This is a genomic window from Candidatus Clostridium radicumherbarum (assembly GCF_045310525.1).
In the GTDB taxonomy this organism is placed as follows: domain Bacteria; phylum Bacillota; class Clostridia; order Clostridiales; family Clostridiaceae; genus Clostridium_AT; species Clostridium_AT radicumherbarum.
In genome coordinates this window covers 1-81,593 of record NZ_JBJHZY010000006.1, presented here as the reverse complement: position 1 = coordinate 81,593, position 81,593 = coordinate 1, and the positions used below count along the sequence as shown (strand labels likewise).

At 28.7% G+C, this 81,593-nt stretch carries 93 protein-coding genes; 6 read left to right on the top strand and 87 right to left on the bottom strand.

Translation table 11 applies throughout. From position 1 onward, the window contains the following. Nucleotides 1–319: 319 nt before the first annotated feature. The 43 genes from ACJDUH_RS18970 to ACJDUH_RS18760 form a co-directional block, all read right to left on the bottom strand. Nucleotides 320–487, bottom strand: coding sequence for a hypothetical protein (locus ACJDUH_RS18970; RefSeq protein WP_406766801.1), 168 nt, complete (start codon nucleotides 485–487; stop codon nucleotides 320–322). Nucleotides 488–598: 111 nt separating this feature from the next. Further along, entirely contained in the window at nucleotides 599–775 is a 177-nt protein-coding gene (locus ACJDUH_RS18965) for a hypothetical protein (protein WP_406766800.1), read from the bottom strand. A 57-nt stretch (nucleotides 776–832) separates the two neighbouring features. Continuing rightward, the gene (locus ACJDUH_RS18960; protein ID WP_406766799.1) at nucleotides 833–1,801 is read right to left on the bottom strand and encodes a hypothetical protein; all 969 of its coding nucleotides are present in this window, start codon (nucleotides 1,799–1,801) and stop codon (nucleotides 833–835) included. Nucleotides 1,802–2,405: 604 nt separating this feature from the next. Further along, the gene (locus tag ACJDUH_RS18955; protein WP_406766798.1) at nucleotides 2,406–3,605 is read right to left on the bottom strand and encodes an HNH endonuclease; all 1,200 of its coding nucleotides are present in this window, start codon (nucleotides 3,603–3,605) and stop codon (nucleotides 2,406–2,408) included. Between the two features lie 479 nt (nucleotides 3,606–4,084). After that, nucleotides 4,085–5,977 carry a TnsD family Tn7-like transposition protein gene (locus ACJDUH_RS18950; protein ID WP_406766797.1) on the bottom strand — a complete coding sequence of 631 codons (1,893 nt, stop codon included), beginning with the start codon at nucleotides 5,975–5,977 and terminating at the stop codon, nucleotides 4,085–4,087. A 1-nt stretch (nucleotide 5,978) separates the two neighbouring features. After that, complete coding sequence (locus ACJDUH_RS18945) at nucleotides 5,979–7,634, bottom strand: ATP-binding protein (RefSeq protein ID WP_406766796.1); 1,656 nt, start codon at nucleotides 7,632–7,634, stop codon at nucleotides 5,979–5,981. Continuing rightward, nucleotides 7,627–9,786, bottom strand: coding sequence for a Mu transposase C-terminal domain-containing protein (locus ACJDUH_RS18940; protein ID WP_406766795.1), 2,160 nt, complete (start codon nucleotides 9,784–9,786; stop codon nucleotides 7,627–7,629). Before ACJDUH_RS18940 ends, ACJDUH_RS18945 begins: the two co-directional genes overlap by 8 nt. Before the next feature lie 31 nt (nucleotides 9,787–9,817). Next, nucleotides 9,818–10,630, bottom strand: coding sequence for a TnsA endonuclease C-terminal domain-containing protein (locus tag ACJDUH_RS18935; protein ID WP_406766794.1), 813 nt, complete (start codon nucleotides 10,628–10,630; stop codon nucleotides 9,818–9,820). A 9-nt stretch (nucleotides 10,631–10,639) separates the two neighbouring features. Next, nucleotides 10,640–10,912, bottom strand: coding sequence for a hypothetical protein (locus ACJDUH_RS18930; protein ID WP_406766793.1), 273 nt, complete (start codon nucleotides 10,910–10,912; stop codon nucleotides 10,640–10,642). Nucleotides 10,913–11,092: 180 nt separating this feature from the next. Continuing rightward, a complete protein-coding gene (locus ACJDUH_RS18925; RefSeq protein WP_406766792.1) occupies nucleotides 11,093–11,551 on the bottom strand; it encodes a hypothetical protein in 459 nt (152 codons plus the stop codon). A 210-nt stretch (nucleotides 11,552–11,761) separates the two neighbouring features. Further along, entirely contained in the window at nucleotides 11,762–12,007 is a 246-nt protein-coding gene (locus tag ACJDUH_RS18920) for a hypothetical protein (RefSeq protein ID WP_406766791.1), read from the bottom strand. Nucleotides 12,008–12,099: 92 nt separating this feature from the next. Further along, nucleotides 12,100–12,450 carry an SdpI family protein gene (locus tag ACJDUH_RS18915; protein WP_406766790.1) on the bottom strand — a complete coding sequence of 117 codons (351 nt, stop codon included), beginning with the start codon at nucleotides 12,448–12,450 and terminating at the stop codon, nucleotides 12,100–12,102. 83 nt (nucleotides 12,451–12,533) lie between these two features. Next, the gene (locus ACJDUH_RS18910; protein ID WP_406766789.1) at nucleotides 12,534–12,845 is read right to left on the bottom strand and encodes a hypothetical protein; all 312 of its coding nucleotides are present in this window, start codon (nucleotides 12,843–12,845) and stop codon (nucleotides 12,534–12,536) included. 182 nt (nucleotides 12,846–13,027) lie between these two features. Then, the gene (locus tag ACJDUH_RS18905) at nucleotides 13,028–13,786 is read right to left on the bottom strand and encodes a DUF4304 domain-containing protein (protein WP_406766788.1); all 759 of its coding nucleotides are present in this window, start codon (nucleotides 13,784–13,786) and stop codon (nucleotides 13,028–13,030) included. A 102-nt stretch (nucleotides 13,787–13,888) separates the two neighbouring features. Then, the gene (locus ACJDUH_RS18900) at nucleotides 13,889–14,488 is read right to left on the bottom strand and encodes a hypothetical protein (RefSeq protein ID WP_406766787.1); all 600 of its coding nucleotides are present in this window, start codon (nucleotides 14,486–14,488) and stop codon (nucleotides 13,889–13,891) included. Between the two features lie 160 nt (nucleotides 14,489–14,648). Next, nucleotides 14,649–15,137 carry a hypothetical protein gene (locus tag ACJDUH_RS18895; RefSeq protein ID WP_406766786.1) on the bottom strand — a complete coding sequence of 163 codons (489 nt, stop codon included), beginning with the start codon at nucleotides 15,135–15,137 and terminating at the stop codon, nucleotides 14,649–14,651. 184 nt (nucleotides 15,138–15,321) lie between these two features. After that, on the bottom strand, nucleotides 15,322–15,762 hold the full coding sequence (locus ACJDUH_RS18890; RefSeq protein ID WP_406766785.1) for a hypothetical protein: 441 nt from the start codon (nucleotides 15,760–15,762) through the stop codon (nucleotides 15,322–15,324). 170 nt (nucleotides 15,763–15,932) lie between these two features. Beyond that, a complete protein-coding gene (locus tag ACJDUH_RS18885; protein ID WP_406766784.1) occupies nucleotides 15,933–16,217 on the bottom strand; it encodes an NUDIX hydrolase in 285 nt (94 codons plus the stop codon). A gap of 6 nt (nucleotides 16,218–16,223) precedes the next feature. Continuing rightward, nucleotides 16,224–16,463, bottom strand: coding sequence for a hypothetical protein (locus ACJDUH_RS18880; protein ID WP_406766783.1), 240 nt, complete (start codon nucleotides 16,461–16,463; stop codon nucleotides 16,224–16,226). Nucleotides 16,464–16,522: 59 nt separating this feature from the next. Continuing rightward, nucleotides 16,523–17,056, bottom strand: coding sequence for a hypothetical protein (locus tag ACJDUH_RS18875; protein WP_406766782.1), 534 nt, complete (start codon nucleotides 17,054–17,056; stop codon nucleotides 16,523–16,525). A 70-nt stretch (nucleotides 17,057–17,126) separates the two neighbouring features. Beyond that, on the bottom strand, nucleotides 17,127–17,630 hold the full coding sequence (locus tag ACJDUH_RS18870; protein ID WP_406766781.1) for a hypothetical protein: 504 nt from the start codon (nucleotides 17,628–17,630) through the stop codon (nucleotides 17,127–17,129). A 107-nt stretch (nucleotides 17,631–17,737) separates the two neighbouring features. Next, nucleotides 17,738–18,400 (bottom strand): hypothetical protein, encoded by a 663-nt coding sequence (locus ACJDUH_RS18865; RefSeq protein WP_406766780.1) that lies wholly within the window; start codon nucleotides 18,398–18,400, stop codon nucleotides 17,738–17,740. A gap of 194 nt (nucleotides 18,401–18,594) precedes the next feature. Further along, nucleotides 18,595–18,801 (bottom strand): hypothetical protein, encoded by a 207-nt coding sequence (locus ACJDUH_RS18860; RefSeq protein WP_406766779.1) that lies wholly within the window; start codon nucleotides 18,799–18,801, stop codon nucleotides 18,595–18,597. Between the two features lie 187 nt (nucleotides 18,802–18,988). After that, a complete protein-coding gene (locus tag ACJDUH_RS18855; RefSeq protein WP_406766778.1) occupies nucleotides 18,989–19,282 on the bottom strand; it encodes a hypothetical protein in 294 nt (97 codons plus the stop codon). A gap of 102 nt (nucleotides 19,283–19,384) precedes the next feature. Then, a complete protein-coding gene (locus tag ACJDUH_RS18850; RefSeq protein ID WP_406766777.1) occupies nucleotides 19,385–19,801 on the bottom strand; it encodes a hypothetical protein in 417 nt (138 codons plus the stop codon). A 105-nt stretch (nucleotides 19,802–19,906) separates the two neighbouring features. After that, a complete protein-coding gene (locus ACJDUH_RS18845; protein WP_406766776.1) occupies nucleotides 19,907–20,416 on the bottom strand; it encodes a GNAT family N-acetyltransferase in 510 nt (169 codons plus the stop codon). Nucleotides 20,417–20,513: 97 nt separating this feature from the next. Beyond that, nucleotides 20,514–21,296 carry a sugar phosphate isomerase/epimerase family protein gene (locus tag ACJDUH_RS18840; RefSeq protein WP_406766775.1) on the bottom strand — a complete coding sequence of 261 codons (783 nt, stop codon included), beginning with the start codon at nucleotides 21,294–21,296 and terminating at the stop codon, nucleotides 20,514–20,516. A 98-nt stretch (nucleotides 21,297–21,394) separates the two neighbouring features. Further along, complete coding sequence (locus tag ACJDUH_RS18835; RefSeq protein WP_406766774.1) at nucleotides 21,395–21,940, bottom strand: GNAT family N-acetyltransferase; 546 nt, start codon at nucleotides 21,938–21,940, stop codon at nucleotides 21,395–21,397. A gap of 106 nt (nucleotides 21,941–22,046) precedes the next feature. After that, nucleotides 22,047–22,550, bottom strand: a complete 504-nt coding sequence (locus ACJDUH_RS18830; RefSeq protein ID WP_406766773.1) for an HIT family protein — start codon at nucleotides 22,548–22,550, stop codon at nucleotides 22,047–22,049. Between the two features lie 129 nt (nucleotides 22,551–22,679). Then, the gene (locus tag ACJDUH_RS18825; RefSeq protein WP_406766772.1) at nucleotides 22,680–23,159 is read right to left on the bottom strand and encodes an HIT family protein; all 480 of its coding nucleotides are present in this window, start codon (nucleotides 23,157–23,159) and stop codon (nucleotides 22,680–22,682) included. Between the two features lie 339 nt (nucleotides 23,160–23,498). Beyond that, nucleotides 23,499–23,816 (bottom strand): GNAT family N-acetyltransferase, encoded by a 318-nt coding sequence (locus tag ACJDUH_RS18820; RefSeq protein ID WP_406766771.1) that lies wholly within the window; start codon nucleotides 23,814–23,816, stop codon nucleotides 23,499–23,501. 101 nt (nucleotides 23,817–23,917) lie between these two features. Further along, entirely contained in the window at nucleotides 23,918–24,484 is a 567-nt protein-coding gene (locus ACJDUH_RS18815) for a GNAT family N-acetyltransferase (RefSeq protein ID WP_406766770.1), read from the bottom strand. Between the two features lie 105 nt (nucleotides 24,485–24,589). Next, nucleotides 24,590–25,114, bottom strand: a complete 525-nt coding sequence (locus ACJDUH_RS18810) for a GNAT family N-acetyltransferase (protein ID WP_406766769.1) — start codon at nucleotides 25,112–25,114, stop codon at nucleotides 24,590–24,592. A gap of 80 nt (nucleotides 25,115–25,194) precedes the next feature. After that, nucleotides 25,195–25,692, bottom strand: a complete 498-nt coding sequence (locus ACJDUH_RS18805; RefSeq protein ID WP_406766768.1) for a 2'-5' RNA ligase family protein — start codon at nucleotides 25,690–25,692, stop codon at nucleotides 25,195–25,197. 126 nt (nucleotides 25,693–25,818) lie between these two features. Next, the gene (locus ACJDUH_RS18800) at nucleotides 25,819–26,028 is read right to left on the bottom strand and encodes a hypothetical protein (protein WP_406766767.1); all 210 of its coding nucleotides are present in this window, start codon (nucleotides 26,026–26,028) and stop codon (nucleotides 25,819–25,821) included. 192 nt (nucleotides 26,029–26,220) lie between these two features. Continuing rightward, on the bottom strand, nucleotides 26,221–26,820 hold the full coding sequence (locus tag ACJDUH_RS18795) for a GNAT family N-acetyltransferase (RefSeq protein ID WP_406766766.1): 600 nt from the start codon (nucleotides 26,818–26,820) through the stop codon (nucleotides 26,221–26,223). Nucleotides 26,821–27,076: 256 nt separating this feature from the next. After that, entirely contained in the window at nucleotides 27,077–27,643 is a 567-nt protein-coding gene (locus ACJDUH_RS18790; protein WP_406766765.1) for a tyrosine-type recombinase/integrase, read from the bottom strand. A 185-nt stretch (nucleotides 27,644–27,828) separates the two neighbouring features. Next, entirely contained in the window at nucleotides 27,829–28,890 is a 1,062-nt protein-coding gene (locus ACJDUH_RS18785) for a hypothetical protein (RefSeq protein WP_406766764.1), read from the bottom strand. Between the two features lie 291 nt (nucleotides 28,891–29,181). Next, the gene (locus ACJDUH_RS18780; RefSeq protein WP_406766763.1) at nucleotides 29,182–29,586 is read right to left on the bottom strand and encodes a hypothetical protein; all 405 of its coding nucleotides are present in this window, start codon (nucleotides 29,584–29,586) and stop codon (nucleotides 29,182–29,184) included. 94 nt (nucleotides 29,587–29,680) lie between these two features. Beyond that, nucleotides 29,681–30,979 (bottom strand): hypothetical protein, encoded by a 1,299-nt coding sequence (locus tag ACJDUH_RS18775; protein ID WP_406766762.1) that lies wholly within the window; start codon nucleotides 30,977–30,979, stop codon nucleotides 29,681–29,683. Between the two features lie 299 nt (nucleotides 30,980–31,278). Beyond that, on the bottom strand, nucleotides 31,279–34,257 hold the full coding sequence (locus tag ACJDUH_RS18770) for an AAA family ATPase (RefSeq protein WP_406766761.1): 2,979 nt from the start codon (nucleotides 34,255–34,257) through the stop codon (nucleotides 31,279–31,281). Then, nucleotides 34,244–34,822: an ABC-three component system middle component 1 gene (locus ACJDUH_RS18765; RefSeq protein WP_406766760.1), complete on the bottom strand. Its 579-nt coding sequence runs from the start codon at nucleotides 34,820–34,822 to the stop codon at nucleotides 34,244–34,246. The genes ACJDUH_RS18770 and ACJDUH_RS18765 overlap by 14 nt, the downstream gene beginning before the upstream one ends. Continuing rightward, on the bottom strand, nucleotides 34,812–36,542 hold the full coding sequence (locus tag ACJDUH_RS18760) for a dsDNA nuclease domain-containing protein (protein WP_406766759.1): 1,731 nt from the start codon (nucleotides 36,540–36,542) through the stop codon (nucleotides 34,812–34,814). Before ACJDUH_RS18760 ends, ACJDUH_RS18765 begins: the two co-directional genes overlap by 11 nt. Before the next feature lie 347 nt (nucleotides 36,543–36,889). Between ACJDUH_RS18760 and ACJDUH_RS18755 the strand changes: the two genes are divergently transcribed. Continuing rightward, entirely contained in the window at nucleotides 36,890–37,771 is an 882-nt protein-coding gene (locus ACJDUH_RS18755) for a tyrosine-type recombinase/integrase (RefSeq protein ID WP_406766758.1), read from the top strand. A 357-nt stretch (nucleotides 37,772–38,128) separates the two neighbouring features. Here the strand turns inward: ACJDUH_RS18755 and ACJDUH_RS18750 are convergent, their stop codons facing one another. Continuing rightward, complete coding sequence (locus ACJDUH_RS18750) at nucleotides 38,129–38,695, bottom strand: hypothetical protein (RefSeq protein ID WP_406766757.1); 567 nt, start codon at nucleotides 38,693–38,695, stop codon at nucleotides 38,129–38,131. A 126-nt stretch (nucleotides 38,696–38,821) separates the two neighbouring features. Then, a complete protein-coding gene (locus tag ACJDUH_RS18745) occupies nucleotides 38,822–39,574 on the bottom strand; it encodes a hypothetical protein (protein ID WP_406766756.1) in 753 nt (250 codons plus the stop codon). Nucleotides 39,575–39,839: 265 nt separating this feature from the next. Between ACJDUH_RS18745 and ACJDUH_RS18740 the strand changes: the two genes are divergently transcribed. Then, entirely contained in the window at nucleotides 39,840–40,157 is a 318-nt protein-coding gene (locus ACJDUH_RS18740; protein ID WP_406766755.1) for a helix-turn-helix domain-containing protein, read from the top strand. A 157-nt stretch (nucleotides 40,158–40,314) separates the two neighbouring features. On the opposite strand, the gene ACJDUH_RS18735 is transcribed toward ACJDUH_RS18740, so the two are convergent. Genes ACJDUH_RS18735 through ACJDUH_RS18725 form a run of 3 tightly spaced genes read right to left on the bottom strand, consistent with a single transcriptional unit; the run spans nucleotide 40,315 to nucleotide 41,376 of the window. After that, entirely contained in the window at nucleotides 40,315–40,926 is a 612-nt protein-coding gene (locus ACJDUH_RS18735; RefSeq protein ID WP_406766754.1) for a hypothetical protein, read from the bottom strand. 45 nt (nucleotides 40,927–40,971) lie between these two features. After that, entirely contained in the window at nucleotides 40,972–41,160 is a 189-nt protein-coding gene (locus ACJDUH_RS18730; RefSeq protein WP_406766753.1) for a hypothetical protein, read from the bottom strand. Between the two features lie 9 nt (nucleotides 41,161–41,169). Beyond that, nucleotides 41,170–41,376, bottom strand: coding sequence for a hypothetical protein (locus ACJDUH_RS18725; RefSeq protein WP_406766752.1), 207 nt, complete (start codon nucleotides 41,374–41,376; stop codon nucleotides 41,170–41,172). A 217-nt stretch (nucleotides 41,377–41,593) separates the two neighbouring features. On the opposite strand from ACJDUH_RS18725, the gene ACJDUH_RS18720 reads away from it, so the two are divergent. Continuing rightward, nucleotides 41,594–41,899, top strand: a complete 306-nt coding sequence (locus ACJDUH_RS18720) for a hypothetical protein (RefSeq protein WP_406766751.1) — start codon at nucleotides 41,594–41,596, stop codon at nucleotides 41,897–41,899. Nucleotides 41,900–41,928: 29 nt separating this feature from the next. Here the strand turns inward: ACJDUH_RS18720 and ACJDUH_RS18715 are convergent, their stop codons facing one another. From ACJDUH_RS18715 to ACJDUH_RS18705, 3 genes are all read right to left on the bottom strand, one after another. Further along, nucleotides 41,929–42,657, bottom strand: a complete 729-nt coding sequence (locus tag ACJDUH_RS18715; RefSeq protein WP_406766750.1) for a DUF1444 domain-containing protein — start codon at nucleotides 42,655–42,657, stop codon at nucleotides 41,929–41,931. A 173-nt stretch (nucleotides 42,658–42,830) separates the two neighbouring features. Then, complete coding sequence (locus tag ACJDUH_RS18710) at nucleotides 42,831–43,577, bottom strand: DUF1444 family protein (RefSeq protein WP_406766749.1); 747 nt, start codon at nucleotides 43,575–43,577, stop codon at nucleotides 42,831–42,833. Between the two features lie 257 nt (nucleotides 43,578–43,834). Next, entirely contained in the window at nucleotides 43,835–45,388 is a 1,554-nt protein-coding gene (locus ACJDUH_RS18705) for a toprim domain-containing protein (protein WP_406766748.1), read from the bottom strand. Between the two features lie 149 nt (nucleotides 45,389–45,537). Here ACJDUH_RS18705 and ACJDUH_RS18700 point away from each other — a divergent pair, with 149 nt between their 5' ends. Then, nucleotides 45,538–46,362 carry a helix-turn-helix domain-containing protein gene (locus ACJDUH_RS18700; RefSeq protein ID WP_406766747.1) on the top strand — a complete coding sequence of 275 codons (825 nt, stop codon included), beginning with the start codon at nucleotides 45,538–45,540 and terminating at the stop codon, nucleotides 46,360–46,362. 561 nt (nucleotides 46,363–46,923) lie between these two features. Here ACJDUH_RS18700 and ACJDUH_RS18695 read toward each other — a convergent pair. Genes ACJDUH_RS18695 through ACJDUH_RS18660 form a run of 8 tightly spaced genes read right to left on the bottom strand, consistent with a single transcriptional unit; the run spans nucleotide 46,924 to nucleotide 56,890 of the window. Further along, complete coding sequence (locus ACJDUH_RS18695) at nucleotides 46,924–47,637, bottom strand: M48 family metallopeptidase (RefSeq protein WP_406766746.1); 714 nt, start codon at nucleotides 47,635–47,637, stop codon at nucleotides 46,924–46,926. Nucleotides 47,638–47,649: 12 nt separating this feature from the next. Further along, the gene (locus ACJDUH_RS18690; RefSeq protein ID WP_406766745.1) at nucleotides 47,650–50,805 is read right to left on the bottom strand and encodes a type I restriction endonuclease subunit R; all 3,156 of its coding nucleotides are present in this window, start codon (nucleotides 50,803–50,805) and stop codon (nucleotides 47,650–47,652) included. A gap of 20 nt (nucleotides 50,806–50,825) precedes the next feature. Beyond that, nucleotides 50,826–51,680 carry a hypothetical protein gene (locus ACJDUH_RS18685; RefSeq protein ID WP_406766744.1) on the bottom strand — a complete coding sequence of 285 codons (855 nt, stop codon included), beginning with the start codon at nucleotides 51,678–51,680 and terminating at the stop codon, nucleotides 50,826–50,828. 22 nt (nucleotides 51,681–51,702) lie between these two features. Next, the gene (locus ACJDUH_RS18680) at nucleotides 51,703–52,623 is read right to left on the bottom strand and encodes a DUF5655 domain-containing protein (protein ID WP_406766743.1); all 921 of its coding nucleotides are present in this window, start codon (nucleotides 52,621–52,623) and stop codon (nucleotides 51,703–51,705) included. 15 nt (nucleotides 52,624–52,638) lie between these two features. Further along, nucleotides 52,639–53,904, bottom strand: a complete 1,266-nt coding sequence (locus ACJDUH_RS18675) for a restriction endonuclease subunit S (protein WP_406766742.1) — start codon at nucleotides 53,902–53,904, stop codon at nucleotides 52,639–52,641. 13 nt (nucleotides 53,905–53,917) lie between these two features. Further along, complete coding sequence (locus ACJDUH_RS18670; protein ID WP_406766741.1) at nucleotides 53,918–55,435, bottom strand: type I restriction-modification system subunit M; 1,518 nt, start codon at nucleotides 55,433–55,435, stop codon at nucleotides 53,918–53,920. Between the two features lie 2 nt (nucleotides 55,436–55,437). Then, on the bottom strand, nucleotides 55,438–55,896 hold the full coding sequence (locus tag ACJDUH_RS18665; RefSeq protein WP_406766740.1) for a DUF3908 family protein: 459 nt from the start codon (nucleotides 55,894–55,896) through the stop codon (nucleotides 55,438–55,440). A 16-nt stretch (nucleotides 55,897–55,912) separates the two neighbouring features. Further along, nucleotides 55,913–56,890: a toll/interleukin-1 receptor domain-containing protein gene (locus ACJDUH_RS18660; protein WP_406766739.1), complete on the bottom strand. Its 978-nt coding sequence runs from the start codon at nucleotides 56,888–56,890 to the stop codon at nucleotides 55,913–55,915. A 760-nt stretch (nucleotides 56,891–57,650) separates the two neighbouring features. Between ACJDUH_RS18660 and ACJDUH_RS18655 the strand changes: the two genes are divergently transcribed. After that, on the top strand, nucleotides 57,651–57,920 hold the full coding sequence (locus tag ACJDUH_RS18655) for a hypothetical protein (protein WP_406766738.1): 270 nt from the start codon (nucleotides 57,651–57,653) through the stop codon (nucleotides 57,918–57,920). A gap of 151 nt (nucleotides 57,921–58,071) precedes the next feature. On the opposite strand, the gene ACJDUH_RS18650 is transcribed toward ACJDUH_RS18655, so the two are convergent. From ACJDUH_RS18650 to ACJDUH_RS18640, 3 genes are all read right to left on the bottom strand, one after another. Further along, nucleotides 58,072–58,365: a hypothetical protein gene (locus tag ACJDUH_RS18650; protein WP_406766737.1), complete on the bottom strand. Its 294-nt coding sequence runs from the start codon at nucleotides 58,363–58,365 to the stop codon at nucleotides 58,072–58,074. 4 nt (nucleotides 58,366–58,369) lie between these two features. Further along, nucleotides 58,370–59,278 carry a ParM/StbA family protein gene (locus ACJDUH_RS18645; RefSeq protein WP_406766736.1) on the bottom strand — a complete coding sequence of 303 codons (909 nt, stop codon included), beginning with the start codon at nucleotides 59,276–59,278 and terminating at the stop codon, nucleotides 58,370–58,372. A 170-nt stretch (nucleotides 59,279–59,448) separates the two neighbouring features. After that, entirely contained in the window at nucleotides 59,449–59,859 is a 411-nt protein-coding gene (locus ACJDUH_RS18640) for a hypothetical protein (RefSeq protein WP_406766735.1), read from the bottom strand. A 204-nt stretch (nucleotides 59,860–60,063) separates the two neighbouring features. On the opposite strand from ACJDUH_RS18640, the gene ACJDUH_RS18635 reads away from it, so the two are divergent. Beyond that, a complete protein-coding gene (locus ACJDUH_RS18635) occupies nucleotides 60,064–60,465 on the top strand; it encodes a four helix bundle protein (protein ID WP_406766734.1) in 402 nt (133 codons plus the stop codon). A gap of 72 nt (nucleotides 60,466–60,537) precedes the next feature. On the opposite strand, the gene ACJDUH_RS18630 is transcribed toward ACJDUH_RS18635, so the two are convergent. The 25 genes from ACJDUH_RS18630 to ACJDUH_RS18510 all read right to left on the bottom strand — a co-directional run bounded on the left by ACJDUH_RS18630 (nucleotide 60,538) and on the right by ACJDUH_RS18510 (nucleotide 81,383). Continuing rightward, a complete protein-coding gene (locus tag ACJDUH_RS18630; protein WP_406766733.1) occupies nucleotides 60,538–60,978 on the bottom strand; it encodes a helix-turn-helix domain-containing protein in 441 nt (146 codons plus the stop codon). 94 nt (nucleotides 60,979–61,072) lie between these two features. Further along, on the bottom strand, nucleotides 61,073–61,585 hold the full coding sequence (locus ACJDUH_RS18625) for a hypothetical protein (RefSeq protein ID WP_406766732.1): 513 nt from the start codon (nucleotides 61,583–61,585) through the stop codon (nucleotides 61,073–61,075). A 171-nt stretch (nucleotides 61,586–61,756) separates the two neighbouring features. Further along, nucleotides 61,757–62,887 carry a hypothetical protein gene (locus ACJDUH_RS18620; RefSeq protein ID WP_406766731.1) on the bottom strand — a complete coding sequence of 377 codons (1,131 nt, stop codon included), beginning with the start codon at nucleotides 62,885–62,887 and terminating at the stop codon, nucleotides 61,757–61,759. 310 nt (nucleotides 62,888–63,197) lie between these two features. Then, a complete protein-coding gene (locus ACJDUH_RS18615) occupies nucleotides 63,198–63,374 on the bottom strand; it encodes a hypothetical protein (RefSeq protein ID WP_406766730.1) in 177 nt (58 codons plus the stop codon). Between the two features lie 32 nt (nucleotides 63,375–63,406). Beyond that, nucleotides 63,407–64,204, bottom strand: a complete 798-nt coding sequence (locus ACJDUH_RS18610) for an NUDIX domain-containing protein (RefSeq protein ID WP_406766729.1) — start codon at nucleotides 64,202–64,204, stop codon at nucleotides 63,407–63,409. A gap of 4 nt (nucleotides 64,205–64,208) precedes the next feature. Further along, on the bottom strand, nucleotides 64,209–64,724 hold the full coding sequence (locus ACJDUH_RS18605) for a GNAT family N-acetyltransferase (protein ID WP_406766728.1): 516 nt from the start codon (nucleotides 64,722–64,724) through the stop codon (nucleotides 64,209–64,211). A gap of 166 nt (nucleotides 64,725–64,890) precedes the next feature. Further along, on the bottom strand, nucleotides 64,891–65,154 hold the full coding sequence (locus ACJDUH_RS18600) for a hypothetical protein (protein WP_406766727.1): 264 nt from the start codon (nucleotides 65,152–65,154) through the stop codon (nucleotides 64,891–64,893). A 34-nt stretch (nucleotides 65,155–65,188) separates the two neighbouring features. Beyond that, on the bottom strand, nucleotides 65,189–65,791 hold the full coding sequence (locus ACJDUH_RS18595) for a DJ-1/PfpI family protein (protein WP_406766726.1): 603 nt from the start codon (nucleotides 65,789–65,791) through the stop codon (nucleotides 65,189–65,191). Between the two features lie 40 nt (nucleotides 65,792–65,831). Beyond that, on the bottom strand, nucleotides 65,832–66,641 hold the full coding sequence (locus tag ACJDUH_RS18590; protein ID WP_406766725.1) for a sugar phosphate isomerase/epimerase family protein: 810 nt from the start codon (nucleotides 66,639–66,641) through the stop codon (nucleotides 65,832–65,834). Nucleotides 66,642–66,643: 2 nt separating this feature from the next. After that, complete coding sequence (locus tag ACJDUH_RS18585; protein WP_406766724.1) at nucleotides 66,644–67,147, bottom strand: GNAT family N-acetyltransferase; 504 nt, start codon at nucleotides 67,145–67,147, stop codon at nucleotides 66,644–66,646. Nucleotides 67,148–67,174: 27 nt separating this feature from the next. Continuing rightward, nucleotides 67,175–67,624: a GNAT family N-acetyltransferase gene (locus ACJDUH_RS18580; protein WP_406766723.1), complete on the bottom strand. Its 450-nt coding sequence runs from the start codon at nucleotides 67,622–67,624 to the stop codon at nucleotides 67,175–67,177. Between the two features lie 5 nt (nucleotides 67,625–67,629). Then, nucleotides 67,630–68,274: an alpha/beta hydrolase gene (locus ACJDUH_RS18575; RefSeq protein WP_406766722.1), complete on the bottom strand. Its 645-nt coding sequence runs from the start codon at nucleotides 68,272–68,274 to the stop codon at nucleotides 67,630–67,632. 81 nt (nucleotides 68,275–68,355) lie between these two features. Then, complete coding sequence (locus ACJDUH_RS18570) at nucleotides 68,356–69,183, bottom strand: inorganic diphosphatase (RefSeq protein ID WP_406766721.1); 828 nt, start codon at nucleotides 69,181–69,183, stop codon at nucleotides 68,356–68,358. A 26-nt stretch (nucleotides 69,184–69,209) separates the two neighbouring features. Beyond that, nucleotides 69,210–69,371 carry a hypothetical protein gene (locus ACJDUH_RS18565; RefSeq protein ID WP_406766720.1) on the bottom strand — a complete coding sequence of 54 codons (162 nt, stop codon included), beginning with the start codon at nucleotides 69,369–69,371 and terminating at the stop codon, nucleotides 69,210–69,212. 42 nt (nucleotides 69,372–69,413) lie between these two features. Next, nucleotides 69,414–69,734 (bottom strand): 2'-5' RNA ligase family protein, encoded by a 321-nt coding sequence (locus ACJDUH_RS18560; protein WP_406766719.1) that lies wholly within the window; start codon nucleotides 69,732–69,734, stop codon nucleotides 69,414–69,416. Nucleotides 69,735–70,828: 1,094 nt separating this feature from the next. After that, nucleotides 70,829–71,407 carry a TIR domain-containing protein gene (locus tag ACJDUH_RS18555; protein WP_406766718.1) on the bottom strand — a complete coding sequence of 193 codons (579 nt, stop codon included), beginning with the start codon at nucleotides 71,405–71,407 and terminating at the stop codon, nucleotides 70,829–70,831. 31 nt (nucleotides 71,408–71,438) lie between these two features. Beyond that, nucleotides 71,439–71,921, bottom strand: a complete 483-nt coding sequence (locus ACJDUH_RS18550) for a TIR domain-containing protein (protein ID WP_406766717.1) — start codon at nucleotides 71,919–71,921, stop codon at nucleotides 71,439–71,441. 2 nt (nucleotides 71,922–71,923) lie between these two features. After that, nucleotides 71,924–73,384, bottom strand: coding sequence for an SIR2 family protein (locus ACJDUH_RS18545; RefSeq protein WP_406766716.1), 1,461 nt, complete (start codon nucleotides 73,382–73,384; stop codon nucleotides 71,924–71,926). A gap of 2 nt (nucleotides 73,385–73,386) precedes the next feature. Next, complete coding sequence (locus ACJDUH_RS18540; RefSeq protein WP_406766715.1) at nucleotides 73,387–73,941, bottom strand: TIR domain-containing protein; 555 nt, start codon at nucleotides 73,939–73,941, stop codon at nucleotides 73,387–73,389. A 365-nt stretch (nucleotides 73,942–74,306) separates the two neighbouring features. Beyond that, nucleotides 74,307–75,608: a competence protein CoiA family protein gene (locus tag ACJDUH_RS18535; RefSeq protein WP_406766714.1), complete on the bottom strand. Its 1,302-nt coding sequence runs from the start codon at nucleotides 75,606–75,608 to the stop codon at nucleotides 74,307–74,309. Between the two features lie 39 nt (nucleotides 75,609–75,647). Then, nucleotides 75,648–75,995, bottom strand: a complete 348-nt coding sequence (locus tag ACJDUH_RS18530; protein WP_406766713.1) for a hypothetical protein — start codon at nucleotides 75,993–75,995, stop codon at nucleotides 75,648–75,650. A 259-nt stretch (nucleotides 75,996–76,254) separates the two neighbouring features. Then, nucleotides 76,255–76,662 carry a DUF2178 domain-containing protein gene (locus tag ACJDUH_RS18525; protein WP_406766712.1) on the bottom strand — a complete coding sequence of 136 codons (408 nt, stop codon included), beginning with the start codon at nucleotides 76,660–76,662 and terminating at the stop codon, nucleotides 76,255–76,257. Beyond that, a complete protein-coding gene (locus tag ACJDUH_RS18520) occupies nucleotides 76,663–76,863 on the bottom strand; it encodes a helix-turn-helix transcriptional regulator (RefSeq protein WP_406766711.1) in 201 nt (66 codons plus the stop codon). It abuts the gene before it with no gap. 921 nt (nucleotides 76,864–77,784) lie between these two features. Then, nucleotides 77,785–79,488 carry a hypothetical protein gene (locus ACJDUH_RS18515; protein ID WP_406766710.1) on the bottom strand — a complete coding sequence of 568 codons (1,704 nt, stop codon included), beginning with the start codon at nucleotides 79,486–79,488 and terminating at the stop codon, nucleotides 77,785–77,787. Between the two features lie 653 nt (nucleotides 79,489–80,141). Continuing rightward, nucleotides 80,142–81,383 (bottom strand): hypothetical protein, encoded by a 1,242-nt coding sequence (locus ACJDUH_RS18510; RefSeq protein WP_406766709.1) that lies wholly within the window; start codon nucleotides 81,381–81,383, stop codon nucleotides 80,142–80,144. Between the last annotated feature and the right edge of the window lie 210 nt (nucleotides 81,384–81,593).

The window sequence follows — 81,593 nt, the reverse complement described above, 5'->3', positions numbered from 1 at the left end:
ACAGATATATATGGAAAGACTTTATTATGATTGGAATGAGGTTATTATTGGAGGAAAGAGGTTAAAAATGGGGTACATGGTTAGGTCTAAGAATTGAAGGCTAAAAGGTAAAAAAAATTCAAATCTTTATATTTAAAAGGCATGAATTCAAAATCAAAAAATCATATATTTAAAATAACTTTTGTAAATATATCTTAAATGTATTTCCTTATTATATTCGCTAAAAACTCTTTCGCTTTTCGAGCCATATCATGATGATCTCTATGCCATTCAGTTATCTTATAAAAGTCATGAAAACCTATATATTTTTGTCATATGATTACTTTCTTTTATAACTAATACGCTCATAAATATATTCTTTTACTCTTTGTGCATCATCTTTTTGATTAGATGCTAATTTTATATCTACAGACAAAATATCTTGATTATTCCTTAAATTTGTGTTAGAAACTAGTTTTTTAAGTTTTTTTATATATTCTTTATTCATAATATATCACCCCAAACTCTTTTATTAATAGTATGTCATTTTATATACATATTATTAAAATTGCAAGTTTAGAATAAAAGAGTCTATGTTTTAAAACACAGACTCTTTAAATTATAGAGCAATTTTTTTAGTAGTTCCGACACGCTCATTAACATAATCTTTTACTCTTTGTGCATCATCTTTTTGATTAGATGCTAATTTTATATCTACAGAAAGCATTTTTGTATTGTTTTGCAGATTACTTTTAAAGTTAAGTATTCTTTTAGCCATTAGATTATTTTTACTCATATTTAGCACCTGCCTTTTTTTTATTATAACATATATTGCAAAGTTCAACAATATAAATCAATCATTGTCAATGGCTGCATCATCAGTAAGATGTTCTAAATCAAGTGTTGATATTATTTCTAAAATTGTCTTACTTAAAAACCCTTCAAACGCTCTTAGCACATTTGAGATTGCCCACTGTTCCATAGTCAATAGTTTTTCAGTATTATTGCTTAAAACGATATATTTTATTGCATTATTACTTCCATTATTTTCATTATCATTTCCATTATTCTCATTATCATTCATACTAACAAGTGATAAGTATGGAAATATTAATATTTTTGTATCTTTAGAGTTATTTATGTATCCTTCTTTTTCTTTAAGTTTTTTTTCTAATTTTTTAAATTCAAGGAAATTAAGTTTGAAGTCCTTTTTAATATTATTGAGATCGTTTGCTTCAATAATAGAAATTTGACTTAAATTTTCATTTGAATTAATTTTGTTATTTAAATACATCTCCACTATTTTAGTAAGTTCACTATCAATATCAAAGGTGGAATCTTGTATGCTATGGATTAAATCATTTTCTATGTTAAGGCAATATATAGGAATATATCGTATTGTATTATACTCGGCCTTAATTATTTCTTGATAATCTTCCACTACTCCAGTTTGAGTTTTAACTATTATCTCATCTTCTTCATCTGATAAATCAATACCATCTTTTTTTAGTGATTTAATTCCACGAGAAGAAACAAAAAATGTGTATACTATAATACCCATGATCATAAAACCTATGAAGTTAATAATAAAAATCCATTGTTGCTGAGGAATACCGTATTTGTTAGTTGCATAATTAAGAGTCGGTACTTTCATAATATTATAATACGCAGCAAACAATAAACTCCAGAAAGCAAAAAATATTACTTTAAACCTTTGCTTTTTCGTCTTTGTTAAAGGTGGGAGAAACCAAAGAATTACAGAATAAATTATAAATATAATTGCATATACATATAACCCAATTGGTTCAAATAAACGACCCATTTAATAACCTCCTTAATTAATTATATTGGAATATTTTTATATAATTTTTTTGATAATCTTTTTTTATTGTTCTGAATTGTTGAATTAGTTGTGACATAAATATAATAAACAAGTGGATTTAAAAACTAATTATGGTTAATTTAAAATTGAATTAATCGACATTAATTAAATCATAATTAAATATTATATCGTCTGGAAATAAGTAAAATAATAAATAATTTTAGGAGTTTATTAACCATTCATATACCACTTCTTTAAGTACATCATTCCCAATTTTTATATATTTTTCTTTAACTTTTTCACCACCCATCAATTAGTAGAATCGACACGCTTGATGATTATCTTCTAATGCCCAAATAAGCATACCTTTATATGCGGTACGCCAAGTATCTACATTAACTTTAGCAATGTTCCAAGCGTCAGAAATGGTTGCTTGTCTAATTATCATTGTTTCACATCCATTTTTATTTTTCCATAATATTTTTCAATTTTTACCAATATAAGAATGATACGACATAACTAAAAAAAATTAAACCAAAAATTGTAATTGGTCGCATCTTTTAGTTTTGAAAAAACAAAAAAGTTTCCTTGTACTACTCTTCATCTATACATGGTCCTCTTTATCAATACCTGCCAAGTAAGAATTCAATCTTTCAAACTTCTTAAAAATATAGGAACGGACATCTATTGTATCACTGAAAATAAAAGCATTTATTAGCATCGGATACGACACAACCCCATCCTTTTTCAAAACATTCGTCACCCTTCTAAATGTACTATCCTTCAATCGATCATCTTCATCAAAGTACAGTAAAAGGCTTCTCAAATAGAAGTTCATTTCATCAGGTTCCATTTTATGTAGTTTGTTGGTATCTATGTATTTATTACCTAACTTTGCAGAAAGCACATCGGACATATCTTTCTTTAACGATTCCTTTTGTATTGACTCTGATACACGCTTTTTAAATACTTTCAAATCCATGCAAGGCTCTATATTAAAGTACATTGAATAAGATAGAATATGTTTAGGTTTTCTTATATAAAGTTCTGGAATAGTTCTGTCAATTTTTTGAAGAAGTTGCAGATAAGTTTCAGAAACCGATATATTCCCATCCCACTCGTCAGACAGTAGCACATAATATTGAAATGTGTTGAATAAATCCACATAGCACCAAAGCATATTTCTTTGATTAAATAAAATCAAGTTATGATATAATTCCATCTCTGTGGCTAATTCAATGTATTTATCCATTGGGTTTAAGGCCACAAATGGAATAACTGGATAATTGAATGAAATATTTTCAATTTTTTCATCCTTCTCTTGTATATTTAAACCTTTCTTCAACACATCAATGCATATACCTTTTTCTATGGCAAAATTAAAAGCAATCTTAGCGATTCCATTCTTAAAAGAAGCATTTTCAATAGGAAAGTTATAGGCCAATATTTCAAAATTCAGTTTGGAAACGTCGCAATGCAATTTCTTGCTCAACTCTGGGCAAGCAATTACTTTGCTATTCTTTATCGAAACATCATAAATCTCGTTTTCATACATTGCTTTCCCAGTACAAAGAGGATGAGACTTCTTGTTATTAGTTTTTGCAAAACTCTCGATCCTGCTAATTATTGGATTGAAGGTCTTTGTAAAGGGAGCATCAATAAATTTGCTTACATAATTATTACAATTTGGACAGCATATATCCTCGGATTCGTACAGTCCTCCGATGGCATTCTGAATAATATGTTCCCTACTTCTCATTGTAATCAACTTTCCACAGTAAATACAGTTAGTCCTTTCTGTCATCTATATCCCTCACTTTGTATACATTTTATTTGATTTCATAAGCGTCCCTTTAATGTTGATCATAAAAATTAACCTTCTTTAAGCATTTGCAAGTTTTAAACACTCTATTGTATAAATTCAATATAAACTTCACATTTCCTTCAATTACCAAAAAATATTTTTATATAATCTGTGATTAATACTATAATGCTGTTAAGGTCTCTAAGTTGATGTATAACATCTCTAAAATACAAGGTCATACCATATTTCAAAATCAAATTCACCTTGATCTTCACCTTTTTAATTCCCTAATCACTTCAATTTATGGTATGATATTATTTCTATAAAACTCACTAATATGATTTTGAATTAATTATACTTAAGTTAATTATTAGGCAAAAATAATGAGTGCAAAAATCATTGTAATTTCCACACTCAATAGTTATATTGTTTCGCTTTCGCACCCTAAATCAACCAGTTTACTTCCAGCATTTGCTGTATTATCCTTTCAAATTTAATATCTTTAATATTTCCTTTTTATATTTTGCTACACTATATTCTTTCAATTCGAGTTTCTTTCTTGCTTGATCCCAGGTTGCCTCTAATCCTTCCTTTTCTAATTCATTTATTGCCCATTTAAATTTTCTTATAATAAATTCTTTATTTGTTTCTATTATTTGAGATAAATATTTTTTTGTTCTCGGAAGTTTATCTGACATCTTGGATAAAACTATCGTTTTACCTAATCTTCTTTTTAACTCTACAACAGTAATTTTAATCGGCTTTTCTTTAGTGTATAGCATATCTGAAATAATCTTTTTTAACTTATGAAGTAATTCTTTATCTTTTTCTTCCCAGTTATGTCTTTGACTTGAACCATGATTAGATTTTATCGGTGGTTTATTTTTTAAGAACCAATCAGAATCATTTTCCTTTAGCCATCTAGTCAAATGATAATCTAGTTTTCTTAGTTCTGTGATACTTTTATTTGGATATCTATGTCTAAATTCTAACCACTTCTTTCTATAGATTTCTATATCTATATCAGTAACTAATTTCTTATTACTCTTTTCTTTTTTATCATTATTATTGGTGTGCTTATTAATATTTGTCTCAATATACTTCCTAACAATTGGTATGCTAATTCCTAATTTAATGCTAATCTCTTTTAAGGTAAGATTGTTATCTAAATATTCCTTTAATTTATTTTCCCATACAAATCCAAAATCTATAACTCTATATTTTCTGAATTCATCTTCAGAATTATTGCCTAAACTTTTTCTTATATATGTAAATCCACAAGGACATTTAAATGTTCCAACAGGGCATTTAAAATTTGTATTATCATCGTAGCCAATACTAATATGATTTATAACATGCTTTAGATAATTGTCACAGACAGGATTTAAACATGGCCATGGCCCCTCTCCAAAAGGCTTATAGTCAATTTTATTTAAAAATAAATCATCTACACTTATTTCTAAAAATCTTGCTATTAGTAAATGTTTAATTGGATGCCTACTAATAATAACTCCTCTAATTGTTACTTTGAGCCAATCACTCACTTTATTATTTTTTTCTGGATCTTCTAAAGTACATTGTTGTAGTTCTAAAAATGTTTCACCATAGAATTCTTTAAAGTTCTGATATAATTGCTTTGTTTTTATAACTCCTGTTGCAGTTGCTAAATTTATTTCTTTTAATTTATTTTTGTATTGGTTCGAAAACCATTGTTGCTCTTTATGTGGTAAATTATTATTTAATATATAATCGACATCTTTTGCTAGAAGTATTAATTTATCAAAATCTTTTTCATTAACTTCTATCTTATTTAAATTTTCTAAGTATATTTGTTCTGTCAACATTTTATATTCTCTTTGGTCGAATGTATTTATTGGTAAATTTACCTTGTTAAGGGAAATCAAATGTTTCGTGCATACTACAACGCCTGGTATTTGATGTTGTCTGTGCCAATATGATTCTCCATATCTTTCTATATCTTCTTTATAGCACATTGAACAAAATTTAAGATTGGTTATTCTTGAAATCTTATTAGAAACTAATCCTAATTTATTATAAATTTTATTTCCTCCAACACCCCTCATTAATTCAATGCATTCATCGACTTGGTCTTGCTGTAAAAATGAAGAGTAGAACGGGAGTAAAGTATGCTTATAAATTAGATCTTCAGCAGTATATTTATGACTAATAGGCATATTGCTTATTAAAATATCAATCCTACATGGCAATTCAACTGCAGCAGTTGCATTCTTATCTCCAAATAAATCTAACATGGTACTTTTATAATTATAATTTCCGCTTCGTTTATGATATCTGCCTAAGACACTATATAGTAATTCATCTGGATATGGTGTTGGAAAAAAACTTATCATTTTAGATTTTATCTCCTAATAAAATTGTATTAAACTCTTTAATATATCCATATTCTTTTAGTGAGGCATATGCTGAAATTTTATTTTTCAATCCATTTTCAACTATTACTCTCAAATCATCCTCATTAGTTTCATCATTTCTAAAATCACTTAGTTTCTTTTTATTTTTCGTGTTAGATAGCAATCTAATTGCTCCAAATACAATATCCTTAACTTCTAAATCATTTTTTTCATTTTCAATAATTTTTTCCACTGTCTTTTGGGCAATGCTAGGCTCAATGTCTAGTTCTAAGAGTTTAATTATCGCCTGTTCTTTTTTTGAGTATCTTTCTTTAACTTCAAACTTCTTTTTCATGTCTGTGATATCTTTTATTCGTTTATTCAAATTAATACTCTGACTTTCAGCATTAAAGAAATCCTCAAAATTTAGTGTATAGATATCTTCGTATTTAGCCAATTTCCTTATATCCCCACTTCTCAAAGCATCTATCATAGGTTTTACTAACTGTAAATTTTCTTCTGCCACTTTTATTATTAAATTTACATCTATCTCTTCTTTTCCTGATAGAATGGCACGGATTTGAGTCATAGCAAAGAGTTTAACTGCTATGTCTGTTATACCTTGACTTTGCACATAAAATTCATCAATAAACTCCTTGGTTAATTGAATGCTTTTTTTTGTCCACTGATAATCCCATATAGCCTCCATTAATAAATTCCAGTTACTATCATTTTTCATTCTCTCCCATATAAGATCACCTTGCCCACTCCCACGTCTTGCTTGTCTAAATTCGGATTGTAATACTGGTAATGCTTTAGATGTACCTATTAAAGTCAAAGGTATACCAATAGTGTTTATAAGTGTTACAAAGAAATTTAACATATTACTTGCACCCGTACCCTTTGATGCTGAAAGACTTTGTATCTCGTCTATAACAAGCATTCCTAGTCCTATATTTCTTGCAACCTTGCTCATTGCTATTAGTAAAATATCTATCGTAATATTTCTTGATTTATATGTATTGTAATAATTAGTTCCGAGTAAATTATCTATTCTATAAAAGAAGTCAATACATAATTGCTTAATACTTCCATCATAGGGACATTCAATTTTTAACCAAACTAATTGAAGCATACTAAATTTAATTCCTCTATATTCTGAGTGAACGATTATCTGAGGCATTAAAGAAAGTATTCTATTAATGGCTGTCGTCTTTCCAATACCGCTTACTCCAATAATGGTTAATCCTGATGCAGTTGTTCTAAACTTATCATTATTTGTTGAATCATTTATTAGATTTTGAGCGATATCATATTTGTTATTTAAATTCTTTACGAAGTCTGGATTAAATGGGTTTCTAGCAAGATATCCTTGACGAATTAATCTAGAAATTCTACTTTCAAGATCCAAATGAATTGGTAAAGGTTGAAAACACTGAAATAGTCGTTGTACAGCATGTACCCTATATTGTGGTTCAAGTAATTTTTCTTTTTCATTGTAAGTAGGGTATACCGCAATTTTTTCAATTACATCTTCTTTGTTCAGTATAGGTGGAAGTGCTTCTATTAAAGGGTTTCCGCTGTATTCTTTTAATATTTGCTCCTTATACTCTGCTTCAACAGCAATTACTCCATTAGGTAAATAAATATTACTCATTAAGTTTCTTTAATTCCTCCTTTTGTTTTCTCTTTAACAATTTCAAATCACCTCCAAATTCACTTTCATCATATTTAGAGGTACATGTATCAACATCACTATCCCTTTGATCAGTTTCTACTTCAACTAACATAAATGCTTCGGTTTGCCTATTTATATTTTTTTCTGCTAATCTATTATCCCTTATTCCTTTTAACTTTTTATTTTTGCTTATATTACGGCTACAACTTTCATTTGTTTGCTTTTCTGCCTTCTGTACAATATCCTCAATATGTGAAATTAAATCAACCTTAGATTGAACTTCTTTTGTAGAATTATTTTTTATTTCGGTTCTTTCCTTTTGTATTAAATATTCAATTTCCTCATAAGTTTTATTTAAATACTTAGATTGGTGTTCAAATATAGAACATTTTTGAAATGATTTCTCATTTGCATTTATAAAGTAAATGTTATCCATATTTCTTGGATCATAAGATACATTTATTTTCCATGAGCCGCTATTTCTAGCAGTTTCAAACCATCTTTCTTTAATACTTGTATTGGAATAATAATAGATATTTTTAAATTTTATACCTTTTGCTGTTACTAATGCTGTGCCTTTAGGCATTAAGTATAATTTAATAATTTCATCTGAAACTGTTCGGAGACTACCCGATCTGTTTTTGATTCCCCATGACCATAGGTCTTTAGGTACAGGATTTATGTTGTCTTGGATCATCATCTCTTCTCTGCTATAATTTTTTAAGATGTGATGATTATTATGAAATAGTATGCATCTAATTATAATTTGTGTGAATTGATAAATATCTAGTTTGGCATCTAATCTATAATCTCTATCACCTCTCTCTCTTTGATTTGAATCAATAGTTCCAGGAAGAAATGGCTTAATTGTAGTATTTAAGGTATGAAAATGTTGTTCAATTATGCCTTTCATTTCGGCCCGATATGGAGGTGTATTCTTTACTTTTATAAAAAGTGTTTCTATAATATTTTCTACGTTGCTCCCTTCAAATTCTCCTCTATCTGCCAATATCGTTTCTGGAAGATAATTTACTGGCCATTCTTCTTCACTAATTTCAATATCGTACTGTTTACAAAATTCAATCTTACTTGTAGCAGCATTCGCTAACGCATTCATTGCGGCAGCCCATGATGGCCCTTCAAACCCAACGTACACCCCAACTATCATCCTTGAAAAAACATCCATAATATTATAAATTATTGGCCTACCCACTATCCAATTCCTATTAAATCTTGAAACCAAGTATACATCAGCAATTGTAGCATCTATTTGATAAATTGAACCTGGCCCTAATGCTTCTGATGTTGAACTTCCTGTAATTTGCCTATGTTGCTGATAATACTTCTTTGCACTTATCCGTGATGAAATCTCTTTTCTTATATCTCTTTCTTTATTAAACCAATATCTAAATTGTGTAAGTGTAGGAATTTCATTTGATGACTTTAATACAGGTATTTCTAGACCATTTTCAAATTTATATCCATTATTAAAAAACTCTTTAAGCATTAATTCGTAAGTAAGAACTAAAGACTTTTTAGAACTTGTATTATAAAACTTTTTAATAGATACTCTAAAAGTCTTTTTTATTTCTTCATTTATATTAACTCCATAACCAAACAGATTATTATATTTTCTTGGTCTCCCTCTTTTTATATCACCAACTGATTTTTCCTTTCCTCTACCACCACAATTATAAAAGTCTGGAAGTAGGGCATTCTTTATCTTGCCTCTTATCCAATATCTTTTTAAGTAATTTAATATTGTTTTTTCAGATATTTTATATTTCATGGATATTTCTTTAACCATGCTACTTCTTTTATTAGATATATAAATATATGGCTCATTAGCAACTAAACTCGTTATTATCTCCCATGCTTTGTCCCTTTTTTCTATATTCAGTATAGTCAAACTATCCTCAGAAATTACTCTTATGGTTGGATCTTCATTTTCTATCTCAATTTCACCATTTTTAAGATATAATTCTAAATCGGAAACTTTCCTTTGAAAAGGAAGGTTATTAGCATTTATATCTATTACAAATGTTAAATCATCATTATTGTTTAGCCATAATACTCTTTCAATTACTTGATTATTATCTGCCCATTTAATAAGTGTATTTACTATTAGCAAACTACTTTCTCCCTCCTTCTATTTTTATTAATCAAATTTGAATTTTATTGAAAGGTTCATTCACATTTATTATTTTGTTCATATCAACCTTTAACAACTTAGTTGCGATCGCATATTTAAATATAAATAATCCCGTTCCATTTTCTAAATTGAATTGTTGGTCAATTCTTGAGCAAATCTCTCTTATTACTTTTTCACTAATTTTAATTTCCTCTATTAAAGAACTGCACAAATATGTCAGATTATCATTTGATAACCCTCTATCTTGATATGTATATAGAGAAGAATGCACCCATTCAATATTCTTTGCCTTTAGAATAGGTATTTCTTTCTGAGTAATTATTCCCCAATCAATTCCTTTGTTTTCCCAATATCGCCTTTCTATTTCCAATTTCTCTAAAGATATTTTTTTAGAAAGTTCTGATGCACCCTTAATACTTCTTGCAATATATCTTTTGCCATTATCCTTATCTTTTATAGTTAATAAAAATGTAGTAGATAAAACATAGTTTACTCCAGTATTTTTGTCCTTAAATGAATCAAAATTCAAATCACCCTTCTCTTTTATAATTTCTTGAACATCAAACAATGGAAAATGTTCTCTTATATCAATTACATCATCTTCAAACTCAAATAAATAAAAACATCTAGATTCACTATCTGTCTGAAAATGATGTATCCTTTGAGTTTTGAAACCAAATATTCTAGATGCTCTACCAAGTGAAGGAAAGTCTTGGATTGTAATCCATGGTTTATATTCTTTTAACTCTCCCTGACCTCTTCCTTCCTTGATAAATTTATCAATCTTACCTTGATTCCAAGTGTTATAATCTCTTTTAGCCATAAATATCTCCTACTTTCTGTAATATTTATAGATTTGAAACAATACAAAAAAGGTATATAAAACTGCTATAATCAAGTTAAATCCTGGAGTAAAGATAACCACACCAACTGAAATAATTAGTAATAGAATATGTCTCCAATCGCTCAAATCCATACTTACCTTAATCCTTTTACCTTTCGTATTATCATTAAATACTTCAGGAAACCCATTCTCTATAAAAATACATAAAATTATTATTAGTACCGCTGCTGGTGTACTCATTGCTAGAAAGCCTTTAATCACAGAACCGCCTCCCTCATGTGCCAAAAAATAAAAAGAACTACTTGTTATTTGCCTATTAGGCAACCACATACTTTTTTTTAAAAAGTATGTACCAAACAAGTAGTTCTGCAATTTTTTTTTAAATTTATTTATATTTTTCCTTAATTATATCACTTTAAAATTCCAAATGAAATACTGCATTTAATTCAAAATCGTAAATTGGGAAACATCATAACTAGACAAAAATTCATAATAATCCTTTATTTCGTCTGTATCTAGAGTATCATTTATCTTATCCAAACCAATTACAAAATCCATGTATTCTATACTCTGCTTATTATTTAATATTACTGTTCCTGTTAAAGGAGCGGTATTCTCAACAGCATATCTAAATATTAAAAACTCAGAAACTGTTAGCATTATATCCTTTTCTACAAGATTTGTAGACTTATTATTCTGCAATTCTTCTGTAATTTTTTCAATACTTTTCATATCTTCCTTTAAGCATGGATTTAAAGTATGCTGCAACTCTTCTTCTAAATAACCATAAAAAATCTCACTGCTTACTATCAACCTATCTACAATACTTTTATAAATCTTTACCTTAACTGTTTCATTTATAAATTTGTTATATACTACTTCTCCTACTAAGTTACCCATCACAAAAATCCTCCTTAATAAATACCTTCATAATTGTATATATAGTAATTTATAAAATCTTGATTTAAAGATTCAAGTATTTAATAAACTCAACTTATATGTCAGATAATAGAGTTTGTAGGGAAAATAAGAATGTTTTTTGGTAAATAAAAAAGAGCAAATTTTATGCTCTTAAATTAAAATAGTGTGGTAGTAGGTTATATAAAAATATTATTTATTAACTTTTGTTCTATGAACAGTAAATAATATGAACGTAGGTATTAGTGCTATAATCAAGGAAGGTAAAATATTCGATGAAAAAGTTCTTATATAGTATTCTCGAAATTTATCCCAAATCGTTGCCCCAGCAACCCAATCTATTTTTACAAACATTGAATTTCTTGTATATCCGACCAAAAAGAATGCTATTATAAGCGAAATAATAAAAGTAATTATTACTTTTGTTTTCTTTCTCAAACCACCCATCTCCATAATAATATTCTCATTTATTTTATACAATATAAAATTCAAAATAGTACGTTTTACAAGAAAAATATGAACTAATCTTATTAATTCTGCTTCTTTATTCCATTCTTATCGAATAATTTTCTTAAATGTATTTCTGTAAATATAATGCTTACTATAAAAAGTATAAACAAAACTAATATTGATAGGTTTTTTGATAAGTTATTGCTATATAAGTATCTCATTAAGATTGATAAAGGTATAAAAATAATACCAGAAAATAAAAGCATAGTTCCACAAAAGTGATTTCCTTCACACCAAGTATCTTTATTCTTCATAGCAAAAGGTGTTTTATATCCATGGTTATTATTTATTTGTTCTGGTGGATATGCTCTTAATATAAGCCCAAGTATAGCCACAGCCACCCCAATAATACCACTTGTAAAAAATTCCATAACCTATCCCCTCCACCTTATTTCATTAAAATCTACAGATTTCCATTTATTTTAAATACTTGACTAATGAACCTATAAGAATATTACGAATTCAGGAGATTTGTAGAAAATATTGAAATGGTAAAAGAACTAATCCATATTATGAACCCAAATAAGTCCATATTCATCTTTCCAAATATTTTCAACTCATTTTTTTTGCAATATCTAGATAGCATTTGGATAGCATAAAAACCTCCAAAATATATTAAAAATAAAAGTATTTTAGGAAGTTTCCCAATTAGGTCTTCTGTTTCACCCATTGATAAACCAATAAACATATAGACAATTAATATATCAATTTTAGACCATATTTTCTCAAGTCGTTTATAAATACCTATAAATTTTTGTTTCAACATAATTCATCTCCCTATTATTAATTAAGTATAGGAATAAAAATATGATTTAATTAATTAATTATTATGGTTCAACATTCTTGAAAAATTTAAATTAACTTCACCATAATATACTTAGCCGTCATACAATACTGAGCCGTCATAAAAGAAAAGTCCGAATTAAGTATAACAACTAATTCAACAGTCTATAAAACAATTCCCGCATAATCAATATAACGCTGAATTTCTTCTTTTAAAAAGCCATTCTGTATTCTTCTTAATATTTCTTTTGCCTTTTCCTGCTTTCCATAATTGTAATAAAGGTGTGCTACCTCATACATCATTACTTCATCAGCAAAAGTATTAGGTTCATCATTGTCAATATGCTCTAATAATTTTTCAGCACTGGGAATTGTACTAAAAAATTTAATTATGACATTTTCAATGTCAGAAGCAACAACCTTGTTGAATCCTTCACCAGTCTGTTTATTATATCTGTTGTCCAGTTTACCCTTTAATAACTCCTTTTTCTCATCTTTCCTTGTTTCATTTAGGGAAAATGGAAGTAACCTACTGTTCCATAAATCTAACATATAGGGTGAACAATGAAAATTAGCCAAACCATTTTCCCAACCAATAAGTGAATCAGGTTCCATGTTAAATATTGTTGTCTCCCATTTCTTTTCATATTTTTTTCCTAGTGAATCGTAAAAGGAAGGTATAGCGATTCCCACTTGTAACCAAAACCGGGCATGAACGCTACTATTATCACATGAAAATTTAACATGGCATACTTCTATAAGACCATCACGCTGACGATATAAAGTCTTTCCGTTTTTTCTGAAGCCTCTTCCTTTAAAACCTGGAACAATAACATTATCAAAGGTTTCATGCAGCATATGTGCATAGTTATATTTCTCGGAAAGGCTATCAAGATAAGGACTACCATAAGAAAAATCATCCATATTTAATCACTCTCCATCTAGAGTATATACATTGACTTTGTTGCATAATAATATACTAAGCCGTCATATAAGAAATATGCGAATAAACCAATTCAACTTATTTTACAATTGGATTACAATATCATGACCTATTTGCTTATCTCCAAATTGTAGATTATATTCTTTAAAAACTAATGAAATTCCTGAAATGTTGTCTGGTAGTGGTGGTGATACAGCGAAGTTAAAGTGAAAATGTCCATCTCCGCCTGTTCCATCTTTAAATCGGCATTCATATCGTTCATCAATAAATAATTCAAAACGAGTATGTCGTGGCTGACTCCCTGACAAATCAACTGTATTATCCCAGTCTATATTGAAATTTACTATACTGGCATTAGAGAACTGACGGATTGAAACTACAGAAAAAAGCCTATTATCTATTTCAATAGACCTTAATACTAGTAAATTCCTTTGAAAGCCTTCTGGTTCAACTAAAGGTTTATACATTTTTTCATTCCACAATGAATAAAATATTGATTTTAGCATTTCTTCGTATAAACCAAACTTTTCTGCCCATTTAATTATGTATTCTAAAGTAGGGTAGCCTGGATTATTGTTTGAAATTTCCTTGCGTTGTTTTATTAATTCACATATTTGTTCATCAATCTGCTTAATTCCTTCATCATAATGTGTAGTTGGTTGCTTTAACGATACTCGTTTCATATTATACCTCCTCAGAAGAGTTCCTTCGCACTTTTTACTATTCCGTATTATACCAATTATAACATATATAGTCTGAACCTCGCAGAAAAAATTCCTAATTTATCATAATTAAAAACGCCACAAACTTTTATGCTTGTGACGTTTATAAGAAGACTTCGTCTTATTTAGCAAGTTCCCCACTCTGCCCAAAATGAGTTAAATTACTTACTACATTAAGATATCCTTCTATTTCATATTGGGGACGGTTATTGTCTATTTTATTATTATTATCGTAGTTTTCACTTGGTACAAAGACGTTTAAAATCACTTCTTCATTCGGTTTAATATCTATTTTATTACCTGTTGCCTCAACTTTACATTTATTTGTCATTACTCCACTATTACCTTGTTTTATAGGGTAACTCAAATAAACAGAGTTTTGTTTAATTAAATATTTACTTGTATTTTTTAATACAAGAGTATAAGCAGTACCCGATGGCATACTCTGTGTATTAGTAATACGAATATTAATGGACATGGAATCTTTCGAAAAATCTACTTTGCTAATTTCTTTTCCATTTGTATCTTTTCCTAAAATAAATCCACCCCATGCCGACAAAATTATTAAAACTCCAAATAAAGTTATTAGCATTAATTTTTTTAGATTCATTGACAATCCCCCATTTTGATAAATTTTGTTTCATCATAGATTACAAATGTAACTCAGTATAAAAACATGAGTACATTCAATTTGGTAATAATTCATTTATTTCTTTTTCCACTTCCAAATCCATATAACTCCTTGCCTGACATTGCATCAATCACAGTAGTAGTTGTATCCAATGGCTGCTTTCCTAATAATATATCACCGTTTTGGAGTCATAATTATTTTTATAATCATCAGGCAGTATACCTTTAAAAGTTATTAACCATACTGGTATCTGATTAATATATGTATTTTCTTTCAAAGCGGGATTTGCTTCTAAAATATCTTTAGGAAAAACATTTATAGATCTGTTCTTATCTGTAATAAGACCATATTCTAAATATACCCCTTTGGGTTTAGAATAAGACTTCTTTAGCATATTAATTGCAATATTTCTTATTTTGTTCTTACTAACCTTTGGAATGATTTGAGTTGGTTCTAAAGTTATATTAAGATCTTTTAAATAACTTTCATCTAAGGCAGTGGCAAAGTATATATTCTTATAATTATAGTTGTTTACTACATATACCACTGTGCTAGTCAGTATAATAAGCACAAGTAAAATTATTATCATTAATTTTCTTTTCAATTTTACTCACGCCCTTTTATGAACAATATATAAGTTTAAATAAATTTGTTTGTTCCCTATATACTACAATGAATTAATCATGGATTTACGATTAATTAACCATATAAGAAAAGACATAATTAACTTTCAACAAGTTATAATACATTCTTCAAACTGCCTTGGCAATCATTTTATTTTTTTACTGCTTTATAATCAAGTTTACTGTAAAGATTATTCAAATCATCAGCGGGAGCATACATTGCCTTATAAAATACTCCATTAATTTCAACAATGGGATTAGAAATCATAATTTCTCTCTTACTGCCACCCTTCATAACAAGTGTAATCCATACATCTACGCCTAAATGATAATACCCATCTGGGAGTTGCATTGTTTTAGTTATAGTTTGACCAATTTTATCTCCATTTTTATCAAGTAAATCCCAAATTTCCATTTCGATCACCTTATTAAACATTTTTGCCTATAATTTCTTTTCCTTAATTGCCTTACTTTTAAAGATAAAGGATAACACGAATCCTATAATAATTGGTATTCCATAGGTAACACTTTTAAATATCAAATTCACTGAAAATGGTGCTGAATATTCTGGATGTTGTAGATAATGTTGATAGTCAGTTAATGAATATATCACCGAAAATACTGTCATCATTATAGAAAAGTAAAACAGTAGTGCTGAAGTAATTTTATACTTGTTTTTCATTAATATTTCCCCCTCATAATTAGATGGTCTTTCGCCATTGGTTACAATTGTTGAGAAAATCATTGACCATTCCAAGGTATATATTTGTTTACCATGTCCATTGAAAACATGTGAAAGATATTACCATAACATACATTAACCTCTTCATCACGGTATCCTGTTTTGGGAATCATAATTATGTTTTGGTTTACTATTCCACCACCTGCAACTGGGACTTCAAACATTACCGTTCTTCTAAATTTTTCATTATTAAAGCCAATTACAGTTACTGTTCCAATTTGACTGTTATATCTTTTATTTATTGGTACGGTCACTGTAATATCAGCAACACCATCTTTCACAGTTTTTGTTTTTCCTACAGTTTTACCATTAGAATCAATTATAATTAAATTAATATTTGGAACAGCAGCACCATCAGCAACATTTTCATGGGCTATAATATGCAGTGGATATGTTACTGTACCATCAATGCCTTGAACTTGAGAATTAATAGATGCTGGAGGATTACTTTTGGTTTCGTTTATATCAGAACAAGAAGCAAGGATTGCGATTAAAAAAAGGGATGAAATTATCACATAGATTATTCTTCTCAAAATATACCTCCTTAAATAAGAGCATCATACAAGTTGCGACCAAAATTTAAATGTAGTTAATTATGTACAACTAATTATTTTTTAATGACAACTCTTTTATTTGCCCTTCAACATATTGTTTTGCAACTGATACTATAAACTTAAAATTACTGCTTGTAAATTTGTAATTATCTAGTTTGAATATAACAGGTAGTTCATTTAAATCATATTTTGTTGATAAAATAACCTTACTATCTTTTTTAATTACTACTACATATTGGGCATCATTTACAATTTGATTCTCCATATTATGAAAAAGAAGATATTCAATATAAGTTTTAGTAGTCGTCCATTCTGATCCTACTCTTTTATAAATTTCTTCTGGCGGAAAGTACGGAGCAAATACGTAACATTCATCCCAATCAAAGTCTGCCAGTTCCTTAATATCTACTTCAGAATTTATATTTACCGCTTCTTTCAGTTTATTTTTCAAACCAGCAAAATCCCCGTTTTTTATTCTTATAGACTGATATCTTGGTGTACCAAATATCAAAAATAATATTCCTATTATTAAAATTAATGCGACAATCGGCATAACTTTCTTTTTCTTCAATATAATAAACCTCCCAACTACGTTTTGCTTAAAGAATAATATAAAACTCTTGCGTAGCAAGATAAGAAAATTACGAAACAACTATTATTTTAATCACTTATTTTTTTTAGTTCAAAACATGTTGCCTCTAATAACAAGATAAGTCTATCATTATTAACGATAAAAAAACTTCCAGGTATGCCTAGTTTTGTAGAAGAGTCACTTATAACTATGTATTTTACTTTATCATTTATATTTAAACTTGGGAGATTTATTTTAAATAAACTATAAAAAGAGTCTCTGCTATAGCATATCGCTATAATATTATATAATGGATTTTTTAATTCAAATTGAAAAACATTATAGTTTTTAAGTCCTTTTGTTGAATAGAAGTCTTTTTTGATTATAATTTCATCACCAATAATTTTTTGCCCTGTTGGATATTCTGAAGCATCATTATATGAATTTGCAAATCCTAAAAGTTTCTCAACTTTCCAAGTTCCATAGAAAGATTTTTCAGTTTCACTATCCAAATTTATACGTCCTACAAATGGTTCAGACGTATTGTTTGGAATAATAGACTTATCTGTTTCAGGCTTAGGTTCACTAGAAGTGTTTGCTTGAGAAGTATCTACACCTGGAGAAACCGCTACATTTTCTATGCTATTATTCGAAGTATTTGAAGTTCTTGGAGGTGATGTCTTTTCAACACTTCCACAAGCCGATGATATCATCAACATAATCGCAATATAAGCCAATAATCTTTTTTTCATATTTCACACCCTCATGGCAGCACAATATCGGCTCAATAATTCGCTGATTTTTGTGTAGTCAGCCATTCTCAAACTAAATTTATTTGATTCATACTGGAATCCACTTATAAAATATAGATAATTGAATACGGGGATACAGTAATCAAAAGGACTTAATTACTGCATCCTATAAGAATATTATGTCCTTCAAAACACTATTCGTGTTCCTGTTTTATAATTTTAATTACCTTTTGAGTACATATTACTGATAACGGAATGTTTATAATAATAAGGATAAAAAGTGAAATTATGTCCGTTAAGGTGTTGAACGGTACGAATCTATCCCATATAAATTTTAGTATCTCGAAAAAAAATACAAAGAAGGCAATGGAAATTATTCCAAAAACTATACGCTTCGCCATTACTAAACCTCCAATTCAAATGTTTTAAATTCAATATATCTCACCACACCATATTATACCAATTATAACATATATAGTCTTAACCTCGTAACAAAAATTCCTAACTTGCCTTAATTAAAAACGCCACAAACTTTTATGCTTGTGACGCTTAATTAGAAGAGTGCGTATTAATATAAATCAAATACTATCAGAAGTTTTTAATGTCATTTTTGTCATGGACACTCTTTCGCTTAATTAAAATTGCATAAATAAAATATATTACTAAATAAACTATAAATATATCTACAGAAAGTAAAACCACATCAATAGTATTTGACATTAATAATGTAAGCCCTATTCTATTAGTATTATGAACTGTAAAAAAAGGAAATGGATACCCATATTTTGCAACAAATCCATCTGTAGATTGATAAGGAAGTACATAAGTAGACAACAAAGTTATCCATAAAGACCAATTGAAAAAACTCCTATTAAATTTCATAAACCTACCTCATTTATTCTAAATATTTTTTATAGTAAATACGTAATGGGATACTGATCCGTCATACAAAAATAATGTGTCTTACTTGTTTTTTTAATATTATTATTTGATTATCTTTATTGAAGTTAATGGGATTGTTATATTTTTATTATCGAAACCCACAAATAGAGAAACATTCTCATAGTTTCTTTCTAAATACCTTATAGAATCGAAATAACATCTATATATACCAGCATGTGAAAATTTATCTTGTTCTATTTTTAATTTGTCATTATATACGCTTTTTCCATTAACTAAAATTTCAACAAAGACTTCTGAAGGCGGTTCAGATTCCTCATTCACTAATGTAATTACTAATTCATTATTATAGCCTGTATTTATATTTAGAGATGCATTGCACATATCATTATCCACTGTAATGTCAATGGTCTTATTTTTCTCGATATTACAACTTGTCATATAAAAAACCATTCCTATAGAAAGAATAATTAAGATAATTTTATATGGATTTCTTTTCATAAATATCACCATTTAAAATTTTATTCACTTTACTAATAACTTCTCACTAAATTAAGAGGTTTTAATTTACATTTGTTCAACAATATAAGAATACTCCGACATGAATCAACTCGAAGTATTTACATTATTATTAAAACTTTGAATAGGCCCATCCCAAGTTTTAGTACCATTTGTAAGTTCCTCAAAGTTATTAGATGTATATTGTTTAATTACTTTATGCCAAAAAATATGAGAACTTTTATTTTGTGGCAATTGCTTCACTTCCCAGTTTCCATGGAATTTATCAAACACCTCAAAAGCAACTATCTTTCCTATTCCTCTTTTTCTATATTTCTTTAATATAAAAAATTCTGCAATCGCATAGTCAGTTTGAGATGATTTAACAACACTATATTTATTAACAAGGATAAATCCTGCCAATTTATCATCGACTTTAATTATATATGGATATCTATCTTCTTCTGTCCAATAATTGTCTAAATAACTATAATCGTATAAACCATGTTCATTTAAATCACTATCCTCATATTCCGATAAATCATAATTATATAATTCCATCATATTTCTTATAATTAATTTATTAATTTTACTCGCTTCTTTTAATTCTATTTTCACTTTAGTGTACCCCCAAAACACTGTTTTTAAATATTGAACAATAAATTACAACAACGACTCTTACAAAGAAAAATGTATACTAAAATATAGTTGTTTTTCATAGAAATATATTTGTAACTTTTTCGTTTGCCAGCATCAAAAATTCATGTGCTGAAATTCCATAATATTGCTTTGAAAACTCATTAGTAACTTCTAGCGATATAGCACCAGAATAACTTGTCGACTTTATTTTTCGTACAATAGAGTCCCAATTTATTGTTCCCTCACCTGGTATTCTATGTTGATCATCAGTCCCATCATTATCATGTAAATGTAAAGCCATAAGTTTATCTCCATATGTACTTAACAAATCTGTTCCTTTAGAATAACAGTTTTCATGTCCGCTATCATAGCAAAATCCAAGTCTGCTAGATTGAATATTTAAGAATACAAATTGAAGGTATTCAGGCCTTCTTAAATTTTCAAGTGCTATATTTACGCCTTTTTGTTCTGCTAGTTCAACAAGATATTTAATCCTATCTAAACCAAGCAGCGTTGGTTGGGGTGGTGTATCTCCGTTGGTAAGATGAATTACTGCTGTAGGAATATTTTGTTGAGAGCAATCTATAATACATTGTGAATATCTCTTAACAATATCTTCAGCATTTATAGTCTGCGTCCAAATACAATTGGTATTATCGAATGGAGCATGTACATTCTCTACATTCAATCCAACAGTCCTCGCCATTCCTGGTAAGAGTTTTTTATTGCCATCATAATTAATGAATTCATCACCCCACCATAGAAATACATTATCGAAACCAGATTCCTTTATTAACTTAAATCTCTCCTTATTTTCTATCTGGTATCCAAACCAGTAAGATATACCTGTTTTAATCATTGATATCACTCCACATTAATTCGGATTTATTTACCATTCTCATTAATCACTAAATAATGATTGATGAATCTTTTAAGAAGATTGGTATTAATTCCAATTCAAAATATTATTTTATTGTAAATTCGATAATAATAAAAAGGCTTTTCTTTAGAGTCTCCACTGTTTAAAATTATTTTGGTATCAAGTTTATTAAATCCACACTTTTCAACTACTCTTTGTGATGAAATATTATCAGGTTCAACAATAGCAATTAGATAATCAAGTTTTAAATTAGTAAATGCCCACTCAGTCATTGCCTTTGAAGCCTCACTTATGTATCCATTATTACTATATTCTTCTGAAATAAAGTATGCTATTTCTATCTCGTTATTTAGTTCTTCCTTATTTCCAATACCCACCATGCCTATAAGTTGCTTATTGGATTTAAGAGTAACTGCAATCATTATTCTTGCAACATTTTTTGTTGCTTTCAAATAATTGCTTTGAACCCAACTTATCCACTCCATTCTTTCTGCCACTGTTCTTTTCCAATCTGGCATCCATTTTAGTATATAAGGTTGACTACATATAGAATGTAATTCCTCCACATCATTTACAGTAAATTCTCTTAATATAAGCCTTTCAGTTCTAATATTAATACTCAATCTTGCCTTTCTCCTTTTAGAATACTATTTATGTACTTCATCATAACTTACGATCGTGACACAAAATAAGAAAGTTGCGAATTAAATGTTATTGCTCTTTCTTGAGTTATATTAATTCTTTCATTTTTTGCTTATATATTTCAACTGTTTCATAATAATCCATAATAATCCCATCTTCTTTAACAAAGTTTTTAAAACCAATTGTCTCTCCTTTTAACCGTGGGAATAGCGAAAAATGAAGGTGGTTTCTTTTACCATCGCAAACAGTACACATGTATACTTTTTCTGCACCAATAATTTCTTTATGTAACTTTATGATTTCATTTGCTATTTTTAATATGTAAGTACCTAATTCAAGAGGCATTTCAGAAATGTCCTCATAATGTTCCTTTGATACTATTACTGTCTGACCAGTTGTCCTTGGGAATTTTTCAAATTGACATCTTACTTTATCATCCTCATAAAAAATTAAACCTTCATCAGGAAATATATCTCCTGTTTTAAAATTATAGCATCCGAAGCATATGTCTTTTTCTTGTAATTCTTTTATTCTATTGAATCTTTGCTTCAAAACTATTTTTTCGCTTTCAGATAATGGTTTAATATACAAGTTAATCCCTCCTTATTATTTAAAATGATACTAATTATTTTACCTAACCCTTTTAATCTTTGCTTCGCTATATTTAACTGTTATGTTACATCTTAGCAAGAATGTGTATGTGTAGTTGTCCATTTAGATTTACAGACAATCATTATTAATGTTTGTAAAATAATTTTTCAACTTACTGGCATACTCAATACGTTCTTCTGGTTTAGATAACTCTCTGTCAGTTAAATACAAATTATCATCTTTATATCTTGGGAACACATGTAAGTGATAATGCCAAACATCTTGGTTGCCACAAGGTTCATTATGTTGTCTTGAAGACACTCCATCACATTTGTAAACCTCTTTAAGTGCAATAGCAATTTTCCTTTCTAATTTATGAATCCTTGCAGAAATTTCATCTGGTAAATCATAAATGTTCTCAAAATGACTATTAGGAATAATAATTAAATTTCCCTTATTATTCTTATACTGGCCCGCACTAATAAACGCTGTTATATAATTATCCTTATACACAATGTCTGCTTGTTTAGTCTGAACATGTTCGTTTTCAATACCACCTACAACTAAACAAAATGGACAAATATAATCTTTTGGTGCATGATTATACATTTTTTATTCCCCCATATAGACAATTCATAACATCCTACTATTCCGTATTATACCAATTATAACATATAAAGTCTGAAGCTCGTAGCAAAAATTCCTAATTTGTCATAATTAAAAACGCCACAAACTTTTATGCTTGTGACGCTTAATTTTAATATTCCGAAGTAAAAGTTAATAATTATATTCGTGATTACCAACACATATTTTTTGAGTCAATATTTCATTTTCCCATGGCTTTCTTATTTCAATAAGGTTTAAGACATTGTAGCCCATCTTAGATAGAAATTTAATCATCTTATCATTGTTAGGGTGAACCCAGTTAAAAACAGTAGTGCCGCCTAATCAACTTGCTATATTCTCTACTTCTTTATACAGTCTTAAGGCTATACCACTTCTTCTTACAGCATTTAAAACAAATATAGACTCTACCCAAACTACACTTCCTTCAATTCTACAAACTAAATAGCCTAACAGTTCATTATCATTTTCAGCAACAAAAATAGGGTACTTCGCTTCAATATACTCTCGAAATTCTTCCTTGACTAGGTCTATTTTAGGCTTTGATGTAATTCCTTTAAGTCGTCTTAATTCTACTCTAAATTGTGCTATTAGACTTGATATTTTAACTTCATCTTCAATTTTGGCTAACCGAACAAGCATTATTTTCACCTCTATTAGTAATTCACCTTATAAGGAAATTACACACTAAAAAATCTAAGATTTTTTTTAATATATGAAAGCAGTGCTTTTAAAAGAACAATCTATTTTGCACTAATGCAATACTCTTTCTTCAGTATAGAAAGCATTATCATATCATGACAACTACCTCTCCAATAACTACGCTCTCTTAAAATACCCTCCTTAATAAAACCTAACTTCTCAAGAACTTTAATTGATGCTATATTTTCTGTTGATACTGTGGCTTCAATTCTATTAACATCAAAAGTATTAAATGTGAATTTCATTATTTCACTTAATGCTTCAGTCATAATACCCATGTTCCAATATTCTGGGCTTAAATCATATCCAAAATCTGCTCTCACTTTTGGAATTTCAATTTCACATTTGCAGAAGCCAATAATTTCAGGGTTGTTTTTCAAAGAAATTCCCCAAAATATGGCTTGTTTTCGCTTGAAAACCTCACAGAACCAATTAATCATATCCCCTGCTTGCTTTATATTTGTAAACAGTTCAAAAGTATCATACTTTATAACTTCAATATTGCTTAAAATTTTATATATACTTTCTGCATCTTCTTGTTTTATCTCTCTCAGATTTAACCTTTCTGTGGTTATCTCTGGAAATACACTAAATATTTCATCTCCCATAACTTTATCCCTCAATTCATTTTATATTCCTACGCATTTTCTTACCAACGAGTCGCAAGATATTAAGAATGCGAATTTGTCTATCTATAAATTATGCTAATAATTTTAATCTAAAGTTATCCAATATCTTTGTGTAATTCTATTTTCTTCTGGTATTTCATTTTCCAATATCCCACCATTATTAATGATAGTCTTTGCTGATGCAACATTATCTTTACCGAAAGTAATTAGAACTTTATTAATATTTAATTTCACACATTCTGTTAAGGCTAATGCTAACATTTCAGTTGCATATCCTTTACGTCTTTGTGATTTCCTAATACTATACCCTATATGTCCACCGAAATTTACTAAATAATCATTTAGAACATGTCTAATATCAATCATCCCAATTAAATAGCCATCATTAATAGAAATTGCCATATATGTAGTCGCAGGAACTAATCCTTCTCTTACAGTTTCTTCTTCTAAATTATCACAAAATGCACCATACCATTCTTCAAAAGTTTCTGCATTTTTCAAACCTGCAGTACCATCCATACTATCTCCATTTTCAATAAATTCTCTTTTATAATCCATAAGTTTCTCTTTATACTCTGGTGCTGGTAAAACTAATTTTAGTCTGCTCATTCCCTTCCTCCAATTATATAAATATATTTAAGTTCATCATGAAATACATTGCCTAACAATATAAGAAATGCATAATATACTTATAGTAACTTTTCTTCTAAAATAAATCGAGTTGGCCAAAACTCATATAAACAAATGGATTCTATTCTCCCATTAAAACTTTTAAAATTATTTGCTACATAAGGTATTGCCCTTTGAATTGTCTCGTGATCATCTATGAGCATAGTTGTATGGGCTGTCCATTCTAAACCATCAGCAAAATCATTATTGAAATATTGTTGTAAATCTAATAATTCATGGTTTGCCGAAGGTGCTATAAACAAAACATCCAGTCCAAAGAGTCCAATATTGCTTAATCTAATGTCAAATTTATGAAACTGCTCTGATACCATTTTCACTTTCTCTTTAATCAATGCTTCTTGTGATATATCAAAACTCCCAAGAGTGACATGACTCGGTAAGTTAGGTGTTTGCTTCCCGATAAACCCATTATCTGCTAATAAATTTTGAATTTCTTTTAACTTTTGTTCTGTTTCCATATCATATTGAGCCATGACACAAAGAAATTTATCTTTCACAATTTTAGACCTCCCATTAAAAATTAATCATTCTTGTACTATAAACTATGCTTGCTATTTTGTTGTACTCTAGTGACACAAAATAAGAAAACTGCGAATTAATATTAATCTTAAATAGTGGTAAAATCAATTACTATGCCCATTATTAGGTGCAAGACGATATGCTAAATAACTAATAAATATAATTACTGCATTTACGATTATGTAATTCCATATAGACATACCCGTTAATCCATGATTAACACCTATCCTATCTACTATGTACATTGCTATATTGCCTAAAATCAGACTTAATAGATAAATCATTGCAAATTTAATAAGTTTAGTTTTCTCCATATTACTCCCCCATATTATTACTTTACTTAACTCTGTCGCAATAAAATACAATTGTTCAACAATAGAAGAACATTATCCTGTACCTCCTTGTCCAACTTCTCTAACAAAAGTATATTCTTTTTCCCTGATTAATTTGATTATATCCCCTGGAATCTTATACATCCAATTCATCCCTATTTCATAATTAATATATTAGAAAAATCCGCCTGACCGTAAAACAAAAATACTATTAAAAGAACTAAAAAATTTATTCTTTATATCATATTCCATTAACCAGCAGTCTTTATATTCACCTTCATGTAATTCATGTTTTGGAAGTAATTTTACTTTCACAAATCCGCACTTTTCATAACATTTAATTGCTCTTTCATTCCAAGATTGAGGATCTAGTATAATCTTCCTTGCATCTTTTTCTAATATCAGAAAATTTATCATTGCTTTCATTATTATTTTTCCTATACCTTTCCCCCAATATTTAGATTCACCAATAAATTGGTCAGTTCCAAATATATTCCCTTTAAAATTTGCATATCCATAATCTTTACATTGTTCATCACTAATACAATAAAACTGTATATATCCTATAGGTATCTTAGTATACTCAATTATGCATTTAGTTTTGTCTAAATTTTTATTATAGAATTTCTCTTCTACCATTTGTTCATCGTAAGGATTATTTCTTCCCTCATAGTATTTAAGAACTTGATTATCAGAAAGCCATTTCATAATTAATGCTTTATCAAAACGTTCCAAACTACGAATAGTTAAATTACCAGTTGTACAGTATATCATTATTTTAGCCTTTCTATTATCTAATTTTTCATTTTATTTACTAAATCTTATTATTAATATTCCATATGTAATAATATTGAATTACAACAAATATGTTCTAATTATAACATATTAATGTAAAATTTTATCATCAAAAAAATAAAAAGTAGATATTATCTACTTTTTAAAAAATAATATTACATACATTTCTATGTCTAACTTAATTTCTGTCAATTATATCTACTAATCTTTCTATATTCTTTATATTACGCCATCTTTAAAACTGCACTAATGAATATAATTCATCTTTTGCTTCCTGAGAGATACCTATATATCTTAAAGTGACTTTTTCTGATGCATGATTAAACATGTCCATAATAAGTCCAATGTTGTATCTTGATGCCTTATAAGTCCAGTAACCCCAAGTTTTTCGCAAAGAATGACTAGCAAAATTTTCTAAGCCCACAGCATCGGCAGCCTCTTTTAATATTCTATATGCCTGGGTTGTACTTATGTATTTGTTCTCACCTTTTCTGCTCTGAAATAGATAATCGCCAATGTTAAGGTCGTTACCCCTTACATAGTCTTTTATTGCTTTCCTAAGTTCATCATTTAGCCTGATTTTTTTCTCCTTATTTGTTTTTTTCTCTTTAATAACAAGGTAATCTTTAAACCTCATTGTATCAGTAAAAATATCTGAAGTATTTATACGAACAACATCGCTTATACGTAGTCCTGTATTTAATTGGAACTTGGCTAAAATCCAATTTCTATAGTTAGTTCCTCTTAATTGAGTTAAGAATCTTTCTATTAATTTTTTGTCCTTGATTGGCTCAACAACCATATAAATTCCCCACTTCCTCAAATGTATTATTTTTCTATTATAGCATATAAAACATTACATTCAAACGGAATAACTAAAAAGGTAGTGGGAATATAATCCCTACTACCTTAGATATATCAATGGCACAACCCGATTTGTCGAATGTACGATTTTTAACAAAATCATACATTCAATCCTCATTGATTCTAAAATCCCATATACTTACTTATTTCTTCTATTGATGGAGATACTTTTTTATTTCTAACTTCTAACTTTTTAATTGATAATCCATTAAATAAGCCTTCACATTTATATTGAGTAATTGTTTCATATTCTTTTTTTGTGATAATACTTCCATGTGATGCTTTATTTCTAAGTCTATGTAAGTTATCCAATAAATCTTTTAATTCAAAGTTGGTACTTTCTAAATCTATATCATGTTTTTTTACATATACTTTCATATCATTCCACATTAAATGTGTGTGTGGATTATCCTTAAAATTCAATAATTTTATAATTTCATTTACTTCATGTTCTATAATGGAACAATATTGCTTTACTAATATACTAGGGGCAATTGAAAATCTTTCATCTTTAAAATAATAATCTTCTTCTATTACATCTGCTGCAACAAGGTCTAATACTGAGGATTTATCAAGCCCTGGATATTGAGTTTTATATAGCATATACATGCTATTAATCTTATTACTACTATGCCAATCCACCATAATGAAATCCGCTTCATGTTCTGCCTCATAAATATTGATACTTTGTAATTCATCATCTAAATCTGCAATCATATCAATACTACCAATACAAAAATTAATATCTTTAAAAAGAATACAGTATGCTGCAATTAAAAATGCTTTCATAGCAGTATAACAACAACTTTGATATTCGCCCTTCATGGTGTATTCAGCCAAATTACTTTCCATAATTTCTGCTAAGACCCTTTTATCTTGTTTAGATAACTTTTCTCCCTGCATTGCAATTTCTGTAATTTTATTATTTGGAGAAAATGCTTTAAGGTATTCCTCGTAATGATGTAATTCATCTCGTGATAGAGAAATTAATCCCTGCAAATATTGAATAACAAATTCATCATTAATTTTAGTTCTTTCTAACAATCCTACTGTTTGTTCTATCATACACAAAGCAAAATCTCTTTCTCCTTTAAAAACATTATGCTTCCCTATAATAATTTCCCCATCATCAATAAACATTTTTTTAGTATATTCCATAATTTCACTTTCAGTTATTATTAACATTAAATATCTCCTTATAACACCTTTTATCTATTACAATCTAATCTTAACATATTTTGTAAGTATAAAAAATAAATTCCTAAGTTTAAATAAGTATTTATACTCTTACCAAAAATCTATTTTATGTTATATATTGAGAATTTAGTTTTGATGTGAATTTTGAGAACATGCTAATCACTATTTTACTCTATTAAAATTCAAACTGAAATTCTGTTTTAAAAACGTTCGTTTTTGAAATAGAATAATAGACCAGCAGCAATCTCTGCTTGGTCTATTATTACTAAATTAAAAATCCTATCCATTATAATTCTGAAGAAACTTCCCAAAGTCCTGTTTTAATTCTTCTAGTTTTACAGAATAATAAATATCCGTGGGTGGTATTTTATTTTCTACAAAAGATATACTAATTAGATTGTTTTCTTCCTTGCATAATCGGTCTACTTGTTTTTGCCATTCCTGTGGTTCCTTAAGGATTTGAACATTCATTCTTTTGGTTTTAATATATTCTTTAAAAACCTTGTAGATTTCCTTATCTTCCTTCTTATTTAATATGTCATTAAACTTTTCAATTTGCATTCCCATCCCAATACCTTCTAATTTCTCTGGGTCATCAATTCCTGGTATTGTGGCAAATAAAAAGTTTTTCGTATTTAATCTCTCATCCCTATTTTGATCTGCTTTCATGCTGAAATAATTCATATTAATCCCTCCATATATTTAGTAGGTACGTTATACAAATTGAATTAATAGAATTTCAAGCATTTTTTAAGAACTTTATTTATTTCTTATATATTTATTCCTTGAATACTTTATCATGTATAATTACTCCCAAAATAAATAAAACAATTAATGGAAAAGTGATATATTTTGTTACTATTATTACCGATGTAGAAAACAAACTTGATGTAACTGTTACAATAATTATTAAGATTAGGATTGTTTTATTTATGTATTCGATTTTAACTTTATTAGTTGCTACTTTAAAATTCTTAATTGCATCCTTAATTGTTATACATAAAATTACAATAGATAATATGATAAAGAACATTCCTCTTGCCAATTCTTTATTACCTTTAAATATATAAATCCATAAACTTACTGCATTATTCATTATCAAATTCATAAAATCACTTACTTTTTTTTGATTAAAAAGCATATAAACTATTGGAATTTCAAGTAATGCAGTAAATATGATAGCCTTTATTACCTTGATCTTATTTCCATGTATCCATTGGTTTTTCATAATACCAAGCCCTTGCAACATTTCATTTTTCTCATTTTCAATAGCATATACATATTTTTTATAATTATATTCTTTTTTCAATATATCCATTATCTTATCTACATTATCTCCATATTTTTTAATTGATGACTCATATAGATTTCTTGCTTTATCAGCAATTGTTGTCATAGTTAAAGCAAAACTTAATATTGATATCAGCAAACTTAATATTTGATCTCTATTAAGATTACTGCTAAGATATATGCTATATTGATAAATATTTAAAACTATAAAACCTAAAAATATAATAAACCATATACCAAATTGTCTTAAATCTCTTTCAAGTTTTTCGGATTGAGATTCACTATAAAGTAAAAGGCTAATAAAAAATGTAATAATGAATATTATTCCTGATGTACTTAAATATTTATTAGTATCCATATCCAATGAAGAAAGCATTAAAATAGATACTATAAATAGAATTGTCGGCATAATTAATGTATATATAATAGATTGTCCCATTATCTTCACTGGTTTTACCATAAGAATCAAGAAATATAATTTTAAAAACCATCTTGAAAGTCTAAACTCCTCATTCTTATAGTTAGAAACTATTATCCAAAATAAAATTATAAAAATTAAAATAGGCATAACCATTAAGTTGAAAAAAGTTACATACCCTATACCAAAAATTGACCCTAAAGCCACTAATACCAAAATACCAAACAGGATCCCAAAGATAATTGAAAATATTAATGCATAAAGTATCTGAATAATATTTCTTTTAATATTTGAATTCTTTGTTTTTTCAGAAGGTATACTTTCAAAAAATGCTGTAAATACAATAAATATATCACCAAAATAATACATTTACAATTCTCCTATCGCTATATTTATCAGAGGAAGAAGAGCCTATTGCTTACTTCTCTAGATGGTATTACACGAATTAACTTGGACATTCTATCTGCATTTCATGTAATAATAGTTAGCCTAATATTTTTGTAGAACCACCATGAACCTCACATTGTTAATATACTTGTTTTGTGAACTATTCTAGTGGCTTTTCTCCTTATGTCTTTTGTACTTTTAATAGCCCGTTTTGTGATATGAATGGAGAAATCTATACTATAAAAACACATACAATAATTAAATTATAAAGTTTCTAAAACTTAACTTACTTCATAATCTACACCATCAACCCCATATGAATTCAATTGAATAAAGGATACCTCATCTTGGGACAATGATGCCTTATTCTGTATTAGTGAAGCGAATTCCGAACTATGTGTACTAATAATCACTTGCTTTTCTCCAAGCACTCCACTTAATGTATCAATAAACGAGAAAACATTTATATCGTCCATATTCTGGAAAGGATCATCAATAGCCATTAGTTCAAGTTCAGACCATTTTTGAGACAAATTCATTACCATAAAAATACAAACTGCTAATACATTTGTTTGTGCTGAACTTAATGTAAGACTTGCATTAATCTCCTTTGATAGTTCAGCATCTGTTAGTTCTAACAACCTATCTCTTATTCCACTTTCCACGCTTATTATTATGTACAAATTTCCATTTCTAGGTATTAAATATACATGCTTTGCAAAAGCATGGGGAGTGATTTGGAAAAATAATTTATCTATCACATTACTATATTTATTCATAAAAGAAGATATAAGATTACTTTGGATTTGCTTACTCTTATCTTTTACACTTTCTAAACCAGAGGTATCTGAATTATATTTTTGTATTTTATCTAAATATGTCTGATGAACTAGTTCAATTTTCTTCAACTCTTCATTTTTTAAGGCATATACTTGCTTTAATTCAATTAAATCATCCCTAGATAAATATTCTTCAACTTTTCTAAGTAGCCCCTGAATTTGCCCTTCTTTATTTTCTAATTTAGTTACCATATCCATATAATATGTTTCCCAATTTTCATAGTCATCTTTTGTACCAAGAAACATAGGAACAGTTTGTTTTACGTTGGATATTTCCTGCACATACTGAGATATCTTGCCACTAAACTCCTTTAAATTTGATTCATACTGCCTTTTTACTAGATTTAGTTTTTTTAATGATTGTCTTGCCAAAACCACATATTTCTCATATCTACCTATTTTATAATCTATAGCATCAGTATATTTATTTAAATATTTTTTATCGTTTCCTAATAATTCCTCTATTAAGTTAGTACGCTTATACTTATCAGTTTTTTGAGAAGTCAAATCGCTTATATCCTTCTGTATATCTCGTAGTTTTAATATAAATTCATAATGAACCTTATACTCTAGAATAAAAGTATTAAATTCGTTCTTTCTATTTACTAGTTCTTCTTTGCTAAGATCACTATATTCCTGAATGCTTTTTATTCTTAACTCTTCTATGTTAATTTCAAATTCGGTTTTTATTTTTTCTTTCGCACTAATCTCTGTTGTTAAATCTCGAATATTATTATTTATAACGGTAAGTGTTGCATTAACCTGACTTTTCATAGAAATATTTTCTAATCGTTCTTTATCTAATGCATCTAAACTTTTAGTTGATTCTTCTAACTGATTTTTTATGCTATTTATAAATGTTACATGAGATTTAAAATCTGTTCCGCATACTGGGCATATCTTCTCTTCTCTATCTTTTATCAAGTGCTGCTGAATATTGTAAACTAATTGTTTTTGACTATCTTCTTTGATTCCTTTTAACTGGCTTGTGATGTCTTTTATTTTTTTATCATAGTTAGACACCTCAAAGTTTAAAACTTCTCGTTCTTTCAATAGTTTATCCATATTTGCTGTTATGTTTTGTATCTCTCTTTTAGTTTGAGTTAGTATTTGCTCCTTATCATATAGTTGCATTGAATTATCTATGTCTATTGCTCTCTTACTATAATTTTCATAAGTTTCTTTAAATCTTTGTATATCTACAAATTTTTTATTAATTATAGTACAATACGAATTATTTAAAATATCACTTTCATTGAGTTTTAATAGATTAATCTGAACTTCAATTTCTTTAATTGCATTGAATACCTGAGTATATTCGCTTTTGTATTTCTTTATTTTATTCAAATCTTCAATCAGATTATTATATTTATCAACATTATTATTCCTTCTATTATATTTTCTATTGATTTTGCCAAAATTGTCTTCTAATGCCTTTTTAGATTCCTGAAGATGATTAATATCATAACTCAAAATAGGCTTAGCATTTAATAACTTTAGCCGTATATTCTTACAGTTTTCAATTTTACCTTCATTGCTATGTAATGCATCTATTAACCTTTGCTGCACATGTTCATTTATTTGATCTGACTTATCTATACCTAATTCTGTCCTTGTGTAATCTCCTTCCAATACATTTATGATACTTATAGCAATTTCCTTCTCTGAACCAGAACCAATATTTGAGAAATGTTTTTCCTGCTCTTCAATTTTGGTGCGAATTTGAAGTAATTCTTCTGATAGTTTAGTTTTATCTTTCAAAAGTTGCTTAATTTTTTCATTGTCTTTATCAATAATTATTTGGATATGCTTTCCTATGTTTTTTAGGTACTCTCTAAAATTATCACCATACTTTTCTACACCAAGTATAGTTTCCATTACTTCAAATCTCTCTTGTGGCTTTTTAATCAAAACAAAATCATTTAATTCATTCTGGGATAGTAATTGAGTAGCACTAAATAAATCCTTAAAATTTGATAAAACTTCTAAATTTTCATCTTTATTAGTACCTATTTTTTTTATTAGGATGCTTTGTATCTTTTTGTTACCTTCAGTCTCTCGGTATTTTACTCCATCAATTATTAAATAGGCTTCTTTCCTGCCACTAGTTGAGTTCTCTTTCATCACACGCTTTATTGTATGAAAGTTTCCTTCTTGATTGAAATCTAACTGTACCATAGTTTCTGCAACTGGCTTTTTATATTCACTATTATTTATGATGTAATAGAATTTACTTCTCTCGTTTGATCCTTTATATCTTTGTAACTCACCTGTGATACACCATTCTATTGCATCAAAAATAGTGCTTTTCCCATTACCATTTTGTCCATAAACTATAACCAATTTACTGCTATTAAAATCAAATTCATACTCACCACGAAAAATCCTAAAATTCTTCAAACAAAGTTTATTTATTTTCAATTACTTCTCCCTCCTTCCAAACAGAAACAATATGTTTCGCCCAAGTATCTTCACTTATTTCAAAGTAAGAACCTATGGCTTGTCTCACTTCTAATGAAATATCATCCAGGTTATTTAATTCTTGCTTAAAACTTTTTTCATAGTTAAATAAATCTTCACTTTCAACAGTATCCTTATTTAAAAAAGGAATTCTGTACAAATCAGACTCATCTCTAAATACATATTTCTTGCATACTTCGGCATTCTTCTCAATTCTATTTATTTTCATAGATAATTTTCCTAGATTTTTTTCTTCTATATCTAATGCCATAAATAAATATAAATTGTTTCTATATCTGACTGGGATATGGTTTAGTAACATAAACATTCTTGGTTGTTCATTCTCTATCCAACAGTCAAATTGGGACTCTGATATGTAGTGCTTTGTTACAACCACTCTATTACTATCTAACCATATATCCATTCCTGCTTCTGCAAACTGATGGAATAAAACTCCAGTATATAGTTCCTTGTAAATAATAAATTCTTTACTTCTAAGAAATCTCCTTAAAACCTCAATCTCCATTTTGTCCCCCCATCTCATTATTTGCAATAAGGTTTTGCCATCCCTCTAAAATATAAGGTTCTTCTAGAAATTCTAGCACCTCTTCCCTATCCGAAACTAATTTTAAAGCATCTTTAAATTGTTGTACCTTTTTATACCTGTAAAATTTAACTTTAACATGCTTGTGGGTTATCTTAATCTTTTCTTTCTCCTTTACAATCGGACTAAAGCCTGGAAAAAATAAACCCAAAGTCGATTCATCCTGATCATCTTTATCATTTGTGAGAAAACAAAATATTTCGTCCCTAATACTGCGAGTAAATGGACAATCATCAATTTTATCAATTACCCTTCGTGTACACATACTAAATGTCTCATTATTTTTGCCATTATAAATTGTAAATAATCGCTTATCATTTGAAGAATCTTTACCCTGCTTAATAAAAAACTTTGAATTTTTATCTCCAACGATTGATCTATCATTATAAAAAGCCATGTAGAATATAATATTTTTTAGTGAAGAAATAAGAAAGCCCTTTGTATCAGGGTCATTCAAATCTGTACTAATACACCTACTATTCTCAAGCAAAAATACCCTATTAAGGAATCTTTCATATATAAATTCATCGGTATTTTCTAGTAATTCTAGATTTTCTTTTAGCCAAAGTAATGTCTCACTAAACTTATGTCTAAATGACCCTTTCCATTGTTGATTTATACTATTTTGAATTGATATTATGCACTCTTCAAAATGGTGTTTTATTAAACCACTTTGCATTCTGTTATAGATCTCAAGTGAGGCTTCCTGTTTATACTTATCAATTAAATCAATTACTTCATCTCTATAAAAAATAAACTTTTTTCTTTCTTCTGCTTCTTGAACATTATCATTTGACGTTCTCTTCAATACTGTAGTTAATAATTTATCAAGTATTCTTCTAGCAATTTCATGGTCATCGCAATTTGTGATGTTTATTAACCTTTCTCTAATTTTTATCCATAAATATTCACTTCTCCCGCAGTGATTAATAGAAAATCTATCAAGACACCAAGATGGATCCTTATCAACAAAATCATTAAAATTAAGAATGTCATTATTCTTATCTTTAATACTTTTGCTTAAATCTTCCGCTATCTTATCATCCTCATGTTTAGCCTTATCTTTATCACTGTAAGGGGCTAGTATCTTATTACTGTCATACCCCATATTTGTTGCTAGAACAAAGTGTACGTTCATACTTTCAGTTACATCTTCCTGATAACCAGCGTAATTCACTTTCTCATTTATCTTATTTAAGTTTCTGAAAAGTTTATCTAACCAACTATTTATACCCTTATCCCTATTATACAAAGTAGACGGCGTTAAATTATGTGGAGCATCATCTTCTTTTTCAGTTTTAACTTGAATAAACATAATATCCTTACATCCAATTAAGGTTATATCATCTCCAAGTTCATATATGAGGCATTTCCATTTATCTGGTTTTGATATCATTTCTAAAATATAATATAAAGCAACATAGTATTGATATACAAAACCTCTAACAGCAATAATTCCACCTAAATCCTCTGGTTTCATTTTGCCATTTAAAAACCCATGAATTATGATATCAAATTCCTCTGCTGCTTTTTCTTTGTCCTCTTCAGCGACATTATCATCTATATATTCTTGTAAGTTTTCTGTAATGACTTTATTTAACTGTTCTGAAGTCTCTATTTCCACAGAAGAGTTTTCTGACATATACATATCTCCTTTCATGCTTACATTATTATTTTTCAAACATAAAATTCATCTATTACAATTTTACTAACTTATGTACCTTTTTACATTATATAACTTTTAACTCAATAATTCTACAAAACCTTGATAACAAAGAAACGTTTGTTTCCCAATTATAAAATTTGGATTTTTGATCAATCAACATTATTAAGTCATATTTTAATAGTTAAGGTATAAAAAATTAGAAACAAAACCTTTTCAACCTTTTTTAGTCCTTACTTTACTCCACCCATGCACTCTAAAATAAACTTGAACTATCACTTGAACATTTAATAAACTTCTTACAAAATTAGAAAGGAGTTTTATGAATGGATAAAAAGGATTATTATATTTCTGATTTTATTGACTTCTTAAAAGAAAATGATAAGGCTGGAGGAACTATCAAAACTTATACAGATAACTTATATTTATTTATAAAATATTATTGTGAAACTTATGGAGAAGTATTTTCTCCTGAAAGAGTTATCTCAATTGATTTGCAAGATTGGAGAACTCTTCAAATCAATCATGGTCTGAAAGGAAATACCATCAATAATAGAATTATAGCAGTAAAGGAATACTTTACTTTTTTAGAGTTAAGTGGAGTCTGTAAAAATCCAGCAAAGGCAATAAAGAAAATTAAAGTAAACAATACTTCTCCAATAGAACGGACTTTTACCAATAAACAATTTAAGGCAATAAAAAGAGCCATATATCGAGGTGGCAATCCCTTAGATATACTCCTGTTGGAACTTTTCTCTAAAAGTGGATTACGTATATCAGAAGCAATTAATCTCAAGTTAGATGATATATCTATCGGTGAAAGATCTGGAACACTTAGAATTCTTGGAAAAGAAATGAAGGAAAGATATATACCATTGAATGTAGATATAAGAAAAACAATAAATGATTACCTACCTGTACGAAATAAAAAATTCAAGGATTCTCCATTTTTACTAGTGAGCGAAAGGGGTATGAAGTTCACACGGTCAGGTCTATATAAAAGATTTTTAAAGTATCAAAATATTACTGGTATGCAAATACATCCTAACATGTTTAGGAGCCTGTTTGCCACCCATATAGTTAAGTATAACCCCCTAAATTATGCCATGCAATTATTAGGTCACAGTAGCATATCTACGACCCAAACATATCTATCTCCTGAAAATGAGGATCTAGAAAATGCTATAAAAACCCTAGATGATTTATAAAAATAAACTTGACTCGTAAATTTAAGATTTATTATTATAAGTTATAACTTTTTAAGCAGGTATTAAATTTTTTTGTACTGTAGGATTAATACCTCCAGATTAAAACTAAGTATAAATAACTTTTAGGATATATATTATGTATTACGACAGAAATACCTGCTAGTTAATATCTTCTTATTTATGTGGACAGCCTTTTGGTTTCCACATAATTTTTTATCCTTATTTTGAATTAACTTATATTCCATATACTACTTATATACAGAATTATTCTAGAACTTACTAAGTAAGTTGATTAAATAATGTTAGAAATGATAAACAGCAGCCATTTCGCTACTGTTTATTATTACATTATTCTTTTTATTTAACTACTACATCACTAATAACAGACCATGCACCATCCTTAAATTCGACTCGCATGTCTCTCTTTTCTAATACATTGTTTTTACTATCAACTACAGGAACATGATATATTATAACAGTATCACTGATTTTAGTTATATTATTATCTATTGCTGGATCAATTGTAGGCCAATTTTTATTTATATCATATTTTCCGCAATCATTAATATACACGAGTAATGTATCAGTAGGATGTAATTTTGCAAACTCTGTGGTAATTCCACCATTGGCAGTTCTATTAACAGTTTTTTCTTCTTTTAATGACTTGTCCAATGTAGGAGTAGTTCCTGGAGCAGCCTCTTTTAAATTACTACCTGAAGATTCAGTATTAGTTGAAGATGTTTGTGTAGTAGAATTATCATTTTCATTTTTATTATCTTGTGAAGTGGTATCCTTTTGAGTTTGTTGAGTAGTAGTTGTAATCTGAGCAGTATCTTTCTTTGTATCTACATTTCTACTTCCACATCCCGCCAAAAGTGATATTGTTACTATAACACTAAATACTAATAAACCTGTCCTTTTCATATGCATATCTCCTTTATCCTATGTTTTTTTCTTTAATACATATTATATAATTATTATTAAATATTCTTTATTCGTTTGGGCGACTGTAATATAATAAAAAATTAACTTTACAAATAATTTTTAACATTAATTTGTTACAGCAGTTTTTTGCAGAAAAGGTATCCCTATCATAACAATTCTATTTTGTTTAATTGAAGAATCATAATAAACATAAGCGTTTGAATACATATCTCCTGTAAATAATCCGTTATCTCTAATTTCTTTTAAAATAGTAGTTACATCATTTGATGCAGTTGAATAAATATTAATGGTAGGAGTTAGAATTGTATAGGTTATATTACCTTCTGTCCAAGGTTGAATATCTTTCAATTCCGCCACTGCCTGTGTTTTACTTAAATTACCCTTCGCTACATCTAAAATTATGGCGTTAAATGTAGAAGATTTAGAACCAGTATACATACTTGGTTCTAAACCAAAGTATTTAGACCTAAACGCATCATTTATTTCTGCTATTCCTGATGGTTTTTGTACCATTGGAGCAGAAGTAGGTGTTGTTGTTGAGGGCTTTGTAACAGGTTTAGTTATATTTGAAGTTGTGGTAGTTGAGGTAGTAGTCTTACTTGTAGTTGATGCAGCGGGTTGAGTAGTTTCAGTTTTTTGCTCAGTTGCAGCATTATCAGTTTTTACTTCCTCTTTAACTAGAGGTTTAGCATCTTCTTTTTTTTCATCTACTTTTGTTTCACCAATTGGCTTTCGTTCAACATTAGTTGCTACCTTAGTATCCGTATTAGTAGTCTCAGTAGTTGTTTTTTTGCAGCCAGTAAAAACTAGCGATACTGTAATAGCAGAAATAATTAATAACAAAAATCTCTTCTTCATTTTTTCACCCCTAAAGTTACTTTACGATTTACAATTTTTAATCTACATTTTATGCTCTACAATGTGCACTATATCAATCCTTTTGCACAAATTTATATTTATCCTATATGTTTGGAGTTTTCTATTGTTATTTGATCTAAGTAAATTTTTCTTATTTTACCACTTACCAATAATTTTACATTATTATAACTAATAATACAATCTGTACTTTTACTTTATGTATTTTTTTATATAAGTTTGTTAGATTTTAGAATAGGGTGATGGTATGGATTATAGAAAATTAGGTAAAAGAATTAAAGAAGAAAGACTTAAGAAAAATTTAACACAGGAGCAATTAGCGGAGATTGTTAATGTATCTAGTGTTTATGTTAGCCATATAGAAAATGCATCAACTAAGCCAAGTCTAGAAACTTTGGTAAATTTAAGCAATGCCTTGGATGTTACTCCAGACTTTTTACTATTTGATTCATTACATAAATCAAGTGAATATATTAAAGATGAAATATCAGCACTATTACAATCTTGTAATACTGAGAACTTAAGACTAATTACTCGGTTAATTAAAGCAGTAATTGAGGATTAATAAAGACTTGAAGTGATGATTACGAATTAAAGATAATAAAATTCATATAAAAAGAGACAACCTATTATGTTACCGATAGAATGGTAGAAAAAATATTTAGTAATTAATATGACAATGTTATTTTACCCCCTAAATTTAGGGGGTTCTTTGTTTATATCTAATATAGAATAAAATTTGGTACTTTTAGATATACTAGATTATATAAATCATCCCTACTAGATATTATTGCTTTGATATAGCATACTTTGTCCTCTACAGCAACAATATAATATACATCCCTATTGCTATTTGCTGCATAAATAACATTATTTTCATCAAAAATATTTTCTATGTAATCCAATGATAAAAATAAAAACTTCCTACCAAGATACTCTGTCTCATATAGTTTAAAAACCTTATCCTTGAACAAATTAATTAATTCTTTTTTTCCAAGCCTTAATTCTATGCCATTTATATATCCATTTTCTTTATCGTTTAGGTATTCTTCTTCAAATTCAACATCCAAATCTTCTAAATAAGTTTTCTCACGCAAAGATAAGTGCATTAGTTTATCTTGTATCTTTTTATCCCCAAAAATATATGGTATTTCAGGTTTATCGCCTTCTAGATAAGATTTAATATTGCAACTCTCCATCCATACAGGGTTGATCTCTTTTGGTTGTTGTAGATATATATATGACATGCGGACTTTGGGATCACACGTTACAATCATACTTTTAACCTCCTCCATTTTTTGTTTTTTTGCTAGAATATATTTATCCCTAAACATTTAGTCCTTAAAAGAAATAGTAGATACAATTACTGTACCTACTACTTATACCGCTAGAAACCAGAAATCTTCTATAGTTATCTTTTTGCTATCTACTTTGGTATCACAATTTAAAAATACTTCTTCTCCTAAATTATTATTCAAATTGTATTCTGCTAATTCTTTTATAAAATCGGAGTAGTTATCTTCTAATATATATACTCCAATTTGATTCTCTTCACGATTCTGTTGCATAATCTTCCACTATCCTAGAGAAACTGAATTCTCTTCTTTTTCCTTCCATATCCTTATATCCGCAAATAAGATATGTGTCATTGCTAAAGTCATTGGTATACCCCATACCTTTTCCAATCCCTGGATGTGCATCTTTAAACCAAACTTTATAAACATAATTGCAACAAACATGCTAACTAAACTTGCTGTTATAATTCTAATTAATTTATTTTTCATTTTCTATCTCTCCTTCATCAATTGTTTATTTATTTAAATTACTTATTTCTTTGCTTATGAATCTATTATATACCTGATTATATCACCTGTAAGTATAATTTTACTATTATTATAATATTTAACAAACAGGAAACAAAACCTTCAAATTAATTAATATGAAAATTTGAATTGTAGATTCTTTCTATATAAAATACAAAAAACAATGGAGGTGATTTCTATGATTGAGACAATAGATATGTCAATACTACGATTAGAGATAAATGATTTACTTTACATTATTACTTACTACTTAGGGAGGGATACTGCAAAAATAGCACAAGAGTGCTTAGAATATTTATGCCTTGTCTACCTATTTCCTATTCTTTACAAATCAAATGACCTTGTATGTATTAATTCTCTTGATCTAATAATAAAGAAAATTGAAACTTTAGAATGTAACTGCGATTTTAATTATAATTTTACAAATGATGGATCTGAAATTATAAAACTTATTAGTATTTTAAAATTAGATCTACGGGCATAAAAAATCTCTACCTTCTGGTAGAGATTTTTCTAATCAGCATACTCCCATTCGTTTCCACTCACTCTATATACGTGAGAACTTACTCTATTCATATCGTCATCAGACTCTATAAGTTTTTTCATAATCATAATATTTTGCTTTTCATTTGACCCAATTAAAATACCTGTAGTAGACGGTATTGCAAGAAGGAACTTATTTCCAACCTTATTCATAATCTGCTGTCTAAAGTCAAAATTAAATAAAAGACTCGAGCAACAGTCATTATTAAATTTAGCAGAAAAAATCTTACAATCATCATGTAATTGGCATAATTCATTATTAAGATTATTAATATTTGCCAAAGCGGCCTTAAATGCCCTTGATTCATCAATATTATTTTCTTTTCTACAGAATTCAAACATTTTTATTTTATCTTCTGCTAGTATTATTTCAAGGTCTAGAGCAAGTTTTCTCTTCACCAACTCGATGGGACAATCTTCACTAAATTCTTTGCTTTTTATTATTGGATAAATATAATTGTAATTTACACTTTCCCTATTCTCAATAAAATGATTAGTTATTAATTTTAGCAACTTATTAAGAGAAATTCTATACCCATTATCATCTAGATAATCTTTATAAACTTCATTTAATCCTACTGTAAACTCCTGACTTCCATTGTCTATTATCATTAATTCCTTAATAATATAACTATCTGGATAACGCTTTTTTATATCCCAAAATATCTTTTTCTTAAACTTTTCTAATATTAATTTCATTTTGTATTTCTTCTTTCTTATTAGTTTGTTTTATCTTTTATGCTTGTACCATAACATATTTTTCTTAAAATTAAGATCATTAGAAAAAAAGTTTATGGAAATTTATCGACTCCATAAACCTTAAATTAAATAATAAATAGTAATAATCTTAAATAAAGATTAACCAGGGCAATTTATGAATCTACAAAATGATAACTACCATCTGCCGAGTGTATCATTACTTTATCAGAAATGATATTAGGATCTTGATTTTCTTTAACTAAAGCCTTTACCACATCAATATTGTAATCACTTTGAGGTGCCACAAATAAAACTGACGATGCTGGAATTGCAAAAATATAACTTGGCCCTATTTTCTTTTGTATCTGCCGCTGCATATTTTTATTTAATATCAAACTGGAAGCATAGTCACTTGAATACTTTGTTGTATATACATCTATTCTATTATCCATTTTTACAAGTACATCTGTAAGTTTATTTATATTTATCATAGCAGCGTCATAGGCTTGATTATAATTTACCCCCTTGTCATTCATCAAAACATATCTAAATAACTCTCCCATATCTGAGGCTAACATTAAATGTATATCTAAGAACAACTGCTCCCTAAAGAATTCGCATTCTTCATTAATGCCAAAAGTTTTATGCCTTAAAAGTGGGTAAACTGTATCATAATCAATCTTAAAATTATGCTGTTCAATAATTTCCCTAATTACTTTTAGGTATTCTGAGAATATTTCATTATAATCCCTATTTCCTATAGAGTATTCGCTGTATATCTGGCTTATTGGTAGACTTAAATCTACATTTCCATCAGATATTTTTATTAAGTCATTACTGATACGACTATCAGGGTATATCCTAATAATGTCATTAAGCAATTTAATCATTAGTCTTTCTTTATTTAGTCCATGCTTCACTTTCTACCTTCTTTCTATTAAATTATTAAAATTGTTACCTTATCCCATACTACATTCCCCTCCTTAAATATTTGGTACATTATAGTTATTCTTTCTACTTAAATTCAAATAAAAAAAGGTACTATCTCAATTAAGAGCAGTACCAATTGTATCTGTACTTATTAAATTATAGGTAGTATTATTTCAAGGTATCGTTTATTATATTAATAGTTATTTTATATCAATAAGCTGTATAATAATGTATCATGTACCTTTAATTAAATTTCTTCTAATATAGTGCATTCATTTGAGTCCACATTCTCTAAAACTATTTTTTTCTTATTATATTTTATTGGAATTAACTCTGCTTCGCTATATGCATCCTTTACCTGCTGATAGCATGAATCTGCTGCATCATTACCATTTTTAAGCACCATCTTATATAATTGAGTAAATCCCAACTCCTGCAAATGCTTAATATTTGTTTCCATACCTTGCCGTCCTGCATTATCATTATCTATAAAAAGATATATCTCAACTTTGTCTCTTATGTCTTTATAATGCTTATATAACTGGTATAGTTGACCTAATCCTAATTCCTTACCCATCATACCTACCGTCTGCCTAAATCCATATTCATCAGCCATAGATACAACATCTAATGTACCTTCGCAAATAAATATCTTATCCTTTTCCATTTTGGATACCTTATCAAAATTATAAAGAGTAAAGGATTTTTTAAACCCTTTGGTAAATATATATTTCTTATATTCATATTTTTTCTTTACAACATCTAACTGCTTATCATATGGTAAGTCTTTGCTAATTCTACTCTTTTCTATTATCTTATCGTAAAACTCTTGTTCACTTTCTACTGACCTTCCTATTACACCAACACATCTGCCATCCATATCTCTTATTGTAAAACATACTCTATTTTTAAAATTATTTGTACATTTCCTACCAGCAAACCCAATTTTAAATATATCAGCATCTTGTAAGTCATACCCCCTATGAAAGAAGTAAGGATGCATTACTCCATTAGCAAAACCAAAAGGTTCTAAATCAACTTCATCTAGACAACAACATTGTATTTTTATTTCATCTTCAGTTTTAGGTTTGAAATCTTTTATAACAACTTCATCTGAACTTATATCTGTACTTATGCCTAATAAAGCAGCCAGTTTTTTAACTGCCTCTGGATATGTTAAATTATATTGCTCTTGTACAAATGTAATAATATTTTTATCATTATCACATTTTTCACATCCAATATAATAAGTTTGTCCCTCTCTCTTCTTTAGATAAGAAGGCCACCTTCCCTTTTTGTTGTACCCACAGTACGGGCATTCAGTAAACCCTTTATTTTCTTTGTAATCGAATCCCATCATGTTCAATGCAAGGATTATTTCTCTCGAACTTCTATCATTTATTTCTTCAATCAGTTTAGCAACCTTTTTATAAGCATTCTGCTGAAAGTCATTGTAGCCTAAATCCTTAGATGCTCTATTATTACTCAAATATTGATTTATAATCAACTTTACTTCTTCCCCCGCATTTTTTAATAAGTATTCTTCTATATAGCACCTGTCTGCCTTATATATATCTTCTAATGTTCTGCCATTATACTTTCCAAAAGTAATAATATAATCTTTTGCATATATACTCATACATTCTTCTATCTCTTCTTTTACTAATGGGTAAGATGTTCTCTGTAGTTGGTTATATAAATATTTCAATCCGCTGTAACCGCTATAAAGACACCTGTTATTCAAAACTTCACCCATTTCAATTCCTTTTACAATACCAAAACTGAACTTCTTATTTTCCATATAAATCACTCCTTAAATTTGAATTTTGAGTGCATTATATGAACTTTAAAATTAACTTCAAGTTTTGATATAAAGTTTTTTTGATAAAAAGTTGATTTTCTCCTTTTTATTGTTTAAAAGGTTTAAAACGCTAAAAAGGAGTGTAATTAATGGATAATAAAGTTACTCAATTAAGAGATCGTTGCATTAATATAAATTTAAGGAACTTTTTAGAGACTGGATCGGAGCAGAGTCTGGAAACATTACACATGCTGATAAAAGGTGAATTTATGAAAGTCCTTAATTGGCCCTTTTACCTTTTGCCGAAGAAGATTAGAAATCAGAGAATTAGCAAATTAGCATCTACTGAAGAAGATCTGAATAAGCGGTTAAATAAAGATAATAACTATAATGAATATAAGTTTCACATAATTAATTATATATTTTTTGATATATATAAGAAATCATTCCTGGATGAAGTATGCTCCATAGATTATTATGATGGTAGGATTAAAAAATACTCTTTCATTAATCCTTTATGGGAAGTATTAAATTCTATAAATATTAATAAAATGAATGATACTGTTAAAAAATGTAATCTTTTATTTAAAGATTATTTAATCTTAAAATTCTCTGATTACTATTGGAATTATCTGATTGGTAAATTAAGACATGATTATATTAATTATTTAAACCTATCAATTAGTATGAATGAGTTGGAGTGTAAGACCTCAGAGAATGGTGATACTTACTACCTTGACATATTTCAGTCTAAGAATAATTTATTTATAGAATTAAAAAGTTACATTGCTGATGAAGAAACCTTTAATAAATTTTTAAATAATCATTTTAGTAAGAAAGAAATTACAGTCATAAATTTACTAATTAAAGGCTATACCTCAAAAGATGTTTCTAAAATTCTCCATGTATCTGATAGTACAGTTAGGAATCAAAAGGCTTCAATCAAGAAAAAACTAAAATCTTTAGAACAATAAACTTTTAGTTATTATTTATATAGTTCTTTAAATCCTGTTGCGAAACAGGATTTTATTTTTATTTAATTATATTTTAAATAATTGGCTGTTTGTCCTGCAACTAATATTTGCACTATACTACAAGTATGCAACTTTGAATAAGTATCAATATTATATGTTTTTGGGTTATTTACTCTTTTATTTTAGACACATAACAATTAATCCTCGCTTCTAGCAATGTTACAACTAACAATTTATTTATACCGCTTATTGCAATCTTACAACTAAATGTATCAATAATAATAATGAAATAATTCGTACAGTGTAATAACTATGCTAATCAAGTATTTTAAAATTTAATTACTATACCAAGTTTTATATATTACAATAAGTATAGCAGGATACTTTTTAAGAAAACGTCTATAAAAATAAAAAATATTTATTTTATACGGAATTCTCATTAAAAAATAAGGTGGCATAAAACCACCTTATTTTTTATATAGTCTACACAAGCATTCATTAAATCTTTTATAAATAAAATACTTTTATCTATTCATATAATTTATGCTTAATAATTTTACTTTATATGTCAAGTTTAATCCCATTATCCCTAAGCCACAGTTTTCTGCCTTCATAGTCGGGCAATACGCCATTTACCATACTCCAAAATTCCTTGGAATGGTCTTTATGATACATATGACACATCTCGTGAACGATAATATAATCAATAATATTAGACGGAGCCATTATACATCTCCAATTAAATAGAAGTTCATCTTTGGAAGTACAACTTGCCCAACGTTTCTTCTGTTCCTTAACCTTAACGGCACTTGGCTTCCTATCAAAATAATGGCTGTAATAATTTATTCTTTCATTTATCTTTATAAGGGCCTTTTTCCTATACCATTCTTCTAGTGCTGATTTTATCTTCTCTTCATCTTCGGTATATGTCGTCACTATAAACTTTCCTCTAAACAGTCTTACTGTAATTTCCTCAGTTCTTGTACGTACATTTATTTGCAAGGTATAGTTTCTTCCTAAATAAAGATATGACTCCCCGCTTATAGCCTCTCTGTTAATTTTATTAACATTTATATTTCTAACTTCATACTGTTTTTGCACTATCCAGGAGGCTCTACTCTTAACTTTATTAATTATCTTCTCTTCCGAGACGCTAATAGGTGCTATTACATTTACTTCTCCTGACGGTTCCACTTCTATTGCTAAAGTTTTTCGGTTACTATATTCCAAATTAAAATCTATATTTCTTGTTCCGAATACAAATCCAAGTCTCATATTGTATCACCTTTAATCTAGGTTTGCATAATGTATCTTAGCCAACTTTATTATACTTTCTTTCAACTGTCTAATTTTACTTATAGCCTCTGATCCAAATACTTCTCTAAGTTTTGCAGATTTTGATATTAAAAACATATAAATCTTTTGTTCTATCTGACCAGATTTACTTTGATTATTAGTCCAATCTACTAGGTAATTCTCTCTTATTAATTTATCCAAGCCCTTAGATAGTTCCTTGGAAAACTCTACTACATCATCACCTATGTATTCAACATTGTCCTCTTTTATTGTATTAGCAGCAACTTCATCCTGCTGTTTTAAAACTTCTCTTAAAGTTTCAAAGAAAGCAAATTCCCTTTTGCTTAATCCTAGTTCATTTGCTTTGTCTTGTTCACCTTTTTCCATTTCCTTATTAATAAAATCTTTAAGTCTTGCCTTTTTCTCTATCCAATCATTTTTAGTTTCTTCTAGAATTTGCTGAAGTTTCTCAAACAGACTTAAATAGAAAACAGGGTTTTCATCCATCTTTAAGTTAATAACATTCTTTATAGCATGTTCCATAGAAGAAGCCACTGCTTCGTCACTAGCCTGATTTTCAATCTTGGTTTGGAAGTCGTCCTCAAATAGCGTTATAGGCTCAATCCACTGAATTACTCCTGCTGATGTTAGGTGTTCAGAAATTAACGCCTTAATCTTTTCCCCGCAGTCAGCAATATCTAACTTCTTTTCTGGATTAAATCTTACCTTTGCAGCCGCCCTTATATAAGATAGCCACTTTACATCATTTATTATATCTGCAGATATATGTCCTGGCATTAATGCTTCCACTGATCCAGCAAACCTTTTATAAGCGACTTCAAATTCTGCTCTCTTATCCTCTGGCTCTATTACTTTAACTAAGGCATTTATATTGTTATGGTCTACACCAGTAAATAATCTCATTATGTTTTCTCTATAAGATAACATTTCATCATATAAAGAACCCATGGACTCCATTGGCTTACCTAATTCGTCTTTATCAAATATTGCTAATGCTTCCTCTAGAAAATCTAACACTCCATAATAATCAACTACGTAACCACACCTCTTATTATCTCCACTAGTTCTATTTACTCTTGCAATAGCCTGTAATAAAGTATGCTCCTTTAATGGTCTATCTAAATACATCACCTGCTCTATAGGTGCATCAAAACCTGTTAATAGCATGTCCTTAACTATTAAAAAGCATAATTTACTTTCAGATGTTTTCTTTTTAAAACTTTTTAGTATCTCCTTCTGCTCTTCCTTTGATGTATGATGTTCTCTTAAAGAAGGTTCATCATTATTGCTTCCAGAGAAAATAATCTTACACTCTAACTCTTCTCCCATTATATCCTTCATATGTTTCTTTAAAGCATTATAATACTTCACACAAGCCTCTCTAGATACACAAACAACTTGAGCCTTAAAACCATTAGGATAAATATATTCTTTATAGTGGGTCAGCATATCCTTTGCTACTTCTTCTATCCTGCTTTCTGCTTCTACCACAGTTCTCTTATTAGCATATTTTTGCTTGATAGCCTCTTTCTCTTCATCTGATTTATCCTCGAATGCCTGGTCAAATAATTCCTGTAATGAATCTCCTTTTATATGCAGGTCTGGCCTTCTACCTTCGTACACTATTTTTACAGTAGCACCATCATCTACTGCCATTTTTATAGAATACTTATCTATATAAGAACCAAAAGTTCTAGGTGTAGATTTATCTTCTTTATCTATTGGCGTTCCTGTAAATCCTATAAAAGCAGCATTAGGAAGTGCTGTTCTTAAATTTGCAGCAGTACCTTTATACTGGCTTCTATGAGCCTCGTCTGTCATAACAATAATGTTTGTCTTAGTTGACAGAACTTCATATTCCTTCTCAAAAAATAACTTTTCCTTTTGATTAGGATCATAAAGACTGCTTTCTTCTTTATCACTCTGAAACTTTTGAATAGTTGTAGTAATTATCCGTGCATTAGAATTTCTAAGAAGCCTTTTCATTTCACTAATACTTTCTGCTCTAACAGGAGTTCCGTTTGTAATTGTATTAGCGAAAGTCTGAAAGATTTGTTCATCTAAGTCTGTTCTATCTGTTACCACTACTATAGTAGCATCCGAAAGTTTCTTATGGTTTCTAATCTTTTTTGCTAAGAACACCATAGTAAGTGACTTTCCAGAACCTTGAGTATGCCACACCACCCCCCCTCTGCTTAAAGGAGTTTTTCCGTGTTCTAACCTCTTTATAGACTTTTGAACCGCTCTAAACTGCTGATATCTGCATACTTTTTTTATCTTCTTAGAATTTTCTTTATCTACATCATAAACTATAAAGTTTTGCATGATATCAAGAAGATTTTCCTTTTTGAATACACCTTGTAAAAGTATATTTTGTGGGCTATCCTTCACTTCAAGAACATCCTTATTTTCAACAGGATAAGCATCTTTCCATTCTATATAGTGCTTGTAACCTGAACTTATAGTACCTATAAAAGCAGTATACTTGTTCAAAATTGCTGTAATAAAGTTAGAGTAGAATAGTCTTTCTGCTCCTTCAATAAAGTTAGCATCTCTTCCATTCATATACCTTCTAAGTTGCTTAAAGGCATCATACTTGCCTGCATTTTCGTTTGAGTTAGTTTCTTTAAACGGAGATTTGCACTCTAAAACTGCTATAGGCATGCCATTTACGAAAACTACAATATCTGGTCTAATTGTTTCTTGTGGCCCTTTTACAACAAATTGCCTAGTTACTAAAAACTCATTGTTTTCTATATTATCAAAGTCAATTAACCTAACTGTAGGAGTTTCTTTTTTTCCATCTATAACTTGATCCACAGTTAATTGTAAATGAACAATATAATCATATATCTTCTCATTAATCTCTAAAAGTCCTACTTCTAAAGACTCTGCTCTACTAAACTTTCTAATAACCTTATCAGCATTTTCATCCGATATCCAAGGATTTAACTTCTTTAGAGATGACCTCATTCTTTTAGTTAATATAACTTCACTAAGTGTATCACGTTCCCCGCATTCTGATGTTAATTTATCGCCTTCAAGAAAATCATATCCAAGTTTATCTTTTAAATATTCTATCGCTGGTATTTCTACTAGCGTTTCTTCATTACCTAGATAATTCACTTTTCCACCTCCCCTTTTACTTACACAATAATAAGAAAATATTTTTGTTTATCTTGGACATCTTTCCATTCAATATCATATTCATATGATAATTTAAAACTTTCGTCTTTTTTACCTGTAGGTTTCTCTATTGTTCCGTGTAATCTTTTTTCATCTCTAAATTTAGAATATATACCTTCGTTTTTAATACCACTATAAAAAGCAGAATCTTGAACCACATTTACCGAATAGCATTGAGTAAATCCATTTTGTCTTAATTGCTCTAAAAATCTAATATCTTTGCACATTAAAAACATTTGCTCTGGCACTTGTCCATTTGTAGGGTATTTTAATTCTATACAGTATTTTTCTGTTTTATCAACATTGAATAAAACTATATCCATTTCCTTTTTTAAAGTTCCAGTTATCTGAAAATATGAAACATTTCTTTCAAACTGAATTTTATATTTGCCGCCTAATCTCTCCCTTAAATATATTCCTAATTCGTGTTGCAAACTAAATTCATTGTATATTTCAACAATTCCATTACCTACAAGAGCCATAAAATCTGTTATATTATTTTCTATTTCATGATTCCCACTTTTATTGAAGTGAACCTTTTCAGTTTCAATAACATTATTTTCATTTATATCTAAGTCATTTTCTTTATCTTCTTTAACTATTGAACTTTTATGCCAACTGCTCTTTTTATTTTTGCCACATAAACTGCAAGTATTATGACCTCTGAAAATCATTTGCCTAGCCTCAAGTTCTCCACACTTTTGAAATGCTACTTGCCTTTGTGATAATCCTAATTGTTTCGTCAAGCAATCATCGCATAATACCATATTACTATTTTCATTTATGTAGTTAAAAATATCTTCCCTTATACCCATATTCTAATCCTTCAATTTAAAATTATAAACTTTTCGTTTTATATAACTGCTTTATCAGACTAAATATATACTCAATATCTTCATCATTGCTAATTTGTATTTCATAGTCTCCGTTTCCCCAATGTCCAGTCCTTGAAACATCTCTTGCTATATTTCTTGGGTCATCTAATGTTCCTGATTTAGTATTTAACCATATCTTCAACGCTTTTTTCTGCAAATGAATATCCACCATTACCCTTTTGTTATATAGAAATCCTAATTCTAACTTCTTGGCCTTTATCTCAATGGTATCATCTAGTGATAATATAAATTGCTTTATTTTTTCATATAACTCTACAATCTCTTCACTAGAATTATTTAAGTGCTGCTCTTCTGTATATACTGTAATTTCTTTATTTACAGACTGAACCTCATTACTATTTGTAGATATGGTTTTTATAGATTCTGCATTTTTTGATGATTTAATTTGATTAAAGTAAATTGTATCATTAGCAAATCTTTTTACTTCCCATAAATCGAAAGGTAAGTCCTTAAAATTTATAGATTCCTTTTGAAAGTTATTAAATGCTGGAGAAACAAATATAACTCTTGATTGTGACCAATCCACATCGTCTCTTTTTAGGGTGCTATTACAGTTCTCATTATACTCAAGAATAAAATCCGCCTTATTATTAAGCATCAATGAAAGGTATGCATAGCCCTGATCTATAACACTAAAATTGCTAGTATTTTTATATTCAATTATTACAAAGGATTTACTACTTTCATCAAATGCTAAAGTATCTAACCTAAAATTATTGAAAGAAAACTCTCTTCTAACAAATTTCAAACCAAAGATATTCTCTAAATTGCTCTCACATAATTTATGAAGTTCTACTTCTTTAGAAAATGGCTTTTCTTTTATCTCTTCTAAATTATTGCCATCTATTTTATATAGAAACATAACCTCTCACCTTCTCTATACTACCCTTACTTTTCCTGTTAAGAGTTGCTGCATTATTCCTTTTTTAACTTCTTCTAGTTTATTCTTTTTATTTTCATAACCTTCAATGTTATTATCTAGTGATGATAGAATATTGGCTATCTGTTTTTGCTCTTCCAATGGTGGATAAGGGACTTGTATATGTCTAACTTGTTGAAAGTTTAAACCTTCCCTACTAGAACCACCATTGAAAGAATCTATCTGGTCTTTTACAACCTTTGAATTCATTACCTGAACTAAATATTCTCCATGCCCTTGGTTTAATCTTAAAATACAGACATGCTGATTAACATTTCCTCTACCAAAGCCATTTGGCACTAAGGCACATCTCCCTATTGATGCTCCAGTAATATTTAATAACACGTCACCATTAAAAACTTCTGTTCTCTTCATTTTCTCATTAATCTCTTCACTTATATAAGCAATATCTTCAGTAGATAACTTATTAACAAGCACATTCTGGCTCCTTATAAAAGCGATCCCATCGTCTAAATATACTTTTTGACCGCCTTTTGGTGTGATTCCGCTTCCTACAAATGATGTAATTCCCCCAACTTCTTTAATATCCCACTCTACAGGAATATCCCCAATTTCTGTTTTCTTAAATTCTGTGTGTTTTATTCCATTAGTTAAAAGTCTCTGTATTAGTCCGTTCTTTAATCTTTTAATCTTTTCTATAAGTGTATCTGTATCGTATATTTGTAAATCAATAATAGATAGAATTTCTGCTATTTTTTCTTGTTCCCTTATATCTGGCAGCGGTATTTTAACCTTTGACAATTCTCCTAAATATAAACCTGCTTGGGCTGTTGAGTTACTTCGTTTACTTAACTGATTTTGACATATATCCGACTCTAAGAACTTTGCAAGAAACTTATTATTTAATTTAGCATTACTTTTAATTATTGCAACACTTCTTTGGACAGCAAACTCTCTATCGCTATCAACTACCGCAACCCTTCCAATCGTTCCAACAATCGTCATAAGAACATCACCTTTCTCTATTTTATAGTTCTTATGCATCTGCTTAAAATCCTCTATACTTATAGATTTTTCATTTAATCCATAATTTACTTTCCCATTAAATATGTTTTCAGCACTTAATAATGGAATACCTACATCTGTTCTTTTAGGGGGATTATGAGTTCCATCCTTTATAAGTGTAGTTCCCTCTATTAGCGGTATTATATCCCACTCTTTTGGTATCCATCCTAATTCTGTTTTTTTGTACCCTTCTTTCACCTAATTCACCACCTTATATGCCCTCAAATCCAAGTTCTTGAAGATATCCATTCAATTTTTCTTCATTATAAACAATTTTAAATTTCAGTTCTCTTATTTCATCCAATACTAAATTTATATCAATTTCTTCTTCTTCCTCTGATGTATCTACATATCTGCTTATATTTAAATTATAATCATTCCCTTCAATTGTTTTTAATTCAACTACTTCTGAATATTTTTCCACTAATTCAAAATTATCAAAGGTTTTAATTATCTTTTCAATATCTTCGTCCCTTAATTTATTTTTATTTCCATCCTTAACAAATCCAAAGGAAGCATCAATAAATAGCACTTTTTCTTTTCTATTAATATCTTTATATTTGTTTATAATTAGTAGGGCTGCTGGTATACTAGTGCCATAAAAAATATTCTGTGGCAAACCTATTACCGCTTCTATAATGTCATCTTTCAGCATTCCCTGCCTTATCTTTCCTTCTGCTCCACCTCTAAATAAAACTCCATGCGGAACAACAGTACCCATTCTTCCCTTAGAATTTAGAGACGCTATCATATGCTCTATAAATGCTAGGTCACCATAAGATTTAGGTGGTATTCCATATACAAATCTTCCATATGGATCTTTCTTTGCCTCTTCTTCTCCCCAATTTTTTAATGAAAACGGAGGATTAGCAAGGACTACATCAAATGTTTTTAATATCCCACCATTTGTATGTTTGGGATCTCTTATAGTATCTCCTTTTTCGATGTCTGCTCCTGTAGCATCATGAAATAACATATTCATCTTACAAATAGCCCAAGTTGAAAGGTTTATTTCTTGACCATTCAGCGAAACATTTTTAGAATTTCCACTATGTTCTTCAATATAATGCGTACTGTGAATGAGCATACCACCACTGCCTGTCGTGGGATCATATATTGATTCACCTTCTTTGGGCTTCACTATTCCTACTAAAGTTTTAACTACCTGCTCAGGAGTGTAGAACTCTCCACCCTTTGCACCACCTTGATCTGCAAATTGCTTAATAAGATACTCATATGCATTGCCTAGAACATCTTTACTCTCTAAATTTTCATTTGCTAATGGTAACTCACTAAATAGTATTAGTAATTGAGATAATTTTTTATCTGGTACTCTTTCCTTATCATTATAGTTAGCGGTAGTAAGTACACCTATTAATTCTGCATTTTTAGGTTCATCTTCTATTGACTTGAACGCCTTATCTAATCCTGGCCCTATATTTAATGTTAAGTCTTTTAATGTTGACCATCTTGCTCTTTCTGGTACATAGAAGTTTTCATATATTGAAGGATCTTCTATTAATAAATTTACTTCTTCCTCTGGTAATCCCATAGAAGCAAACTCTTCTTTCTTTTTGCTCTGTTCAACTTGGAACTGATCATTCATCCTCTTTAAAAACAATAATCCAAATATGTAATCCATGTATTGAGCAGCGTTTAATTCTCCTCTTAAAATATCAGCAGCATCCCATAATGCTTTCTCTAACTTTTGTATCGTAAGTTTTTCCATATTTATACCTCTTTACTTATGATTTTTGATTCCTTGCATGAAACAATATTTTTGCAAATTTCTTCTATAATACTTGCTAAATCTTTTTTATAATACTCATTTGTGTCCTCATAACTATTAAATATTAAAATTTCATTATCCTTAAATTTTATTTCAAGCATCTTTTCACTTTCATCCTTAGAGTTCTCTTTTAATATAAATTTATCTATATTACCTAGATTATAAAAGTTAGTAAATATAAAATTATCATTTTCACTAACTTTTAGTATCCTATTATTATAAAACACATAAAATTTAAAACCTTTTTCTTCTACAAATATGTTTTGGGGATAAAATAACTTAATATCCTTTTCCCCAACTATTTCCTCTGCTCTATTTATTATTTTACTTACAATCGCTTCTTTAGTATTGCAGTAAAATCTACCATGAAAATAGTTTTTCATTTCATTATAATTTAGCATTTAAATCACCCCAATTCTAACGAATATAATTAATAACATTCTTCCAAACTTCAAGAGTTACAGACTTTGAGTTCATTATTTCTCTGTTTCCTAATAAACTCATAGTCATTTTTAACCCTAATTTATTCTCCTCCACTTCGCAGGTTATAATTTCATTCATTGAATTATCACTTTCACTGATAAAATTACCATAAGAAAGATTAATAGTTTCCTGTCTTGCTCCTAATCCATTCCCAAGCCATATTTTAACAGCATATTTCTGTGTTCCATCAATATACATTTTAATAATTGTTTTTTTAGATGTAATAGTATCTAATTCAAAGTCAAAATTTCTGTTGCTTTTCTTTGTTTTTTCTAAAAAAATATGCATTCCCTCTATAATATCTAAATAACTTTCTTTCATAAACTTATTTTTATCTCTATCAGTTATTCCAATAAAGTTAGGAATTAGTATATTCTCTTCCATTTCAAAAGAACCCTTACTTGTAATACTCTCTATCTTTTTAGATTTTAAATCTGGTCTTGTACCAAGTTTAGGCTTCTCAATCAATTCAACCTTATAAATCTTATGCAATAATTCATCAAAGGCCTCTTCAAATTTTTTATCATCGGAAAAGTCTATATAATTAACCCCTCTCAAATAGAAAGGTATAACATTTGATTTATCCCCCTTCGTTCTAACTATAGGTATAATTTTCTTTAAATTATCCATTATTGATGGTATTAGAAGATTTGTTTCAAATCCTACACCACCCTGTAAATCATCTGCTTTCCTAGCATAATTTTCAGTTAAAACAAGTATTGTATAATCTTTTTCTTTAATATTTTTTATCATCATATTATATAAATTCACTGTCTCCAATTGAGTCTCAAATACATCAATTGATGTTTCTATGCCATTTTTAAATAATTTACTAACAAGTGCTAAAACCCAGTTCTTGTGTTCCCTACTATCCCAACTATAACTAACAAATGTAGTTGGATCTTTTACCATTTCAATCACGACCTTTATTTACATTAGTTTTCCATATTATTGATTATATCACAAGTTACATCTTTTATTTCTTTCACTATTCATAATTCTATTTTATCACTTTTTATCCTTTAAGTTCTTTTTCGTTCCTATAGACTTTTTACCTTTCTTTAATTGTAATGGGTAAGACTACCATAATCTACTTCCATAATATCTTCTGTATCATCATCTTTATATCATTCAATGGCTTCAAAACTTTTGACTTTAATTCTTCTCCTTTATTAGAAATATTTTATATCCATCACAATAACACTTTTTTGTTGAAAATTAGCAAAGTGAGTTTGGTTTTTTAAATATTTTTATAATAATTTATAACGAACTTTCTAGAACCTATAAAGTTGATATGAGTTCCTAATAGAACGTTGAAGTTACAATTAAAAGCAGTAAAATGGTTTCTTAAAACGACCTTTTCTATTTTAGAAATCACTTTTTCTATTTCTATATATAAGAAGTTGATTTTTTAAATCCAAACATCATAGTCTTTTGGGGCCTTATTAGAGATTTTTAACTTTATTAAACCTTACAAAAATTATATTCTTTGTCGTTTTAGAAACGAACTTACACTGTACCTCTATTACAACCCTAAAAGGCTATAAAACACTTTAAAAAACTTTGAAAATCCATAAAAATATACTTGACTCTATATAGAATGATTTTTTAATATATCTGAAATTGAAGAAAGGATGTGGTCTTTATGATTATTAATATTGATAAGTTTAAGATGATTTCTATGGAGGAATGTTTATCATATACTCCATACCCAAAATTAGAGGCAACACTTGGATATATAGTCCCTCAAGTTATCCAATCAATGAAGAAAAAGTTTGAGAGTGTAGATTCTAATGAAGCAATGCAATATTTTCTACAACAGTCGTTGCTTAGATTAAGCATAAGTAAAAATTGGACAGATATTTCTGTTAAAAATAATCTAACATACGATTACTTATACGTCTGCCTAAAGCGTTGTTATTTGCTATATACAACAAAATAGGCCTATATATATGTATCTAATTTAAATCACATAAATGTAGAAAGCCCTTTACATGGGCTTTTTATATTGGTAAAGGATATTTCAAAGAATTCAATAGTTCTTAAAATTTAAAGGCAAAGACTATATTTAGTATAATCTCTGCCTTCTTCCTTTATAAACTATTAAACATATCAAAGACTTCCATGGGTAGTTCTATTATTTCAGAGTTCACTTCTTTTTTAGTATCCTGCCCAATATTAACTGGACCATAAGATTCTAAAACTTCCCTTACAGCATCTTTTATAATTTCTTTATCTATAACTTGGCTAGTACCTTTTTCTATATAATAAATCACTGCTCTGATAACAAAATCAGTTTTAAAGTTCTGACTTGAGATAATATCATATACCTTTGCAGCATCCTCTCTATCTAAAGAGAAAGAAAGATTTATTCTCTTTGTATCCATAAGATCACCTTCTTAATTCTTGCTGCAATAACAACTTATAGCCTTTGGCATTTGAGAACAAATCAAGATATTCAGCGAACTTAACTTTGTTAGAACTATCAATATAACCTTTTACAAGCATACTACCGCCACCTGCAAAAATATTCGCATTTCTAAGTTCAAATCCAAGTTCAAGAATTTTACTTAACAAATTATCAACATATTCTCCTGTTTTTGCCTGAATAAGTTCTTTTACCTCAATATCAAAGATGACTGGTTGCACTCCCATAATAATATCTGATATTTGGGATTCTGTAAGAGTTACATTTATTTTTAACAACTCTTGTTGTATGCTTGTAAGTAGTGTTATAACTCCATATGGTAGAGAGAAACATGTGGCTGGGTTTATTATTCCATTTTCTATTCTCATAAGGTCTACTGTGTATCCACCAATATCTACTAAATTACATACAACATTCTTATATGCCGTATACAGAAAAGTAAAGGCCGCAAACCCTTGTGGGTACACTTTACTATCTATATCTATCTCATACTCTCTAGAGTTATAGGTAAATCTAATATCCTTTCGATTAAAATAATCTCTAAATTTACCTTTAAGTTTCCCATAGTGTACAATGGGAAGCCCTGTACCTAATAGTACATCAACTTTTTCATCATTAATTCCTGCCTTCTCTAATGCATCCCCAATTGCTGCTAAAGAAATTATAAATGCATCATCGTTTACTGTTTTATCAAGTTGGACACTAAATCTATTACTACCAACATTATAATAATTACCGCCATATTCTAATAAGTTGTGCTTTGATACTGGCATTACATCAGACTTTACATAACCACTATCACCAATAAATCCTTCGCTACTTTTGGTATTTTTGTTTCCATTATCTAAACCTAAAATCAGTTGTTTGATCATAAGACATTCCTCCAATCTTATCTTAAAATATAATCAAGTTCCTTTTTGTACTCTAGCAATTTAATAAATCTTAAAGATCGAAGTCAAGTTTTTTTAAAACTATTATATATAAACAAGTTCACCATTAACCAATATTCAAAGTAAAACATGTTTATATAAAAATATTAAAATTATTGCTCTATTTCATAAACCTTTGCGTATTTATCTAAGAGATTCCCAGCAGTATACCCAACAATAAAATAATTATTATAACTTCCTTTTTTATTATCCTGATACCAACCCAATACTGCCCCTAATGCCCTATTAAAAGCCAGTTCGTGTCTTGCACTTACATGGGAGCAAGTAACAGTTAAGTACCTCATAATAAAACTTTTTAAATACTTTTCATTCCCACAGTTAAGAAACACATTTCTTTGCATTTCGTTTGCCATTAGTTCATTGTCAGCATTTCTAATAATAAAAACAACAACTTGCCCCATTAAATAAAAATATTGTTCATCATGCTCGATATCAAAAAATAAACCTTCTTCAGAATTTCTTTTAACCCACTCTTTTATTTCCCTATAAGTTAAATTGTTCATAATGATCACTCCTCAATCATTAGTTTTAATTTTTATTTTACCTTTTCCATTACATCTGTAACATAACAGATATTTTAGTAAAATTAGATTTTACTTGAATCAATCGTTCGACAAATTCAGACATGCAATGTATTACAAAATTATCTTATTTCTTGATTTCAAAAAATATGTTTGTATACTACTTATAAATCTAAACATGAAAGGATGATATTTATGCAACAATATTCTCAAACCTTTAATATTAAGGACTTTAAAGATCTCCTAGTGTGGCAAAAAGCCTCTCAGGTAAACTATGAAATATATCTTAAATCAAAGAATTTCCCAAAAGAGGAGCGTTTTGAACTGACATCGCAATTATTGAGATGTTCAAGTAGTGTGGCAGCAAACATCGCAGAAGGGAACGGCCAGTTGTATGCTAAAAAAGAAGTTAAATTCTATAATAATGCGTTAGAAAGTTGTTCTGAGGCCCGTTGTTGGATACATATTGCCTTACAGCGAAAATATATTTCTGACGAGGACTACAATTATTTTGACTCTAAACTTATAGAGATTGTCAAAATGCTATACGGCTGTATAAAGAGACTAAATATAATAATCGCTACTTAGATTAAGTTTTTCTTATGCTATTAGAAGTAATAAAGAATGCCTAGATGTCTTATATTCATCTAGGCCTATATTTTAAAGTAATATATTTAGTAAATTTATCCTTCTTATAAGTCCATCAATGTAAATTCCTGATATTTCCCCACTCCTATGGTTATTATCGAGAATATATTGAACAACATCCCATAATAATATCCTCGCTTCTTGAGAGATCTCAATACCTTTTATTGTATATTGCTCTTCTAGTATTATATCTTTTAGGCTCTTAATATCTTTATTAGTTGCATATAAAGAGATCTCTAATAGAGACATGAAAGATACTTCTAAAGTTGCCGATAACTTCTGCAAAATTTCCTGAGATGGTGATACCCGTTTGCTGTTTTCCAACCTTGAGAGATATGATGTTGAAATACCACTTTTTTCAGATACCTCTGTAAGCCTTAATCCTTTTATTTGCCTAATAGATTTAATATAATCTCCTAAACTTGTTGGTAACTCTCTAACCTGCTTACCCACTAAAATACCCTCCTTGTAACTAACTCCAATTATTTAAAGGTATTTTAGTAATTCTATAAATTAAGTTTCAAGTTTAGATATGGGTAGAGTTTATCTAAACTAACAAGTAAATTTTATTTATTATCCTCTTAATATAGTCATTGCTTATATTTCTGTCTGTTATATTGTGCCTATTTAAATACTTCTGTATAACCATTACATCTTTATTATCCTTATTTGTATTTAACAAGTATGCCATAACCTGTAGATGGTGTTCCCTGTCATAATCTTTAGTTTTGTCGATAATTACCTTCTGTCTAATATCATCAATACCAGACATGATTAAAACAACCATACTATATACTTCTTCTATATAGGTGATAGCATCAACCTGCACCTGAAAGTTATCTAATATTTTCTCTATGCTGCAAGGCTTTTTTATATTTCTATTATAGTATTCAAGTACCTCAACACCGCTTGGATCTTTAGAAATACCCGTTTTGAGATAATAATAATAAATAAAACTTATAAGTTCAATTACCAACGAATTCTCTTGCTCCTCATTTAGAGTGGTAAACTTAATAACCAATCTTCTATCAATTTTTTCATTTCCTTCCTCATTACTCATATGCTTCACCTACAATAATTTAAAAAATATCAACGACATAAAACGTTATGCTTCAAATTATAAATACCTACTTGTAATTATCAATACCTACAATATTATCTATACCATTATAAAAAAATGAGGGACTAAGTCTCAAGATTATATATCTTTTGAACCCAGTCTCTATCTTCCTTATACCGCTTCTGTATACGGGCATTCCTTCGTTATTGTGCTACAATCTATTTCAGTGGGATTTACAATCAATGCATGTCCTTTCCAAAATTCCAATACTCTTTTTCTTTCTTCTTTACTTTTAATATTCTTATCCTGAACTTCTCTTATTAAATGCTCCCCAGGAAACATGCTAACCAAGTAATATTCATTTGGATTAGTATAACTCTGATTCAGAATAACAACACATTTATTTGTAAGCATCTTTTCTCCACTTAGTGTAATCCTACTAAAGATATCCCTACCATTTCTCTTAGCATACACAATCTCATGTGTGTCATTAGTTTCTACAATACTTTTATATCCTATATTAAAAGGTAGTTCTATAACCATTTCTACAAATCCATCTTTTAAATTATTAAAGTAGCCTTTGCTTTGCATGTACTTAGTCAAATTATCATATTGTACCCTGAAATCATTTTGGTGAACCGACATATGCTGCTTAAATTTATTACAAGAAATAATTTTATTTTCTTTTACTGCGTCTTTAACAGTATCCCTAATGTAAACTGTATCTCCAAATATGAGTTCCAGGCTACATAATAATTGATCACCAATATAACTTTCGTTACCATTTTCGTCAGTATAGTAGGAAGGGCCGTCATATAACTCTCCCTCAAAATATATTCTTTCTTTTTCAACTGTATAGGGTAACTCAAAAGCAGGGAAAAGATCATATATATTATTAATGTTATCAATCACAAAATCAATACCTACTGATAAGTCTCCAAAAAACTTATTACCGTGATTTGTTGATCCTTTTATATAACTTTGTATGCATCTAACATATTTTCTATTGTATTGATTTCGTAACATTGCCAATATATCATCTTTTGCCATATACCTTTTATTAGATTTTATAAACTCAATAATATTTCCATTATCGAATAAAATGCTAATTGTATCACCACTTTTTGAGGCAAATAAGATACTATCTTCCTGTATAGATAGTAGATTGTTTAATCCAATACCATACTTCATGTCAAGTATCTCTACTAACTTACCATTCTTATACATATCTACGAAATCACCTAAACTCATTGCTTCTTTTACTATCATTTCTCTTGAATTAATTGATTCAAATTTAATCATTGTAATACACTCCCTTTTTTATTTAATTTGTTTTTTGTTGATTTGTTGTAACATAACATAAAATGACTTTTTCAATTAATTGAGGAATGTAAACAATTTGTAAACATTTAATGGATAAATAAGGACCATTACCTGATTAAAGATAATAGTCCCTTATAATTCTATATATTTGCTTTTCTTCCTTACACCATATCATTTATCCTTTTGCCTATTCTATAATATATATGTATTTAGTGAAATTGCCCTAAACATTGATATTTAAGCCTTATGGATACTTTTATAGCGACAAAATGATGACACTTTGAATAGTTCAGCCCTTATCAATCATCATGAAAATCCTTGTTGAGAAAAGTTTTTTCTCGATATTAATAACAGTACCTCCCATAGACTCAATCCGCTCTGTTTTCTTACGTTCATGGCTTTGCCCTTTTAATAAAGATATTACAACCGCTAATACAATAAATATAATTACTACAAAAATCCCCATACACCCTTCATCCACTACTCAATATTAAATACCTATTTCATTGTTTCATATTGCTTTTTATAATCCCTATTCATATTACTTTCAAATTTCTTTAAATAAATACTAGAGAACTCTTCAGCAGATAAATTAAATCTATTTAGTACATCCATATAATACATAAGCACATCCCCTAATTCCTCAACAAACCTTTCTCTAACTTCAGGAGTATTCATTATCTGCTCTTCACCTTTTTTCTTTATTATAGCAATGGCTTCTCCTATTTCTTCTATCATATAGAGTATAAAATTTTTACCGTACTCAGGCTGCATTGGAGGCCATGTATCTTTATGTTTTTGCCATAACTTATAAGACATGTCCAACATTTCAGAAATACTTAAATCAACGTTTTTATTTGGTTCAGTGAATTGATCGATAGTCTTTAGAAATTCAATAGTTCTTTGGAATAAAAATGGCTGAATTAAAGGATAGGTTAGATTATCTGGCATATCATCAAATAACTGCACTTCACCTATTTCTAAGTCAGGTAAATCTTCTAATGCCACTACCTCAGCATAGAAAAGTTGTCCAAAACTTTCTACTCCCTCTCTATCTACCGAATAAATACATATTGGCGATAACCTAAAGTCTTTTGTTCCAGTCTCTTCAAATAATTCTCTTGCTGCTGTATCTTTAATATCTTCGCCTTCTTCTCTATGACCTCCTGGAATCTCCCAGGTTGTCCGCTCTTTATGCCTAACAAATATCCACTTATCCTTATGCCTTGCTGCTATTACTGCAAACTTTAGTTTACTATCTTCAATATTATAAATATCATATGTATTTACCTTCATAATTTTAATAATCTCCTTTCTCAAGTCTCCACCAGAAGCATTCATCATCTTCCCTATAGACTTTCATCCTCAATTTTTTAAGAACTCGCTGTGAAGGTATATTGTCTTTTAGAGTACCTGCAACTATATACTTAACATCCTGGTTAGCAAATATCCACTTAATTAATCCTTCTAATGCCTCAGGCATATACCCTAAACCTCTGTAATTTGCTTCTAGGGAATATCCAACTATAACCTCACCATCTTTATTAGGATATCCTTTTATCATTATATTACCTATAATTCTATTCTCTTCTAGTAAAGCAATAACCCAGAAGGTACTCCATGTATAAACATACTCAGTATCTTTCATTTCATTAAATCTTAACAGCAAAATCTTCTTAAACCTCTCACTAAAGTCTATACATGACTTCTTTAACCCAAATCTTTCTTCCACAAAGTTGAAGTCATTGCTAGATTTCTCTAACATTTCTTTACTTAAAGGTATTATTTCCAATCTATCTGTAATGATATTAAACATATTTCCCCCTAATTTGATGGCTTCAAAAAAATATTGTTTCTCATTGCTTTATATTTTTAATAAATTCATCTATTATTTTTATATCTATAAGATCTTTTTCTCTTCTCAATTCTGCCTTTTGTTTTCTTATACTTAATAAACTGGCCACAGGCAGACCATCAATAAATTATACTTTATCAACAAACCAATTTTCGAGTAATTCAATTTCTCTATTTACTTCCACAATTCTTGTGTTATCTTCTACAACTCTATATTTACATCCCTTTTTTATAAAGCACTCTACCAAATCAGTAGTACATCCTAAATCAATATCTTTTGTGGTTTCTTTTACTCCATGAAGCACTAATGCTGCACCAGAAGTTGTCCAATACTCTTTCGTAGGTAAATTAAGTTCCTTAAGTATATCTATAATGTTACTCTTGTTTAACATCTTGAATTCTCCTAGTAATCTTTTATTCATTAAATTATTTATCATTTCTATAAAATATATAATTCTCTGGTATAATTGGCTTCCTTATGCCACTAAACCATGTTTCATCACAATCAAAATTTAATTTATACCCTATCTCTATAGCAAATTCTCTATAGGCCAATCCTATTGCAGTAATAATATTTTCATCTGTAACAAGCGGTGTCCTTACTATATTATCCCTGCTAATAAACTCATATTTATCAATATCTTCTTCAAATAAACCAGCACAATACTTTTTACCTTCAAGAACCCCAGCCTTTGCTAATAATATTGGAGAACTTGAAATACTTGCAATAATAATATCTTTGTTATTTTTAAACTGTCTTAAAAAATCTATATATCTTTCATCATTTAGAACATCTGGGAAGCACCACATACCAGGTAAAACTAAGCAATCATAATCATCTATACTAAATTCGTCTAACGTTTTATCTGGAACAAAATGAAATCCTTCTTCGCTATTAACAGGGTTTCTTTCAGCAGAAAAAACAATAATTTCTTTTTCAAAAGCCTTAAAAACTGCCGATACTATACTTATTTCATAATTACTAAACTCTGGATAAATTAATATAGCCGCTCTTTTTTGTTCTATCATAATAATTTCATCTCCTTATAAATAAACGAAGTTATATCTCCTAATATCCTTTTGTTCTTAATGCATAAATAGATTTTCTCAATGAATCACTTGTCTTTACTTCTACAACTGTACTTAAATTATGGAACCTAGCAAATTCTACTTTTGAACTTATATCTATAATCCCATCATAAAGACTTATATGATCTTTAGCAGCATCACAATCATGCAAGTGCATATGTACTATTTTATTTTCATTATTTAAATAGAAATTACTAGCCCTGTAATTGTCTTTTGCATCATGTCCAACATCCCAAGTAAAATATATATTCTCCAATTTGCTCAGCATGTTAAATGCATCTTTAATAAAATCAGGAAAAGCAGTATTTTCTACACATAACATTATATCGTTTTGCTTTGATATATTTATAATTTTATCAACAGAACCCATTAAATTATCTATAAATTTATCCTTGTTAATTTCATATATCCAGGCCTTATGATTTGGCAAGGAAAAATATACTCCAGAGTTAATATGAATATTTATCTTTTTAATTCCTAGTTCTGCTCCATAGTTAGATAACTCTTTAAACAATTCAATATTCGCAGTTCTTATAGAAGGATAAAATACTGCAAAATCTATTTCTTCAGGAAAATGCATTGTAAACTCTAGATTATTAGCCTCAATAGTTTTCTTTAACCTGCTTATATTATTATTTTCAGCCATACAATAAGGAAGATTCATGTTAAGTTCTATAAAATCTAAACCTAGACTGCTGCATAAGTCTATATCCTCTTCTATGCTTTTAAATTCAATAAGTGTGGGCATTCCTAATTTAAAACTCATGTTTTCACCTTTTTCTAATCTCATTATTATAATTCAAAGAGATATGAAACTTCTTCTAATACATTATTACCCTTAACAACTATCTTTTTATCTATTAATTTTCCACCTAAATCCTCATAAAACTTACTTGATTTGTTTTCACTAAAAGCCCAGACTACCATATATTTTGCTCCTTGTCTTTTTAGCCTTTCTGATACTGCCTTAAATAATCTATGTCCTATTCCTTGTCTTTGATGATCCTTTAAAATATAAATTGTATACAATGTGCTGTCATATTCTTCTTCAAAAGTATTTATAGAGCCTGATGCAAAGCCTACAATTTCTCCATCATCATTTTCAACAACATATATAAATTCCTTGGTATCAGTATTATTGAATACTCTATTATTCCATTTCCTCGCTTGTTCTTCATATGTACGACTTTTTAGATATTCTTCCGAAATAAAATTACAATAAGTTGTATTCCATGTATCAATATGCACCTTAGCGATACCATCAACATCATTTATAGTGGCTTCCCTTATAATCATCTTCCATCACCCTATAACCCTTTCAACTTACAATATCCACTCATATCTACACTTTTGTCTATCTCCTAGTTGATACATCTCATTATCTTCAGGTAAATCAACTATCTCTAAAAGATTTGCACCTATATTTTCACAAGTCTTTCTTGATTGAATGTTATTGGGGTTATTAGTTATAATTACCTTGTCCATTTCGTGTGCTACAGCAACTTGTTTTACTAACCTACAGGATTTTGAAGCATAATGGTGTCCTCTATACATTTCTTCGATTTCATATCCAATATTCCCACCATAATAAGTATTCCTGTTATGTCCAATTCTAATATCTATTCTACCAATTCTATCTTTACCGTTATGTAGTCTGATTTCGTATTTATACGCAGGTAAATATCCTTTTGGCTCATCCGTCTCAGCCTTTTCTTCAATAACTAAGTCAATTTCTCCGTCAGATAAATAATCAAAATCCAGAAATTCAAACAAAGTCCCTATCCCCTTTCTTTATGGTTACTTCTAACAAAGTCAGCACAGATATTTGTAACCTCACTTAGTATATGTATACTTTTCGTATAATCATCATCTACTTCAAGTGAGTGAACAGCGTTCTCGATGATGTGGACACTTACTGACGAATTTGTTACTGTTTCTATATCGCCTTTAGTAAAAAACTTATCCTTCGTTCCTACTACAATGCTGCATCTTGATTTCAAAATATGTTTTACTGTATCCTTTGTGGGAGTTAAGAATAGGTTTTTTACCTTTTCATAACCAATTAATTCACTAACCTCACCAGCAACTACAGTTCCTAAACTTTTACTAATAAAATATATATTTTCATAGGACTTAGAAAGGCATAACTCGACTGCTTCATACGATTCCTTTACAATTCTATCTTTAAAATCAAGACTAGGTTCTTCATTACTTCTAAAATATCCATATTCCAGACTTAAAACATCACATCCATATAAAAGCGTTGCTTTTCTTGCATAATAAAGTAGTGGCTTGTCACAAATATAACCTGAACCTGGAAAAAGAACTACTAAAGAATCTGATTTAGGTGAGTTGGTTAAATAGAGGTTTTCTATTTCATGACCCCAGGATGATTTTACTTTTATAACAGACTTATTTATCAAAATAATTCCCCCTTAAAACTAACGATTAAATTGCCTTCATGTAGACATATTCATATAATACTCAAATTAAACCTGCTAGATTTATTTGCTATTGTTGTAATATTCTCTTGATGCCTTTCCATTTATAAAATCTAAAAAATCTCTGAATGGCTTACCATCTTTATATTTCCACAAAGTAATCAAAGATGGTTTAACCTCAACTACTATTTCATTTTCCATATGTGAATAATTGAGAAATGAGCCATTATGCTCTCTTTTAAACTTTTCTATAAAATATTTATTTCTGTCACTATAAGGATGTCCTTTGATATTTGCTAATCCTTCAATTTGAATATTGTCAACACATAAAGCCACATAAGGATTATTCATAATTTGATTATATTTTAGAAATGTTTTATCGGTTTGAAAATATATCTTTTCATTTATAACTATACAACTCATACTTCTTGCAGTAACTCTATTATAAGCACTTGTGGCAAGGCACATGGTTTTCTTATTCCTTAGCATATGAAGGACTTCATCCTTTTCTTGAGTGAAATCCAGTTCTATACAAGCATCATATCTACTTACATTGTTATCTAAAGTAATAATTTCAGATTTAAAAAATCTCTCTTGAAATTCTGTTAATGACTTAATTTGCTCTACAGTATAATTATTTTTCTCTTTACAAACTACTAACTTATCTTCATTGTCATTAAATCTATGAATAATAGCAATAACATAACCCTCAAACGTCACTAATGGCTCGAATTCACCTATGACATATGCATCTACTTCTTCTCCATCTCCTGAAACCGTATTGGGTATATAGCCATAATTAATTGGGTATATAAATCCATGCTCAGGATGATTTGAACCTAAAGTTCTATCAATTATTACATTAACTTTTTTACCTAAGTAATTATCCATTTCTTTCTCCTATAAAAATTCTATTGTTATTCCAAGTTAATATCCATTTCAATAATTGAATCTTCATTTTCATCTATTATTTCAACGCTTATCATATCAACAGTTGTTTCAAATATATCGTCAATTTTCTTAGTATTCTCTATTGCTTTATTAAAGACTTCTGAATCATTAATATTTCCAACAGTCATATGTGGTAGAAATTCTCTTCAATTTAACCATTCAGGATAAAATTATTCTAAAATACCACTATATAATCTTTTATGCAATTCAACTATTTGATTATGGCCTTCAATAATATTCAAGAATAAATAATTTCCGAGTGATGTTGAAGGGGTAATTCCATTAAGTTTAATATCAAAAGGCATTATACCCGAAATTACATTTGATATATGTTCTTTTATCTTACCAGTATTTAAATTGCTTTCAAAAGGGAAGAACAACGTGATGTGGGGTCTTACATGCTTAGCAAGTGGATCATATTTACTTCTTATATCATCTATCAGTTGCATATTCTTAAAGTGTGGAAATATCATAATACATCTTTTTATCATGTAAGTTACATTCCTTCCTCAATCTCTAAAATTCCAATTGAATATTCTTTCCTTGCTTGCACTCTTTGACAGTAACCTCTTTCAATATCCTCAATTAATTATTAATTCTCTAATTTTCTTTATTTCCCTTCTTATCCCAAATAATTATTTATGTATGTTATCGCCTTAAAAGGTCAAATGAAAATTGTCTCATATCCCCTTTCCCTTATTCATTTCCACCCAAAATTCAGGAACCTCTAGCCATTTTCTGATTAAAAATTCCTTACTCTTCTAACATGAATTTTTTATTTACAACATAAGTTCTTATGATTTTTTAAGATTTTTAGATGATGAAAGTACCTTATTTCAAAAAATAGTTGATTTCTAGTAAATATATTAACTATACTGCCAAATGTAAATATTTTAATTTTATAAAAGAAGGTAATATAATGGTAAAGATAATTAGTTTTTGGTTTTTTCGTATGTTGTTTTTTACTGCTATAAGTATTTATGATCTATTCATAATTTGTGTGCGAGGAAACAGTTTAACGTTTGATGTTATATTTGCATTATTGTTCTTAATGGTTATTAGTGTTGGTCTAGCCTTCCAATCCCTGGATTGCCTCTTATTTTTAATAAAAAAAGACTAAAGTTTTATCTAACGGTTTTACTTTAGAGGTTAAAATCTAAAATTACAATGACTTTTACAAACATTTTTGCAATAGAATACGCATGTTGATAATGAAAATTAACATGCGTTTTTACATTTAAATATTTCGTTAATAATGAACAAAATAAGAATATATTTACTTGTGATTATAATAATCAACATACTTTATATTTTCGGCAGGATCATCTTCATAAATTTTAAAAAAGAGAATTTTCTTTTTTTATCCAGTTAATATTCTTTGTGAATTTTCCTCTGACCAATGTCATCTAATTACCTGTTAGCCTAATCCATAATAAATTGCACTTCCACCATCTTTAAAAAATGGCAAAGCAATAATTACAAATATAGGTTTTTAGGCTCCAAAACTCTTTTGAAACAACTGAATATTTTATAAACTGCAAAACTAGAAGAATTATTAAAATTTTAATTTAAGATACTTTTAATACTAATTTCTTAGATAAGGTTCTTTACCAGAAATCCATTGATCAAAAGATATATATACTTCTTCGCTTTTATTAACCCAAACTACTTCTTGTCCATCTTTATTCCTTGTTAATGTAACATAATGATACAATCCTAAATATTCAGTTCCCTTATACTTTTCAGATGTATCAGGAGCATTTTTAACTGGTAGTATAGCAACCCTCTGCTTTAGGGCATCAAAATATCCCAACTCCCAGGGCATCCACTTAGAATTAGAATAATTTTCAGTTATTGCATAAAAAAGACTCCTGCACTGTTTCATTCTTTGTCTTAATGTTTCTGCTGTTTCTTTTGTTACCTCTTTTCTGTTTAATTGCTTATCGACTACCCAGTCCACATACACAGAATATCCCAAATCCATCAAATCTTCCATTATGATTTCTATATATTTAGCATCTAGATAACTATGTGACAGGAATATATCAAAACTCTGAGTGCTATTGATTGATTTTTCAATAGACGCAAACTTATATATAGAGGCTGATTCAGTTAAACTTTTACTTTTCGCCCTCTTTTCTAAATCCAACAAGTTATAAAACATTGTATTTTCTCCCCTTTAGTTCATTAACAGACTATCTTCCTGCTTTCTGTGCTGCTTTTTCAATCCAACTTCCTAAATTTTCTCTGCCAGAATCATAGACCCAGTCATATGTAGGATATATTTCTGATAAATTTATCTTTCTACCATTTTGTTCAATAAAATAATTTTCAAAAGGACTTTTACCTTTTAAATCCGTATATCCAAATTGATCCTTAACATTATTAATATATATCCCAAACATCCCATTTCCTTTCTCATAACTCTTCTTTATCTCATAGTCCACATATTTCCTCTGTGAAGTTTCTTTTCCTATAAGGATTACTGTTACGCTTGTTCCCGAAAGTTGTTCATCTATCCATCTAGTAATTGCTGTTTCTCCCTTAAGTTTAACTTTTTCCCATTCCGCTTTATCTAGAAAACCTGATTTCTCCCCGATAAGCATTCCGCTATTTCTAATCTGCCCTGCTCTCCAAGCATCTCTTCCAAAATGAAAACTAAAAAAAGTTTTTCTCATGACTAAGCCTCCTTATTTAACTCTTTTACAATATTAATTACAGCCTGAATAATCTCTTTATAATCAATACCTTCCTGCCCTATTAATTCAAATTTGCTCTTTAAATGATTATGGTGTGGGTAGTAATCATCAAAATTGTTTACTACTTTATCCCACAACTCCTTACTTACATATCCAGTAGCCCCTATTGGTATAACTTTCACACCAGCATCAACTGCTCTATCAAACTCTTTTACTACACCATCTGCTGGTATAACTATCCCTTTATCAATCTTGTTTCCTAGAATAAAAATAGCAATACCGCATTCATTAACCAAGTTTTCTCTGTATTTTTTTTTAATCTCTTCATAGTCCTGGCCTATACTTGCATACTGCGGAAACGGCCTAAGCACAAGATGGTCGTCTAGATTCCTAGTATAGGTTTCATTTATACTATCAATAACTCCATTAATAACTGCACTACCAACACCCTTACCAAAACCAGTCACTATTTTGTATTCACATTTATTTAATGCTTTGCTTAACTCATACGGAAAATCTACTCCATTAATATTACTTAATTTAAAATCATCATAAACATCAGCACTACCAGAAATGAAAACATGACTCATTTTATATCTCTCTTCTATTGCTTTAAGTATTTCAGTTATATCCTCATATTCATCTACTAGTAATGGAGTAATATTATACCTTTTTAAATCTGCACACTTAAAATCTTGCTTGATACAATCATATTGAAAATCTCTATCTCCACATTCGCTATCCTCATAGGATTTTCTATTAACTTTTCTAAAGAAGCAATAATGCTTTCTTGAGTATCCATTGGTAAGAATTCTTACCTTACTCAAAATATACTCTAAATTTGGATCCTCGAAACCAAATCCTATAAATAAAAATGTTTTAGATACTAAATCACTTTTTAAATTAATAGTAAACAATTGATTTTTAACTTCATATAGTTCATAATCATCTTTAATTAATACTGCCTCTTCTGCATTATCTACGTCACCATGCATCTTGTAGACTATTGCATCTCTTTTTCTAATTATGGTTGTTAAATCAGAGGTTTTCCTTTTTACATCTGGATTTTTTCCAGATTCCTTTAATGAATTTTCAATTAAACTATCATAATTAGTAGTCCAAAATGTTTTTATTGGTAGCCTTGATAATATTCTATGGTTTTCATTTAGATTACCATTATTATTAAAACTATTTTTTATCAATTCCGCTAAAGGCTGCTTAGTATTGCTATCATTATAGATATATTGTGCTAATGTGACCATATCTGTTTCTCGTTCAACATCTAAACCTATTCTCTTGGCAGGATTTCTTAAAAGGCCTTTCCAATCAACATAACCTGATCCACTTGATAATCCTGCTCCTGCAAAAATTGCTATACTTTCATATCTCAGATACTGACTAAAATCACTTATAAAATTTTCTATTTCCCTGCTAAATCCCATATTTATTCCTCCAACCACTCATTCAATCTTTGTCTTGTTGTGTGTGAAGTGTTTACAAATAATTGCCCGTATGACTGAGTTATGTAACTATATATACCTAAGTATTCTTGTCCAATATAAATATCACTCTGCGTTGTAATATCCTCTACAGGAAGAACAGCAACTTTGTTCTTTACACCGTCAAAATACCCCAGTTCCCAAGGCATCCACTTAGAATTTGTAGCATTCTCAGTAGTTAAGTAAAATAAACAATTTGAAGATTTCATTCTTTCTTTTAATATTCTTGCTGTTTCTTTATTAACCTTGCTTCGATCTAATTGCTTGTCCTCTATCCAATCAACATATACCGAATATCTCATATCCTCTAATATCTTCTTTACACCTAAAACAATCTTTGCATCTTGATAACTATGAGACAGAAATATATCATAAGTCTTGTACTTATTAAATGTATTGCTACTTTCATTTAATATGCTTGATGGTGTTTTACTATAATATAAGTTTCTAATCTCAATATCTGCTCTATCTAGTACAGCCCTCTTTGAAAATAACGCCATAATCCTATTCCCCTCTATTTTTAAAATATTTACATAAAAAACATTTATTTCATCATACTTCTACATTTATTATATCATAAATTTTCCATTATCATAAAATTCAATTATAAATTTTATTCACTTTATTAGGATTAGTTCATATTAAAACAATTGCTAAAATACTCTGTTTCTTCCATAATATGCATCCTTCTTTATTGCCACTTTTTTAGCCTATCCTATTTTTTTATCTATCTAGCCTTTTAATCTTTTGCTCGTATTAAATAGCCAAGATTATTTTTATTTTACTATAGCCCTAAAAAATGAACTTAAATAAAAAAGTTAGTTGTATATATTTACAACTAACCATAGAAAACTCATTAAATATTCTAAATGTTAAACGAAAATTTGCACTGCGGATAATTACTACAATAAACAAATGGGCCAAACTTTCCATATTTCTGGATTAATTTTCCTTTGCAAAAAGGACACACTAACTCACTTACATTCTTCTCTGGAACTTCTAAATTAGAATAGCCAAATCCTGAACGTTCCATAATTTTTGCATATACATCTTTAATTTTGATATTTACTTTCAAGTAATGATACTTGCTAATTAAGGATATTACTTTGAGATCGTCAGAAATCCCCCATTCTCTAAGATGTTTTGCAACAAACTCTATTGAATTTTCATCTCCATTGGCTGCATACTTTATTTTATTTTTATAAGGCATATCTCCATCGCAATATCTGATCTTATTTTCTACAGGACTTTTATCAAATTGTATTTCTCTTATAGAATTGCTCTTTCTTGATTCTTCTAATTTCCTTTTAAAAGATTCCTCTTTAAGTCTTTTCTCTTCTTCCTTTTCCCAGTTTCTTAAATCTTCTTCATCTAAGCACTTTTTAGCATAGTGACTTGTAAATTCTTCATTTGCATTTTTATATTCATCAATAAAATTACATTCTATCTTTCCATTAGTATGTATTATTACATCACTTAGTTTATATGTTTTTGTATATAATTCTTCAAAGTCATTTCCAATCACATAAGGATCTGAATATCTCATATTTTTTGAAAATATTAGTTCAGCACGATTTACATCTAAGTAAACTGCAATTTTATCCAATTCGTTGAGCATTATCTGCTGAAAAAAAGTTACTTCAATTTGCTTCTCTTTTAATCGTATTTTTTCTTCATTACCACTAAGTAGCCAAAGAACATTAATATTTAACTTTTCATATTCTGCGTGTCTTTCTTGCCACTCCAATATATCCAATTCTGTTCGTTGATACTCTACTACTAATTTATCTCCATTATTAAATTCTATATATAGATCTGCTCTTCTCTTATTTTGAAATCTAAAATTTATTATAGGGCTTGTAATTGGGTACCTCTCTTTAAAATAATTATATAAAAGCATCTTCCCCCTCTTATGCTCTTCTGACTCTTTTAAAGCATCACTGCTAAAAGGACATCTATCATCTGTAGACTTGTGTGAAAAGTGAGGTACTTTTTTTCTCGGATCATTAACTCTTAATTGAACTTCTTTTCCGCATTCTTCGCAAATTAGCCTTCCAACTTTACCCGCTATTTTCCATTCCTTTTTAAGATCATAATTCAATGCATAATTTACATTAGTAACATCATAGGCACATATTTGTTTTCCATTATATAAACAAGTTTCCATTTTAACTCCGCTCCCCTGTAAAACTAATTTAGGCGATGTTTAAGAATTCTGTTGTTCTATAAGTTTGAGTAGAATCTTGAAATTTCTTTCTACACCTCTTTTATGATCTTTCCAAAGTTCATTCTGAGTATCAACATTGTAATTATGTTCACATATATCTGGCTGATATTCGACAACCTTATTATAGAAAAAACTTAGTTGTTTATCAGAAACAATATTAACTTTAAACCAATTCTCACCAAAACCAACTATTGTAGCATAATCTGAAATATACCAAATAAAAGCATTCCAATTAATATCAATTCTATTCTGCCACTTTAAAATTTTAGTTATAGTTAAGTTATTTATTCCACTTATAAACCCATGCCCTAATTTTTCATTAATCATACCTTGCCTCCTGTTACTGAAAAATCTAGTTTTGTGATAAAGAATTTATTTGTTGGTTTAACATACCATAACAGATTTAACAATTGTTTATATAAATTGTATGATAGAGATTAATAACTTCATCATCTTCATTAAACCTACTTAATTTAATACTTCCTTACATATTGATTACTTTCATCATAAAATTACTCTTTTGAGTTTATCAAATAAAATTATAAAACTTTTCCTTTAATATTCCTCAACATTCTTCTAAATCAACTTAACTTCTTCTTTTTACAAAAAGTTGAACTATACAATTAACTAGCCACATAATGAAAAATAGTAAGAATATCAGTCCACTTATGTTAATTTTAATTTCACCCGTCTTATATGTTAATAGACCAAGAACAATTAAAATTCCTTGAAAAACATTAAAAGCAATTGCATTAGATTCTTTTTCTATGTGACCTTCTCTTTCATCATATAGAACTCCATCTCGTTTTAATTTAATAATGCTACTACCAATATAAAAAACAAATGCTATGCATAACCCTATAACAAGATAAAATTTAGATTTTTCATTTGCTCCTAGTAGTGAAAATAAAGCATAAGATAATGCACCAATACCTAATACTATAACTGATAAAATCAATATTTTTTTAGAGTTACTCATTTTCCTAAACTTCATTTATTCTTCCTCCTCGAAAATAAAAACTTCTTCTATCGTTCTACTAAAAACCTTTGCAATTTTATGTGCTAACGGAAGTGAGGGATTATATCTTCCATTTTCTAATGAAATAACCGTTTGTCTAGAAACTTCCAATGCTTTTCCTAAATCAATTTGTGTTAGATCTAATTGTTCACGCAGTTCTTTTATCCTATTTTTCATTGTATCCTCCATTTATCTCATGATTGTAAAGGTTCCTTTACACCAATATTAACCTATTTGGTATTTTATGTCAAGGGTGCTTTACACCTTAAATTGTAAAAAGGTACTTATTTTTACTAAGTACCTTTTATAAATTGCGTTTTATTAACTCTTATATTTCTTCTTTATTCTCATGTAGAAATTCTTCATGCAGCGAAGCCTTTAGATATATCCTCCAAAACTTAGTTCATTCTCCTCTTATTCCCAGTTTTTGGCCCATTTCCCTTCTTTTAGTTATTTGCTTTGCTACTTTCGGCTATACAATAAACATATTCCTTCGTTCTAGGCAGCCTATTCATATTAGAAAACAGACTTTTTATGCCCAACTTTCGACCAATAAGACTTATAGTAGCCTTTTGCGGGGGCTTAAAGGATTTAAAATTCATCGGAAATTACCTCCTCTTTTTAAGCCGTATGTTGGTAGTTTCTAACTATGTATCAGCATACTAATCTTTGGTCTATTTTCTCTTCAATTCTTTTTCTTTGTTTTCTCGTTCTATTGCAATCCTTGAACTTATTGGGTTTGTCAGAAATATTTCTATTTATAATTATATTTAAAAATCCATGTGAAAGTCTATTATTTCCTAAGGTCTGGCCAGAAATTTAAGGGGGTTGAGCAGCAACCAGCGAGAGGCCCTTAGATGTTGGATGGCTGATTGATCTATTGTCATTTTGCTAGTGATAATTCAATTAAAATAAACAAGCCATGCACTTAATGAAGATAGTGACATGCATTAAGTGTATGGCTCGTTGAAAGGCTTTATTGATTTTGATTGAGATAATTTTACTTAATCACAATTAGATTTGAAATATTTTTATTAGTTACTATATTACTATATAATAATTTTCAAAAACCTTGTTTATTCTATAATTATAAACTTATTAAATAAATATACTATTTATTATTTCTTTGCCATCGTCTAACCTCAGGATACTTAGTTGGGGAGGTTCAATATATTGAATTTCTGTTTTTAAATTATTTATTTCATCAACCAACTTATCCAACTCTAAAGTATCATCTTTTTTATATATATCAAGTAATTTTAAAAACATAAATTCAGATAAAGCATGTTTTCCATCATAATGATACTGTATTCTCTTATCAACAAATATATAATAAATATCAGGTTCTCCTTTTCGATTTATTACTTCTTTATTATCTTCAAATATAAAATCAATATTTTTATCACTAAGTTTTATAAATGCTTCATGTTTTCCTAGTTGCTTTCTAAATATACCATTTACTGCACCTTCTATATTAACATAATTATCATACTTTAAATAAACATTCTCCTTCCATTTACATTCAATAATTAATATTGTATTGCTTAATGTATCATATAATCCAACATCTATATCACTTTGCATATCTTTACCAAGGTATTTAACCTTGTTTTCATGATAATCTCTATTAGATACACAAATAATGTTACTATACAATTTGCACTTATTACTTATTTTATCAACTACAGATTGCGAAACAGTTTTATCTCTTTCTACTATTTTTATACCCTCATCTTTCTTGTCGTAATGACCATTTACAATGGAGAATTGTAAATCATTTAAAATAAAAGAACTTGGTATAAAAAGTATTTTATTGCCTACATGAATTAGAGGGAATTCATTGAAACCACTTTCCAAATTAGGTTTCATAGAAAAATAATCAATACAATTTTTTACTGTATCATAATTAAATTTTGTATACTTGCTTATTTTCTTGATTAAATATTCGTAATCATACTCGATAATATATTTGTCCTCTATTTTTTTATGCTGGACATCGTAAAAACTACACTTATACTGGGTAACTTTACTCAAGTAATAAAGAAATGCGAAGATCCTTGATAGTTCGTTTTTAGAAGGAAATACATTACTTGAAAAACTCTTTCCTAACTTATCTACATCAATGATTACGTTATTTAAACATAATTCATAAAGTTTATCATCAATCATTGTATCAAGATATTTAATTTGATTTTCTAGTTCTTTTAGTTTCTTTAGACTAAAATTAATTATATTTTCCCTATAATCATATTTTTCAAGTAAATATTCATCAGTTTTGCTCTTTATTATACACTCTTCTTCCATTAATTTCTCATTGTCTTCACCATTAAAATATATATCTGATAATGAATATGCATCCATAATCCTAGGAACAAGAATTTTATATTTAGTGTCTTCGGTCTCTACAATCTGAACCTTATTAAGCCCACGTACCATTTTAACATTTTCATTATGGTAGTAATTCAAATATAATTTTTTCAAATCGAAAACATTATTTTTAAATATATCATATTGATCAAAATCAAATGTAAACTTGCCCTTAGTTAATCCCGCCACCCTTTCAAGCATTTTCTTTATTATCCATTCCATAGCATTTCTATCAAAGGCTGCTGCTCTATGTTTTTGAATATCTGGCCCAAAAAAACATTCTTCTATATGTGCCAAAGGGTAGTATATCAAGAATCCTATATTATCTCTATATTTATCAAAATATTCATCTAATTTTATGTTAATGATATCAGATACTTTTTTATATATTTTTTGCCTAATCTCATAATCTTCCTGTCTCTCTAGCGTTTCCATAATTACATCCCCTATACAAATTTTCCTAAATTATAACATATAATTCATTAAAATTACAATAAAACCATATTCATCCCATATAATTTGCAAGTACCATCATGAATATCAATCAATACAAATGAAAAAAGAAATTCTATTAAATTAGGATTTCTTTTTAATTAATTATAAAAGTGTTTTATTAATGAAAGTATTTATTTCTTGTAAAAATGTTTTAATCAACAATTTTATTAATTTAATTCTTTGCCCTTTTTTAGTAATATCTCAATTACTCCTTTAAAATCACTTCCCCTCTCATTATCTGGCTCAACTAAATAGTGGGGAATAATTGTTATAACAAGCATTTGAGGAATAACATTATACTCTACAACAACATATAGATAACTTTGTTACTATATTAATATTCCAGGTAACTTCACTTAGCCTAACAGAATAAGTTCTAGTTTTACTAATCGAGGATTTAACATTTAACTCGTCATTAACAGCACCATAAACCACAGTTTCTTGCTTATTATTTATATAAAAACCTCTTAAATTCTATCTGCTTCTATTGTAAGTCCACCTGTTGTCTCAAGCAATTTAGAGAGTTCTTATATTCTCTATTTTTTCCTGTCTTGATTCTATAAACGTTTCTATAATCCACACGATTATCTGACTCATTCCTCCATTATCGAAAATACCCCATTATGCATTCTGTCCAAAAGTTCATCTTCCTTTGATACTAAAGGGTCAACCCAATCTGCTTTATCTCTTATCCATTTTATATATGCTACTATTTTTTCTCTTTTTACTTCATCATTAATTTCATCTATTTTCTTATTTAAACTATCTGCAAACCCACGCATTTTTTGTGCCTTATCCCAATCAGAAACCTCACTTTCTAATTTAGATATCCTTTCTAATTCCTTCTTTCTCAACTCTTCAATCTGCCACTGCCTTTTTTCCTCTTCCCATCTTCTTTCAATTTCTCTGCGTGATATTTCTTCTAATATATCTAACCTATTAGATGTAACAAATAAATCATATATTATTTTATTTAATAGTTTCTCTAGTGGTTCCTTTTCTGAATCTCTATACTCTAAACATTTAGTCAATTCACTTCCATAGGAACTACTAACTGTAAATGTAAGCATAATAGATCCTATCCCTTCAGTAGCATCTCTGCCATTTCTTTTCTTTCTATTATTTTTTATATAATCTTCTTTTACTTCAAAATCATAATGATGTCTCCCTATTATAACAGTTGCGACATCTTTACCCACATAAGGTTCTACTAAAATATTCCCATCCAATTCTTCTACTTTCTTAAAGAATGCATCTAATATACGATATATCCTTTTTTTCTTATCATCAGATACATGGATTGGCAGGGCTGATTTAAAGTTTTTATATACTACTTCACTACTTGAGTATCTATTAAAAAGAAGACTTCTTTCTTTTAATTCCTTTTCCTTCTGCTTTCTCAACAACATCTCTTGCTGATGATTTAATATTAGTTGATGTGGACTTCTCAATTGACCTTTAACTACTACCTTAGCACATTTCTTATTTATAACCATTTTAGTTTCATCAGTAAGGAGGCTTAATTCTCCATCCGCTAACATATGTAATTTTTCATCAGTCAATTCATTAGCATTATACTTATAATTAATTATACTTTTACGAACAGTTCTTAAATACTTTCCAAATACTTTAGGTAATTCAGGTTTCTTGATTTCTTGTCCAGCCTTAACTTTTTCCCAATAACCCCGTGGTGGTAGTGGGATGTTCAATTTATTACATCTCTTTCTTAGGGTTGTATCTGATATACTATATCTCTTTGAAACAATTGATACTGGTTCTTCCCATATCTCATTATATAATTTTTCTCTTTCTTCAACAGTAAAGAATTTTTCCATTAATCAATTCACTTCCTCAAGATGCTTTTATAATCTAAATATATTTATACGGCTTTTAGACTAACCAATAATCAGTTTCATAAACATTAATATGCAGTATAATTAATATTTTAATTTAAATTCTATCTAACTATGTTCAATACTAATAAAGTCCTTCCGCCCCCACCCCTCCTAACCCTTGCAAGCACTACATCCATAATTTCCCAGGTA

Excerpts from the sequence above, each read along its gene's own strand:
- ACJDUH_RS18970 (WP_406766801.1), bottom strand. The coding sequence starts at position 487 with ATGAATAAAGAATATATAAAAAAACTTAAAAAACTAGTTTCTAACACA.
- ACJDUH_RS18965 (WP_406766800.1), bottom strand. The coding sequence starts at position 775 with ATGAGTAAAAATAATCTAATGGCTAAAAGAATACTTAACTTTAAAAGT.
- ACJDUH_RS18960 (WP_406766799.1), bottom strand. The coding sequence starts at position 1,801 with ATGGGTCGTTTATTTGAACCAATTGGGTTATATGTATATGCAATTATA.
- ACJDUH_RS18955 (WP_406766798.1), bottom strand. The coding sequence starts at position 3,605 with ATGACAGAAAGGACTAACTGTATTTACTGTGGAAAGTTGATTACAATG.
- ACJDUH_RS18950 (WP_406766797.1), bottom strand. The coding sequence starts at position 5,977 with ATGATAAGTTTTTTTCCAACACCATATCCAGATGAATTACTATATAGT.
- ACJDUH_RS18945 (WP_406766796.1), bottom strand. The coding sequence starts at position 7,634 with ATGAGTAATATTTATTTACCTAATGGAGTAATTGCTGTTGAAGCAGAG.
- ACJDUH_RS18935 (WP_406766794.1), bottom strand. The coding sequence starts at position 10,630 with ATGGCTAAAAGAGATTATAACACTTGGAATCAAGGTAAGATTGATAAA.
- ACJDUH_RS18925 (WP_406766792.1), bottom strand. The coding sequence starts at position 11,551 with ATGGGTAACTTAGTAGGAGAAGTAGTATATAACAAATTTATAAATGAA.
- ACJDUH_RS18915 (WP_406766790.1), bottom strand. The coding sequence starts at position 12,450 with ATGGAATTTTTTACAAGTGGTATTATTGGGGTGGCTGTGGCTATACTT.
- ACJDUH_RS18910 (WP_406766789.1), bottom strand. The coding sequence starts at position 12,845 with ATGTTGAAACAAAAATTTATAGGTATTTATAAACGACTTGAGAAAATA.
- ACJDUH_RS18905 (WP_406766788.1), bottom strand. The coding sequence starts at position 13,786 with ATGGATGATTTTTCTTATGGTAGTCCTTATCTTGATAGCCTTTCCGAG.
- ACJDUH_RS18900 (WP_406766787.1), bottom strand. The coding sequence starts at position 14,488 with ATGAAACGAGTATCGTTAAAGCAACCAACTACACATTATGATGAAGGA.
- ACJDUH_RS18895 (WP_406766786.1), bottom strand. The coding sequence starts at position 15,137 with ATGAATCTAAAAAAATTAATGCTAATAACTTTATTTGGAGTTTTAATA.
- ACJDUH_RS18885 (WP_406766784.1), bottom strand. The coding sequence starts at position 16,217 with ATGTTTAATAAGGTGATCGAAATGGAAATTTGGGATTTACTTGATAAA.
- ACJDUH_RS18880 (WP_406766783.1), bottom strand. The coding sequence starts at position 16,463 with ATGAAAAACAAGTATAAAATTACTTCAGCACTACTGTTTTACTTTTCT.
- ACJDUH_RS18870 (WP_406766781.1), bottom strand. The coding sequence starts at position 17,630 with ATGCCGATTGTCGCATTAATTTTAATAATAGGAATATTATTTTTGATA.
- ACJDUH_RS18865 (WP_406766780.1), bottom strand. The coding sequence starts at position 18,400 with ATGAAAAAAAGATTATTGGCTTATATTGCGATTATGTTGATGATATCA.
- ACJDUH_RS18860 (WP_406766779.1), bottom strand. The coding sequence starts at position 18,801 with ATGGCGAAGCGTATAGTTTTTGGAATAATTTCCATTGCCTTCTTTGTA.
- ACJDUH_RS18855 (WP_406766778.1), bottom strand. The coding sequence starts at position 19,282 with ATGAAATTTAATAGGAGTTTTTTCAATTGGTCTTTATGGATAACTTTG.
- ACJDUH_RS18850 (WP_406766777.1), bottom strand. The coding sequence starts at position 19,801 with ATGAAAAGAAATCCATATAAAATTATCTTAATTATTCTTTCTATAGGA.
- ACJDUH_RS18840 (WP_406766775.1), bottom strand. The coding sequence starts at position 21,296 with ATGATTAAAACAGGTATATCTTACTGGTTTGGATACCAGATAGAAAAT.
- ACJDUH_RS18825 (WP_406766772.1), bottom strand. The coding sequence starts at position 23,159 with ATGTATAATCATGCACCAAAAGATTATATTTGTCCATTTTGTTTAGTT.
- ACJDUH_RS18820 (WP_406766771.1), bottom strand. The coding sequence starts at position 23,816 with ATGCTTGTTCGGTTAGCCAAAATTGAAGATGAAGTTAAAATATCAAGT.
- ACJDUH_RS18815 (WP_406766770.1), bottom strand. The coding sequence starts at position 24,484 with ATGGGAGATGAAATATTTAGTGTATTTCCAGAGATAACCACAGAAAGG.
- ACJDUH_RS18810 (WP_406766769.1), bottom strand. The coding sequence starts at position 25,114 with ATGAGCAGACTAAAATTAGTTTTACCAGCACCAGAGTATAAAGAGAAA.
- ACJDUH_RS18800 (WP_406766767.1), bottom strand. The coding sequence starts at position 26,028 with ATGGAGAAAACTAAACTTATTAAATTTGCAATGATTTATCTATTAAGT.
- ACJDUH_RS18795 (WP_406766766.1), bottom strand. The coding sequence starts at position 26,820 with ATGATATACTGTACAACTGGTAATTTAACTATTCGTAGTTTGGAACGT.
- ACJDUH_RS18790 (WP_406766765.1), bottom strand. The coding sequence starts at position 27,643 with ATGGTTGTTGAGCCAATCAAGGACAAAAAATTAATAGAAAGATTCTTA.
- ACJDUH_RS18785 (WP_406766764.1), bottom strand. The coding sequence starts at position 28,890 with ATGTTAATAATAACTGAAAGTGAAATTATGGAATATACTAAAAAAATG.
- ACJDUH_RS18780 (WP_406766763.1), bottom strand. The coding sequence starts at position 29,586 with ATGAATTATTTCAGCATGAAAGCAGATCAAAATAGGGATGAGAGATTA.
- ACJDUH_RS18775 (WP_406766762.1), bottom strand. The coding sequence starts at position 30,979 with ATGTATTATTTTGGTGATATATTTATTGTATTTACAGCATTTTTTGAA.
- ACJDUH_RS18765 (WP_406766760.1), bottom strand. The coding sequence starts at position 34,822 with ATGGAGATTGAGGTTTTAAGGAGATTTCTTAGAAGTAAAGAATTTATT.
- ACJDUH_RS18760 (WP_406766759.1), bottom strand. The coding sequence starts at position 36,542 with ATGTCAGAAAACTCTTCTGTGGAAATAGAGACTTCAGAACAGTTAAAT.
- ACJDUH_RS18755 (WP_406766758.1), top strand. The coding sequence starts at position 36,890 with ATGGATAAAAAGGATTATTATATTTCTGATTTTATTGACTTCTTAAAA.
- ACJDUH_RS18750 (WP_406766757.1), bottom strand. The coding sequence starts at position 38,695 with ATGAAAAGGACAGGTTTATTAGTATTTAGTGTTATAGTAACAATATCA.
- ACJDUH_RS18745 (WP_406766756.1), bottom strand. The coding sequence starts at position 39,574 with ATGAAGAAGAGATTTTTGTTATTAATTATTTCTGCTATTACAGTATCG.
- ACJDUH_RS18740 (WP_406766755.1), top strand. The coding sequence starts at position 39,840 with ATGGATTATAGAAAATTAGGTAAAAGAATTAAAGAAGAAAGACTTAAG.
- ACJDUH_RS18735 (WP_406766754.1), bottom strand. The coding sequence starts at position 40,926 with ATGTTTAGGGATAAATATATTCTAGCAAAAAAACAAAAAATGGAGGAG.
- ACJDUH_RS18730 (WP_406766753.1), bottom strand. The coding sequence starts at position 41,160 with ATGCAACAGAATCGTGAAGAGAATCAAATTGGAGTATATATATTAGAA.
- ACJDUH_RS18725 (WP_406766752.1), bottom strand. The coding sequence starts at position 41,376 with ATGAAAAATAAATTAATTAGAATTATAACAGCAAGTTTAGTTAGCATG.
- ACJDUH_RS18720 (WP_406766751.1), top strand. The coding sequence starts at position 41,594 with ATGATTGAGACAATAGATATGTCAATACTACGATTAGAGATAAATGAT.
- ACJDUH_RS18715 (WP_406766750.1), bottom strand. The coding sequence starts at position 42,657 with ATGAAATTAATATTAGAAAAGTTTAAGAAAAAGATATTTTGGGATATA.
- ACJDUH_RS18705 (WP_406766748.1), bottom strand. The coding sequence starts at position 45,388 with ATGGAAAATAAGAAGTTCAGTTTTGGTATTGTAAAAGGAATTGAAATG.
- ACJDUH_RS18700 (WP_406766747.1), top strand. The coding sequence starts at position 45,538 with ATGGATAATAAAGTTACTCAATTAAGAGATCGTTGCATTAATATAAAT.
- ACJDUH_RS18695 (WP_406766746.1), bottom strand. The coding sequence starts at position 47,637 with ATGAGACTTGGATTTGTATTCGGAACAAGAAATATAGATTTTAATTTG.
- ACJDUH_RS18685 (WP_406766744.1), bottom strand. The coding sequence starts at position 51,680 with ATGGGTATAAGGGAAGATATTTTTAACTACATAAATGAAAATAGTAAT.
- ACJDUH_RS18680 (WP_406766743.1), bottom strand. The coding sequence starts at position 52,623 with ATGTTTCTATATAAAATAGATGGCAATAATTTAGAAGAGATAAAAGAA.
- ACJDUH_RS18670 (WP_406766741.1), bottom strand. The coding sequence starts at position 55,435 with ATGGAAAAACTTACGATACAAAAGTTAGAGAAAGCATTATGGGATGCT.
- ACJDUH_RS18665 (WP_406766740.1), bottom strand. The coding sequence starts at position 55,896 with ATGCTAAATTATAATGAAATGAAAAACTATTTTCATGGTAGATTTTAC.
- ACJDUH_RS18660 (WP_406766739.1), bottom strand. The coding sequence starts at position 56,890 with ATGGTAAAAGATCCAACTACATTTGTTAGTTATAGTTGGGATAGTAGG.
- ACJDUH_RS18655 (WP_406766738.1), top strand. The coding sequence starts at position 57,651 with ATGATTTCTATGGAGGAATGTTTATCATATACTCCATACCCAAAATTA.
- ACJDUH_RS18650 (WP_406766737.1), bottom strand. The coding sequence starts at position 58,365 with ATGGATACAAAGAGAATAAATCTTTCTTTCTCTTTAGATAGAGAGGAT.
- ACJDUH_RS18645 (WP_406766736.1), bottom strand. The coding sequence starts at position 59,278 with ATGATCAAACAACTGATTTTAGGTTTAGATAATGGAAACAAAAATACC.
- ACJDUH_RS18640 (WP_406766735.1), bottom strand. The coding sequence starts at position 59,859 with ATGAACAATTTAACTTATAGGGAAATAAAAGAGTGGGTTAAAAGAAAT.
- ACJDUH_RS18635 (WP_406766734.1), top strand. The coding sequence starts at position 60,064 with ATGATATTTATGCAACAATATTCTCAAACCTTTAATATTAAGGACTTT.
- ACJDUH_RS18625 (WP_406766732.1), bottom strand. The coding sequence starts at position 61,585 with ATGAGTAATGAGGAAGGAAATGAAAAAATTGATAGAAGATTGGTTATT.
- ACJDUH_RS18620 (WP_406766731.1), bottom strand. The coding sequence starts at position 62,887 with ATGATTAAATTTGAATCAATTAATTCAAGAGAAATGATAGTAAAAGAA.
- ACJDUH_RS18615 (WP_406766730.1), bottom strand. The coding sequence starts at position 63,374 with ATGGGGATTTTTGTAGTAATTATATTTATTGTATTAGCGGTTGTAATA.
- ACJDUH_RS18610 (WP_406766729.1), bottom strand. The coding sequence starts at position 64,204 with ATGAAGGTAAATACATATGATATTTATAATATTGAAGATAGTAAACTA.
- ACJDUH_RS18605 (WP_406766728.1), bottom strand. The coding sequence starts at position 64,724 with ATGTTTAATATCATTACAGATAGATTGGAAATAATACCTTTAAGTAAA.
- ACJDUH_RS18600 (WP_406766727.1), bottom strand. The coding sequence starts at position 65,154 with ATGTTAAACAAGAGTAACATTATAGATATACTTAAGGAACTTAATTTA.
- ACJDUH_RS18595 (WP_406766726.1), bottom strand. The coding sequence starts at position 65,791 with ATGATAGAACAAAAAAGAGCGGCTATATTAATTTATCCAGAGTTTAGT.
- ACJDUH_RS18590 (WP_406766725.1), bottom strand. The coding sequence starts at position 66,641 with ATGAGATTAGAAAAAGGTGAAAACATGAGTTTTAAATTAGGAATGCCC.
- ACJDUH_RS18585 (WP_406766724.1), bottom strand. The coding sequence starts at position 67,147 with ATGATTATAAGGGAAGCCACTATAAATGATGTTGATGGTATCGCTAAG.
- ACJDUH_RS18570 (WP_406766721.1), bottom strand. The coding sequence starts at position 69,183 with ATGGATAATTACTTAGGTAAAAAAGTTAATGTAATAATTGATAGAACT.
- ACJDUH_RS18565 (WP_406766720.1), bottom strand. The coding sequence starts at position 69,371 with ATGACTGTTGGAAATATTAATGATTCAGAAGTCTTTAATAAAGCAATA.
- ACJDUH_RS18560 (WP_406766719.1), bottom strand. The coding sequence starts at position 69,734 with ATGATAAAAAGATGTATTATGATATTTCCACACTTTAAGAATATGCAA.
- ACJDUH_RS18555 (WP_406766718.1), bottom strand. The coding sequence starts at position 71,407 with ATGTTTTATAACTTGTTGGATTTAGAAAAGAGGGCGAAAAGTAAAAGT.
- ACJDUH_RS18550 (WP_406766717.1), bottom strand. The coding sequence starts at position 71,921 with ATGAGAAAAACTTTTTTTAGTTTTCATTTTGGAAGAGATGCTTGGAGA.
- ACJDUH_RS18545 (WP_406766716.1), bottom strand. The coding sequence starts at position 73,384 with ATGGGATTTAGCAGGGAAATAGAAAATTTTATAAGTGATTTTAGTCAG.
- ACJDUH_RS18540 (WP_406766715.1), bottom strand. The coding sequence starts at position 73,941 with ATGGCGTTATTTTCAAAGAGGGCTGTACTAGATAGAGCAGATATTGAG.
- ACJDUH_RS18535 (WP_406766714.1), bottom strand. The coding sequence starts at position 75,608 with ATGGAAACTTGTTTATATAATGGAAAACAAATATGTGCCTATGATGTT.
- ACJDUH_RS18530 (WP_406766713.1), bottom strand. The coding sequence starts at position 75,995 with ATGATTAATGAAAAATTAGGGCATGGGTTTATAAGTGGAATAAATAAC.
- ACJDUH_RS18525 (WP_406766712.1), bottom strand. The coding sequence starts at position 76,662 with ATGAAGTTTAGGAAAATGAGTAACTCTAAAAAAATATTGATTTTATCA.
- ACJDUH_RS18520 (WP_406766711.1), bottom strand. The coding sequence starts at position 76,863 with ATGAAAAATAGGATAAAAGAACTGCGTGAACAATTAGATCTAACACAA.
- ACJDUH_RS18515 (WP_406766710.1), bottom strand. The coding sequence starts at position 79,488 with ATGGAAACGCTAGAGAGACAGGAAGATTATGAGATTAGGCAAAAAATA.
- ACJDUH_RS18510 (WP_406766709.1), bottom strand. The coding sequence starts at position 81,383 with ATGGAAAAATTCTTTACTGTTGAAGAAAGAGAAAAATTATATAATGAG.